This is a genomic window from Acinetobacter sp. YQ_14 (assembly GCF_043102985.1).
In the GTDB taxonomy this organism is placed as follows: domain Bacteria; phylum Pseudomonadota; class Gammaproteobacteria; order Pseudomonadales; family Moraxellaceae; genus Acinetobacter; species Acinetobacter venetianus.
Map to the genome: position 1 here is coordinate 1 of NZ_JBICJJ010000024.1, position 115,343 is coordinate 115,343.

At 38.0% G+C, this 115,343-nt stretch carries 128 protein-coding genes (1 of these 128 running past the window's edge); 47 read left to right on the top strand and 81 right to left on the bottom strand.

Features of this window, described 5'->3' with window-relative positions:
- Positions 1–36 precede the first annotated feature (36 nt).
- Positions 37–399, bottom strand: coding sequence for a 5-carboxymethyl-2-hydroxymuconate Delta-isomerase (locus ACF8D3_RS13120; RefSeq protein WP_392471779.1), 363 nt, complete (start codon positions 397–399; stop codon positions 37–39).
- Positions 400–408: 9 nt separating this feature from the next.
- Positions 409–2,121 carry an AAA family ATPase gene (locus ACF8D3_RS13125; protein ID WP_026094063.1) on the bottom strand — a complete coding sequence of 571 codons (1,713 nt, stop codon included), beginning with the start codon at positions 2,119–2,121 and terminating at the stop codon, positions 409–411.
- A 160-nt stretch (positions 2,122–2,281) separates the two neighbouring features.
- Between ACF8D3_RS13125 and ACF8D3_RS13130 the strand changes: the two genes are divergently transcribed.
- From ACF8D3_RS13130 to ACF8D3_RS13155, 6 genes are all read left to right on the top strand, one after another.
- A complete protein-coding gene (locus ACF8D3_RS13130) occupies positions 2,282–3,247 on the top strand; it encodes an alpha/beta hydrolase (protein ID WP_392471780.1) in 966 nt (321 codons plus the stop codon).
- 297 nt (positions 3,248–3,544) lie between these two features.
- The gene (eat, locus tag ACF8D3_RS13135) at positions 3,545–4,987 is read left to right on the top strand and encodes an ethanolamine permease (protein ID WP_392471781.1); all 1,443 of its coding nucleotides are present in this window, start codon (positions 3,545–3,547) and stop codon (positions 4,985–4,987) included.
- Between the two features lie 15 nt (positions 4,988–5,002).
- Complete coding sequence (locus tag ACF8D3_RS13140; RefSeq protein WP_392471782.1) at positions 5,003–6,388, top strand: ethanolamine ammonia-lyase subunit EutB; 1,386 nt, start codon at positions 5,003–5,005, stop codon at positions 6,386–6,388.
- Between the two features lie 10 nt (positions 6,389–6,398).
- Entirely contained in the window at positions 6,399–7,211 is an 813-nt protein-coding gene (gene eutC / locus ACF8D3_RS13145; RefSeq protein WP_061392447.1) for an ethanolamine ammonia-lyase subunit EutC, read from the top strand.
- A 21-nt stretch (positions 7,212–7,232) separates the two neighbouring features.
- Positions 7,233–7,790, top strand: a complete 558-nt coding sequence (locus ACF8D3_RS13150) for a GNAT family N-acetyltransferase (RefSeq protein WP_392471783.1) — start codon at positions 7,233–7,235, stop codon at positions 7,788–7,790.
- Between the two features lie 48 nt (positions 7,791–7,838).
- Positions 7,839–8,549 carry a glutamine amidotransferase gene (locus ACF8D3_RS13155; RefSeq protein ID WP_392471784.1) on the top strand — a complete coding sequence of 237 codons (711 nt, stop codon included), beginning with the start codon at positions 7,839–7,841 and terminating at the stop codon, positions 8,547–8,549.
- Positions 8,550–8,959: 410 nt separating this feature from the next.
- On the opposite strand, the gene ACF8D3_RS13160 is transcribed toward ACF8D3_RS13155, so the two are convergent.
- Positions 8,960–10,687 carry a glutamine--tRNA ligase/YqeY domain fusion protein gene (locus ACF8D3_RS13160; RefSeq protein ID WP_392471785.1) on the bottom strand — a complete coding sequence of 576 codons (1,728 nt, stop codon included), beginning with the start codon at positions 10,685–10,687 and terminating at the stop codon, positions 8,960–8,962.
- A gap of 166 nt (positions 10,688–10,853) precedes the next feature.
- Between ACF8D3_RS13160 and ACF8D3_RS13165 the strand changes: the two genes are divergently transcribed.
- From ACF8D3_RS13165 to nfsB, 3 genes are all read left to right on the top strand, one after another.
- Positions 10,854–11,363 (top strand): peptidylprolyl isomerase, encoded by a 510-nt coding sequence (locus ACF8D3_RS13165; protein ID WP_004878677.1) that lies wholly within the window; start codon positions 10,854–10,856, stop codon positions 11,361–11,363.
- A gap of 86 nt (positions 11,364–11,449) precedes the next feature.
- Positions 11,450–12,166, top strand: coding sequence for a UDP-2,3-diacylglucosamine diphosphatase (locus tag ACF8D3_RS13170; RefSeq protein WP_392471786.1), 717 nt, complete (start codon positions 11,450–11,452; stop codon positions 12,164–12,166).
- A 156-nt stretch (positions 12,167–12,322) separates the two neighbouring features.
- A complete protein-coding gene (gene nfsB / locus ACF8D3_RS13175; RefSeq protein WP_392471787.1) occupies positions 12,323–12,976 on the top strand; it encodes an oxygen-insensitive NAD(P)H nitroreductase in 654 nt (217 codons plus the stop codon).
- 71 nt (positions 12,977–13,047) lie between these two features.
- Here nfsB and ACF8D3_RS13180 read toward each other — a convergent pair whose 3' ends face one another.
- From ACF8D3_RS13180 to tsaE, 7 genes are all read right to left on the bottom strand, one after another.
- Positions 13,048–13,656 carry an NAD(P)H-dependent oxidoreductase gene (locus ACF8D3_RS13180; protein WP_392471788.1) on the bottom strand — a complete coding sequence of 203 codons (609 nt, stop codon included), beginning with the start codon at positions 13,654–13,656 and terminating at the stop codon, positions 13,048–13,050.
- A gap of 68 nt (positions 13,657–13,724) precedes the next feature.
- Complete coding sequence (locus ACF8D3_RS13185; RefSeq protein ID WP_392471790.1) at positions 13,725–14,321, bottom strand: TetR/AcrR family transcriptional regulator; 597 nt, start codon at positions 14,319–14,321, stop codon at positions 13,725–13,727.
- A gap of 33 nt (positions 14,322–14,354) precedes the next feature.
- Entirely contained in the window at positions 14,355–15,212 is an 858-nt protein-coding gene (locus ACF8D3_RS13190) for an EamA family transporter (RefSeq protein ID WP_392471791.1), read from the bottom strand.
- Between the two features lie 78 nt (positions 15,213–15,290).
- Positions 15,291–15,803, bottom strand: a complete 513-nt coding sequence (gene hfq, locus ACF8D3_RS13195; protein WP_007478850.1) for an RNA chaperone Hfq — start codon at positions 15,801–15,803, stop codon at positions 15,291–15,293.
- A 91-nt stretch (positions 15,804–15,894) separates the two neighbouring features.
- The gene (gene miaA / locus ACF8D3_RS13200; RefSeq protein WP_392471793.1) at positions 15,895–16,839 is read right to left on the bottom strand and encodes a tRNA (adenosine(37)-N6)-dimethylallyltransferase MiaA; all 945 of its coding nucleotides are present in this window, start codon (positions 16,837–16,839) and stop codon (positions 15,895–15,897) included.
- Positions 16,840–16,845: 6 nt separating this feature from the next.
- Entirely contained in the window at positions 16,846–18,825 is a 1,980-nt protein-coding gene (gene mutL, locus ACF8D3_RS13205; protein ID WP_392471795.1) for a DNA mismatch repair endonuclease MutL, read from the bottom strand.
- Positions 18,815–19,291 carry a tRNA (adenosine(37)-N6)-threonylcarbamoyltransferase complex ATPase subunit type 1 TsaE gene (gene tsaE, locus ACF8D3_RS13210; protein ID WP_007478847.1) on the bottom strand — a complete coding sequence of 159 codons (477 nt, stop codon included), beginning with the start codon at positions 19,289–19,291 and terminating at the stop codon, positions 18,815–18,817. Before tsaE ends, mutL begins: the two co-directional genes overlap by 11 nt.
- Before the next feature lie 117 nt (positions 19,292–19,408).
- On the opposite strand from tsaE, the gene ACF8D3_RS13215 reads away from it, so the two are divergent.
- The 3 genes from ACF8D3_RS13215 to ACF8D3_RS13225 all read left to right on the top strand — a co-directional run bounded on the left by ACF8D3_RS13215 (position 19,409) and on the right by ACF8D3_RS13225 (position 21,276).
- Positions 19,409–20,365 (top strand): pseudouridine synthase, encoded by a 957-nt coding sequence (locus tag ACF8D3_RS13215; RefSeq protein WP_392471797.1) that lies wholly within the window; start codon positions 19,409–19,411, stop codon positions 20,363–20,365.
- Between the two features lie 61 nt (positions 20,366–20,426).
- Positions 20,427–20,735, top strand: coding sequence for a type II toxin-antitoxin system RelB/DinJ family antitoxin (locus tag ACF8D3_RS13220; RefSeq protein ID WP_004878666.1), 309 nt, complete (start codon positions 20,427–20,429; stop codon positions 20,733–20,735).
- A gap of 97 nt (positions 20,736–20,832) precedes the next feature.
- Positions 20,833–21,276 carry a GNAT family N-acetyltransferase gene (locus ACF8D3_RS13225; protein ID WP_004878665.1) on the top strand — a complete coding sequence of 148 codons (444 nt, stop codon included), beginning with the start codon at positions 20,833–20,835 and terminating at the stop codon, positions 21,274–21,276.
- Here ACF8D3_RS13225 and ACF8D3_RS13230 read toward each other — a convergent pair.
- Positions 21,268–21,990, bottom strand: a complete 723-nt coding sequence (locus ACF8D3_RS13230) for a pseudouridine synthase (RefSeq protein WP_392471799.1) — start codon at positions 21,988–21,990, stop codon at positions 21,268–21,270. The genes ACF8D3_RS13225 and ACF8D3_RS13230 overlap by 9 nt on opposite strands.
- A 244-nt stretch (positions 21,991–22,234) precedes the next feature.
- Here ACF8D3_RS13230 and ACF8D3_RS13235 point away from each other — a divergent pair, with 244 nt between their 5' ends.
- Positions 22,235–22,750: a glycine zipper 2TM domain-containing protein gene (locus ACF8D3_RS13235; RefSeq protein ID WP_007478843.1), complete on the top strand. Its 516-nt coding sequence runs from the start codon at positions 22,235–22,237 to the stop codon at positions 22,748–22,750.
- Positions 22,751–22,875: 125 nt separating this feature from the next.
- Positions 22,876–23,877, top strand: a complete 1,002-nt coding sequence (locus ACF8D3_RS13240; protein WP_392471801.1) for an LLM class flavin-dependent oxidoreductase — start codon at positions 22,876–22,878, stop codon at positions 23,875–23,877.
- A 69-nt stretch (positions 23,878–23,946) separates the two neighbouring features.
- Here ACF8D3_RS13240 and ACF8D3_RS13245 read toward each other — a convergent pair whose 3' ends face one another.
- Together ACF8D3_RS13245 and ACF8D3_RS13250 are read right to left on the bottom strand one after the other, a co-directional pair.
- Positions 23,947–26,025, bottom strand: a complete 2,079-nt coding sequence (locus tag ACF8D3_RS13245) for an EAL domain-containing protein (RefSeq protein ID WP_392471803.1) — start codon at positions 26,023–26,025, stop codon at positions 23,947–23,949.
- A 331-nt stretch (positions 26,026–26,356) separates the two neighbouring features.
- Complete coding sequence (locus tag ACF8D3_RS13250; protein ID WP_004878655.1) at positions 26,357–27,193, bottom strand: pyruvate, water dikinase regulatory protein; 837 nt, start codon at positions 27,191–27,193, stop codon at positions 26,357–26,359.
- A 158-nt stretch (positions 27,194–27,351) separates the two neighbouring features.
- Between ACF8D3_RS13250 and ppsA the strand changes: the two genes are divergently transcribed.
- From ppsA to alr, 14 genes are all read left to right on the top strand, one after another.
- Positions 27,352–29,730, top strand: coding sequence for a phosphoenolpyruvate synthase (gene ppsA, locus ACF8D3_RS13255; RefSeq protein ID WP_004878653.1), 2,379 nt, complete (start codon positions 27,352–27,354; stop codon positions 29,728–29,730).
- Between the two features lie 66 nt (positions 29,731–29,796).
- A complete protein-coding gene (locus ACF8D3_RS13260) occupies positions 29,797–30,561 on the top strand; it encodes an RDD family protein (RefSeq protein ID WP_007478839.1) in 765 nt (254 codons plus the stop codon).
- 297 nt (positions 30,562–30,858) lie between these two features.
- The gene (cyoA, locus tag ACF8D3_RS13265) at positions 30,859–31,911 is read left to right on the top strand and encodes a ubiquinol oxidase subunit II (RefSeq protein WP_392471804.1); all 1,053 of its coding nucleotides are present in this window, start codon (positions 30,859–30,861) and stop codon (positions 31,909–31,911) included.
- A gap of 3 nt (positions 31,912–31,914) precedes the next feature.
- Positions 31,915–33,906 carry a cytochrome o ubiquinol oxidase subunit I gene (gene cyoB / locus ACF8D3_RS13270; RefSeq protein WP_004878648.1) on the top strand — a complete coding sequence of 664 codons (1,992 nt, stop codon included), beginning with the start codon at positions 31,915–31,917 and terminating at the stop codon, positions 33,904–33,906.
- A 4-nt stretch (positions 33,907–33,910) separates the two neighbouring features.
- Entirely contained in the window at positions 33,911–34,531 is a 621-nt protein-coding gene (gene cyoC / locus ACF8D3_RS13275; RefSeq protein ID WP_004878646.1) for a cytochrome o ubiquinol oxidase subunit III, read from the top strand.
- On the top strand, positions 34,531–34,860 hold the full coding sequence (locus ACF8D3_RS13280) for a cytochrome o ubiquinol oxidase subunit IV (RefSeq protein ID WP_004878644.1): 330 nt from the start codon (positions 34,531–34,533) through the stop codon (positions 34,858–34,860). Before cyoC ends, ACF8D3_RS13280 begins: the two co-directional genes overlap by 1 nt.
- A 10-nt stretch (positions 34,861–34,870) precedes the next feature.
- Positions 34,871–35,749: a heme o synthase gene (gene cyoE, locus ACF8D3_RS13285; protein WP_004878642.1), complete on the top strand. Its 879-nt coding sequence runs from the start codon at positions 34,871–34,873 to the stop codon at positions 35,747–35,749.
- Between the two features lie 86 nt (positions 35,750–35,835).
- Positions 35,836–37,947: a hypothetical protein gene (locus tag ACF8D3_RS13290; protein WP_392471806.1), complete on the top strand. Its 2,112-nt coding sequence runs from the start codon at positions 35,836–35,838 to the stop codon at positions 37,945–37,947.
- Positions 37,948–37,992: 45 nt separating this feature from the next.
- Positions 37,993–38,691, top strand: a complete 699-nt coding sequence (locus ACF8D3_RS13295; RefSeq protein WP_392471807.1) for a DUF3142 domain-containing protein — start codon at positions 37,993–37,995, stop codon at positions 38,689–38,691.
- A 130-nt stretch (positions 38,692–38,821) separates the two neighbouring features.
- Positions 38,822–39,205 (top strand): 30S ribosomal protein S6, encoded by a 384-nt coding sequence (gene rpsF / locus ACF8D3_RS13300; protein ID WP_004878637.1) that lies wholly within the window; start codon positions 38,822–38,824, stop codon positions 39,203–39,205.
- An 11-nt stretch (positions 39,206–39,216) separates the two neighbouring features.
- Entirely contained in the window at positions 39,217–39,444 is a 228-nt protein-coding gene (gene rpsR / locus ACF8D3_RS13305) for a 30S ribosomal protein S18 (RefSeq protein WP_000090661.1), read from the top strand.
- 9 nt (positions 39,445–39,453) lie between these two features.
- Positions 39,454–39,900 (top strand): 50S ribosomal protein L9, encoded by a 447-nt coding sequence (rplI, locus tag ACF8D3_RS13310; RefSeq protein WP_004878635.1) that lies wholly within the window; start codon positions 39,454–39,456, stop codon positions 39,898–39,900.
- A 170-nt stretch (positions 39,901–40,070) separates the two neighbouring features.
- On the top strand, positions 40,071–41,516 hold the full coding sequence (dnaB, locus tag ACF8D3_RS13315) for a replicative DNA helicase (protein WP_004878633.1): 1,446 nt from the start codon (positions 40,071–40,073) through the stop codon (positions 41,514–41,516).
- A 56-nt stretch (positions 41,517–41,572) separates the two neighbouring features.
- Entirely contained in the window at positions 41,573–42,643 is a 1,071-nt protein-coding gene (gene alr / locus ACF8D3_RS13320) for an alanine racemase (protein WP_392471810.1), read from the top strand.
- A 41-nt stretch (positions 42,644–42,684) separates the two neighbouring features.
- Here alr and ACF8D3_RS13325 read toward each other — a convergent pair whose 3' ends face one another.
- The 4 genes from ACF8D3_RS13325 to ACF8D3_RS13340 form a co-directional block, all read right to left on the bottom strand.
- Positions 42,685–43,419, bottom strand: a complete 735-nt coding sequence (locus tag ACF8D3_RS13325; protein ID WP_004878630.1) for a proteasome-type protease — start codon at positions 43,417–43,419, stop codon at positions 42,685–42,687.
- 16 nt (positions 43,420–43,435) lie between these two features.
- Positions 43,436–44,215, bottom strand: coding sequence for a transglutaminase domain-containing protein (locus ACF8D3_RS13330; RefSeq protein ID WP_392471812.1), 780 nt, complete (start codon positions 44,213–44,215; stop codon positions 43,436–43,438).
- Positions 44,212–44,814, bottom strand: coding sequence for an alpha-E domain-containing protein (locus tag ACF8D3_RS13335; RefSeq protein WP_392471814.1), 603 nt, complete (start codon positions 44,812–44,814; stop codon positions 44,212–44,214). Before ACF8D3_RS13335 ends, ACF8D3_RS13330 begins: the two co-directional genes overlap by 4 nt.
- Before the next feature lie 87 nt (positions 44,815–44,901).
- Positions 44,902–46,455, bottom strand: coding sequence for a circularly permuted type 2 ATP-grasp protein (locus ACF8D3_RS13340; RefSeq protein ID WP_392471816.1), 1,554 nt, complete (start codon positions 46,453–46,455; stop codon positions 44,902–44,904).
- 213 nt (positions 46,456–46,668) lie between these two features.
- Here ACF8D3_RS13340 and ACF8D3_RS13345 point away from each other — a divergent pair, with 213 nt between their 5' ends.
- Positions 46,669–47,676, top strand: a complete 1,008-nt coding sequence (locus ACF8D3_RS13345; RefSeq protein WP_007478670.1) for a YafY family protein — start codon at positions 46,669–46,671, stop codon at positions 47,674–47,676.
- Between the two features lie 364 nt (positions 47,677–48,040).
- On the opposite strand, the gene ACF8D3_RS13350 is transcribed toward ACF8D3_RS13345, so the two are convergent.
- The 6 genes from ACF8D3_RS13350 to ACF8D3_RS13375 all read right to left on the bottom strand — a co-directional run bounded on the left by ACF8D3_RS13350 (position 48,041) and on the right by ACF8D3_RS13375 (position 54,064).
- A complete protein-coding gene (locus ACF8D3_RS13350) occupies positions 48,041–49,360 on the bottom strand; it encodes an adenylosuccinate synthase (protein WP_007478668.1) in 1,320 nt (439 codons plus the stop codon).
- 61 nt (positions 49,361–49,421) lie between these two features.
- Positions 49,422–50,588 (bottom strand): ATP phosphoribosyltransferase regulatory subunit, encoded by a 1,167-nt coding sequence (locus tag ACF8D3_RS13355; protein WP_392471820.1) that lies wholly within the window; start codon positions 50,586–50,588, stop codon positions 49,422–49,424.
- Between the two features lie 205 nt (positions 50,589–50,793).
- Positions 50,794–51,888: a hypothetical protein gene (locus ACF8D3_RS13360; protein ID WP_392471822.1), complete on the bottom strand. Its 1,095-nt coding sequence runs from the start codon at positions 51,886–51,888 to the stop codon at positions 50,794–50,796.
- A gap of 137 nt (positions 51,889–52,025) precedes the next feature.
- A complete protein-coding gene (locus tag ACF8D3_RS13365; protein ID WP_192414672.1) occupies positions 52,026–52,553 on the bottom strand; it encodes a GNAT family N-acetyltransferase in 528 nt (175 codons plus the stop codon).
- A 144-nt stretch (positions 52,554–52,697) separates the two neighbouring features.
- Positions 52,698–53,009 carry a hypothetical protein gene (locus tag ACF8D3_RS13370; protein WP_061392426.1) on the bottom strand — a complete coding sequence of 104 codons (312 nt, stop codon included), beginning with the start codon at positions 53,007–53,009 and terminating at the stop codon, positions 52,698–52,700.
- Between the two features lie 29 nt (positions 53,010–53,038).
- The gene (locus ACF8D3_RS13375; RefSeq protein WP_392471824.1) at positions 53,039–54,064 is read right to left on the bottom strand and encodes a type I glyceraldehyde-3-phosphate dehydrogenase; all 1,026 of its coding nucleotides are present in this window, start codon (positions 54,062–54,064) and stop codon (positions 53,039–53,041) included.
- 255 nt (positions 54,065–54,319) lie between these two features.
- Between ACF8D3_RS13375 and alaS the strand changes: the two genes are divergently transcribed.
- Both alaS and ACF8D3_RS13385 read left to right on the top strand, forming a co-directional pair.
- Positions 54,320–56,968, top strand: coding sequence for an alanine--tRNA ligase (gene alaS, locus ACF8D3_RS13380; protein ID WP_392471825.1), 2,649 nt, complete (start codon positions 54,320–54,322; stop codon positions 56,966–56,968).
- Between the two features lie 284 nt (positions 56,969–57,252).
- Positions 57,253–58,452, top strand: a complete 1,200-nt coding sequence (locus ACF8D3_RS13385) for a tyrosine-type recombinase/integrase (protein WP_392471827.1) — start codon at positions 57,253–57,255, stop codon at positions 58,450–58,452.
- 114 nt (positions 58,453–58,566) lie between these two features.
- Here the strand turns inward: ACF8D3_RS13385 and ACF8D3_RS13390 are convergent, their stop codons facing one another.
- The 3 genes from ACF8D3_RS13390 to ACF8D3_RS13400 are packed head-to-tail and all read right to left on the bottom strand — an operon-like array spanning position 58,567 to position 60,781.
- On the bottom strand, positions 58,567–59,382 hold the full coding sequence (locus tag ACF8D3_RS13390) for a hypothetical protein (protein ID WP_392471829.1): 816 nt from the start codon (positions 59,380–59,382) through the stop codon (positions 58,567–58,569).
- A gap of 23 nt (positions 59,383–59,405) precedes the next feature.
- Complete coding sequence (locus ACF8D3_RS13395; RefSeq protein WP_392471831.1) at positions 59,406–60,011, bottom strand: hypothetical protein; 606 nt, start codon at positions 60,009–60,011, stop codon at positions 59,406–59,408.
- A complete protein-coding gene (locus ACF8D3_RS13400) occupies positions 60,002–60,781 on the bottom strand; it encodes a TIGR04255 family protein (RefSeq protein WP_392471833.1) in 780 nt (259 codons plus the stop codon). The genes ACF8D3_RS13395 and ACF8D3_RS13400 overlap by 10 nt, the downstream gene beginning before the upstream one ends.
- 262 nt (positions 60,782–61,043) lie before the next feature.
- Between ACF8D3_RS13400 and ACF8D3_RS13405 the strand changes: the two genes are divergently transcribed.
- The 5 genes from ACF8D3_RS13405 (at position 61,044) to ACF8D3_RS13425 (ending at position 64,420) form a co-directional block, all read left to right on the top strand.
- Positions 61,044–61,688, top strand: coding sequence for an SOS response-associated peptidase (locus ACF8D3_RS13405; RefSeq protein ID WP_392471835.1), 645 nt, complete (start codon positions 61,044–61,046; stop codon positions 61,686–61,688).
- Between the two features lie 127 nt (positions 61,689–61,815).
- Positions 61,816–62,442 carry a LexA family protein gene (locus ACF8D3_RS13410; RefSeq protein WP_392471837.1) on the top strand — a complete coding sequence of 209 codons (627 nt, stop codon included), beginning with the start codon at positions 61,816–61,818 and terminating at the stop codon, positions 62,440–62,442.
- Between the two features lie 14 nt (positions 62,443–62,456).
- The gene (locus ACF8D3_RS13415; protein ID WP_392471839.1) at positions 62,457–63,752 is read left to right on the top strand and encodes a Y-family DNA polymerase; all 1,296 of its coding nucleotides are present in this window, start codon (positions 62,457–62,459) and stop codon (positions 63,750–63,752) included.
- A gap of 5 nt (positions 63,753–63,757) precedes the next feature.
- Entirely contained in the window at positions 63,758–63,976 is a 219-nt protein-coding gene (locus ACF8D3_RS13420; RefSeq protein ID WP_039047579.1) for a hypothetical protein, read from the top strand.
- Between the two features lie 111 nt (positions 63,977–64,087).
- A complete protein-coding gene (locus ACF8D3_RS13425; RefSeq protein ID WP_061516555.1) occupies positions 64,088–64,420 on the top strand; it encodes a hypothetical protein in 333 nt (110 codons plus the stop codon).
- Positions 64,421–64,572: 152 nt separating this feature from the next.
- Here ACF8D3_RS13425 and ACF8D3_RS13430 read toward each other — a convergent pair whose 3' ends face one another.
- From ACF8D3_RS13430 to ACF8D3_RS13665, 48 genes are all read right to left on the bottom strand, one after another.
- Entirely contained in the window at positions 64,573–65,151 is a 579-nt protein-coding gene (locus ACF8D3_RS13430) for a glycoside hydrolase family 19 protein (RefSeq protein WP_392471841.1), read from the bottom strand.
- A gap of 59 nt (positions 65,152–65,210) precedes the next feature.
- Complete coding sequence (locus ACF8D3_RS13435) at positions 65,211–65,582, bottom strand: hypothetical protein (protein ID WP_392471843.1); 372 nt, start codon at positions 65,580–65,582, stop codon at positions 65,211–65,213.
- An 82-nt stretch (positions 65,583–65,664) separates the two neighbouring features.
- Positions 65,665–66,429: a DUF4882 family protein gene (locus tag ACF8D3_RS13440; RefSeq protein ID WP_392471845.1), complete on the bottom strand. Its 765-nt coding sequence runs from the start codon at positions 66,427–66,429 to the stop codon at positions 65,665–65,667.
- Positions 66,430–66,525: 96 nt separating this feature from the next.
- A complete protein-coding gene (locus ACF8D3_RS13445; protein ID WP_392471847.1) occupies positions 66,526–66,756 on the bottom strand; it encodes a hypothetical protein in 231 nt (76 codons plus the stop codon).
- A complete protein-coding gene (locus ACF8D3_RS13450; RefSeq protein ID WP_392471848.1) occupies positions 66,749–68,707 on the bottom strand; it encodes a hypothetical protein in 1,959 nt (652 codons plus the stop codon). The genes ACF8D3_RS13445 and ACF8D3_RS13450 overlap by 8 nt, the downstream gene beginning before the upstream one ends.
- A 14-nt stretch (positions 68,708–68,721) precedes the next feature.
- Positions 68,722–69,117, bottom strand: coding sequence for a hypothetical protein (locus ACF8D3_RS13455; protein WP_392471850.1), 396 nt, complete (start codon positions 69,115–69,117; stop codon positions 68,722–68,724).
- Positions 69,114–69,410 carry a carboxypeptidase regulatory-like domain-containing protein gene (locus ACF8D3_RS13460; protein ID WP_392471852.1) on the bottom strand — a complete coding sequence of 99 codons (297 nt, stop codon included), beginning with the start codon at positions 69,408–69,410 and terminating at the stop codon, positions 69,114–69,116. The genes ACF8D3_RS13455 and ACF8D3_RS13460 overlap by 4 nt, the downstream gene beginning before the upstream one ends.
- Positions 69,407–70,651 (bottom strand): hypothetical protein, encoded by a 1,245-nt coding sequence (locus ACF8D3_RS13465; protein ID WP_392471854.1) that lies wholly within the window; start codon positions 70,649–70,651, stop codon positions 69,407–69,409. The genes ACF8D3_RS13460 and ACF8D3_RS13465 overlap by 4 nt, the downstream gene beginning before the upstream one ends.
- Before the next feature lie 52 nt (positions 70,652–70,703).
- Positions 70,704–72,326, bottom strand: coding sequence for a hypothetical protein (locus ACF8D3_RS13470; RefSeq protein ID WP_392471856.1), 1,623 nt, complete (start codon positions 72,324–72,326; stop codon positions 70,704–70,706).
- A 1-nt stretch (position 72,327) separates the two neighbouring features.
- Entirely contained in the window at positions 72,328–74,298 is a 1,971-nt protein-coding gene (locus ACF8D3_RS13475; protein ID WP_392471857.1) for a hypothetical protein, read from the bottom strand.
- Complete coding sequence (locus ACF8D3_RS13480) at positions 74,288–74,707, bottom strand: hypothetical protein (protein ID WP_392471859.1); 420 nt, start codon at positions 74,705–74,707, stop codon at positions 74,288–74,290. Before ACF8D3_RS13480 ends, ACF8D3_RS13475 begins: the two co-directional genes overlap by 11 nt.
- Entirely contained in the window at positions 74,707–78,486 is a 3,780-nt protein-coding gene (locus tag ACF8D3_RS13485) for a tape measure protein (protein ID WP_392471861.1), read from the bottom strand. The genes ACF8D3_RS13480 and ACF8D3_RS13485 overlap by 1 nt, the downstream gene beginning before the upstream one ends.
- 128 nt (positions 78,487–78,614) lie before the next feature.
- Positions 78,615–79,115, bottom strand: coding sequence for a Pmp3 family protein (locus ACF8D3_RS13490; protein ID WP_392471862.1), 501 nt, complete (start codon positions 79,113–79,115; stop codon positions 78,615–78,617).
- Between the two features lie 159 nt (positions 79,116–79,274).
- Positions 79,275–79,502: a hypothetical protein gene (locus ACF8D3_RS13495; protein ID WP_392471864.1), complete on the bottom strand. Its 228-nt coding sequence runs from the start codon at positions 79,500–79,502 to the stop codon at positions 79,275–79,277.
- A 42-nt stretch (positions 79,503–79,544) separates the two neighbouring features.
- On the bottom strand, positions 79,545–80,450 hold the full coding sequence (locus tag ACF8D3_RS13500) for a hypothetical protein (protein WP_392471866.1): 906 nt from the start codon (positions 80,448–80,450) through the stop codon (positions 79,545–79,547).
- Positions 80,451–80,685: 235 nt separating this feature from the next.
- Entirely contained in the window at positions 80,686–81,309 is a 624-nt protein-coding gene (locus tag ACF8D3_RS13505) for a hypothetical protein (RefSeq protein ID WP_392471867.1), read from the bottom strand.
- Position 81,310: 1 nt separating this feature from the next.
- Positions 81,311–81,733: a hypothetical protein gene (locus ACF8D3_RS13510; protein ID WP_392471868.1), complete on the bottom strand. Its 423-nt coding sequence runs from the start codon at positions 81,731–81,733 to the stop codon at positions 81,311–81,313.
- 178 nt (positions 81,734–81,911) lie between these two features.
- Positions 81,912–82,463: a hypothetical protein gene (locus tag ACF8D3_RS13515; protein WP_392471870.1), complete on the bottom strand. Its 552-nt coding sequence runs from the start codon at positions 82,461–82,463 to the stop codon at positions 81,912–81,914.
- A gap of 67 nt (positions 82,464–82,530) precedes the next feature.
- The gene (locus ACF8D3_RS13520) at positions 82,531–83,286 is read right to left on the bottom strand and encodes a hypothetical protein (RefSeq protein WP_392471872.1); all 756 of its coding nucleotides are present in this window, start codon (positions 83,284–83,286) and stop codon (positions 82,531–82,533) included.
- The gene (locus tag ACF8D3_RS13525; protein WP_392471874.1) at positions 83,279–83,488 is read right to left on the bottom strand and encodes a hypothetical protein; all 210 of its coding nucleotides are present in this window, start codon (positions 83,486–83,488) and stop codon (positions 83,279–83,281) included. The genes ACF8D3_RS13520 and ACF8D3_RS13525 overlap by 8 nt, the downstream gene beginning before the upstream one ends.
- Before the next feature lie 10 nt (positions 83,489–83,498).
- The gene (locus ACF8D3_RS13530; protein WP_392471876.1) at positions 83,499–83,921 is read right to left on the bottom strand and encodes a hypothetical protein; all 423 of its coding nucleotides are present in this window, start codon (positions 83,919–83,921) and stop codon (positions 83,499–83,501) included.
- Complete coding sequence (locus tag ACF8D3_RS13535) at positions 83,914–84,390, bottom strand: phage virion morphogenesis protein (protein WP_392471878.1); 477 nt, start codon at positions 84,388–84,390, stop codon at positions 83,914–83,916. Before ACF8D3_RS13535 ends, ACF8D3_RS13530 begins: the two co-directional genes overlap by 8 nt.
- Positions 84,391–84,397: 7 nt before the next feature.
- A complete protein-coding gene (locus tag ACF8D3_RS13540; RefSeq protein ID WP_392471880.1) occupies positions 84,398–84,838 on the bottom strand; it encodes a gp436 family protein in 441 nt (146 codons plus the stop codon).
- An 8-nt stretch (positions 84,839–84,846) separates the two neighbouring features.
- Positions 84,847–85,218 (bottom strand): hypothetical protein, encoded by a 372-nt coding sequence (locus tag ACF8D3_RS13545; RefSeq protein WP_392471882.1) that lies wholly within the window; start codon positions 85,216–85,218, stop codon positions 84,847–84,849.
- Between the two features lie 10 nt (positions 85,219–85,228).
- On the bottom strand, positions 85,229–86,302 hold the full coding sequence (locus ACF8D3_RS13550; protein ID WP_392471884.1) for a major capsid protein: 1,074 nt from the start codon (positions 86,300–86,302) through the stop codon (positions 85,229–85,231).
- Between the two features lie 3 nt (positions 86,303–86,305).
- Positions 86,306–86,695 carry a hypothetical protein gene (locus ACF8D3_RS13555; protein WP_392471886.1) on the bottom strand — a complete coding sequence of 130 codons (390 nt, stop codon included), beginning with the start codon at positions 86,693–86,695 and terminating at the stop codon, positions 86,306–86,308.
- On the bottom strand, positions 86,695–87,660 hold the full coding sequence (locus ACF8D3_RS13560; protein WP_392471887.1) for a hypothetical protein: 966 nt from the start codon (positions 87,658–87,660) through the stop codon (positions 86,695–86,697). The genes ACF8D3_RS13555 and ACF8D3_RS13560 overlap by 1 nt, the downstream gene beginning before the upstream one ends.
- Before the next feature lie 66 nt (positions 87,661–87,726).
- A complete protein-coding gene (locus ACF8D3_RS13565; RefSeq protein ID WP_392471889.1) occupies positions 87,727–88,353 on the bottom strand; it encodes a hypothetical protein in 627 nt (208 codons plus the stop codon).
- A 93-nt stretch (positions 88,354–88,446) separates the two neighbouring features.
- Positions 88,447–89,655: a phage minor head protein gene (locus ACF8D3_RS13570; protein WP_392471891.1), complete on the bottom strand. Its 1,209-nt coding sequence runs from the start codon at positions 89,653–89,655 to the stop codon at positions 88,447–88,449.
- A gap of 48 nt (positions 89,656–89,703) precedes the next feature.
- Positions 89,704–90,291 (bottom strand): hypothetical protein, encoded by a 588-nt coding sequence (locus ACF8D3_RS13575; protein ID WP_392471892.1) that lies wholly within the window; start codon positions 90,289–90,291, stop codon positions 89,704–89,706.
- Positions 90,292–90,355: 64 nt separating this feature from the next.
- The gene (locus ACF8D3_RS13580) at positions 90,356–91,840 is read right to left on the bottom strand and encodes a DUF935 family protein (protein ID WP_392471894.1); all 1,485 of its coding nucleotides are present in this window, start codon (positions 91,838–91,840) and stop codon (positions 90,356–90,358) included.
- Between the two features lie 3 nt (positions 91,841–91,843).
- On the bottom strand, positions 91,844–93,403 hold the full coding sequence (gene terL, locus ACF8D3_RS13585; RefSeq protein ID WP_392471896.1) for a phage terminase large subunit: 1,560 nt from the start codon (positions 93,401–93,403) through the stop codon (positions 91,844–91,846).
- The gene (locus ACF8D3_RS13590; protein WP_392471898.1) at positions 93,381–93,863 is read right to left on the bottom strand and encodes a DUF2280 domain-containing protein; all 483 of its coding nucleotides are present in this window, start codon (positions 93,861–93,863) and stop codon (positions 93,381–93,383) included. The genes terL and ACF8D3_RS13590 overlap by 23 nt, the downstream gene beginning before the upstream one ends.
- 46 nt (positions 93,864–93,909) lie before the next feature.
- Positions 93,910–94,554: a putative metallopeptidase gene (locus tag ACF8D3_RS13595; RefSeq protein ID WP_392471900.1), complete on the bottom strand. Its 645-nt coding sequence runs from the start codon at positions 94,552–94,554 to the stop codon at positions 93,910–93,912.
- Positions 94,555–94,609: 55 nt separating this feature from the next.
- Positions 94,610–95,332 (bottom strand): hypothetical protein, encoded by a 723-nt coding sequence (locus ACF8D3_RS13600; RefSeq protein WP_392471902.1) that lies wholly within the window; start codon positions 95,330–95,332, stop codon positions 94,610–94,612.
- 156 nt (positions 95,333–95,488) lie between these two features.
- Entirely contained in the window at positions 95,489–95,782 is a 294-nt protein-coding gene (locus ACF8D3_RS13605) for a hypothetical protein (protein WP_392471904.1), read from the bottom strand.
- A 2-nt stretch (positions 95,783–95,784) separates the two neighbouring features.
- Positions 95,785–95,982 (bottom strand): hypothetical protein, encoded by a 198-nt coding sequence (locus tag ACF8D3_RS13610; RefSeq protein WP_392471906.1) that lies wholly within the window; start codon positions 95,980–95,982, stop codon positions 95,785–95,787.
- Between the two features lie 216 nt (positions 95,983–96,198).
- Positions 96,199–96,570 carry a hypothetical protein gene (locus tag ACF8D3_RS13615; RefSeq protein ID WP_392471907.1) on the bottom strand — a complete coding sequence of 124 codons (372 nt, stop codon included), beginning with the start codon at positions 96,568–96,570 and terminating at the stop codon, positions 96,199–96,201.
- Between the two features lie 573 nt (positions 96,571–97,143).
- Positions 97,144–97,320, bottom strand: a complete 177-nt coding sequence (locus ACF8D3_RS13620; RefSeq protein ID WP_392471909.1) for a hypothetical protein — start codon at positions 97,318–97,320, stop codon at positions 97,144–97,146.
- Positions 97,321–97,323: 3 nt separating this feature from the next.
- Positions 97,324–97,764, bottom strand: coding sequence for a hypothetical protein (locus tag ACF8D3_RS13625; RefSeq protein ID WP_392471910.1), 441 nt, complete (start codon positions 97,762–97,764; stop codon positions 97,324–97,326).
- Positions 97,765–97,767: 3 nt separating this feature from the next.
- Complete coding sequence (locus ACF8D3_RS13630) at positions 97,768–98,181, bottom strand: DUF1064 domain-containing protein (RefSeq protein ID WP_392471911.1); 414 nt, start codon at positions 98,179–98,181, stop codon at positions 97,768–97,770.
- Entirely contained in the window at positions 98,178–98,393 is a 216-nt protein-coding gene (locus ACF8D3_RS13635) for a hypothetical protein (protein WP_392471913.1), read from the bottom strand. The genes ACF8D3_RS13630 and ACF8D3_RS13635 overlap by 4 nt, the downstream gene beginning before the upstream one ends.
- Positions 98,384–98,791 (bottom strand): hypothetical protein, encoded by a 408-nt coding sequence (locus ACF8D3_RS13640; protein WP_392472221.1) that lies wholly within the window; start codon positions 98,789–98,791, stop codon positions 98,384–98,386. Before ACF8D3_RS13640 ends, ACF8D3_RS13635 begins: the two co-directional genes overlap by 10 nt.
- Complete coding sequence (locus tag ACF8D3_RS13645) at positions 98,791–99,735, bottom strand: helix-turn-helix domain-containing protein (RefSeq protein ID WP_392471914.1); 945 nt, start codon at positions 99,733–99,735, stop codon at positions 98,791–98,793. The genes ACF8D3_RS13640 and ACF8D3_RS13645 overlap by 1 nt, the downstream gene beginning before the upstream one ends.
- Positions 99,732–100,031 carry a hypothetical protein gene (locus ACF8D3_RS13650; protein ID WP_392471915.1) on the bottom strand — a complete coding sequence of 100 codons (300 nt, stop codon included), beginning with the start codon at positions 100,029–100,031 and terminating at the stop codon, positions 99,732–99,734. Before ACF8D3_RS13650 ends, ACF8D3_RS13645 begins: the two co-directional genes overlap by 4 nt.
- Complete coding sequence (locus ACF8D3_RS13655; RefSeq protein ID WP_392471916.1) at positions 100,028–100,303, bottom strand: hypothetical protein; 276 nt, start codon at positions 100,301–100,303, stop codon at positions 100,028–100,030. The genes ACF8D3_RS13650 and ACF8D3_RS13655 overlap by 4 nt, the downstream gene beginning before the upstream one ends.
- A gap of 48 nt (positions 100,304–100,351) precedes the next feature.
- The gene (locus tag ACF8D3_RS13660) at positions 100,352–100,627 is read right to left on the bottom strand and encodes a hypothetical protein (RefSeq protein WP_392471917.1); all 276 of its coding nucleotides are present in this window, start codon (positions 100,625–100,627) and stop codon (positions 100,352–100,354) included.
- A 10-nt stretch (positions 100,628–100,637) separates the two neighbouring features.
- Positions 100,638–100,817 (bottom strand): Cro/CI family transcriptional regulator, encoded by a 180-nt coding sequence (locus tag ACF8D3_RS13665; protein ID WP_392471918.1) that lies wholly within the window; start codon positions 100,815–100,817, stop codon positions 100,638–100,640.
- 126 nt (positions 100,818–100,943) lie between these two features.
- On the opposite strand from ACF8D3_RS13665, the gene ACF8D3_RS13670 reads away from it, so the two are divergent.
- From ACF8D3_RS13670 to csrA, 10 genes are all read left to right on the top strand, one after another.
- Complete coding sequence (locus tag ACF8D3_RS13670) at positions 100,944–101,675, top strand: helix-turn-helix transcriptional regulator (protein WP_392471919.1); 732 nt, start codon at positions 100,944–100,946, stop codon at positions 101,673–101,675.
- A gap of 63 nt (positions 101,676–101,738) precedes the next feature.
- Entirely contained in the window at positions 101,739–102,671 is a 933-nt protein-coding gene (locus ACF8D3_RS13675; protein ID WP_392471920.1) for a hypothetical protein, read from the top strand.
- Positions 102,672–102,679: 8 nt separating this feature from the next.
- Positions 102,680–103,591: a hypothetical protein gene (locus tag ACF8D3_RS13680; protein WP_392471921.1), complete on the top strand. Its 912-nt coding sequence runs from the start codon at positions 102,680–102,682 to the stop codon at positions 103,589–103,591.
- Positions 103,592–103,795: 204 nt separating this feature from the next.
- A complete protein-coding gene (locus ACF8D3_RS13685) occupies positions 103,796–104,257 on the top strand; it encodes a hypothetical protein (RefSeq protein WP_392471922.1) in 462 nt (153 codons plus the stop codon).
- Entirely contained in the window at positions 104,257–104,586 is a 330-nt protein-coding gene (locus tag ACF8D3_RS13690; protein WP_192414572.1) for a hypothetical protein, read from the top strand. The genes ACF8D3_RS13685 and ACF8D3_RS13690 overlap by 1 nt, the downstream gene beginning before the upstream one ends.
- A gap of 2 nt (positions 104,587–104,588) precedes the next feature.
- Positions 104,589–105,719, top strand: coding sequence for an ATP-binding protein (locus tag ACF8D3_RS13695; protein ID WP_392471924.1), 1,131 nt, complete (start codon positions 104,589–104,591; stop codon positions 105,717–105,719).
- Between the two features lie 4 nt (positions 105,720–105,723).
- The gene (locus ACF8D3_RS13700) at positions 105,724–105,972 is read left to right on the top strand and encodes a DUF551 domain-containing protein (protein ID WP_392471925.1); all 249 of its coding nucleotides are present in this window, start codon (positions 105,724–105,726) and stop codon (positions 105,970–105,972) included.
- Positions 105,965–106,180 (top strand): hypothetical protein, encoded by a 216-nt coding sequence (locus ACF8D3_RS13705; RefSeq protein WP_192414563.1) that lies wholly within the window; start codon positions 105,965–105,967, stop codon positions 106,178–106,180. The genes ACF8D3_RS13700 and ACF8D3_RS13705 overlap by 8 nt, the downstream gene beginning before the upstream one ends.
- A gap of 209 nt (positions 106,181–106,389) precedes the next feature.
- Positions 106,390–107,670: an aspartate kinase gene (locus ACF8D3_RS13710; RefSeq protein WP_004878607.1), complete on the top strand. Its 1,281-nt coding sequence runs from the start codon at positions 106,390–106,392 to the stop codon at positions 107,668–107,670.
- Between the two features lie 239 nt (positions 107,671–107,909).
- On the top strand, positions 107,910–108,173 hold the full coding sequence (csrA, locus tag ACF8D3_RS13715; protein WP_004878605.1) for a carbon storage regulator CsrA: 264 nt from the start codon (positions 107,910–107,912) through the stop codon (positions 108,171–108,173).
- A gap of 69 nt (positions 108,174–108,242) precedes the next feature.
- Here csrA and rnhB read toward each other — a convergent pair whose 3' ends face one another.
- The 3 genes from rnhB to ACF8D3_RS13730 all read right to left on the bottom strand — a co-directional run bounded on the left by rnhB (position 108,243) and on the right by ACF8D3_RS13730 (position 109,764).
- Positions 108,243–108,809: a ribonuclease HII gene (rnhB, locus tag ACF8D3_RS13720; protein ID WP_007479199.1), complete on the bottom strand. Its 567-nt coding sequence runs from the start codon at positions 108,807–108,809 to the stop codon at positions 108,243–108,245.
- Between the two features lie 62 nt (positions 108,810–108,871).
- Positions 108,872–109,240, bottom strand: coding sequence for a hypothetical protein (locus tag ACF8D3_RS13725; RefSeq protein ID WP_392471926.1), 369 nt, complete (start codon positions 109,238–109,240; stop codon positions 108,872–108,874).
- 149 nt (positions 109,241–109,389) lie between these two features.
- Positions 109,390–109,764 (bottom strand): hypothetical protein, encoded by a 375-nt coding sequence (locus ACF8D3_RS13730; protein WP_392471927.1) that lies wholly within the window; start codon positions 109,762–109,764, stop codon positions 109,390–109,392.
- Positions 109,765–109,976: 212 nt separating this feature from the next.
- Between ACF8D3_RS13730 and ACF8D3_RS13735 the strand changes: the two genes are divergently transcribed.
- Positions 109,977–110,531 (top strand): cytochrome b, encoded by a 555-nt coding sequence (locus ACF8D3_RS13735; protein ID WP_004878597.1) that lies wholly within the window; start codon positions 109,977–109,979, stop codon positions 110,529–110,531.
- 43 nt (positions 110,532–110,574) lie between these two features.
- Here ACF8D3_RS13735 and ACF8D3_RS13740 read toward each other — a convergent pair whose 3' ends face one another.
- From ACF8D3_RS13740 to ACF8D3_RS13755, 4 genes are all read right to left on the bottom strand, one after another.
- Entirely contained in the window at positions 110,575–111,573 is a 999-nt protein-coding gene (locus tag ACF8D3_RS13740) for an adenosine deaminase (protein WP_007479205.1), read from the bottom strand.
- 114 nt (positions 111,574–111,687) lie between these two features.
- A complete protein-coding gene (locus tag ACF8D3_RS13745) occupies positions 111,688–113,007 on the bottom strand; it encodes an NCS2 family permease (RefSeq protein WP_392471928.1) in 1,320 nt (439 codons plus the stop codon).
- A 325-nt stretch (positions 113,008–113,332) separates the two neighbouring features.
- A complete protein-coding gene (locus tag ACF8D3_RS13750) occupies positions 113,333–113,533 on the bottom strand; it encodes a hypothetical protein (RefSeq protein WP_004878590.1) in 201 nt (66 codons plus the stop codon).
- A 333-nt stretch (positions 113,534–113,866) separates the two neighbouring features.
- Positions 113,867–115,343: the 3' portion of a TonB-dependent receptor gene (locus tag ACF8D3_RS13755; RefSeq protein WP_392471929.1), read on the bottom strand. The gene runs 731 nt beyond the window's last position; the window shows 1,477 of its 2,208 coding nt (coding positions 732–2,208); its start codon lies off the right edge, out of view — the gene reads right to left on this strand; it ends in the stop codon at positions 113,867–113,869.

Here is a 115,343-nt window from a genome sequence, read left to right on the forward strand (position 1 = left end):
TAATCTGTTGAATTCTCAAAAATCTCATAATTTCAATTATACCGTAGACTTAAAATAATTTTCTTTAGGCATATCAATCACCTCAACACAGAGTTGAATTTTTAAATCTATTTTTGATTTTAAATAATTTTTCTGTTCAAGGGTATTGAGAAGTAATTCACCTAATGACTTTTTCTGGGCTTCAGATCGACCACTTAATAAATAGAGTTTTAAATGGATATAAGCATCTTGAATTCCATTTACACCAATTAAAAAATTTTGATCTTCAAAAATACGGGACTTGATATCATGCTCACTAAATAACTTCGTATCAAGCAATACTGAATTGATATCTTTCAAAAGTTGTAACTGATCTAAATCATTAAAATTAGAAGAATAATTAGTGATGATATGAGGCATTTATTACTCCTATTCAATAAATAATAAAGCTAAACGCACTTGATCATAAGCCATTCTAGGACTTGTTGCTTCTACGATCGGTCGGAGTTTAATTGCACCATCATCAGTAAAATGTTCAGGGTTTTTACGCTTATGCAAACGCTTATAAATCTTACGTACTTCTTCCACAACCTCATCACCTGGATTCGCTACAGAAATATCTAAACCTTGTTCTTTATGTAGACGAGATAGATGATTAATGATCGTTGCTGGCGTTAAGCCGCGCTCATGTGCAATATCTTCAATCTCATAACCTTCTTCAAATAAAGCACGTGTTTCTTCTAAAGTTGCCGCTGCATAGTTCTGCTTTGCACCTTTAGCGAGCTTTTTCTCATTACGACTAATCTCAGTCGTATTAAGTGTTCCGCCACAATGACGAATAAAGGCATTATGTTGTGTGGTTAAATCAATATTTTCAAAGTTCGTTTCGGCTTCAGTAGACAACTCCTGAAAACGGCGGTCTGCTTTGATTGCCAAACTGTCAAGCTCTAAAGCCTGCTCATTAAAACCTAATAATTTAAGTCCAGTCAGAGACTTCAATCGAGATAAAGCAACGTAGCCCTGACCTTTCTCAAAAGTATGCGTTAGATTAATTTCTGCGGCTTCTAAGGTCATACCCTGACTTTTATGAATAGTAATTGCCCAAGCCAAACGTAAAGGAATTTGCTGAAAACTCGCAATCACCTTACCTGCCTCATTTTCAATTGACCAAGTTTCTGGCTCAACCAATAAGGTTGTGCCATCAGTCAATTTCACTTTAGGCAAAATACCATTTTTATCATCTTCCTCAAATCCAATGACTTCACCCAAGCTGCCATTGATGTAGCCCATATCAAAGTTGTTTTTGACAAACATAACTTTGGCATGCTTTTTCAAAGTAAGTTCTTCTGGTGCACGAACTGATGATTTCAAGGTTTCAATCAGCTTTTCATTCCCATCTAAAACTGCATTAAATTGGTGGCTTTCATTATCGATTTCATTAAGATGCTGATAGTTAATATTATCAACATCCATATTGTGTGTATAAAGGCGGGTAAATGTCTCACCTATATCGTGCTGACGAGATTGTTGTAAAGCCGAAATATGATTGCCTTGAATATTTTGCGCGCGAATTGCATTTAAAATCTGGTTGAGAATTTCATCATCCTGACGATGTTGCTCCGTTAAGTAACACACACGAAATTTTGCTTCGACCCAAGCATCCGACATAAAACAAAATTTATCTCGATTGGCCTCGCCATTTCGGCCCACAGGAGGTAACTGGAAAAAATCTCCAGCGACAATCACTTGAATTCCACCAAACGCTTCGTCACTTTCTTTAAAGTATTTGAGGACTTGATTAACGAGATTGAGCTGTTTGGCGTGCAACATTGAAATTTCATCAATAATTAAAACTTGGGCATTTTCTAAATGCTCTTTTAAATATTTTCGCTCTTTCATCCGCTTGAGATCATCATCACTCAAGCTATCTTTGATTCCAATTCCTGCCCATGTATGAATGGTCATCCCATTCATATGCGTTGCAGCGATACCCGTTGAAGCTGTAATTGCAACAGGTACTTTGCGTGCTTTTAAATAATGAATGTATTGATTTAACGTATAAGTTTTTCCTGCACCGGCTGAGCCCGTTAAAAAAACATTTTCCCCAGCTTTAAGTAACTTGAGTGCAGTCTCTTGTTTCATAATTTCTTCAGTCAAAAACAACAGCACATAGCTTAACGATTTTTTACGGAAAATAAAAATCTAAGTCACGGAGAAAACTCATCATGCCTCACTTTTACATTGACATACGAAGGTTTTCATTTAATGTGTTTGTTAATGAATTCAGACTTGACATATAAAAATGAATAGCTCAAATCTCAATACATATCAAACAGATATATTAGGTGAAGATTATCAGCAAATGACCTTAGATTTTGCTGATGATTATGATGGAAAAGTTGTTGCGACTTTGATCCGAAAGAAAGCCGCATTAGCAACGAAAAAAGCCGTTCTCTATATCCATGGTTTTGCCGATTATTTCTTTCAAAAAGAAATGGCTGAGCAATTTAATCAACATGGTTATGATTTCTATGCACTCGATCTAAGAAAATATGGTCGCTCTAAACTCGCTCATCAAAAACTTTACTATGTGCTTGATTTGAGAGAGTACGATGCTGAAATCAGTAAAGCACTCGAAATTATTGGTCAAGAAAGTCACAATCAAGTCTTGCTTGCTGGGCATTCAACAGGTGGTCTGATTACAACACTTTATGCAGCACATTACCCTGATCACCGCCTCATTAAAGCAGTTTGGGCAAATAGTCCTTTTTATGATTTTTATAAAAGTGTTATTGAGAAAAAAGTTGGCATTCCTTTACTCAGTGAGGTTGGTAAACGGTTACCGAATGCCAAATTTCCAAGTGGCTTAAATAAATGGTACACACCAAGTTTGCATAAAGATTTTTACGGCGAATGGGATTTCAATCTGGATTGGAAGCCTAAAACCATGCCTTTTGTGGATCTCTGTTTTGTTACAACGATTCACGAGGCACAAAAAGAAATCCATAAAGGTGTTAGTCTAAAAGTCCCTACACTGATTATGCATTCGCACCAGTCTAAATACCCTCGTAAATGGGGTACGGATGCGCAACAAAGCGACGTTATTCTAGATGTTAAAGACATGACCGATAATGCTAAAAAAATGCAAGGTGATGTGCAGACTTTAGCAGTTCATAATGGGCTACATGATCTTGTACTGTCAGCACCCGCTGTTCGAGCGGAAGTATATCAGCAGCTCTTTCAATGGTTAGAGCAAAAGATTAACTAGAATTAATTTTTATGAGGGAACTCCAAAAACTTGTTTTGGAGTTCTTTTTTAAATATTTCGCACCATATTTGAGCACCACAAAGTATATTATTCAAAATTTCCTACATTTTTTTGCATTTATCCTTTTCTCAAATAAATTTGCCTATTGGTAACTGATATAAACTCTCAAATGAAAAGAGAAAAAGCTTTTATTTTTACCATTTGGAATAAAAAAACCTAAAAATAAATCAGCACATCTAAATTTAGGCATTACTTTTGCACTGTTTGATACAAATTCACTCTGAGGAGTAAAGTTGTATGGAACAAGCCAACTCTGTATCTGTCCCGCCTTCTACAAGCGCAGAAATTTCATCGGCTGAGTATTTTTCTCAACGTCAACTCAAACAAGGTACAGTCGGTTGGCTTCTCCTCATTGGCTTAGGTGTTGCCTATGTCATTTCAGGTGATTTTGCAGGCTGGAATTTTGGGATTGCCCAAGGTGGTTGGGGTGGTATGTTTGTTGCGACCATCCTCATTGCAATCATGTATCTCTGTTTATGTCTATCCATGTCGGAAATGGCGACAATGATGCCAACCGCAGGCGGTGGTTATAGCTTTGCTCGTGCTGCTTTTGGACCGTTCGGAGGTTATTTAACAGGAACAGCCATTTTAATTGAGTATGCAATTGCACCCGCTGCGATTGCTGTTTTTATTGGTGGCTATTGTGAATCCCTGCTTGGTCTCAACGGTTGGATGGTGTATTTAAGCTGCTATTTACTCTTTATGGGTATTCATTTAAAAGGTGCTGGTGAAGCACTAAAAATCATGTTTGCAATTACTTTAGTCGCGGTCATTGCTCTGGTGGTATTTGTTGTGGCAATGGCACCACATTTTAGCTTACAGAATTTATTTGATATTCCGACCACCACGGCAACAGGTGCAAGCGCATTCCTTCCACAAGGCTATTTAGGTATTTGGGCGGCTGTTCCATTTGCCATTTGGTTTTTTCTTGCAGTCGAAGGTGTTCCATTGGCTGCTGAAGAAGCCAAAGACCCTGTAAAATCTTTACCTAGAGGTCTAATTGGTGCAATGTTGATCTTAACAGCCTTCGCAATCTTAATCTTAGTTTTAGGGGCTGGCGCTGCTGGTGCAAGTACATTACAAGACTCAGGCGCACCTTTAGTTGATGCATTAACCAAAGTCTATGGAATAGAAACATGGTTAGCAACCTTTGTTAATTTCGTGGGTTTGGCTGGTTTAATTGCAAGTTTTTTCTCAATTATATATGCTTATTCTCGTCAAATTTTCGCTCTGTCTCGTGCAGGATATTTACCAACCTCGTTATCACTTACCAATAAAAATAAAGCCCCCTATTTAGCCATTATTATCCCTGGAATTATCGGTTTTTTTCTTTCTCTCACTCGTGAAGGCGACTCTCTTATTTTAATTGCTGTATTTGGTGCAACCATTTCTTATGTGCTGATGTTACTTGCGCATATCAAATTACGCTTATCTAAACCTGATATGCCACGTCCTTACAAAACACCTGGGGGCATTTTTACTTCAATCATTGCCTTAGTGCTTGCCATTGCTGCGGTTGTTGCAGGTTTCGTGGTGAATCCTAAAGTTTGGTTTATCGCAGCTGCAATCTACGCTTGCTTTATTGCTTACTTTTTATTCTATAGCCGCTATCATTTAATTAAAGGTACGCCAGAAGAAGAGTTTGCCAATATCAAGGCAGCAGAACAAGAAGCCAAATAATATAAGGAAATCACAATGAGCTATCGAATTATGGTTGCCAATCAACAATATCATTTCACTGATTTAAAGACATTGATGGCAAAAGCAACACCTTTACGCTCTGGTGATGAATTGGCAGGGGTTGCTGCACTTGATGCAACAGAGCGTGTTGCTGCTCAAATGGCTTTAGCGGATGTACCACTAAAAACCTTTCTCAATGAAACGGTAGTTGATTACGACATAGATGAAATCACACGCTTAATTATTGATGAGCACAATCAATATGCTTTTGCTGCAATCTCTCATTTCACTGTGGGGGACTTTAGGAATTGGTTGTTGAGCGAACAAGCGACAACTGAAACATTATCTCAGCTTGCTTCAGGGCTTACACCAGAAATGGTTGCTGCGGTCAGTAAAATCATGCGCAATCAAGATTTAATTTATGTCGCAAGCAAATGTGAAGTCGTCACTCAGTTCCGTAATACCATTGGGCTAAAAGGTCATTTATCGACTCGGTTACAGCCTAACCATCCAACTGACGATGCACTTGGTATTTCAGCGAGTATTTTAGATGGTTTAATGTATGGTAATGGCGATGCGGTGATAGGAATTAATCCCGCAACAGACAATTTGCATAATCTTACCGAGTTGTTAAAACTACTTGATCACGTCATTCAAGAGTATCAAATTCCCACGCAGTCATGTGTACTGACACATATCAGTTCAGGTATCCAACTGGCTGAAAAAAATGTGCCCATTGATCTGATGTTCCAATCTATTGCAGGAACACAACGAGCCAATGAAGGATTTGGGATTTCACTTGATTTATTACAAGAAGGCTATGAGGCAACACTGGCACTGAATCGAGGGACCTTAGGGCAAAATGTCATGTATTTTGAAACTGGACAAGGCAGTGCTCTATCCAGTAATGCACATCATGGTGTTGATCAACAAACACTTGAAACACGTGCTTATGCTGTTGCTCGAAAATATAAACCATTGCTGGTTAACACAGTTGTAGGCTTTATCGGCCCCGAGTATCTCTACAATGGTAAACAAATTATCCGTGCAGGTTTAGAAGATCATTTTTGTGGGAAATTACTCGGTTTACCGATGGGCTGTGATATTTGTTATACCAACCACGCAGATGCAGATCAGAACGATATGGATGTACTCCTCACCCTTTTCGGTGCGGCTGGACTTAATTTTATTATGGGTATCCCTGGTTCTGATGACGTAATGCTGAATTATCAAACTACATCATTCCATGATGCGTTGTACTTAAGACAACTTTTGGGCTTAAAACCTGCCCCTGAGTTTTCAGCTTGGTTAGAACAACAAGGCATTTTTAAACAGCAACATGCGCAAATTTGTTGGTCTGATCATATGCCAGAAAAATTTTCACGATTACTGATGAATTAGGAGAATGTCGATGAAACTTGATCGTGATATTCAATATCCTGCACATCTACATCAAGATCAGTGGGAAAAACTGAAACAATTTACGGATGCTCGAATTGCGCTTGGTCGAGCAGGTTGTAGCATCCCAACTCAAGCGCTACTTGAGTTTCAACTTTCACATGCTCAGGCACAAGATGCGGTTTATCAGAACCTGAATACAGCCTATTTAACTGAGCAATTAAAAGATCATTCACTACAAAGCTTCCATGTAAACAGCAATTCAAAAGATAAAGAAACATATCTAAAACGACCAGACTTAGGACGACAACTTTCAGAACATTCAAAACAAATACTTATTGAGCAATCTATTGATTCACAACCCTATGATGTTTGTATTGTTGTCGGTGATGGACTATCTGCACGTGCGATTGAAGCAAATGCGATCCCCTTTATTTTGTCTCTAAACAAATATATTCAGCAAGAAGGTTGGAGTCTTGCACCTATTATTTTAGCAACAGGTAGCCGAGTTGCATTAGGTGATGATGTTGCTCAGATTTTCAAAGCATCCATGTTGGTTATGCTAATTGGAGAACGCCCGGGTCTAAGCTCACCAGATAGCATGGGAATTTACTATACATGGCATGCCCGCACAGGATGTCTCGATTCAGCACGCAATTGTATTTCAAATGTTCGTCCAGCAGGCTTGAGCATTCCAATCGCTACGCAAAGGCTGATGAATTTAATGAAAGAATCAAAACGACTTGGCTTATCAGGCGTGGACTTAAAAGATGAGCATCAAGTCCCAGAGTTTCAACATATAGATCAACCTAAGCTCCTTTTCTAAGACCATATTTTTAGAAGTAGAATGACACCTTTTCCAATTTTATCTACTGAAAGACTATTACTACGTGAAATTACGATGGATGATGTGCCTCAACTTTTTGAAATTTATTCAAATGCCGAGGCAATGCGTTGGTTTGGTGCAGATCCTATTCGATCCATATCAGAAGCTCAAAAATATGTTCAATTTTTTACAGACTGGAGAACGCACCCGAACCCTGCAACTCGCTGGGGTATACAAACCCAAGAAAGTGATCAATTGATTGGAACCTGTGGCTTATTCAAATGGGAGCCTGATTGGAGGAAATGTAGAATTGGTTATGAACTTTCATCCTCTGCTTGGGGCAATGGATACATGACAGAAGCATTAAAGACCATTATTGCTTGGGGTTTTGCACACATGAAACTCAATCGAATTCAAGCATTTATCCATCCTAAGAATTATCCATCACTTCGCTTAGCTGAAAATTTAGCTTTTAAATATGAAGGTCATCACAGAGAAGCAGGTTATTGGTCAAATCAGTTTCATGATTTGCTACACTATGGCTTACTTCGATCTGATTGGAACAGTCATTCAGATTAATTGCCTTACAAGTAGTCCCCAAATACACCTGACATAAGAAATATTTCTATGAACTTGAATACATCATTTCCTAAAACAATCTATGCAATCCAACATTTAGCATTCGAAGACTTAGGTTCATTAGAAGACGTATTTTATCAGCTTGGATTCCGTGTTCGTTATTTTGAGGCTGGTGTTGATGATCTCAGTCCAGCGCTTAATTATGAAGGTCTCACGATTATTTTAGGTGGACCAATTGGTGTCTACGAAACAGAAGACTACCCATTCTTAATTGACGAAATCTCTGGTTTAAGACAACGCTTAAAAGACGACAAGCCAACGATTGGTATTTGTCTTGGTGCTCAATTAATTGCACATGCGCTAGGAGCAAACGTTTATGCAGGTGAACAAAAAGAAATAGGATGGAGTGAATTAGAAATCAAAAATGTAGAACAGAATATTTTATCGCCACTTAAAGATACAAAAGTATTGCATTGGCATGGAGATACTTTTGATTTACCAGAGAATGCGACCTTACTCGCAAGTTCTGCAATGTATCCAAATCAAGCCTTTTCCATTGGAAAAAATATTTTAGCACTACAATTTCATTTAGAAATTCTTGAAGAAAGCTTCGAAAAATGGCTAATTGGGCATACTTGTGAAATACGTAATGCTCAACTATCGATTCAACAGTTGAGAAATGATAATTATTTGTATGCACAAGATTTAGAACAAAAGACACAGAATCTGATGAGGAATTTTTTAGAGTATCTTATTTAAAATTAATAGATAAATATTCAAGCAATATGTTAACCGTAAACAATATATTGCTTAAGTTCTTTAAAATCCCATAATTTTCAACTCAGTATTTTTACAATTTGATAAAATTAATAACATAAAGAAACACAAAAAAAGTCAATTTAAGACAATATATATTAGCAACAGTCAATAAAAACAATAAACTATAAACATTATATTCTATTGTATTGTGTCTTGGGTGGGTCAGCAGCAGCATGCTAAAGTTTTTAAAAAGTTTTCATACAATTAATACGTACCTAATTATCTCGATTTTTGTACTTATTTTTATCGTCATTTATTTTTATCATATTAACCCTTAAAAATAAAAAGCCCAATGACAACATTGGGCTTTTTATTTTTAATTAGATATAATTTAAAATAAGTTTATAAAATCATTTTTTTTCGATTTTAAAACTATCTTTTAAATCTAAAATACGATTAAACACAGGTTTCTCTGGATTGTGATCATGTTGATCCGCGACAAAGTAACCTTCACGTTCAAATTGGAAACGATCTTCTGGTTTTGCTTGTGCCAAAGCAGGTTCAATCACAGCTTGAACCACTTTTAATGATTCAGGATTCAGATGCGCCAAGAAATCATCATCTGCATCTGGCGCAGCTTCAGTAAATAAACGATCATAAATACGAACTTCAGCAGGCACACCTTTGCTCGCAGAGACCCAATGAATCACCCCTTTTACCTTACGACCCTCAGGGTTTTTACCTAAAGTTTCAGGATCAATTGAACATTTTAGTTCAATGATTTCACCACCAGCATCTTTAATCACCTCATCACACTTGATCACATAAGCATGGCGTAAACGCACCTCACCTTCTGGTATTAAACGTTTAAAACCTTTTGGAGGTACTTCTTCAAAATCTTTACGATCAATATAAATTTCGCGTGTTAATGGAATAACACGCTCGCCCATATCTACATTCGGATGACGTTTATGTGTTAAATCTAATTCTTCTGGTAAATTAGTTAACGTTACTTTCAATGGATCAAGCACCGCCATACCACGAGCTGCTGCATTTTCTAAAGACTGACGAATACAGAACTCAAGCATCGCGACATCAACAATACCATCAGTTTTTGATACGCCAACACGCTTACAGAAATCACGTAAACCTTCAGGTGTGAAACCACGACGTCGCATCCCAACGACAGTTGGCATACGTGGGTCGTCCCACCCTTGTACATAATTACCTTCAACCAGTTTACGTAATTTACGTTTAGAGGTAATCGTATAATCCACATTTAAACGAGAAGATTCATACTGACGCGGTACAGCCTGAGAATGAACTTTTTCTACAATCCAATCATAGAATGGACGGTGGTCTTGGAATTCTAAAGTACAAAGTGAATGAGTAATACCCTCAATCGCGTCAGATAATGGATGAGCATAGTCATACATTGGATAAATTTTCCATTTATCGCCTGTTTGGTGATGTTCTGAATGAAGCACACGATAAAGAATCGGGTCACGCATGTGTACATTCGGACTCGCCATATCAATCTTGGCACGTAGTACAGCACCGCCTTCTTTGATTTCACCATTACGCATTTGTTCAAAGCGCGCAAGATTCTCTTCAACAGAAGCATCGCGATAAGGTGAGTTTTTACCCGGCTCAACGAAATTACCGCGATTCAGCTTAATTTCTTCTGGAGTTTGCAAATCAACATAAGCATCACCTTGTTCAATCAACTGAACAGCCCATGCATACAGTTGATCAAAATAACCTGAGGCATAGCGAGGCTCGCCATTCCAGTTAAAACCTAACCATTTCACATCGTTGGCGATACCATCAACATATTCTTGTTCTTCAGCATCTGGGTTAGTATCGTCAAAACGTAAGTTACATAACCCATCAAATTCCTCAGCAATACCAAAATTCAAACAAATTGCTTTTACATGACCAATATGTAAATAACCATTTGGCTCAGGAGGGAAACGTGTAACAACTTTTTGCGTACGTCCATCTTTTAAATCATCAGTAATGACTTGACGTACAAAATCTAAGCCTACCTGTTGTTCTTGCTGCTCAGCATCGACAGTGGCTTGGGTATTCGGTGTCGGGTTCTTTGGCAGTTCTGAAACAACATCATTTGGCTTCATAGGGAGTAAATCACTTCTTACTGTTAAAAATAGGACATAAAAACGCAATCTTTGCTTTTTCTCAAAGATTTTAACGTTTTTTACTTGCCTTGTAGTTTACAGTTTGCTTATGCTTCTCTCAACCAAAAACCCATGGTCACAAGACCATGTTTAGGAGATTAATGTAATGAGTTTTCCTCAAGTCGAATTAAATACCAACAAAGGTCGTATTGTTCTTGAGCTTAACGCTGAAAAAGCACCAAAAACGGTTGCAAATTTCTTAGAATATGTACGTGACGGTTTCTATGACGGCGTAATTTTCCACCGTGTGATTGATGGTTTTATGATCCAAGGCGGTGGCATGGATGAAAACTTTAAAGAAAAAGCAACGCGTGACTCAATCGAAAACGAAGCTGACAATGGCTTAAGCAACGATGAAGGTACAATCGCAATGGCGCGTACACAAGCACCTCACTCTGCTTCTGCTCAGTTCTTTATTAACGTGAAAAATAACTCTTTCTTAAACCACACTGGTAAAACAGCTCAAGGTTGGGGTTATGCAGTATTTGGTAAAGTTGTTGAAGGTATGGACATTGTAGGCGAGATTAAAGGCGTTCGTACTGGTAACCGTGGTTATCACGCTGATGTCCCTTTAGAAAACGTTGTGATTGAATCTGCTAAAATTATCTCTGAATAATAATCCCTCCTAACCTCCCTTTATAAAGGGAGGAAAGTCCCTCTTTAAGAAAAAGGGATTTAGGGAGATTTAAAAAGGATAAAAGTGTGACCTACCTGTTTATTTCAGATTTACACTTGTCACCTGATCACCCTCGACTCGTTCGAGGGTTTTTGGCTTTATTGCAACAATATCAAGATAAAAACACCCAGCTTTATATTTTAGGTGATTGGTTTAATGCATGGATTGGTGATGACTATACAGCTCCATGGTTAGATGAAATCATTCAAGCATTACAAAGTTTCACCAATGACGGAAATCAAGTTTACTTCCAAGTTGGTAATCGTGATTTCGCTTTGGGGCAAAAATTCTTAGATAAATTTAATGGTATTCAATTACCAGACATATATACACTCGACATTCACCATAAAAAATTTCGTCTTGAACATGGTGATGCGCTCTGTACTGATGATGTGGCATATCAGCGTTTCCGTAAAGTGATTCGTAATCCAGTTTTGTTGGGTTTCATAACGCGCACACCACTTAGTTTTCGACAAAAACTAGCCAATGGTTTTCGCAAAAAAAGTAGCGAAACTAAGCAAATGAAAAGTTATGACATTATGGATGTAAATACTCAAGCAGTAGAATCCGCGGTCGAACAAGTTAATTATTTAATTCACGGTCATACTCACCGTCCAGAAATCCATCAAGTTGATAATAAGCAACGTATTGTCTTAGGAGATTGGCGTGCTGATTCAGCGTGGATTTTAGAAATCAATCCACTAGAAAATTATCATTTAGATTTTAAACAGTGGCACTATTAAGAAAATTTATTCTGCAATTTAATACATCACTTTTATTCAAGTCAGCTAAAACTTTGCACATACGACTTAAATCTATATAGAAATCACATTTCACTACTTTCAGTGAAATATAGATCAAGTAAAATAAATTAAATTTTTAAATTGAGTTAATTTCTGATGGATACTTTAGCTACAGCAAAAACACGTTATGCGACAAAAGCTTATGACACAGAGAAAAAGATTCCAAAAGAACAATTTGAAAAGCTACTTGAAATTTTGCGCTTTAGCCCTTCTTCGGTAAATATTCAACCATGGCATTTTTTAGTTGCAGAATCTGATGAAGCCAAACAGCGCATTGCTTTAGGACTCACGGGTAAATATATTTACAATGCAGCCAAAGTCTTGAACTCATCACACACCATCATCTTTTGTACTCGTACAGATATTACACCTGAATATTTAGAACAATTATTACAACAAGATGATGCAAGTGGACGATTTAAAGATGAAACAGCTAAACAAGGTCAACAAGATACTCGTTCTGGCTATGTCGAATTCTATCGCAATGAACTCAAAAATCTTTCAGCATGGATGGAAAACCAAACCTATCTTGCACTTGGTCAATTGCTTTTTGCAGCAGGATTAGAAAGTATTGATGCGACACCAATGGAAGGTTTTGATCGCGATACAATCAATAAAGAATTTGGATTGACAGAAAAAGGTTTAAAAGCCTCAGTGATTGTTGCATTAGGCTATCGCAGTGATAGCGATTTTAATGCCAAACTACCTAAATCACGCTTAGCAGATGACGTAGTGTTTACTCGTTTATAATTTTTAGATTTATGGCTGTCATCAAAACAAAATATTAGAAGATTGCAGCCATTCCATCAACAAGACCTAAACTACTTGATAGCTAAAACATCCTGATCTAACTGATCAAAAAACTTCTGCAAACCTTCTGCATCTATAAAGTCCGATTGAAAAAGAATAGATTTTTGCACATCACCAAGTCCACAAAAACCAAATATACCTTCTGTGATTTGTGTTTGTATCGCCTGCTTATAACCATGTTTTTCGTAACCAGCTTCATCCCCAGTTCCCGTTGCGATCAACTTGACTGGAATATTTTTAAGCTCGCCTGTTAAGTGTCCCTGATCATTGACTTTGTATGCCCAACCATGGGTAAAAACACGCTCAAACCAACCTTTTAACATCGCTGGTACTGACCACCAATAAATTGGAAAAACAAAATAAACAATATCAGCCCGATCAAAACGTGCTTGTTCAGACACAATATCAGAGCCTACAAAGCGCTGACCACGATAGGCTTCAAGATCAGCAATCGTAATAGCTGCTTTAAAGTCTTCCTTATGTAAATCTGCAAATTCAACATTCATTCCCTGATGGATTAAATGTTTGGCAATGTGATTTGAAATTTGATGCGATAAAGATGCTGAATCAGGATGTGTAATAATAATCAAAGCATTTTTATTTTGTTCTGAAATTGACATACATTTCTTCCGAGGACAATCACACCACAAAAGTTACCATTAGTAACTTAAATAAGCAATCGTCTTTCTTACGCAGTTGTATGATCCAAATAATCGTTCAATATAAGTAAAGTTGAGTTTTTCATAACTCGTTGTGCTGTTTCCACATCAACCACATTCTTACTTGTTGCCACACAAATCGTTTCTATTAATCCAGTGATTGCGAGAATGATGGCTTCTCCCTCCCGCCCTTCAAGTACAATAAAAGGATGAATACTCTTCTTAAAAATCTCAATAAACTCTTGCTGACACGCTGATAAAAAACTTTGTAAGATATCCGTACCAGAAAGTGCAGCAACGACCAAGCCAACCTCAGGTCCCATAGCAATATGAAATTGCAAACAAGCATGACAAAAAACATGAATGGTACTGTCTAAACCACCAGTATTTTGTTTTAAGGAAGTGGATAAGTCCTGCTTCTGCTTATCACTAAATTCCTCATAAATCGCAATTAATAAACCTTCTTTATCAATAAAATGCCGATAAGCGATTGGTTTGGTTATTCCCGCTTGTTGCGCCAAATATCCAAGTGTAAGTGCTTCCACTCCTTCTGTCCGAATAATAGAACGTGCGACTTGTAGAAGCTGCTGCCTCCTTTGTTCTTTCGTCAGCCTTTTTCCAACCATAGATCATCTCATTGAAAATAATTCATTTACAGGCTACATCATAGCTTTGGCTAAACATAATACTGCAATCACGCCACAAACTAATCCAATCCATGTATATGCTTTTATTCGCTCTTTGAACAATACAACTCCACTCAATACACCTAAAACAACAACGAGAATATTCATTCCAGCAAAGACAATCGCAGGCGTTTCTTTAAAAATCATATGTGCTTTAACATATAAAGCGATATTGGCAAAATTTAATATTCCCAAAAATAAACCTGTAAAAATGTTTTTAGGCTGCCAGTTCGCTTGTGTAATCGCAATATAAGCAATCGATAAAATGAAGGCAGCAATAAATGTTAAATTCAACGTGACTGCAAACTGCAAACCCAGACTACTACTATATTTAAGTAGTACATCTACTGCCGCATAACCCGCCCATACACTGAATAGAAACAAAGCTGACTTTAAGCTTAATCCTTTATTGGCCTGTTCTGTTGCCTGCCCAACAATAATTGCCAATATTGCAAGCACACCAAGAACAACACCTATTAATTTTAATTGGCTAAATTGTTCACCAAAAATAAAATACGCGGCTAATAAGGAAAGAATAACCGCTAGACGTTGAGCAATTTCTGTTTTAAGAATACCCGCGAATTGTAATGATTTGGCTAAACATAGAAAAATACTTGGCAGCAATATTGCCAAAGTGAATATGAGCCACCACGGTGTATTTTGAATTGAAACATGTGTGAGATCTGTCTTAAACCAGTAAAAACATAAAATACTTGCGCTTAGATAATTCCAAGCAATCATTTGAAAGACATCAAACCCTTTGGTCTTTAGATATTTCAATAAAATTGAGACTAGAACGCTACAACATGCTGACGCAATAATCATTTCCATAGTATTTATTCTTACTTTTTAAACATAAAAAAATGCCAGTCTATAATTAGACTGGCATTTTTAAAGATCATCAATCAATTAACGATTATTTTCGTCTTCTTGACCATCTTCAAATTTAGTTTCGCCGTCGAAGCCGCCTTGACCACCAAAGCCGCCTTGACCACCAAAGCCGCCTTGACCACCAAAGCCGCCTTGACCACCGAAGCCACCTTGACCACCGAAGCCACCTTGACCACCGAAGCCACCTTGACCACCAAAGCCGCCTTGACCGCCACCAAAGCCACCGCCTTGACCGCCACCGAAGCCGCCGCCTTGACCGCCACCGAAGCCACCTGTAGCACCACCTTGAGCAGGGAAGCCACCAGTACCTTGAGCACCAGCTGGACGTGGGTTACGTGCTGGAACGACTGTAGAAATCGCGTGTTTATAAACCATTTGACTTACAGTGTTTTTTAATAAAACAACATATTGATCGAAAGACTCAATATGCCCCTGCAATTTAATACCGTTCACAAGGAAAATAGAAACTGGAATACGTTCTTTACGGAGAGAATTTAAGAACGGATCTTGTAAAGTTTGACCTTTAGACATTTTTAACTCCAAAAAATTTTTAAATCAGCGCAAAAAAACTATCTTTATTTTTCAACTAAAAATTATAAAAAGACAGCCTGCGAATTTTGCTTTATCCAAAGAAGTTTCGCAAGTCTTCTTTCGCCTGCTTTATCGTCACGTAAGTTTTAAAATCGTGTATTTCTTGCAAAGAACGTAACCAAGTGTATTGACGTTTGGCCAGTTGCCGTGTTGCAAACAGCGCCTTGTTCTCCATTTCTACTTTATTTTTGAGACTTAAGTCACTTTTTAGTAAAAAATCTAAAGCTTGACGATAACCAACAGACCGCATAGACGGTAAATTATCATTTAAATCGTATTTTACAATCAGACCCTCCACTTCATTCAAAAAACCGATATCCCACATTTTGCTCAATCTTTGCTCAATGCGTTTATGTAATTCTAACCGATCAGGCATCAATGCGTAGTTATGAAAAGTGTAACGGTAAGGTTGATTTTTAGGTTGTTCAGCCTGTAACTTTGTTATTGGCTCACCTGTAATTCGATATACTTCAAGTGCACGAATAATTCTTTGCTTATCAGAGACTTTAAATTTTCGACCAGCGATTGGATCTACTGCAACCAATTCATCATACACAGCCTGCCACCCTTCCCGCTCAGCTTTTTCCGTAATTGCATCACGAACATTTTGGTCAGCATTTGGTAAATTATCAGCAAGCCCCTCTAACAGTGCTTTGAAATATAACATTGTCCCACCAACGAGAACGGGAGTTTTCCCACGCGCATGCATATCATCAATCAAAGGACAAACGTCCTCGACAAATTGTGCTGCAGAATAGACTTCCAACGGTGTAATAATATCAATCAAATGATGTGGATAAAGTGCTTGTTCTTCCTTGGTTGGTTTCGCTGTACCAATATCCATATCTTTATAAACTAAGGCTGAATCAACAGAAATCAGTTCAAAATTACCACGCTCATAGAGATCACATGCCAATGCAGTTTTACCACTTGCGGTAGGCCCCATTAAATTGATGACGGGCAATTGATTTGACATGTACAACTACTCTCCTCGAGCAAATAATTTATCTAATTGATGCAGTGGAAATGCACGCCAAGTCGGACGTCCATGATTACATTGGCTAGCAAATTCTGTTTGTTCCATTTGACGCAATAAGGCATTCATTTCAGAAAGGCTTAACTGCCGATGAGCACGCACAGCGCCATGACATGCCATACCTGCGAGTAATTCATCACGTTTTTGCAATAAACCTCTTGCTTCATCATTTGGATCAAGATCATTGAGCAATTCTGGAATCAATTTCTCAAAATCAGCTTTATGTAAAATGGCAGGCACACCACGTACGATCACTTGCTCATCCCCATACTGATCGACTTCCAAACCGAGTCGTTGTAATTGGGGTTGTAAATCTTCGATGCGAGTGGCTTGCATACGCGTAATTGAAACAATTTTTGGAATCAATAATTGCTGCGATGTCCAAAATTCAGGTTTATCCCATGCTGACTTCATTTGTTGTAATAAGATGCGTTCGTGTGCTGCATGCATATCAACAATAATCAAGCCTTCGGTATTTTGCGCAAGAATATAAATGCCATGAAGTTGTGCTATTGCAATACCTAATGGAAATTCATCCACACGTGATGGAACCGTTTGATTACTTTCAACTTCCCCGTGATCAAAGGTGGTAGGAGTTTCTCCACCACGCAATGGCGCCAAATATGTTTTAAGCGCATTATTTAATTGTGCAGAACCATTATAACGAGGTTCTTGTGTTCCAGAATTATAATTTACGGCTTGAGGACGACTTTGATTAAATTCAGTCAATAAATCAGTTGAAACAGCTACATGTTGATTGGCTGATGACTCTGCTTCAACCGCAGCACGATGTAAATTAAATTGTTCTTGGTATTTGGGCTGAGGCTGATAATCAAAATTTTCTGTTGTACTTTCATCTGTTTTCATTGCCTGTGCTAAATCTGCACTAGCTGTTTGAAATTGCGATAAAGTTGATTTAGCGTAATGACGTACAAACTCATGTACTTCACGTTGATTTAGAAAGCGAATTTCATGCTTGGTTGGATGTACATTGACATCAATATTTTCAGGATCTACTTCTAAAAACAACAAATAAGAAGAATGCTGATGACCATGCAAAATACCTTCATATGCCATACGCAGCGCATGTGAAATGGTTTTGTCTTTAACAATACGACCATTTACATAAACATATTGCAAATCTGCTTGTGCACGCGCATCAGAAGGATGCCCCAACCATCCAGATAAGCGCATATTGATACTTTCAGCATCAACCCAGTAGGCATTTTGAATAAATTGTTGACCGAGTAACTGTTGAACACGTTGGTAACGTAACTCACCACTATCAGCCACAGGTAGGTTTAAACGGATATTATCGTTGTGCTCAAGCACAAAACGAATATCAAAATGTGTTAAAGCCAAACGGCGAACAATTTCTTCAATATGGTTAAATTCTGTTGTTGGCTTTTTTAGAAATTTACGACGTGCAGGAACATTAAAAAATAAATCCTGAACACGAATATGTGTGCCTTTTTGTGCGGCAACCGCTTGAACTTGCTGATGATCGAAAGCGGTACCATTGACTTCTACTTGATAACCCACGCCTTGTTCATCTTGACTGCTGGTCAAAGTTAAACGAGATACCGCCGCAATTGAAGCCAATGCTTCCCCACGAAAGCCCAAGCTGACAATCGCATGTAAGTCTTCAGAGGTTTGAATTTTACTAGTCGCATGTCGCATCACTGCCAAAGGTAAATCTTCTGGGTGAATGCCATTCCCGTTATCAATGATTTCAATTAAAGTCGAACCGCCCTGAGCCACACGAATGATCAACTCAGTCGCACTAGCATCAATTGAGTTTTCTAATAACTCTTTTACGACGGATGACGGGCGTTCGATCACCTCACCCGCAGCAATTTGGTTGGCTAATGCGGCATTAAGAGTATGGATACGGCGAGTTGAACGATCTGTTGAATCATGCGCCATGCAATTGTTCCTGCAACGTTTGAGACAGTGCTTGAGAATCTACAGTTAAAGTCACAAATCGAGTGAGCTCATCTTCTGACTTTTGAATGTCGATGACCACATCGGCTTTTGGAATTTCCTCACCACCTTTAGATGGCCATTCAAATAAAAATAATGCCTCTGGCGTTTCCAAATAATCACGAATTCCCATCAACTCTAACTCATAAGGATCATCCAAACGATATAAATCGAAATGAAAAATGTCGCGACCATTAATATTATAAGGCTCAACCAAGGTATATGTAGGGCTTTTTACTGAACCGTTATGACCTAAATTTTGGAGGAAATAGCGTGTAAATGTAGTTTTTCCAGCGCCCAAATCACCAATTAAGTAAATAATGCCAGCATGCACATGTTGAGAGAGTACTTGTGCAAAACGCTGAGTGTCTTGTTCATGATTTAAAGTAAATTTCACTGAATACGACATGGCAAATAGAACAAAATTGGGATGGTCGTTATAATAACATTGCACTGCCACAAAGCCTAATCATGTGCTTTCAAACTGGCTTTTTTTACATCGTTTATACTGAGTCGAATGTACTGTATGTCATCTATTCCAGAATTCACCCCGCCACTTATTAATGGCGTCAGTGCAAGCAAAGTCTTTTTACCAAGAGAAGTTATCGCAAATACGATTTTTGATTACCTCCGCCAACATTTCCAGCATATTCATGCAAGTGAATGGCAACAACGTTTTGATGATGGACTTATTTATGCTGCTGATGGCTCACAACTACAATTAAATAGTGCTTATACACCCAATACCCATATTTTTTATTATCGCTTTCTTGCACATGAAATTCATGTGCCTTTTCAACATGAAATATTATTTGAAAATGATGATCTGATCGTGGTCGATAAACCTCATTTTTTAACCATGAGTCCAACAGGACAATACGTTCAAGAAACACTTTTGGTGCGATTAAAAAAACAAACAGGCTATACAGACTTAACCCCAATCCATCGCTTAGATAGAGAAACGGCTGGCATCGTATTATTTAGTAAAAGACCTGCCTCTCGTGGTGTTTATCAACAGTTATTTGCAGAACGGAAAGTACAAAAAACTTACCATGCTATTGCAGGTTATCGCTCTGAACTCACATTTCCACAAACAGTAAACTTGCATTTAGAAAAAGGACATCCTTTTTACACGATGCAAATTAATAATGAAAAGGAAAGTAATAGTGAAACTTATATTGAACTGTTAGAGCATGATCTACAACTCGCGAAATACCTTTTAAAACCGAAAACAGGTAAACAACATCAACTGCGTGTACACCTGAATTCACTTGGTATTCCTATACTTAATGACTCATTTTATCCAGTGATTCAGCATAGAGATGATGATGATTTTACTACCCCACTTCAATTACTTGCAAAGGCAATTAATTTCATAGATCCCATCACAAACCAAGAAATGCAGTTCAGTTCTCACCACGAACTCACATTGCAAACACAACGTAATGACAAAAATTCTATATTTTCAGCTCAAAAATATTGAAATTACATTGCGATGGTTTAAAATACATGACGATAACTAAAAATATTTGGTCTTATTCTTCATGCGAAAAACAGAAGTTTATCAGGTTCGACTTGATTCTCAGGAAAAAAAACAAGCTTTTGCTGTCTTTAAACAGCTAGGGATCTCCCCTGCCCAAGCCGTACGTCTTTTCTTCAAACAGGTGGTTCTGACGAAATCAATTCCTTTTGCAATTGAAAATCAAAATATAAATATGGAACAGTTGCTCAAATTGCGAAAATCTAAGAATGCCGCAAATGCTGAAAATCCATCTTCTATCGACGTTGAAGACGACCATGAAGATTTATTTGAAGAGTTGAATGCACTTTTAGGTGAAAGTGACAAAACTTAACAATGTTGCATTTATACACAAGTTTCTATTTTTTAAGCTGAATTTTTTCGCTATCCTGTCAGTCCAAATAAAATTATAAGTGTAAGGATGACTTAGGATGATTGTTAAAAGGGCAACTCAAGAAGATCTTCACCAACTTGCGACCTTATTTGATGAATACCGCCAATTCTACGGCGCATCTTCAAATATCAAACAATCTTATCAATTTTTAAAACATCGTTATGACAATAAAGACAGTGTTATTTTTATTCACGTAAAAGATGATGTCTTCACAGGTTTTGTACTTCTATATCTCGCATTCTCTTCAGTTGCATGTGAAACCTATTATGTCTTAGACGATGTTTATGTCACTCCTTTCTACAGACAACAAGGTTCAGCAAAACAATTAATTGATACTGCTATTCTTTTTGCTCGCCATGAAAATGCGCTTCGAATTAGTTTAGAAACTCAACGGAATAATCTTGAATCTCATCGCCTTTATGAGCAAATGGGTTTCATCCGCGATGACGAATTCAATACCTTTCACTGCTTTTTAAAGTAAAGCATCTTCTTTAGAAATATTTTGGCTCAATAGCTTTTGAGCGGGTGTTAAATACATCCATTCACCTTCCTCTAAGTCAGGGAGAATAAGTGAGCCAACTTGATTTCGATGTAGCTTTTCTACTTTATTTCCTACTGCTGCCAACATCCGCTTTACTTGATGATAAACACCTTGATGAATAGTCATCGACAACTGATATTCTGAAAATAGCTCAACATCAGTTGCTGCAAACACTCCTTTGTCATTACGTAACTCTACGCCCTGCTCTAATTGTTCTCTCTGCTCTGAGGAAACTGGATCTGCTGTAGTCACATGATAGACCTTAGGTACATGTTTACGCGGATGTGTTAAAGCTTGAAGATATTGACCATCATCCGTTAAAAGTAGCAACCCTGTTGTATCCTGATCCAAACGACCTACGCATTGAATACCACGATGAATCAAAATCTCGGGAAATAAGCTAAAAACACTCTTATGATGTGTTGCTTGATGCGAACACTCATAACCACTCGGTTTATTTAAAACAATATAAACGTGTTCTCTGAATTGATATTGCTCACCAAAGACCTGAAAACTGAGTTGATCAGTACTAAAGTTCTGTTTTGGATTATCACAGATATGCTGTTCAACCATTACAGAACCATTTTTGATCAGTTGCTGGCAATATTTTCTCGAACCAAAACCTTGAGACTGTAAAATTTTTTCCAGCAACATATGAAGAACCTAAATCAAACTTAATTTATTGTACTCGATTCACTTTAGTTTCGTTGCCTGCTTTCTATTCATTCTTTTTTATAATTTCTTCACAATCTCTTCACTTGTAATAGAACACATACAAAAGCATCGTCAAACTATCTCATTCCAGATATTGCACTCCATATTTTCATTAAAAAGTATTGTTACATTTGCATCAAGTTAAAAAGAATGCTGTCCAGAACAATGGATAAGGAGTTTCACAATGAAATCGAATATTTGGTTATGTGGTGCAATTTTAGCAACTGCCTCAATGATGAATGTTGCCCATGCTGATAACTCTACACGCGTTGCAGCGACTTCAGCTTTAGGTAGTGTGGTTGGCACAGCAATTGGTCAGCAGCTTGGCGGTCAAACAGGCGCTATGCTTGGTTCTGCAATCGGTGGTGCCGGTGGTGCCGCCGCATCAAGTAATAAACGAGATCGTACAGAAGCAGCTATCGGTGGTGGTTTAGGTGGTGTAGGTGGATATACCGTTGGTCGTAACATGGGTGGCACGAATGGTGGTTATATTGGTGCTGCGATTGGTGCTGCTGGTGGAGCTGCATTAGGTCAAAAAGTTGGTCAAGATCGTGATGCTGATCGTCGTTATAATGATCGTTATGACCGTCGCTATGACAATCGTCGTTCTTACGATGATCGTCGCTACTATAATTCGAACTCTCGTCATAAATACCGTCATGACAATGGCTTGCACCGCGGTTGGTATAAAAACCGTTAATCTATTTTTTCTCAAAGCACCTACGGGTGCTTTTTTTATTACTTCAGAATAAATATCGAAAAATAACGATATACAAAATTCCACACATATCGTATTATTACGATATAAAGTATTGAGTATTTATTATGAAATCACTGCAAGATTTAAAGTTCTCTATTTTAGAATTAGCTCCAGTTAGAGATGACAAAAGTATCGAGTTTTCTCTAAGACATGCACTTGAATTAGCGCAACATGCTGAAAAACTAGGTTATGAGCGCTTTTGGTTAGCAGAACATCATAATATGGATGGTATTGCCAGTTCTGCTACAGCAGTTTTATTAGGCTTTATCGCTGCACATACTCAAAATATTCGCTTAGGTTCGGGCGGCATTATGCTACCTAATCATGCTCCACTCGTTGTTGCAGAACAGTTTGGAACTTTAGCCACACTTTATCCTAATCGATTTGAACTTGGTTTGGGTCGTGCTCCTGGAACAGATCCGTTAACAATGAGAGCCTTACGTCGAGGAAGACAAGAAACTGAAGATCAATTCCCTCAAGACGTTATGGAGATTTTGCAGTATTTTAAAGCACCTCAAGCAAACCAAAGAATCATTGCTACGCCTGGGCAAAATACTCACGTTCCAGTTTGGTTATTGGGTTCTAGTCTGTTTAGTGCACAACTCGCAGCTAAACTAGGATTACCTTACTCATTTGCATCACATTTCGCTCCTAGAATGCTAGGTCAAGCGATTCAACTATATCGCGAAAATTTCCAAGCCTCTGAATATCTAGATAAACCTTATGTTTCAATGGGAATCCCCTCTGTTGTAGCTAAAACTGATGAAGAAGCTCAATACCTAGCGACCAGCTCGTATCAACGTATTTTAAATTTAATTCGTGGCCATAGTTTAAAGTTAAAACCACCTATTGAATCGACTGAGGGTTTAGCAACAAGTGCTGAACAAATGGCGATTCAAAACTTCTATGCAATGGCTCAAATTGGATCACAACAAACAGTCAAAACAAGTCTAGAAAAGATCGCTGCGCAATACGATGTTGATGAATTTATCTTTACTTGTGATATTTACGATACGGATAAGCGCTTAGAAAACTTTAGCTTACTAATGGATATTAAAAACACATAAACTCAAATCATGAATAAGGCTTATTGATCAATAATAAGCCTTATTCATAACAAAACTAACTGTCTTCATTTAAATAGCCTGCGTAAGCATTTGTTTTGCACGTTGCATATTGACGGCTTGACTAAACAAATACCCCTGTCCCATAGTACATCCAGAACTTTTTAATAATTCTAATTGTTCTGTATTTTCAATTCCTTCTGCCACAATATCTAAAGAAAGTTTTGGTCCTAAAGCTACGATTGCCTGCACAATTGCTAAGATAGCTTCATCCTGATTCATTCTTCGAATGAAATCACAATCAATTTTTAAGCAATCTACAGGATAATCTCTCAATCTTGTTAAAGAAGAATGCCCTGTTCCAAAATCATCCAGTGCGATACGTACACCATGTTGTTTTAATAGGTTTAACGCTCTAACAACATAGTCTGAACCACGATCATCCAATATATGCTCTGTAATTTCGATCTCAATTAAATGATGTGGAATCTTATATAAATTTAATCGATGCAATAAACGTTCAGCATAATTGTCTTTTAGAAACTCTACTGGTGCTGCATTAATCGAAATAGGCACGATCTCAAGCCCTTGCTCCATCCAAATAGACATATCTTTAAAGACTTTATTTTGGATTGCATCACTGATTTTTGTAGCGAGTGCATAATCTTGAAATGCTTGTTCAACATTACTTGGGGAATGCACTTGATGATCTGAAGTTTGCCATCTAAGTAATGCTTCAAAACCAACGACTTTGCCATCACTCAAACGAACTTTAGGCTGATAAAATGGAATAATCAGATCATCTCGAATAATATGACGGGCTTCATTCAATTGAATTGCGATGTTTTGAGCTGCGATCTGCATATGTTGATTAAACATTCTAAAACCGCCGCGCCCTGTCGCTTTTAAATCATTTAAAGCTGTATCGGCACATTTCATCAAATTAACAGAGTCTTTAGAGTCTCGTGGGTAAATTGCACAACCAATACTCATGCTGCCATTAATTAGATTTCCCGCATAAGTAATAGGTGCATCCAACTGTTTGCCAACCTCAATTGCAATACGCTCAAGCTCGCTTTCTGAATCAATACCATTTACAACGACAGCAAATTCATCCCCACCTAAACGCGCGACAAAAGTATTATCAGGGAGAATATTTTCAATACGTTTGGATAAAACTCGCAATAAATGATCACCAGCTGCATGACCCAATGTGTCGTTGACGTGTTTGAAATAGTCCAAATCCAACAACATTAAGCCCATTAATTTTTTATTGGCTTTATGCTTATGTAATGAACGTTTAAGTTGTAATTTAAAGAAACGTCGATTGTATAAACCCGTTAGCTCATCTAACTCGCTAGCTATACGTAAGCGCATCTCGGTTTCTCTTTGTGTTGTCACATCACGAGACATACACAATACACATTCCGTTTGGCCTTGATCATTTAAAATCGGTGTGAGTAAATTATCCCAATATTGTATTTTTTGCCCATTTTCACTCATACCACGGAAACGAGCAGTTTTACCTTGCAATGCAATTTTTAGTGCTCGAGTTGCTTTTGTTCGAATTTCCTGCGGTAAAAGTTCAATCCATTTCATCCCAAAAGTATGATGACTTTCGGGGATATTCAATGCAGCGCAACCAGACTTATTAACATGTAATAAAGATCCATCTACTTCTAACAGTTTTATACAGTCAACACTGGTATCCAACATATTAGTTTGGGCATGAATATATTTTACGAGGTTTTGTTGAAATTGTTTTGTCTCATGAATATCAACACTATTCACAAACCAATAACCTGCTTGATCTGAGCATTGTTCTACAAATTTTGCAGAAATTAAAAACCAGCGATACGCGCCAGTATGATGCTTCAGTCGACATTCAACCTGTATTTGAGATTTTAATGGTAATGCTTGAGACCATTCACTTTGGAAGACATCTAAATCATCGAGATGAATCAACTCCATCCATTCTTTTACAAGAGATTCAGATTCATGAAAACCAAGATATTCCTGACTAATCTTATTAAAGAAATATGCATCGCCTTGCTCTGTAAGTAACCAGACTAAGCTTGGAATACTATTGAAGACTTTTTGTTGAGTTTCATTCATTTGATGAATAAATTGTAAAGATGAAGCTAGATTCATATGTTGCTCATTCAACTCCGCAAGTTTAGGTTCCTGATGGAATGCCCCCACTGAAAAGACGACGAGCCAGAAATATTATTTATATACTGGCAATTTCACAACAAGATTTAAATCACCATTATTATATCAAAATGTGATCCATTTATCATTATTTATAGAATTATTACAAGCAATTAAAATCACTTAATTTTTCCAATTAAATTTCAAATAATTATAAAATTTTAATATCTCATTCGATGATGAATGCTAAGTTTTATAACGAATCATTTACGTATTCAACACAAACAAAAAACGCTAACCAAGTGATTAAAATTGATTAGCGTATTATTCATTAACCTATACGACGTTTTAAACCTGTCATTTGCAACACACGAGTTGAGATTTCCTCGATCGACATTTCAGTAACATTCAAGTATTTAATGCCTTCAGAAATATAAATTCCTTCAATTGCTCGCAATTCCATTTGACATTGACTAAAACTTGCATAACGGCTATTTGCCTTACGCTCATTGCGGATTGCAACTAAACGTTCTGCATCAATCATCAGACCAAAGAGTTTATGTTTATGCTCTTTCAAAACTTTAGGTAGACGGTTGTCATCTAAGTCTTCTTCCGTCAAAGGATAGTTTGCTACACGAATTCCGAATTGCAATGACAGATAAATAGAAGTTGGAGTTTTACCTGAACGAGACACACCAATTAAAATAATATCAGCTTTATCATAATGACGTGTTCTAGCACCATCATCGTTATCTAATGCAAAATGAACCGCATCAATACGCGCTTTATAATATTCTGAATCGGTTACCGCATGGGTTTGCCCAACCAAAGTTGTTGGCGGAATTCCAAGTTCTTGTTCAAGCTTACTAATTAATCCCTCGAAGACATCCAAATTTACGGCTTTAGCTGTATTAATAATTTCACGAACATGAGGATCAACCAAAGTATCAAAAACAAGTGGCAAAGAGCCATCACGATTTTGACAAGTATTAATCTCCGCAACGACGTTCATTGCAGCTTCTTCAGTTGTAATATACGGCATGATATGAATATCAAAATCAACGTTCGGAAACTGTGCAAGTAGTGAATGTCCAAGGGTTTCTGCTGTAATTGCTGTCCCATCTGAGATAAAGAATACGCTCCGTTTAATTTGTTTACTTTCGGGCATCAAAATTCTCCTTAAACATTTGTCTTAGTGCTCTATAATCTTTATAGTAAACTCATCTAACATGACTGTCGCTTAGTAAAACACTAATTCTAAGCACTTTCGTATAATTTCATACCAATGATGGTCATTCATACTGCAAAAAAAGTGGAGTAAATACTTTGGAAGCGCGCGTAATCGGTCTGGAAAAATTAGGAAAACACGATGTCGAACTCGTAGGTGGGAAAAACTCATCTTTGGGTGAAATGATCAGCCATTTATCCAATGCTGGTGTATCGGTACCAGGCGGCTTTGCAACTACTGCTGCTGCCTATCGTGAGTTCTTGGATCAGAGCGGTTTAAACGCTCGCATTCAGGCTGAACTTGCACAACTTAACGTAGATGATGTTATTGCACTTGCTGAAACAGGTGCCAAAATCCGTAAATGGATTGTAGACACGCCGCTTACTAACGCATTAGAAAAAGAAATTCGCGAGGCTTTCGCAGCACTTTCAAACGGCAACCCAGACATTGCTGTTGCAGTACGCTCTTCAGCAACTGCTGAAGATTTACCTGATGCTTCTTTCGCAGGACAACAAGAAACTTTCTTGAATATTCGTGGTATTGATAACATTCTTATCGCGATCAAAGAAGTATTTGCATCTTTATATAATGACCGCGCAATTGCTTATCGTGTACACCAAGGTTTTGAACACAGTGTTGTTGCTCTTTCTGCTGGCGTACAACGTATGGTTCGTTCAGAAACTGGTGCTGCTGGTGTAATGTTTACACTTGATACAGAATCTGGTTTCCGTGATGTGGTATTTATTACTGCATCTTACGGTTTGGGTGAAATGGTTGTACAAGGTGCAGTTAACCCTGACGAATTCTATTTATCAAAACCACTTTTAAATGGTGGTAAACACGCTGTTTTACGTCGCAACCTTGGCTCTAAACACCAAAAAATGATTTATGGTGAAGAAGGTGCTGCTGGTAAATCAGTTGTTGTTGTTGATGTTGAAAAACCTGAACGTCAACAATTTGCATTAAACGACCATGAATTACATGAACTCGCAAAACAAGCGCTGATTATCGAACAACACTATGGCTCACCGATGGATATCGAATGGGCAAAAGATGGTGATGATGGCCAAATCTATATCGTTCAAGCACGTCCAGAAACAGTAAAAAGCCGTCAAAATGTTGGCACAATGGAACGTTACCTGTTAAAGCAACGCGGTACGGTTATTTGTGAAGGTCGTTCAATCGGTCAACGTATCGGTTCTGGCAAAGTACGTGTTGTAACTTCTATTAAAGAAATGGATAAAGTACAAGACGGTGATGTACTTGTATCTGACATGACTGACCCAGACTGGGAACCAGTAATGAAACGCGCAGCTGCGATTGTAACTAACCGCGGTGGTCGTACATGTCACGCAGCGATTATCGCGCGTGAACTTGGTGTACCTGCAATCGTTGGTTGTGGTAACGCAACAGAAGTATTGACTGATGGTCAAGAAGTGACTGTTTCTTGTGCTGAAGGTGATACAGGCTTTATCTATGAAGGCGCGTTAGACTTCGAAGTTCAACGTAACTCTATTCACTCAATGCCTCAACTACCGTTCAAAATCATGATGAACGTTGGTAACCCTGACCGCGCATTTGACTTTGCTCAAATTCCAAATGAAGGGATTGGCCTTGCGCGTCTTGAATTCATTATTAATCGTATGATTGGCGTGCATCCAAAAGCATTGTTGAATATCGAAAGTCTTCCTCGTGAAACTCGTGCTGCTGTAATGACACGTACTGCTGGATATTCTTCACCAATCGAATTCTATGTAGAAAAATTGGTTGAAGGTATTTCAACTCTAGCTGCTGCTTTTGCTGAAAAACCAGTCATTGTTCGTATGTCTGATTTCAAATCAAATGAATATGCAAACTTAATCGGCGGTAAGCTTTACGAACCAGAAGAGGAAAACCCAATGTTGGGCTTCCGTGGTGCGAGTCGTTATGTTTCTGACAACTTCCGTGATTGCTTTGAACTTGAATGTCGTGCGTTGAAAAAAGTACGTGATGAAATGGGCTTAACCAATGTTCAAATCATGATTCCATTCGTTCGTACTGTTTCTGAAGCAAAACGTGTTATCGAATTGCTTGCTCAAAATGGTTTAAAACGTGGTGAAAACGGATTAAAAGTTATTATGATGTGTGAATTACCAACCAATGCTTTATTGGCTGAACAATTCCTTGAACATTTTGATGGCTTCTCAATCGGTTCAAATGACTTAACACAATTAACACTTGGTCTAGACCGTGACTCTGGTATCGTTTCTCACTTATTCGATGAGCGTGATGCAGCAGTAAAAGCTCTCCTTTCGATGGCAATTCATGCTTGCCGTAAAGCTGGAAAATATGTGGGCATCTGTGGTCAAGGTCCATCTGATCACCCTGACCTTGCAAAATGGCTCATGGAACAAGGTATTGAATCTGTGTCACTTAACCCTGATTCAGTGCTTGATACTTGGTTCTTCCTTGCAGAAGAGCAAATCAAGAAAGCCTAGTCTTTTTTAAAAAAAGACCCTTTCGTGGGGTCTTTTTTCATCTTTAGTCTTTGAGATTTTTAAATTATGCAAATTTACTTGGCTCGTAACAATCAACAAGCTGGACCTTATAGTTTAGAACAAGTGAACCAAATGCTTTCTAGCCAACAAGTCTTACTCACTGACTTAGTTTGGCATGAAGGTATGACCGAATGGAAAACACTTGGCGAATTAACTCAAGGAAAACTTGTATACGAACCTGTAGGTTATTCACCTTTCAGTACCCAAATTAAAAATGAAACTGAGAATACTGCTTTTAATATTAAAGTTGAGCAGAAAGCACCTGTGCCTGAGTTAGCTTCTTTTGCTTCTAGAGCCTTAGCTAAAGTTTTGGATCTCATGCTTTGGTTACCTATGCTTGCAATTCCATCTTTCTTTTTTAATGAAAGTCAGTACAAAGAATTATTCGACATTCAAAAACAATTGCAAGCGACTGAAGTTGCATCAACTAAAGCAGTCGAACTACAGCAACAAGTCATGCACTTGATTCCAAATGAAGCATGGATGAGTATGTTTGCTTATTTGATTATCATGCTTATGATTCAAGCATTCTTTATCGCAAAATCCGGGCAAAGTATTGGCAAAAAATTAGCAAAAATTAAGATTGTTGATATTGAGACTTCTACTCCTGTGTCAGTGATTCGTGCTTTCTGGCTGAGAAGCGTTTTATTCATTATTTTAAATATGTTGTTTATGCCTTTTATCACGATTATCGATTATGCATTGGGCTTTAGTAAAAATCGTCAAACATTGCACGATAAATTGGCAAAAACCAAAGTGATTAAGCAGTAATCACAAATTTATAAAAAAAGAGGAATTATTCCTCTTTTTTTATATATTAAATTGATATCTATAGAAAAAAACAAGAGTTACATGACAATCCCTACAATATAAATCGGGTTTTAAAACAAGTATTTCAAGGTACTTTATGAGTAGCTTACTTTTTCAATATGAGGCATAATGCCCAACAACGTAGCGGTGTCGCATGATTGCTAAGCATTTCACAAAAAATTCTTATCAATCATGCGACACTTTAATCGCTATCCCATAATTTAATTAGGGAATGGGACTCTTCACCGAGGTTGTAAAATGAGACAAACGATTTTAGCTGTATTGTCTTTATCAACGATGGCTGCACTCTTGACTGGGTGTGGCGGTGATATGGTACTTCTAAACAATAAAGGTCCAGTTGGTCAAGGTCAAAGTAACCTGATGATGACTGCGATCTATTTAATGCTATTGGTGGTAATTCCATCAATCGTAATGGCATTATGGTTTGGTTGGAAATATCGCGCATCGAATAAAGAGGCAGACTATAAACCTACTTGGGCACACTCTACGACAATTGAGATCGTTGTTTGGGGTGTTCCTGTCATTATTATTGGTATTTTAGCTTGGTTAACTTGGTGGGGTTCCCACAAGTACGACCCTTACCGTCCGTTAGAATCAGATAAAGCACCATTGACTATTCAAGCTGTCGCTGAACAGTTTAAATGGATTTTTATCTATCCTGAGCAAAACATTGCAACGGTAAACGAAGTACGCTTCCCAGAACAAACACCAGTAAGCTTTAAGATCACTTCTAACTTTACGATGAACTCGTTCTTCATTCCACAGTTAGGCGGTCAGATCTATGCAATGGCGGGTATGCAAACTCACCTTCACCTATTAGCTGATGAACCAGGTGTATTCCGCGGTTTCTCTGCAAACTATTCAGGTTACGGTTTCTCTCAAATGCGCTTTAAAGCTCATAGTGTGACTGAACCAGAATTTGCACAATGGGTTGAAGCAGTTAAGGCTGGTAATGGCACAAGTATCAATCCTGAAGCAATTCAGAAAGGAATACTTGACCAAGCTGAATTAGCGACACTTAAAGACGGTGATCGTTCTAAACACCAGATTGAGATTTTAGTAAATCGTGCTAAAGCTGCTGGTGATGAAGAAGCTCTTGCTAAAGCCGAAGCTATGAAACCGTTCCCGAACAAGCCACACCCAGTGACTTATTACTCTTCAGTTGAACCAAAATTGTTTGAAACAATTATCAACCACTATATGAGTAATTATCACGGTGCTGATCACTCTGCTGGCCATGCAATGGCAGAAACTCATGCTGCAGCTGAACATGCTGCTCAAGGGGAATAAGACATGGATATGATTTTTGGCAAACTAGGTTGGGACTCTATCCCAACAGAGCCGATTGTACTCGTTACCATGGTCATGATGGCTCTTGGTGGAATTGCAGTGCTAGGCGGTATCACCTATTTTAAAAAATGGGGATATTTGTGGAATGAGTGGTTTACATCTGTAGACCATAAAAAGATCGGTATCATGTATATCATCGTTTCTGTTGTCATGCTTTTGCGTGGTTTCGCAGATGCGATTATGATGCGTCTACAACTTTTCCTCGCGAAAGGCGGCGGCGAAGGTTATCTACATCCTGACCACTACGACCAGATCTTCACCGCGCACGGTGTCATCATGATCTTCTTCGTGGCAATGGGTCTCGTTGTCGGTATGATGAACATTTCTGTTCCATTACAGATCGGTGCTCGTGACGTAGCATTTCCATTATTAAACTCTTTAAGCTTCTGGTTATTCGCAGGCGCTGCTGGCTTAATGATGGTTTCACTTGTATTAGGTGAATTCGCTGCAACAGGTTGGATGGCTTACCCTCCTCTCTCTGGTATTCAGTATTCTCCTGGTGTTGGTGTTGACTACTATATCTGGGCATTACAGGTTTCTGGTCTAGGTACGCTTTTATCTGGTGTTAACTTCTTTGTTACCATCATCAAAATGCGTGCACCTGGCATGAAATTAATGGATATGCCTATTTTCACGTGGACTTCACTTTGTACGGCTGTATTAATCATTGCATCATTCCCTGTATTAACAGGTACACTTGCAATGCTTACTTTAGACCGTTACTTCGGCTTCCATTTCTTCACAAATGAGCTTGGCGGTAGCCCAATGCTTTACGTGAACTTGATTTGGACATGGGGTCACCCAGAAGTATATATCTTAGTATTACCAGCATTTGGTCTTTACTCAGAAATCGTTGCAACCTTCTCTCGTAAAGCGTTGTTCGGTTACAAGTCTATGGTGTATGCAACTATCGCGATTACTGTACTTGCGTTCGTTGTATGGCTTCACCACTTCTTTACTATGGGTGCTGGTGCGAACGTTAACGCGTTCTTCGGTATCATGACCATGGTTATTGCGATTCCTACAGGTGTGAAAATCTTCTCTTGGTTATTCACTATGTATAAGGGTCGTATCACGTATACAACACCTATGCTTTGGACACTTGGTTTCCTTGTGACTTTTGGTATCGGTGGTTTAACTGGTGTACTTATGGCTGTTCCACCTGCGGACTTCCTTGTACACAACTCATTATTCTTGATCGCTCACTTCCATAACGTAATTATCGGTGGTGTGGTGTTCGGTATGTTTGCCGGCATCATCTTCTACTGGCCAAAAATGTTTGGTTGGAAGCTCAACGAAGCATGGGGTAAAGCTGCATTCTGGTTCTGGTTCATCGGTTTCTATTTTGCATTCATGCCACTTTATATCCTTGGTTTCATGGGTATGACTCGTCGTTTGAATACATATGACAACCCTGAGTGGGACCCATACTTAGCAATTGCGTTGTTTGGTGCTGTTCTTATCGCTATTGGTATTGCATGTTTCTTAATGCAAATCATCGTTGGTTTCTTACAACGTAAGGACAACATGGACCATACTGGCGATCCATGGGATAGCCGTACCCTTGAATGGGCGACTTCGTCTCCTGCTCCATTCTATAACTTTGCGCATGTACCAGATGCTAGCGGTGTTGACCGTTTCTGGACTGACAAAGAAAATGGTGTAGCATACGCGCGTAACACTAAATATGAAGATATCCACATGCCGACTGATCGTGCTGCGGGCTTCGTCATTGCAATGTTCATTACTGTTCTTGGTTTTGCATTAATTTGGCATATTTGGTGGCTTGTCGTTGTTTCATTCGTTGCTGCTGTAGTTAGCTTGATCGTAAGCTCATTCACTAAGAATGTTGATTACTACGTTCCTGCTGCTGAAGTTGAGCGCATTGAGAATGAACGCTACGCGTTACTTGAAAAACACTTGAAGAAGGACTAAGGAAATGGCTGAAGTACTTCATCACGACAACCACGGCCATGATGGTCATCATGAACATGATGATACTGACTTAACGGTCTTTGGTTTCTGGACATACTTGATGAGTGACTTGATTCTTTTCGGATCACTCTTCATCGCATTTGCTGTATTAAGTAGTCATATTCCACCGGGCACACCAAGTCCAAAAGAATTATTTGGCGAGTCATTAGGTTTTGTACTTACTGAAACTTTTGCCTTATTGATTTCTTCGGTTACTTTTGGTTTTGCTGTACTTGCATCTTATAAAAAGAATGTAAATCAAGTAATCACTTGGTTATTCATTACATTCCTTTTCGGTGCATCGTTCATTGGTATGGAAGTCTATGAGTTCCATCACCTTGTACACGCAGGTCATGGTCCAACTCACAGTGCATTCTTATCATCGTTCTTTACTTTGGTTGGTACACACGGTATCCACGTAACTTCTGGTTTAGTGTGGATGTTGGTATTGATGTATCAAATCAAAAAGAATGGTTTGACATTACCGAATACACGTCGTCTTGCTTGCTTAAGCTTGTTCTGGCACTTCCTTGACATCGTTTGGATCTGTGTATTCAGCGTCGTTTACTTACTGGGAGTTGTCTAATGAGTAGTCATGACCATAATGCTGCAGGTGCATCACACGGTAACTTCAAGCAATACACTGTTGGATTTATCCTATCTGTTATCCTCACCATCATCCCTTTCGGGATGGTGATGGCTGGCGGTTTCAGTCGTGGCATTTTAGTTACAGTAATTGCAATCACTGCTGTTGCTCAGGTTCTTGTACAACTTGTGTACTTCTTACACATGAATACATCGTCTGAACAACGCTGGAATCTTATTGCATTTATCTACACAATCTTATGTATCGCTGTACTCTTAGTCGGCTCTGTGTGGATTATGAATTACTTACACTACAACATGATGATCTAAACTGATTGTCATGTGGAAAAAGTATTTATTCCTGACTAAACCAGGAATTCTCTTCGGTAATTTTATTACCACCTTGGGCGGCTTCTTCTTAGCCGCCCAAGGCTCTATAGACTGCCTCTTATTATTACTTACACTGATTGGAACAACTTTTGTGGTTGCCTCTGGTTGTGTCGTAAATAATGTAATTGATCAAGATATCGATCAAAAAATGCAACGCACCATGAACCGTGCACTTGTTAAAAAAACGATTTCCCCTACTGTTGCGATGTTTTATGCATTGGTCTTAGGTGTGATTGGATTTAGCATTCTTTGGTTCTATGTGAATGCTTATGCTTTTTTATTCGCTGTGATTGGTTTTGTTGTCTATGTCGGTTTTTATAGTTTGTGGACAAAACGTACTACAATCCATCAAACCGTCATTGGTAGTATTTCTGGAGCGAGTCCTCCTGTTATTGGTTATACGGCTGTAACGCATCAGTTCGATATGGCGGCCTTGTTGATTTTTGTTGCATATGCCTTATGGCAAATGCCACATTCTTGGGCAATCGCGATTTATCGTTTTGATGACTACAAAAATGCAGGTGTACCAATTTTACCCGTAGCACGTTCTATTCTTAGAACAAAAATTGAATCACTGATTTATGTGGTTTTATTTACACTTGCTATGAATGCACTATATTTTTATGGATATACCAATATTATTTTCTTGGTGATCTGTAACTTATTATGCGCATATTGGTTCTATATTGGTGTTTTAGGATTTAAAGCTGAAAATGATCAGCTTTGGGCAAAGCGCTTTTTCTTATTTTCAGTAATTTTAATTACTGTGATCAGTTTGAGTTTTAGCTTTACTTTCAAAAGTCCTGCACCTATGTTCCCTCTTTTCTAAAAAAGATAGAGGATATCTCTATCTTTTTATTCTCTGCTTCTATTGTTATCATTTTGCTGAATAATTAATTAATATTTATCACCATAATGAATCTACATAAAAATCTAATCTCAAAAGCTATCATTTATTCGTGCTTTTCATTCATTGCTTATCATAGCCATATTGCATATGCAGGTGCGGATATCACTTGTGAACCTGATTTCGCTATGAATAGCAATGAATATCAATCTTGCAGCAATTTACCCATTCTCTACCCAGCCAATGATAATCAAACCAATATGTTGTTATTGCTCAGCGATTCAGGCTTAGCAACGATTGCACCATTATCTGCTGATCCAAATTTATGGGATGCTTTTTATGGCTCAGTTCCATTTGAAGCCTCTTCTTTCCCTTATGTTGTCAGTAATAAAATTCCAAATCAAAGAAAACAACTTGATAGTGACGATACGTTTTTTGATGAACGCTGCGCAACATTAAGTTCAGGTAAACAAATTTTTATTTCCCAAGTAAAAAAACAAAAATTAATTCCTGAAAATGAAAAACAAATTTTGATTCAAGCGAGAGAAAAAGTAGATCAATGTGGTGACAAAATTGAGCTAATTGCGGTAGACCCAAATTGGTCTGTAACCACTAGGCAATATGCATCTTATCTCAATGCCAGCATTTTATTTTATAAAGCAAATTATGTAGCAGCTACTAAAATATATACCGTTCTTACAACTGTTGAAGATGCTTGGCTAAAAGAAACTTCGCAATATATGCTCATTCGTACATCGCTTAATGCCGCTTATGCAACTGGCATGAATCAATACGGCGACGTTAATTTAGACAAAATTAACGCCCCTCTCATAAAAGCCTTTTTAGATCACATTAGCACCTATTTAAAGACCTATCCAAATGGGCAATATGTCGCGAGTGCCCGTGGTTTTATGCGTCGTGGTTTTTGGCTTGCTGGACGACAAGATTTACTGATTAATGAAATTGTATGGCAAATCCAAAATCCAAAATCAAAGTTTTACAATCTAACGGTCAATCAACTCCCTGCTGAAGTTAACCGCCGTATTTTTGAAAGTAGGAATTTCGATCCCAAACAGCTCAAAGATCCATTCTTTTTGGCAACCTATGATCTCATGTATATGAGAAAATCATCCTCTGATCAATATCGTCCAATTTCATGGACACAATTGAATGCTCAAAAGCCTTACTTCAAAGATCAGCAGGAATTGTTTCAATATTTACAGGCGACGCATCTATTCTTTATTCAAAATAAAGCCAAAGAAGCGCTTAGTTATCTTCCACAAGAAAGTTATACCGCTAAAAACTATTTGCAACTCAGTCAGATTTTTTTGAGAGGTCAAATTTTAGAAAAAACTGGGCAAAAGAATACTGCTGAAACTTACTGGGGACAATTACTTGCACATGCAAAAGATAACTATCAAAAATCGCTCTTTGAAACCGCTCTCTCAAATCATCTGAATGCAAAACAAGACTATTCTGCATTTATTGGTAAAACTGCAAAAATTAGCCAAGCAAATCTTCAAAGAAACTTTATTACTCTAGTTGCTGACGCAAAAAGCTTACAAGCGATTATCCAGTCAGATAAAAGCACGGTTGATCAGAAACAAGCTGCAACGTTTACTCTGTTAAGTAAAAGTTTAACCCACCAAGACTATGCATTATTCAAACAAACTTATGCTTACATGCCCAAAAATGCAGATCAATACCAAGGTTATAACAGCTCAAACGAACAATTAAAAAACAAGCCTGAATTTGCACAATTTATATGGAATGGAACAACAATTACGCCTCAACTCAAATGTAATCGTCTTGAAACGCTAATTACACAACTCATTTCCTCACCCAAAGATCCATTATTAAATGTATGTTTAGGTGAATATATTCGGAGTGAACAAGGATATTCATTACAGCAACTTACTTACGCCGAAAAGCAACATTCAAGTTTTTCTGGACAGATTTTTTCTCGTGGGCAAGTGTATAAAGACATTATCAAGTCTTCATCAAAAGGTGACTTGCAAGCTTATGCTCTTTATCGTGCTGTACAGTGTTATGCACCAAGCGGAATAAATGATTGCAATGATGCTGAAGTGAGTTCAATAACACGAAAAAATTGGTTTGATCGGATTAAAAAAGAGTATCCAAATACGTCGTGGGCAAAATCACTGAAGTATTATTGGTAAATCAATATGTTGAAGTTAATAAAGCTTGTTGCGTGCTTCTTTCTCATGTTTAGCATAAATGCATGCCAACCCACACAGTCAGCGACTTCAACAATTGATGCAAATAATTTTGACAGTTTCTGGATTTGGGGGGACATTAAAACCGCCCCTTATCTAATCAATGCAAAAGAGCTTTATATCTTACAAGGTGAGATTCGCTACGTTAAACAAAAGCAAAGTTCTATCCTTATTCCACAAGGTATTTCTGTTTTAAAACTCCCCCATCAAAAAATCTGGTTAGTGTTTAGGACTCATCATTTAAATTGGACTGAACAGGACTACCAAAATATTTTTAATCGTCTCGCTCAGTGGAAAAATCAAGGAAACAATATCATTGGTATTCAAATTGATTTTGATAGTAAAACCAAGAACCTTAGGGATTACGCCTTTTTTCTACAAAAACTGAGACATAAACTTCCACAAAACTATCAATTGAGTATTACTGGCTTGCTTGATTGGACTAATTTTAAAGATCAAACGACCTTAGCTATTTTTAGACAAAATATTAATGAGTTAATTATTCAAACCTATCAAGGCACAACCACGATTCCGAATTATTCACAATACTTAAAGCGAATTTCGACCTTAAAGCTGCCCTATAAAATTGGTTTTGTACAAGGTGGTCGCTATCAAAAAGATGTGAAATACACCAACGATCCCAATTTTAAAGGCTATGTGATCTTTTTGCTTCGATCAAAAACATGAATTAACTTGCGATTTTAGTGAAAGGTGTCTAAAATCGCAGCTTCGCAATTTGCGACATAACTTTTTTAGTTATGACTCCTTGCTTCTAATTTTTATATTTAGGGGCTGCTTAAACCGTAAGGAGCTGACAATGCGTCACTACGAAATCGTACTATTGGTACATCCAGACCAAAGCGATCAAGTTGTAGGTATGGTTGAACGCTATATCTCTCAGATCAAAGAAGCTGAAGGTCAAATTCACCGTTTAGAAGATTGGGGCCGTCGCCAATTGGCTTACCCAATTAACAAAATTCACAAAGCACACTACATTCTTATGAATGTTGAATGTGGTCAAACGACTCTTGATGAATTAGAAGAATTATTCCGTTATAACGACGCAATCATTCGTAACATCATCATCCGTCGTGAAAACGCAATTACTGAAGAATCTTTACTTGCTAAGAGTGCTGAAGAAAAACGTGCGCGTAAAGCTCAACGTGAAGAAGCACAACAAGCAGTTCAAGAAGCTGAATAAGGAGAACATCAATGGCACGTTTTTACCGTCGTCGCAAGTTCTGCCGCTTTACAGCTGAGAATGTTGCGTACATCGACTACAAAGATATTGACACTTTGAAACAGTACATCACTGAAAACGGCAAGATTGTTCCTAGCCGTATTACAGGTACTAAAGCTCGTTATCAACGTCAATTAGCGTTAGCAATTAAACAAGCTCGCTATTTGTCTTTGATTCCTTACACTGACAATCATAAGTGAGGTTGAGCCGTGGATATTATCTTATTACAACGCATTAAGAACCTTGGTAAATTAGGCGACAAAGTATCAGTTAAAGCTGGTTACGGTCGTAACTTCTTGATCCCTCAAGGTAAAGCTGTAGCTGCAACTGAAGCAAACACTGCTGCATTTGAAGCTCGTCGTGCTGAACTTGAAAAACAAGAAGCTGAAGTATTAGCTGCTGCGAATGCACGTGCTGAACAATTGAACGAAGTTAACATCGTGATCACTGCTAAAGCTGGTGACGAAGGTAAACTATTCGGTTCTATCGGTACTCGTGACATCGCTGATGCTTTAACTAATGCTGGTCTTGTTGTTGACCGTGCAGAAGTTCGTTTACCAAACGGTGCGCTTCGCCACACTGGTGAATTCAACATCGCAATCCAATTGCATCATGATGTTGTTGCTGAAGTTCTCGTTACTATCGTATCTGAGTAATTTCTGCAAAGAAAAGAGCATGTTTTACATGCTCTTTTTTTATGCCTAAAATTTAGGCTGTACTTTTTCACCAATTAAACAATTTTATTCCAATTAAACCCTCCTGTTTGAATCCATTTGGATTAAGATAGTCATTCATTTACGGTTTCATTTTTTTATTAGGTCTAGTTATGTCACAGGCAAATGCCAATTTTGCAAAAAATACTCCCAACACAGAGAGTAAAGTGAATGACTCAGGTCAACTCAAAGAATTCAGGACTCCCCCCCATAACCTTGCAATTGAACAAGCAGTTTTAGCAGCACTAATGACTGTTGCAGAATCATTTGAGCAAGTGGGTGATTTACTCAAAGAAAATGATTTTTACGCGACTCGCCACAAATATATTTATCGCGCAATTGAAAAGCTTGCTCAAGAAAACTCACCTTATGATGCTGTACTCGTTAATGACTGGTTGCTCAAGCAAAACCTATTAGATGCAATTGGTGGTGAAGAATATTTAATGCAACTCATGGCAGACTCCCCTTCAAGTTTTTATAACTTGGAAACCTATGCCAATAAAATTAAAGAATTCTCAACCCTACGCAGCATGATTAAAGTCAGTAGTGATATTTTACAAAATGCTTATGATACGAAAGGTCGACCTGTCAGTGAAATTTTAGATTTAGCTGAAACCAATATTTTTTCGTTAGCAGAACAGCACAATAACAATAAAAAGGATGCTGGCCCTAAATCAATTAGCTCCGTTACTGCTGATGTGATTAGCAAACTGGATGAACTATCCAAAATGGATGGCAATATCACAGGTCTTTCTACAGGTTTCCTTGAACTAGATAATAAAACCTATGGTATGCAAGCAGGTGACTTGATTATTGTTGCTGCACGTCCTTCTATGGGTAAAACAACATTTGCGATGAACTTAGTTGAAAGTGTTTTATTCAACTGTAATTTACCCGCACTGGTTTATTCAATGGAAATGCCAGCCGACTCCATTGCGATGCGTTTAATTTCTTCTTACGGCAAAGTTCACCAAGGACATTTACGTTCAGGGAAACTTGATGGTGATGAGTGGTCAAAAGTTACAGGTACGATTCTTCAACTTCAAGAAAAGCATTTGTATATTGATGATTCCTCAGCACTACCACCAACAGAAGTACGTTCTCGTGCACGTCGTATTGCAAAAATGCATGACGGTAAAATTGGCTGCATCATGGTCGATTATTTACAGTTGATGAAAGTTCCAGGTATGGGCGACAACCGTGTCGGCGAGATTTCTGAAATTTCACGAAGCCTTAAAGCTTTGGCCAAAGAAATGAATTGTCCTGTGATTGCACTTTCACAGCTTAACCGTAGTCTAGAGAACCGACCAAACAAACGCCCTGTTATGTCAGACTTACGTGAATCAGGAGCGATCGAGCAGGATGCCGATTTAATCATGTTCATCTACCGTGATGAAGTCTATAACAAAGAATCAAAAGAAGCTGGTACAGCAGAAATCATTATCGGTAAACAACGTAACGGTCCGATTGGTACTGTTCGTCTTGCCTTTGAAGGTCAATATACGCGTTTTAGTAATCTCTCGCCTGAGTTCTATGCTCAATATGATGACGAGGAATAATTTTTAATTTTTAGCTGTTATATATCTTCCCAAGCTGTCCCAAAGGAGTACTCAGGGTGCGCCAAGCAACAGTTTATATTGATAGTCAGGCACTTCAATATAATTTAAACCGTGTCAAACAACTTGCACCACATTCAAAGATTGTAAGTATGGTAAAAGCCAATGCTTACGGACATGGAGTCAAAAACTGCTTAGCCGCCTTAAATACCACTGATGCCTTTGGTGTCGCCTGCTTAGAGGAAGCTTTAGAAATCAGGCGATTAGGTTATCAACAATCCATTACCTTGATTGAAGGCATATTTTCTGAAGATGAAATGACGCAAGTGATTGAGCATAAACTGGAATGTATCGTTCATCATCGTCAGCAAGTTGAGTGGCTATTGGCTCATAAACAAGCTTATAACGCTTTAGGCTTAAAGGTTTGGGTCAAACTCAATAGTGGTATGAATCGCCTAGGATTTAAAATAAATGAAATTATTGATGTTATTCAATGCTTAAAAGCTGAAGGATTCACCTGTGTATTGGCTATGCATTTTGCCAATGCTGATGCAGATCACCCACTCAATCAGCAGCAAATTGAACAGTTTTTATCTGTAAAACAGGCTTGTGAACCCATCCTTGCTTCATGCTGTAATTCTGCTGCAATCTATAAATATCCAGAGCTACATTTTGATTATGTCCGCCCAGGTATCATGCTTTATGGTGCGAGCCCATTTGCAGAAAAAACTGTGCACGATCTAGACTTAAAGCCAGTGATGACTTTTAGTGCAGAAATTATTGCACTGAATCATATCCAGAAGGACGAATATGTAGGCTATGGTTCTACTTATACTGCTACACAAAATGCTGATATTGCCATAGTTTCAATTGGCTATGGGGATGGCTATCCACGAGCATTTATTCACCCTAACTTTGTTGCGATTCATCAGCAACTTGTTCCTATTGTAGGGCGAGTAAGCATGGATATGATTGCAATTGATATCAGTCAGGTTAAAGCTGAAATAGGCACTCAAGTCGAACTTTGGGGAAATACTCGCTTAGTGGATGATGTTGCGACTGCAAACGGTACTATTGGTTATGAGCTACTATGCAGACTGAGTAACCGACCAGTGCGAAAATTGAAATAAGAATATTGAAAAAATCCAAGCAATTGCTTGGATTTTTAGTTTTACAAACCATAATCCGAAGTTGGCTTTGGCAATTCCTGCAAACCACGTCTTAATGTCTCAGACCATTGCTTGCTAATTTGACTAAAATAAGGATCTTCCTCATTGATCCTTTTACCTTCTGGAATCAAGAAACTATCCTTATGATACACCAAGACATCTAAAGGCAGCCCAACAGAAACATTTGATCGTAGAGTCGAATCAAAAGAAATCAATGTACAGCGCAATGCATCATCTAGAGGCATTGTAAAATGTAAAGCACGATCTAAAATAGGTTTGCCATACTTACTTTCACCGATCTGAAAATATGGTGTATCTGTTGTCGCACAAATAAAATTCCCTTGAGGATAGACATTATAAAGCTCCATGTCCTCTCCTTTAATTTGGCCACCTACCAAAATACTGCAAGAATAATTCATTTGCTCTTGCGTATCTGTCGTGATGTCTTCTAAAACTTTACGTAATGTTTTACCGACAAGTTCTGCAACTTCAAACATTGTTTTTACGGTATATAAATTAGGCTCTTGATCTAAGGCCAAAGCATTTTGTAAATGCCCAATAACGGCCTGTGTTGTTGCTAGATTACCCGCTGTTTGTAGCGCGATAAATCGTTCACCTTCAACGCCAAAGGTATGTAATTTACGAAAAACAGATATATGATCGACCCCTGCATTCGTCCGAGTATCACTAATCAATACCAAACCTTGCTCTAATCTTAATGCACAACAATAGGTCATCTTTCTCTCTTTACACTCAACAAGCTAAAACCTGAACCACAGACATCATACTTTCTACTCCGCCTTGCTCACGCACACCACGTACTGGTGCGACATCGAGATAATCTCGACCAACCGCAACATAGATATGATTTTGAGGCGTAAATATCTGGTTACTAATATCGAAACAATACCATTCATTTTCAATAAAAGCTTCCGCCCATGCATGACTGGCGAGGTGTGGTTGGTTCTGGTCATATAAATAACCAGAAACATAACGAGCTGGTATCTGTAAGGCACGGCACATAGCGATAAACACATGTGCATGGTCTTGGCAGACCCCCTGACCTGCATAAAATGCATCAATCGCCGCGGTAGTCACTGAAGTACTCTCAGGCTGATATGGCATTTGTTGCAATATTTTTTCTGATAAAAGTATCAAGTGCTGACGATCTTTAATTTTGACTATCGATTGCGCAAAATCAAACATCATTAAATCACAATGTGTCATCGCAGTACGCTGTAGAAACAACATAGGCGAAACATCAATTTCAAAAAAACCAAGTTCGGTGTCAAAAAGCTCAACTATTCCCTGCGCCATAATCGTCAGGTAGCGGTAATCATGTCGTTGAGTTGCCGTAATCCATAAATTATTAAAAGCATCTCTTTTACAGGAATATTCTCCAGGAACACTAATATGCCAGTTTTCAATCGTCTGATGCCTCGAACTCTGAGGCATCATCTTAATCGACTGCACACTATTTCGTGCAATCTGAGTATAACGATAATGCGTTTGATGATTCACCATCAGCTTCATGCGTATACCTCAAATTGATTTTCTAGCTGGTATGTAAAGGCATAGAACTGGTTCACATAAGGTTGATTTTTTAGAATATCCCAACTGCTTTGCAAGTCTTGCCATCCTAAGTCATATAACTGAACAACAACTGGATCAACTGTTTCTAATACATTGTGAATATTATGTTCGAATCGAAAATAAGTATCTATTTGCTCTATGCTTTGTCCTAAATAAAAAAATAAAAATATATCTGGCTGTTCAGCTTTTAGAATTTCACAGCAATCATCAATTACTGCACGAATATTTTCAGCCTCACACTTCACATTTTTGATTAAATGATTCAACTCTGCATAAGCTTTTGCAGTTAAAAGACCTCTTAGTTCTTGAATATTATCTCTAGCGATCTCAAGCTGACTGATTAACGAATATGGTTGTTGTGAATCAAGCATAAACTGATTCAAATTTTCAGCATCATCAATATGTAAACATAATGCTTGAGCAAATGTCTCGGCTTGCTGGTCATTTGTAAAAGGCAAATGTTGAGCCACATAACCGATGCGAAATAAATAACGTCCTAACCAATAAATATGTTGTGCGCTTGAGCTGAGTAAATGCATAAATGCCCTCCCTTATCGTTAATAAAAGACCTAAACACTCACTCATGTTTAAATAAGTGTTTAAGCTGAAGTTCCATGTGGAATATTCTAAGATCGTAGTGTTTCAACAACCCATGTATCTTTAATTCCGCCACCTTGAGAGGAATTTACAACTAGAGAGCCTGCTTGCATTGCAACACGGGTCAATCCACCCGGCACGATCTCAGTACGATAAGGAGAACTCAATACAAAAGGACGCAAATCAATATGTCTTTCAGCAACACCTTCCGTTGTTAAAGTCGGTGCGACAGAAAGTGCTAATGTCGGCTGAGCAATATAAAGACATGGCGACTCAATAATTTTCTGTCTAAATGCTTCTATTTGCTCTTGGTCTGCTTGAGGACCAATCAACATACCGTAACCACCAGACCCTTGAGCTTCTTTAACAACTAATTTTTCTAAGTTATTTAATACATAATCCAAATGCTCAGCATCACGACATTGATAAGTTGGCACATTATTTAGAATTGGACTTTCACCCAAATAATATTGAATCATTTGATCAACATAAGGATAAATCGACTTATCATCTGCCACACCTGTTCCCGGTGCATTTGCAATCACCACATTATTTTGCAGATAAGCAGACATCAGCCCTGCAACCCCAAGCGTGCTATCAGGTCTAAAAGTTAAAGGGTCTAAGAAATCATCATCTAAACGTCTATAAATCACATCCACTTGCTGACGGCCACGAACTGTTTTCACAAAAACATGATCATTTTCAACAAATAAATCTCGACTTGTCACTAGTGGAACATCCATTTCACGGGCCAGAAATGCATGTTCATAATAAGCGCTATTAAAACGTCCTGGTGTTAAGACAACAATCAATGGATTATCGACATGTGCATTCTCTGCTAAAACTTCTCTTAGTAAAGTTGGATATTGCTCAATCCCCTGTAAATTATTACTAGAACATAAATCAGGCATGAGTGTTTGGCTGATTTTGCGGCTTTCGATCATATAAGACACCCCAGATGGTGTTCTTAAATTATCTTCCAGTACAAAAAAATCACCCTGACGGTCTCGAATAATATCAATCCCACTAATTTGCGAATAAATCTTACCTTTTAGATTATGCTTCAACATATGTGGCTGAAATGCTTCATGCGACATGATTTGAGCTGCTGGAATCAAACCATCTTTTAGAATGTTTTGTTGATGGTAAATATCATCTAAAAATAGATTCAATGCTTTGACACGTTGTGCACAGCCTGTTGAAATTTTTTCCCATTGTTTCTTTTCAATCACTCTTGGAATTAAATCATAAGGAATCGTTCTTTCAGTGCCCTCATGATCACCATAAACGTTGAATGTAATACCTTGATAGAGAAAATGTTGTTTCGCTTGTGCACCAAGTAATTTAAGATCCTCCAAACTACGCAGACTTAACCATTGTTCAATCTTTTTAGAAGCTTCACCGTTAATACTTTTATCGTCTAACATTTCGTTGAAAAATTGCGATTTGAGTTGCTCAAATAAATTTGGTGTGACATTGAGCTGTTGAATAAATGTAGACGAATGTACTGATACTGCTGCAGCCGTTTGATCTGGCGCATAATAATCTGTGCTGACATGTAGGTTGTGTTCTTGTTCTGACATAGAAACCTCGTCTCATCATTTATTTATATAACTAGCAAAGCAATTTCGATGCCACTTATATCTGATGGATATTTTTTATACAGCCTAAACATACTCCTCCAAAGCTGCCCACGTTTCAGTCGTAAATACGTAATCTCGATATGATGCGCTTGCCAAATGCCAATAGTTTTTTTATTGTGTGTGCTTTAGAGCATTGAATTATTTATTACGCATATGTCATCTGCACAAGAAAAAGAAACATCCAATAGTCTTTATCGCCAATGGCAAATCTTATCTCGTCTCTCGACAGGGAAATGGATGGGAACACGTGAACTTCAAGAAATATTAGAACGAGAAGGGATCGATATTAGTTTGCGCACCATTCAACGTGATCTAAATCAAATTGCACAACGCTTTCCAATCGAAAGTAACAAAACAGTTCCTCAAGGTTGGCGCTGGCGCTCAGATGCACCAATTCAAAGCTTGCCACATATGACTAGCTCTCAAGCCGTTACGTTTATGATGGTTGAGGAACACCTAAGACATTTGCTACCGCCAAGTTTACTCGAAGAAATGATGCCTTGGTTCGACCTTGCAAAACGCAGTTTATCGACTCAAAACAACGTTCGACAATGGATCAATCGCGTTCGTATTGTGCCTGCCAATCAACCACTCATTCCACCAATGGTCGATAAACTAGCTCAACAAGCGATCTATGAAGGTCTTTTGCAAGATAAACAAATTGAGTGTATTTATAGCGCACGAACAAACCAAGGCGAAGATAAAACGTATATTTTGAATCCACTCGCTTTGGTTCAAAGAGGTGCTGTTATTTATCTGATTTGCACGCGAAATGATAAAACTGATGTCCAAACTTTTGCGCTGCACCGTTTTAAAGCAGCGACCGTTTTAGAAAGCCGTGCCTTACATCCTGTAAATTTTGACATTGATCATTATATTGACTCTGGTGCATTAGGTTTCCGTGTCGATTACAGTAAACCGACTGAACAAATTCTGCTTAAGCTCACAATGACTGAGAATACAGCCAAAAGCTTTTATGAAAGTCAGTTAAGTAAAGACCAGATCATCACGCCATTAGAAGAAAATATTGTTGAAGTCTCAGCAAATGTTCCTTTTACATCTCAGCTCGTTTGGTGGCTAAGAAGTTTTGGTAAAAAGTTATTAAATATCGAACCAATTGCTGTCTATAATGCAGTCAAAGAAATTGAAGACTCTAAATAAAAAAGAGAACCTCTAGGTTCTCTAAAATTTTTATATAATTTATCCTAAATAATCAGTATTTTTTTCTTAGATTAATTTGAATTAAGCCAATTTCCCCCACTGTTTAAAATTGGCTTGAACTGTATGATCACGATGAGTTTAATTAAAAACAGCATGCAAGTTCATAACCATTATAACGAATCCGCTTTTTGGTCATTGTTAAAACCCTCTTTATTTGAATGAAGAACCAATATAACAATGATTTTTCAGCTAGAGAAATAACAAAGATTGCAATTAAAAGCTATTTTTCTGCTAGATATACTGAATATATAAATCTATAAAATAAAAAAGCTCCCCAAAGGGAGCTTTAAATCATACCATTAGCTTAAGCTGAAAATGGATGACGTAAAACGATTGTTTCTGCACGGTCTGGACCAGTTGAAACGATATCAATTGGGCAACCAATTAAAGTTTCGATACGACGTACATAAGCCAATGCATTTGCTGGCAGTTGCTCAATTTGAGTTAAACCAACTGTAGATTCACTCCAGCCCGGCATTGTTTCATAGATCGGCTTCAAGCTTTCGAATGAAATCGCATCAGAAGAACCTGCACAACCTGAATCCACATCTTCATAACCGATACAGATTTTAACTTCTTCTAAACCATCTAATACATCAAGTTTAGTTAAGCAAATACCAGACAATGAGTTTACTTCAACTGAACGACGTAGAATTTCTGCATCGAACCATCCACAACGACGTTGACGACCAGTAGACGCACCAAATTCATGACCTACAGTCCCTAAGTGACGACCAATCGCATCACCAGTATCTGTCGAAGCATCATAGTGCAATTCTGTAGGGAAAGGACCAGCACCTACACGAGTTGTATATGCTTTTGTAATACCCAATACATAATCTAAATGTAATGGTCCCATACCCGAACCAGAGCTTACGCCACCAGCAGTGGTATTTGAACTCGTAACAAATGGATATGTACCATGATCGATATCAAGTAAAGAACCTTGTGCACCCTCGAACATGATTGCCTTACCTTCTTTGCGGTAATCATGTAACACTTTAGTGACATCAATCACTAATGGTGCAAGCACTTCACGCCAAGCGTTACAAAGTGCAAGTACATCTTCAAACTTAACTTCTTCAACGCCATAGAATTGAGAAAGTTGGAAGTTATGAAGCTCAAGCATTTCCTTGAGTTTTTCTTCAAGTAATTCACCACCACGAATCAAGTCAGCAACACGCACAGCGCGGCGAGCGACTTTATCTTCGTAAGCAGGACCAATACCACGACCAGTTGTACCAATCTTCGCATTACCGCGTTTCTTTTCACGTGCTTGGTCAAGTGCGATATGGTTTGGCAAAATTAAAGGACAGTTTGGAGAAATACGTAAACGTTCTTTAACAGGTACGCCTTCTTCTTCCAAAATTGCCATTTCTTTAATTAAAGCTTCAGGTGATAACACCACACCATTACCAATTAAGCACAATACGTTTTCACGTAAAATACCTGATGGAATGAGGTGTAATACAGTTTTCTTACCACCTACGACAAGCGTATGCCCTGCATTGTGACCACCTTGATAACGTACAACCGCAGCCGCTTGATCTGTGAGCAGGTCGACGATTTTACCTTTACCTTCGTCGCCCCATTGGGTACCAAGTACCACAACATTTTTGCCCATAATAGCCTCATTACATCATGCTGTTAAAATTGGAAACTAAGCTGTAGAGCCAGCTTAGCAATTAAATTTTTTCAATGACCCATTGCCCATTTTGAGACACCATTTGATGTGTCGCATATGGCACTGAGCTTAAATCATCATTACCTAACAACTGCACAACACGTAAGCCGTTCAGACGTGCATCTGCAATTGCTTTTAATAAATCTTGTTCACTTCCTCTAGGCGCAACAATCGTTTCAATTTCTACAAATTGAGTTGCGCCTAAAGCGTATAAATCACAACTAAAACCAGTTGCTGGGCGTGCACGACCAAAGTGCTCACCAATACCATCATAACGCCCGCCTTGCGCAAGTGGCGCAGCACGATTTGGCGCATAAATGGCATACATCAAACCAGTATGATAGTGATAACTACGTAACTCGATAACATCGATTCCAATATTTAAATTAGACCAACGTGACTGAATTTGAGTCAAAGTAGATTTCAATGCATCAAATGCATTTTTAAAATCAACATCATTTAAAATATCTTGGCTTAGATGCGTTTGTAATGCATCTAGATCACTCGCATAACGACCTAAAGCATAAAAATCAGCACCCATAGCAAGATCTTTAGTAAATTCTTCGAGTTCAGGTAATGCTTTACGCTGATATAAATCAGAGAGCTGATTTTCTGTATTTTTATTTAAACCAGCACGCTTTACTAAACTACGGAATAAACCAACATGACCTAAATCTAAATGAGCGCCATCTAAAGTATGCGTATGCTCAATCAAAGCCAACATCACATCAATCATTTCAACATCAGCTTCAATGCTGTCATGACCATATAACTCTGCACCAAGCTGTAAAGGCGCGCGCGTTGCATTAAAATTCTGTGGTTTAGTATGAAGCACAGTACCTGCATAGCAATAGCGGGCAACACCTTCAATTGGTCGTACGTGTGCATCTATACGTGCAACTTGTGGCGTCATATCTGCACGCACACCAAGCAAACGACCAGAAAGCTGATCAATGACTTTAAAAGTCACTAAGTCTAAATCTTGATTAGATTCTGATAATGACGACAACGATTCAATGTATTCAATAAATGGTGTGTATACCAATTGATAACCTCGAACTGCGAGGAAATCTAAAGCTGCGCGACGCAAAGTTTCAACGACTTGCGCTTGTTCTGGCAATACATCTGCTACCCCATCTGGTAGCAACCATGTCTCTGAAATGGTCATGTTTCAAACCTAAAATCTGTTCAATGTGGAGGCATCCACATAAAAAGCAACCACATAAAAAAATCGGGTGAATGCCCGATTCAGCGTAGTGTAGCACGAAGATTTATGCGATGCACCTGAGAATTTGAATAATTCGGTATCGTATTGCCTCCAGCACATCAGCACATATTTATGAATTTAATAAATAGATTCAATTAATTAAAAATCACTCATGACTAGCGTCGACTATCGTTCGTGATCCAAAGAACTGTCCAACATCTGAACTATCACCTTGTTTCCAATTGATCAGATTTAATTTTTTGAGTGTTTTAATCGCCTGTAAGTTAAACGCAAAGCAGCCTTTTTCTAAGTTTGCAATTCGCATCTTTTGACCCAGTATAATCATTTGACTAATTTGATCATCCCTATCATTTTTTTCAAATGAATTTAGCTGATCGCGAGCATAACTTAAGCTCTGCTCTACCGACCACGGCTGCGATGGCGTATAAATAGCATAAGCAGATTGATCCGTAGCATCACCTATTGTTCCAACTGTTTCTTCTACATCTAGATTATTTAATAAGAATATCCAATCATATCCATGCCAATTTCCCCAAGCCAGTTGATAATCAGATTGATTTGAAATAGGAGAATACTTCAAGCCTTCATATTGGTTAACAATTCGTTCACGTACTTCTGCGAAGGAAGGACTATCAAAGGAGTCAACTTGAGTAATATGATTCTGATTCCATTGCGTTTCCTTTAAACGATAGCAAATGCTATTTTTAGGAAAAACAGTATCTTTATAATTTTGATAAAATTTAATTAAATTTTGATTTAATCCATTTGTTTCATTGGAACTTAAATTAATATTTTCACGATATCCTGGCAATACGCGATCAAAAACATTTTGCCCATCTAATTGCACCAACTCAAAACTCAAATCCTGTTGCAACTCAGATGTACGCTCATATCGCCATTGAGTAGGTGTAAGTCTTTTGAAGACATTGCTCTGCGGTGTTCCAATTTCTAAAATTTTAGATTCAGTTAAAATTCTTCTGTCTAAAGGTTGGTTATGTGATTTATTAAAATTAATTTGATTGTCTTGAATCAGATATGTTGTTATCTCAAAAAAATCTGTGATCAAACCAGATGAGACATTAAATGGTTGATAATATACTTTGTACAGTGCATTTTGTTCAGATGATTCATCATCAGATTTTTTATCATTACTCTGATTCGAGCCACCACCGCAAGCTGTTAAAATAAATGTTGAAAATATAATAAGAGTTCCTGTTATTTTTTTTGATCCAAGCTTCATAGGTCAACAATCATTTTCAATTTATTTAGAAGCTAAAATAATATCAAAAACAGTAAAAAGCTAACAAGAAAAAATCCTAGAGTTTATTTTTAATTTTCATAAATATCGAAACAGTTAGTTTAATAAAATTCTAATAATTAATCTAAGTCTATACCTTTAATAAAACACTCCATTTTTTGACTTTTTGTATCAGTTGTATCAGAACAAAGAGAGATTCCATCTAAATTAGATATAAATTGAAAACCATGTTTAAGATAAAGATTTTTCGCATGCAGATTATGATCAGAGACGCTTAGTACAATTCGATGATGTCCTTTAGAAATCGCTAACTTCTTAACTGCAACAATCAAATGATCTGCTACACCACTGCCACGAAATAAAGGGTTAACCCACATAGCAATCACATTAAACTCTAACTCAGAATTAAGAGTTCCACCAACTATACCCACTGCCCGAGCATTGTGAATCGCGAGAATATATTGATTGTTAGTCCTTTGAGCTGCCCGATTACGCCATTCTTTCTCATGATATTTCTCAGTAGTTGCATAAGTTGCAGTAAATGCATCAGGACGATCAAATAATGACTGCAAACGAATGGCTTTAAGTATCTCCCAATCATCTTCACAAGTAAGACGGAATTCAAAGTTACTTAAATTATAGTTCATTCACACCCTCAAAATTATTATGAATTTTAATAGTTTAAAGTTAAATAAAAATAGTAAGATCATTACCATGTCTAAAAAATAGGTTTATATCATTAAACTAAATGCAATCAATTTGAAAGTTTAAACATATAACAACCTAATTTACTATTTCCCTTTACTACCTTTGACTACGATCTCTAAAACATTTACTAGTTCGACATTTTGTTTTTCTAGTGCGGCAATATTCGCCACTGTTCTATCCAACACCTCTTGTTGAACATGCATTTTCTTTGCCAAATCTTGCATAATTTCTAAGCTTTTTTTAAGGTGTAGCTCTAAGTGAAGCACTTTCTCTTCAAGCTGGAGAACCTCTACATCCTGATTTTTAACTTCTACATTTTTAAATTGAAACCAAAATAAAAAAATAACTGCCAACATTAATAAGATAATGAAACCCCACATCATCATTAATCCCATTTCCCCTCTCCAATTTTTATTTTCTAAAATTATTTATTAAATGATTCACACAGATCTAGTAAGCGATTCGCATAGCCCCATTCATTATCATACCAAGCAAAAACTTTCGCCTGATGGCCTACAACGATTGTTTGAGTTAAATCCACGATCAAAGAATATGGTGAATGATTAAAATCACTTGATACAAGATCCTCATCTGTCACTTGCATAATCTGAGCATAATCAAATTGTGCCGCTTTGACCAACACCTGATTTATTTTATGTACGGTAATTGGTGATTGAGAAATAAAGGTGAGATCAATTGCCGCCACATTTATGGTCGGTACACGTATCGAATATCCATCAATACGATCTTCCATTTTAGGCATAACACGTTTCAATGCACCTAAAGCACTTGATGTCGTTGGAATGATATTTTGTCCAGATGCTCTTGCTCGACGTAAATCTCGATGTGCATGGTCTAAAACAGATTGATCCGCTGTTACCGCATGAATTTCAGTCATCAGTGCTGTTTCAATACCAAAAGCATCATCAATGATTTTAACCAGTGGTACCAATGCTTGCGTTGTACATGAAACACTTGAAATAATTTGATCTGAGGGTTTTACGTCTGCGTGATTTACACCATAAACAATCGCAGCATCAACGGTATCGAAAGGTGCAGCCCCGATAATGACTCTTTTTGCTCCTGCCTCAACATGACGCGTTGCATCAGCTCTAGAGCGGAAAAGACCTGTACATTCAAGCACCACGTCAATATTTAATTTTTTCCATGGTAGACATTCAGGACATTCGTTATTAAACACTTGTAATCTGAGCTGACGTTGATTTGACTGAATGTTCAAAAAAATGTGCTCGCCATCAATTTGAATATCGACTTGTCCAGCAAAACGACCATGCGTCGTATCATATTTAAAAAGATGCACTAAAGTCTGTACATCAGCAATGTCATTAATGGCAACGATTTCAAATTGAAACTTCTTTGAGTTTTCAAACCATGCACGTAACACATTCCGACCAATTCGACCAAATCCATTGATAGCGATACGTTGCATGTAGCATCCTTATTCATCAAAACATCATCTTTTCTATGCTATATGGTAAAACATGAGAAGCATTGTTGAATATAGATTTTTAGCTTAAACACAGTTTTATATGATATTGCTTGTAAAATCGTTGGTTGGGCACACATTTTCCGTTATAATTTAGCACTTTTAAAATCTATGCCATGCAATAGGTTCGATTGTAGAACTTAAAACAACTTTCCTTATTGCATATAGCCAAATTCAAAATTATGGAGTGTCTTGGTTGTGAGTACTCGTTTTATGACATCAGCTGAAATTCGTGAAGCTTTTTTGCGTTATTTTGAATCGCAAGGCCACACACGTGTCGCGTCGAGTTCTCTCGTTCCCGCCAACGACCCAACGTTGCTGTTTACAAATGCTGGGATGAACCAGTTCAAGGATTGCTTTTTAGGTCTTGAAAAGCGTAGCTATACTCGTGCTGCATCTTCACAAAAAGTTGTCCGTGCAGGCGGTAAACATAACGACCTTGATAATGTCGGTTACACAGCTCGCCACCATACATTCTTTGAGATGTTAGGTAACTTCTCTTTTGGTGATTATTTTAAACAAGATGCGCTTAAATTTGCTTGGGAATTTTTAACCAGCGAACAATGGTTAGGTTTACCGAAAGATCGTCTTTATGTCACGGTTTATCATACTGATGATGAAGCCTTTGACATTTGGAATAAAGAGATCGGCGTAGATGCCGAGCGTATTATCCGTATTGGTGATAACAAAGGTGGTCAATACGCTTCAGATAACTTCTGGACAATGGGTGATACAGGTCCTTGCGGTCCTTGTTCTGAAATTTTCTATGATCATGGCGACCATATCTGGGGTGGATTACCAGGTACACCAGAAGAAGATGGCGATCGCTTCATCGAAATCTGGAACAACGTTTTCATGCAGTTTAACCGCACTGCGGATGGTGTTATGCACCCTCTTCCAGCACCTTCTGTCGATACAGGTATGGGCTTGGAGCGTATTTCAGCTGTGCTTCAGCATGTCAATTCGAACTACGAAATTGACTTATTCCAACATTTGTTAAAAGCAGCTGCTGACATCATTGGCATTCAAGAAGAAGGGCAACCTTCTTTACGTGTTCTTGCTGACCATGCCCGCTCTTGCTGCTTCTTGATCGCGGATGGCGTAAATCCTTCAAATGAAGGTCGTGGTTATGTGTTACGTCGTATTATCCGTCGTGCAGTACGTCATGGTAATAAACTAGGCGCAACAGGTACATTCTTCTACAAGATGCTACAACCACTCATCGAAGTCATGGGTGAAGCTTATCCTGAATTAGTTACACGTAAAGATGTTATTGAAGCAACTTTAATTCGTGAAGAAGAACAGTTTGCCAAGACACTTGAGCAAGGCTTAAAACTTTTAGAGGGTGAACTCGCTCAACTAAAAGGCAATGTGATTGCAGGTGAAACTGTATTCAAACTTTATGATACTTATGGCTTCCCAACGGACTTAACAGCTGATATCGCGCGTGAACGTGATCTAACGATTGATGAAGCTGGTTTCGAAGTAGAAATGGCTGCTCAACGCCAACGTGCTCGTGATGCTGGTAAATTCGCAGTTGACTATAACAGCATTGTTAAAGTCGAAGGCGAAACACAATTTGATGGCTATGATGCAACTCAGGGTCAAGGTCGAATTGTTGCGATCTATAAAGATGGCGTTCAGGTTGATGAAGTTAACGAAGGTGATGAAGCACTTATCGTATTGAACCAAACCCCTTTCTATGCAGAAAGTGGTGGTCAGATTGGCGACACAGGTATCTTCAAGAACGATACGGGTATCTTTGAAGTTCAAGATACTAAAAAATCTGGTGGAGCATTTGTACACCAAGGTATCGTTACTGTTGGTAGTCTAAAAACTTCACAAAATGTAGAAGCTACTGTTAAAGCGGATCTACGTGATGCAACCGCTCGCAATCACTCTGCGACTCACCTTTTACATGCTGCATTACGTCAGATTTTAGGTGATCACGTTCAACAAAAAGGTTCTTTGGTCGCAAGCGATATTTTACGTTTTGACTTTGCCAATGATCAACCTGTTACGTTTGAACAAATTCAACAGATCGAACGTTTAGTCAATGCTGAAGTGATCGCAAATACTCCAGTAAATACCGAACTTCTCGATATCGAATCTGCAAAAGCGAAAGGCGCAATGATGCTTTTCGGTGAAAAATATGGCGAAGAAGTTCGCGTATTGTCTATGGGCTCTGTGATTGAAGAGAAAAACTTCTCGATCGAACTATGTGGTGGTATTCACGTAAAACGTACAGGTGATATTGGTTTATTCAAGATCACCTCTGAAGGCGGTGTTGCCGCAGGTGTTCGTCGTATCGAGGCGGTAACAGGTTCAAAAGCACTCGAAGCTGTTCAAAAAGCCGATCGTGATATTCAGACAATCAATGGTTTACTTAAAGCTCAGAAAGAGCAAACTGTTGAGAAGGTTGAAGCAATTGTTGATACGGCGTCTAGCTTGCAAAAGCAGATTGAACAACTTAATCAGAAGTTAGCAAGTTTCCAAGCAGCTGAATTACTCGGCCAAGTAAAAACAATTGCTGGTCGTCAAACACTTATCACGACTGTTCAAGGTCTGGATGCAAAGTCACTACGCAATCTACATGACAGCGTAAAATCAAAATTGGAAGATGCAGTCATTCTTTTAGCTGGCATTGAAGGCGATAAAGTGAGTTTAATCGCGTCCGTCGCTAAACAATATACTGCAACTCTAAAAGCAGGTGACATCATCAAACACTTAGCTCAAGAGCTTGGTGGTAAAGGTGGTGGTAAACCTGACTTAGCACAAGGTGGCGCGCCACTAAACGAGAAGTTTGATCAAGTGATCGCAGCATTACCTGCATGGCTTGAGCAATAAGAACTTCACTTTTGTGTAACTGACCCTGATGCCTCTCAGGGTCATGGCTTATATGGAACAACTATGGCATTAATCGTTCAAAAGAATTAATGCCATTAAGCCACTCTAAGACAGACCAAGACAAAAACTACAATAAAAGCCTTATTTCTCAATATTTCCCCCACTTTTAATATAGACACACTAAGACATTATAGGACAGAATAAGTCTGATCAATTATGTACACAACTGTGTACATATTCATACCTTTCGTTTGCTTAACAAAAATTATGTACACAGGTGGACTATGGCCTTAACTGAAATGTGGCTGAAAGCTAATAACGGCAAGGCTCGTGAAAAAGTTGAAGAAATAGCAGACCGTGACTCAATGAGTGTTCGAATCTCTCCTAAGGGCAAAATTGTCTTTCAGCTTCGTTATAGATTCGCAGGGAAAGCCGACAGGCTTGATTTGGGTACTTACCCTCACCTTCTATTAAAAGATGCCAGAATCAAAGCTGGTGAGATGCGTGCGCTCTTAGATAAAGGACTTAACCCAAAACTTGAACAGCGTGTTCAACAGCAAAAATATATTGATGCAAGTACCTTTGAAGAAGTGTTTAACGATTGGTATGAGAGTTACTGTGCTAAGAAGAAAAAATCTGCCCAGCAGATTAAAAACACATTTGAGCAGCATGTCATACCTGAAATTGGTGATTTACCAATCGAGCGAATCACCCTTCAACAGTGGTTAGCCTTACTTGAAGAATTGGCAGAAGATGTTCCTTCTATTTCCGATCGTGTACTCACAAACGCAAAACAGGTTTTAAAATGGGCAAAAAAGAGACAGTTACTTGAAGTTAATGTTTTATCTGATATCTATGCGAAAGAAGATCTAGGCATTGAACGAAATAGAGGCACTCGTTTCCTATCAGATGAAGAAATCAAAATGGTTTGGCTGGCAATTGAAGAATCAAATATTTTGCCCAAAAACAAAATTTTCTTAAAACTATGCTTAATGTATGGCTGTAGAAATGGCGAACTCAGAGCAGCTAAGAAGTCAGATTTCGATTTAAACAGAAAAGTATGGATTGTTCCTGTAGTGAACAATAAGACTGGTAAGAAAACTGGCCGTGAAATCATTCGCCCAATTTTACCTGAAATGGAAGCATTAATTGTAGAGGCTTTCGACTACAACAATTCAGTGTATTTCCTAACAAATGATAGTGAAGACACACCTATGAGTCATGGATCTTCAAACTCATTACCTGGTTATATTATGGAGCGCCTCAGAAGGCATCATGATTACCATATGAAACATTGGTCTCTGCACGATCTAAGAAGAACAGCACGTACTAATTTCAGCGCTTTTACTTCGCGTGATGTTGCACAACTTATGATTGGTCATGTAATGTCTGGCGAACAAGGTACATATGATTATTATGAGTATTTACCGCCACAGACTGAAGCATATACAAAGTGGATTGAAAAATTAAAAACATTGAGTTAATAATTTGGAAATTGCTTTTACAATTAATATTTACAATCAAAAAACATTAATTTTTGAGAATAAAGTCTTTTATAAAAAATTTCTTAGTTCAAATTTTGGTAATTGAATAATAAATTAGCCAGTTATACTGTATTCGGATGGTAAGGGATGGTTTTGTTTATAAGACAAGTCATCCATGTTAAACCTTTTATATTGCTTGAATTTACTAATTGATACTCTGGATTCAGGAAGAATTTGTATCTGACCTACTTCCATTTTCGCACTTTCCAAAACTTTTTTATATTTATCTAATAGTTGCACTATCGACTTGTAGTCATCGCCTTTCTCATCTATTTTTGGAATAACTATAGCCATCAAATCGACTGTATATATTTCATTTGGGTCAATTTCCCTGTCAGGAAAAACATTAGCATAAATGCCCAAAACATTTTTACTAACCTTTAAGGATTCTCTTTTGCGTTTAGTTTTGTTCCAAGCATTATTTACACGTATATCAAACTCGCTTGGAAATGCTGGTCGCTTATACCTCCCAGCTAACCATTCAACATAAAAGAATAACTCTTGTTGACTAAGCTTAAAACCTGAATCTGGCTTAATATCCTTTGGAATATCACTTTTGAGCAAAGAAATCTTCTGATGTGCTAGCAACTCAATGCTATAGCCATTAGCCATACTGGATTCGAGGGTACAATGTAATTTTCTAGGATTTTTATTGCAATTAAAACTACCATCAACATCATCTATATAGCGAGCAACTGAAAACTCAATATATGGATCACCAGGGTTAGCAACATCACATGAACCTGATGCAACTATAAGTGCAATATTAGCTGAATCGCTTTTAAGATCTGCATTTCCATATAAGTCTAGTATGTCACATATATTCTCTTGCTTAACTAAACTACCTTGCAGCCAACCACAACTTTCCATCCAATATCGCACTTATATAAACCTCAGAACAATTCTACTTCATCAAGTTTTGTATTGTTTAATCGATTACCAGCAAATAGAATCTTTTCGCTATCAATTTTATCTTCTTTCAATAGATCTTTGATACTTTTATCATCGATTACAGGTGATTCCAACTCAAAAGAGTCGGTAGTAAATCCAGCCTCCATCCAATTTTTAGCAAGCAAATATAGATCAAAAATATTTTGAGCTTTTAACTTGTTTGGTGCTGACTTTTTTTGCTTCCAATTAAATAATGTTTTTCGTGAAACACCTATACTTTGAGAAATTTCAATTTCCGTCATAGAAAAAACTGATTTTATAAGCTCAATTTTTTCCTCTAAAGCGTTACGTTGAACTTCTGAACTTTCGTCTAAAGTATCACCTATTAATTCATTTTTTGTGGTATTTCCTACTATTTGATAATCTTGACCAGTTCTAGTTTGCTCTATTAACCAATCAAAATTTATCTGTAAACTTCCCGTAGAGTCATAATGTACTGGTGATGGAACATGATTAGAAAATACAGAGCTCAAATAAGAACTATCCGTTGCTAATTTATTTAAGTGAAAGGTTGTTAAAGCAGTTGAATTACAATCTATCATTTCCAAACCTCCCTACCTCTTTCAGTGGTAATTTCCCAAAATGCTTCTCTTGATTTATGATGTAAGCTTATGATCTTTTTATGTATAAGCTCAACATTGAATTGTTCAGTTTGTTCTTTCGGCTGCCAAAAATGATCTATATCCAACACAATTCTCTTACTTGGGTTTGAATATTTATTAATTACAACTGGCGGATCAGAAAGATCGGGCCATGCGGATAGATTTAAATTACCACATAAACTACGTACAGCCATTAATCCAGCATCAGTTTTCAACAAGGTATCTTTAGATCGGTGTATTTGTTCACCAATTTTACAGAGTTGTCCAGAATTGCAGATACTTGAATCCACATATAAATCAATATCTTCATTTTCATTTTGTTCCATTATTAAATTCGAATATCGCAAGCCAATTCGCAATAAAAGTGAAGGTTTTATCTTTTTTTCAATAAAAGACAGAGCAGTCTTGCAGTTTTTCCAAGTATCTTCAAACCCTTCATATTCACTCGTTATAAAAATTAATCTATCTTTATCCAGTCTAAATGCACGTTTTTTATTGCTAGATAGAAATAACCAACTTTGATGAGTTGATAAATTTACGCCATTACCATCCAACACCATTTCTTGAGTTTTTGTTGGATTAAAATGTGGAAAATCCTGACGTAGGTGCTCTTGAAAAGCAGATACATATGTATCCATTGTTAAAATTGTAGAAAAACGAAATTCTGCTAAAGCCACAACCAATGGTTGGTGTGTTAGTTTCTCGTATTTAGACATGTTTTATCCACAAGTTTTTCCATAATTATAAAGTCATTTTACCCAAAAAATTACCCAAAATAAAACAATCAGGTTATATTATCGTAATTTCCGTTCATACCTTATAGAATTTACCCACATGTGAAAATTCTACTAATTATTATAAACGCCAATATTTAAACACTTTTGCCATTTTGGAACTCTAAGTATTAACAACAATATTCCATATCAAAAAAACACATAAATTGTTCATAGTCTTATTATGCAAGAAATGGAGATTCTTATGTGTGCCAACTATGAGCCAATTGCTAAAAGCCGCGCTCAACTACTGAATTTGCTTGAGCCTACATTCGAATATAAAACTGATATATACCCAAACTACGCAGGCCCAATCCTATTTTCTAAACATGGCGAACTTGAGTGGCGACTTGCGAGATTTGGTCTTATTGCACCTTGGGCTAAAGAAATTAAGAAAGTTAAGAACACTTATAACGCGCGTACTGAAACCGTTGCATCCAAACCAAGCTTTCGAAATGCCTGGGCGAAACGCCAGTTTTGCTTAATTCCTGTAGAAACCATTTTTGAGCCCAAGTACATCGATGGGAAATCACACTGGTATGGTATCTATAGATGTGATGAAATGCCTTTTACAGTTGCTGGTATATATGAATATGCTGTGATCGATGGTGAAGAATACAGATCCATGTCTATGCTTACCATTAATGCCGATCATCACCCATTTATGAATCAATTTCACGCACCTGATGACGAAAAGAGATCCATTATTGTTATTCCACCTGAACATCGTAATGAATGGTTGTTTAGCACACCAGAAACAGCGCGTAATCTATTCTTTGAAATGCCAATTGATGAGTTCACCGCCGCACCAAAATCAGAAATGCATAAATTCCGACCAAACACACATTAATACGCGACAAGCTATGACTTGTTCTTATTTATCCACAAGTTTTTAAATTTGAAATTCAAACTGAAAAATATTTATCCTATATAGACAGATTCACTTCAAACACGCCTCGTAGCGTAGGAGTATCAAAATGTCTAAGAAGTTGCCTATCTACTTCTCGGATCTTGGTTGGCAGAGCCTTCAAAATCTCATGGGCCAAGATGGAAAACCAAGCACCACAATTAATTCCTTGCTTGAACAGATCTCGATGCAAACTGATCTAATCGACAAGCTTGGTCTTACCCCTATCTATCCAAAATCAAAATCATCTATTCCAATGTCTTTGGAACGTATACCTGCAGGTCCAGCTTTTGCGACCAAAGATGATTTAGACACCACAGTAGATCTGAATGAGTATCTCATTCACAATCCTATATCTTCATTCATGGCCCGTGTAGATAGTGAATCTATGCTTGGGGCTGGTCTTGAGATAGATGATCCCATCATCATCGATCGCAGTATTGAAGCTGTGCACCAGGATATTGTTGTTGCTCTAATCGATAATAAAGACTCTACGATCAAACGACTTATGATTACGGCCAAAATGTCGAAGTCTGAAATAAAAGAGATCTTTGGTGATGAGGATTACCCGCTTCCAAAAGTCTGGCTAAAAGCTGAGAATCCCGCTTTTCAACACATCATTCCTGATGACAGCCAAACTGTTGTTGTATGGGGTGTGGTGACGTTCAACTTAAAGCGTATGTGTTACCGCTCATAATAAGAAGAATAGTCATGAAAAGTAATACCAGGATATTCGCGCTTGTGGATGTCAATAACATGTACGCGTCATGCGAACGTGTTTTTAATTCATCCCTCAATGATCGCCCAGTAATTGTACTCAGTAATAATGATGGCTGTGCCGTGGCTAGAAGCCAAGAGGCTAAAGATCTTGGAGTCAAGATGGGTGTTCCACTGTTCCAGATTGAAGACATTGTTAAAAAGTACGATATTCAAGTTCTATCAAGCAATTACGCCCTATATGCTGAAATGTCACGTCGATTTATGAACTTACTAAGTCAGTATGTCGCACCGGGAGAGCAAGAGGTTTACAGCATTGATGAATGCTTTCTTGAATTAACTGCATTTAAGAAAAACTATGATTTAACTGCATATGCACAGGAAATGAGATTAAAGGCACAACAATGGTTAGGATTGCCCTGCTGCATTGGAATTGGACGCAGCAAGACTGAGGCTAAAATTTCGAACCATATTGCGAAGAAAAATAAATATTTTGACGGTGTATGTAATTTAGCTGAGATGGACCCTTGTTCGGCAGAGCAATTGCTTGCGCAAGTGGACGTAGCTGAAGTCTGGGGTGTTGGTCGCCAGAACTGTAAGAAACTAAACTTAATGAACATTAAGTCTGTGTTGGATCTGATTGAATCAAATCCGAAAGAGATTAAAAAGTGTTTCTCTGTTGTGATGGAAAAGACCGTGCGAGAGCTGCAAGGTGTTTCATGCATTGACATCGAAAATGAGAACCCATCAAAGCAGCAAATCATAAGTAGTCGTTCTTATGGCCAACCCGTCTTAGAGAAAGATGATATTAAATCATCAGTGCGATTATTCGTAACGAGAGCTGTAGAACGTATGCGTCATGATGGATCTATCTGCAAAATGATTGGTGTATTTATTCAGACGGGCCGTTTTAACCAGAGTGAAAAATACTCACCATACATCATCGTACAGATGCCTGAACATACAGATGATTTATTAGAAATTACCAGGGCGGCAATGAAAGGGATCGATCAGATCTATAAGAAAGGATTCAAGTATAAAAAGGCGGGAATTGTTCTACTCGAGTTAATTCCTAAGTCGAAATTTGTACCCGATCTATTCACCGACTACACACATCGAAATGAACGCGAAAACCTTTCAAAAGCAATGGAAGCGATCAAAGAGAAATACGGAAAAGATCATGTTTCGCTTGGGCTTTGCAACGACACAAAGGCCATCTGGCAGATGAATCAAAACCGCCGATCTCCCTCATATTTAACCAACTGGAATGAACTTTTTAGAATAGGATAATCACTATGCATTTATTTAAATTAACGGATGAACAACTTACTCAAATGCTTATTCCTGAGCGTTTTGTTCCACCTACTCCACCTGAGTATGAAGGTAAGAATATGGTTTATGTATTTGATAGCGAAGATTCATTCAATCTAACATACGATGAGTTAGTTGAAATTATTAGAAAAGCAAGACAAGCTGGGCCAAGAATGATTCCTGTGCTTGGTACTGTTAATTAATTATAAGAAGCCCTCACTTGAGGGCTTCTTTTTAATTTTTACATTAAACTTGAATTAAATTTATTCTTAACTAAAATAAATAATATTATTTAAACTAACTCCTTGAAAAAAATGAAATATGATGAAATTAAAAACTTAACCCTTCAACTAAGTTATAGAGATAAATTTAGGCTTGCCCAACTACTTATTCAGACCGCAAGAAAAGAAGAAGAAGAGCAATATGTCGAAAAAGTTAAAGACAAACAAAGCATAGATATTGATTATGTAACAGAGCGCTTATTGAAAAGTCGTCCTGCAAAATTTAAATCTTTAGAAAATTTTATTAGTGCTATGTTTCAATATAAAGGTGCCATTTCAGATGAAGAAAAAAGTAAAATCATTAAAGCACTAGAAAAGAAAAAAGTATTGAGAATTGAAAACAATAAAATTAACTATTTGATTTAAAAAAACAGCTCATAGGGCTTTTACACATATACCAACATTCACATTGCTATTGATCGTGTGAGCTGAACATCCTGAAAATAGACACAAAATAAAAACGCTCAGAATCAGTGAAGATAATGAGCGTTTACACTTAATTCTATGGACATCTTTCGTCATGACATCCACCCTTTTATCAAAGCTAATTTGGCTTTTCGGTCATCAAGTCCGTTAGTGCCACCATTGATTCTAAGTGTGATTTTCAAAATATCATCACGATCAGCGAGTTCATTTAGTCCGTTATTAGTCCAGTATTTACACGCTACAAGTAAGCCAATACTTGGAATTGATACCAGTTCAGGATGAGATTCAAAATCAATGCCCAATGCTCGTCCGTATTTTTGGTAATTTGCACGTCCAGTTAATTGAATTGGTCCACGACCCTTGTAGCGCGTACCATCCCCCTTTTCAGTATTACCTAGATCTTTCCTCCCCTCATAAGCAGCACCGCTTGCAATTTCTTCCATATAACGAAAGTTGCCTGATTCGTGTGCAAGCTGTGCAATGAAATGAGCAAAGCGCAACTCATTGTAGAGAATTGCATAATCTTTAAAATGTACGTTAGCAGCTAATGCCAGTTCTTCAGCTCGACTTTGATTCGCCCCTAACGTTTTGAATAAGGCTGTAAGAGTGCCGCGACCAACAACACCATCATCTTTAACACCAAGCTTTCTCTGTAAATTCTTAAAGTTCATTTCACATTCCTTTAGGCAATAAAAAACCGCCTTTCGGCGGTACAGGATTTAAATTTGATTTATTTAAAAATTGAGCTAAACGTTTCTTTCACTTCAATAATTATTTCGGCCAGTGACTTACCTCTCATCAGCTGCACAGCTTGATACAAGATACCAATGCACAGCATCCCAAACACTGCAAACATAAGCATTACAAAGCCTTGAGCCATGTGTGAGTAATGCCCCAAATTAAAATACTCAATGAATGCAGCCCCTCCAAATAAGCTAATGGCCACACTGAAAACAAACTTCATTACAACACCAATGTTGATCTTGATCCGACCTTCCTTATCAATATCTCCACTTAATGTAAGTGCGAAAATCGCGCCTACGACTGCAGCAAAGATTTTTAAAACCCACGGTAGTGCTTTGATCGATAAATGCTCATGCATTTTCATTTCTCCAGATAATAAAAAACCGCCTGTAAAGGCGGTCAAGTTGTTAATTAAAAAAACCTCCCTAAGGAGGTTTGATTTAGATTACATTTCCACAAATATCTTTAGTACCTGTGGGATATGTGTTTTGAAGCTTGGTATGGTCTGTAATCAACTCAATTGAGATTTCTTGACCCAAATTCGTTGAATTAACTGCAAACTTAGACTGAGCAGCAATATTTATAAAAGCTAATCTATTAAAGGCATTTGACAATTGACGAACATAACCTTTATTAATTCCGTTATGAATCAAACCAACTTGATTTGTATCTCTATTCACATAAATGCCTACCGTTTGGTAGCCATTTGAAGTTGAGACAACAGGCATATCAACAGGACTGCCTGAAAAATTTGTATAAAGTTTAAGTTCATTTTTATTAGGATTAGTGGCTACATTATTTGAATAAGCAATATCAATTGTTTGAGTTTGCTGATTGTTCGTTGTTCCAATCATTGTTAAAGGGAAAAATACCAAAGCTTCATCACCTGAAAGTAGTGATGTCGGTACTTTGATCTTATATTCATATGCAAAAATCCCACTGGTTTGGGCTGCTACATCACCATTATTCACACCTGAAATTTTATTTGCTGCATAGGCAGAACTATAAGCGGCATATCCCTTAACGCCTTCATTACTTACAATGTTAAAACCTACTTTTTGATTATTTTTGACAGGAAACCCAGTTACAGAAGAATCAATCTGAGATATCTGCGTTTCAGTTGCATCAAAATTATATGTGCATTCAGCAAATACACTACTTGTAGCAGCAATTGTTATCAAAGATCCTAGTACTAATTTTTTCACTCTTATGTCCTTTGTTATAATAGAACGATCAGTATACCCATATATCTAAACCTCAAAAGCAAAAACAGACAAATGGAATTGTCTGTTTTTCTTAAGTTAAACTTCGATTTGATATACAGCGCCTGTGGGCGCTCTTCTCTTTATTTCATTTCCGCTGATATAAACCTTTGCTCCTACGTTAAAGACCGTAGCACTAGTACAAAGCACAAGCCCTGTACCGTCAGCGACTAACACTTTGTAAATTGGATGATCTGCACTTTGAACAGTTCCAATAAACTCGGGGGTCTTTGGTAGCATCTCAAAGAAGCGATTATAGATATTACTCACGATTCACCCTCTCGATCTTGACGGTCTGATTCACAAGCTTATGTGTAAATGAACCACTAACACCATCAACAATGCCCCACCAATCACCGTTAAATGCGACTAATTCACCAGGTAAACACAAACCGATTTCTTGAGTGATTGGCATCAATAAACTGTGATTTTCTACGAGTCCAGCTTTGGCCAACACTTCACGGCCTTTACTATGCATCACAGTTGTAGATGTCAGTAAAGGATTATTGATCAACTCTTGAAGCACATCACCTGCGGTGCCAACACGTTTGATCTGCCCCGTGTCGCCGTTGCGGTCATTAGTAAGGAATACACCGTTATAGTCTGGATACGGTTCATAATTGGTGGATTGATCGGTGACAATACTCTCAGGAATCACACGGTCATAATCATCGATCGCAATCGAATCCCACCATGTCTTTTTATAGCGCGGTTTAATCGTCAAGGTATTGCTGTTCGGCTCACTGTAGATAAAGCCACCAGCAGCCTCAACAATAAGTTTTATCGCGGCTATTGGTGTTAGATTTGAATAACTCAAGCTTTCAGGCGGCAAGATCCAACCCAGCGCATCGATCAGATCCCAATTCAACACAACGTCACTATTCACTCGATCAAGTTCAGCTTGAACCAATTGCACAGACGATCGCTCACTTTCTTGCGTGAATGATCGTGTTGGTGAATATGGCGCATCGAGTAACGCGGTAGGACTACGACCTGAGAGCTTGTAAACATCTTTGCCGAACTGTCTTGAGCGTGAAATGTTTTCAAGCAACATGCGATGCTCATTGCCATTGATCAAGATTTTTAGAATTACAGGCTGGCCATTAATCGGCTCAGTTTTAGACTTTTCATAAAAAGGGATCGATAGGTTATATGACCAGCTCCAACTGCTTCGGTCGGTACTGTAATCGCCATTGTATATTTGGATCTCTTGCCCGTTGTCTAACCGGGTTACTTTGATTTCATTCACGATATACCACCAGTCTACGGGTGCAATGTTTGGCAAACATTCATCAGCACCGAAATTTAAAACAACATTGTGCGAATCAATGTCATGACATAAACAAATAAAATTAAGATCAGGTGATCCAACGTATTCAGGCTTTGGGTGTGGCTCAATTGGATCAACACTTGATTTACGGTAATAGACCGCCCTTGCTACCTCCCAAGGGATTGAATCAGCTGTGACCAGTTCCAAGCCTTTGTCATGGATGAATGTGAACCGCTTTTCAAACACTGCAGCAACTTCATGACTAAACGTAATTTTCTTACGCTTTCTAATCATTTCATCCCAAGCAGTCTGGCGGTTGATTAGTAACTTTTCAGATTCTTCAAATACCAAAGTACGAGCAATGAATCTTTTATCGTTTTCCTGCCATACGATTTTTGCAGTGCTGGCCAATCCAGTGGTTTCTTCAAATATAGTTCTAACCAACTGCTGCAGGAACGTAGACTTATCAAAGCCTGCTGTAACGGCGTTTGAGATGGTTAAACCGCGCTCAAAAATAAAGGCGCTGTTATGCGCCTTGAATACTGATTTTCCATATCTGATATGATGATCCAGTAATGCTGGCAATGATCGTTGATATTCAAAAACACCTACGTGGTTGAGTCCACGGATGAAATTAATATCAAAATGCGTATCAATACTTGAGCTAAAACCCGTATTAATCACTGCATCAATATTGCATTGCTGACTTACTGAAATAGCGCTTAATTCAGCTTCAAAACTCGTACTTACAACACAGTCAATCTGAGCAAAGTTACCCTGTATTGCTGTAATGTCCGCACTTAAAGTTGTGGCTATAACAGCATCAATACTTGCTGTATTAACCTCATCTGCACCAAAGTTCAGGATTACATTGTGTGAATTAACTTCACCAATAATTTCAGTGAAATTTAAATTTACTTGATGGCCATCGGGTGGAATGTAATTTGACACATGCACACCTCATTTTAAGTAGATGGTCTAAGCACAATTGAATTAACCATCAGATTGCTACCTAGTGCTAGATTAGGATTTGCCAGTGTAATATCTGCCCCCACTGCTAAATCTGCAACGCCATCACCGTTTCCATTGTATATCCGTGCCCATGTGGCTGTGCCTGCTTGTGTCACCGTTGCTGCATCGGTTGGGTAAAGCTCAATGCTGTCTGCGTTTAGTTGCTTAAAGCATGGCTCGGGTAAGTTCATCGTAACCAACTTATCACTTAGATTTGCTGCATTAGCTACGTTGGCAGGTTTTGTGCCTTTGTAAAATGAAATGGTCGCATTACTGCTACCCGAATCAAGGAAATTGGCTAGTGCTTGCAACTGAGCCAAGCCAGCAGCCATAGAAGGAATCACACTCATTTCGGCACCACCAGATCTGCAATTACAGCGTTAAATGTATTTTCAGGATGATGAGCAACGACAAAGAACTTATTTACGGTTAAATGTGTAAATTCATAATTACCTGATACATCAGTTAAAACGTCATCTATCAAGCGGCCTGTCAAACGCTCAAACAATCTAACGCGACATGGTAAAGGAATATTCAACTCCCTTATTTGCCCTTTAATTGACAATCCTTCTGATAAAGTTAATATTCCATCTGCTTCAGATGTTCTGATTGTTTTTACTGCTAATTTCACAAGTACTGTCATAAACTACCCACCCCAATAACCACTTGCCCTGAGCTAGTATTACTCGTTACGTTAATTGGCAAATAGATCTGTCCTGACTTAGTAAATGGAGTTAGATGTGTGAGTGGTTTTGTCTGAAATATCCAATGCAAATTTGGAATCTGCCCACGAAAAATTGAACCCGTTTCAAAAATAAATACAGGTGCAAATGGTATATTCCCAGCAAAGCTTGCAACTGTATTGCTCACCCCTGTTGTTGTCTCAGCAAAATTTGAGAAAGCTACTGACGATACTCTAGCTGTATTTGGTACGGCCGACATATCGTATTTCCGTTGAAGCAATAGCGTAGCTTGCGTACCGCGCGTTAGCGCTACAGTATCACCAAGATAAAATCCTGAGCTTGCTCCTGCATAATTATATGTACATGACAGAAAGTTGACTGCATTGTCAGTATTCAAGGCGCTTTCAAATGCACCAAATCCGTATGCTAAAAGATCTGTATTCGATACTGCTGTTGAGTTAAAAATATAAAACCAGTCTTTATTGCCAATAATCACCCATGCACGATTTCCACTTGCTGGTGCTGTAGTGTCAGTTCCCGTTGTTGTAGGTGATCCGCTTCTTGCATAATACCAACGTGCCCAGCCATTAATTGCTGTTGTACCTGAACCTGTGCCTACCCAGTTCTTATCTGGATTTACTGAGTCATAAGGTGCTTGTACACCAAACATCGTGTCAATATCAGACATATCTTCAACAATGCCGACTTTCGCATATTTGGCATAAGTCGAAGTGTAGACAGGATCTAATGCATCAACTACACGCAAATAAGGCCGTGAAGTGAGCAAGGTATTTGCAGAACGATATGCCGCTTTACCAGTGCCGCTAAAAGGTTTCAACCATCCTAATGAAGGCAAAGAAGATGTAATTGTGCCTGTTGCAGTAGTTACGCTTGGCACCGCAGCAAGTTCAAAGGTGATTGTATTGGCATCGGGTACAGTTAAAATCCGATGCTCACCGTTGAATTCTGCTTGATTTACACCTGCTATCTTAGCCACTTGATACTGCAAATAATTGTGTGCAGAACCATAAGTTGCAGTGACTGTCGTACCGCTAGCTGTAAGTGTAGCCACCGCCTGAGAACCAAAGCCATTAATCAAACAAGCATCCAGCACATCAATCATGCAACCAAAAGCATTTTGTAGTTGTGGCACGTTGTTGTTTGTATGCACATAAAACTTAATATCTGTACTTGCGACCATTTCCTATACTCAATAAAAAAGGCTGCAAATGCAGCCCTTGGGATTTAAAGAATTAGATAACTCGATCTATATCACCGCGATACATGATTTGGAAGTTATCACTCAGTGTTGTAGGTTCAGATTGCTTCACAGTGCGAATACACCAAAGTGGATACATCGCAGTAATAGTGTTAAAGCGAAGAACATTACCCGATACCCAACCTGTGCCCCAACCTTCTTTTTTGATATCAAAGTAAGGTTCACTAGTGATTGGATTGATCGGGGCACAATCCGCATTTACATTGCCCGTTCCAATTTGACCTGACACCTCGCCGATAATTCTAAAATTGGTTGTATCTGTGAATACAATCGCCCAGCGTTCCTGAATAGCACCTTTGTTGGTTACTTCAATTGGATAAAGTGCATCATTGTAATTAGGGGTGATTGCTGAACCGCTCGGCTCATCAGACCATGTGCTATTCCACGTGCCTTGTACAAACTTACTGGTGTATCGGCTAAACATGTCGCCCACTACAACCACCGATCCAACAATAGAATCTGCCGCACTATAGTTGTGCGTCACAGGCTTGGTGAAAGTCACTTGGCCATTGATCTGAACATCATTGATCAAGCCAATATCTTGATAGCGATATGCTGCTGAGATCGGAGCAACTAGGCTATTCAAAGCAAAGTCACCACTTAACGTCACTTTCCCATAATCGTAATCAACCGTGTACATGTCATAAGGAACTTTGGTTCCCTCACTATCTTCAAGCTCACACCAAGATATTCGCTGATCATTTAAATCATAGGTTTGCCCTGCAACATGGCTTGGCAACTCTTGAAGCTTTGAAGATGCAATCACACCAATATCGCCAACTCTAAAAATCGGTACACGTCCATCAGGTGGCAGACGTGTAGCACTCAATCCGAGGATTTCAGAATCAAGTGGAATGTAGGTATAAGCCACGGCGTTATACCGAACACTGGTTGGATCTATCCAGTACGGTACATTGATGAATGTTTGTGTTGATTCGACATATTCTAGCTCTGGCAAATACCAATCCTGCGCTTCAATTTCATCACGATTTTCAGTCGTGATTTCAGTTTTGGTGTAGAAGTAGAGATCAACAAAACCTGTTTCAAAGTTGACCAAGCCATGCGCTTGAGCTGTTTCAATTACACCCGCTTCATTTGCGGTTAATGTAAGTTGTCCACCAGCCATTGCCGCAGCAACCACCGTTAAAGAACCGGGGCGAATGGGAATAGTTGGTGTCCGAAAACTGACATGCTGCACGGGCAACATATCTGTCGTCGTGGTTAATGACTGCAATACAAGATTGTTATCAACATTCGGTGTCCAGCTATCAACATCAATCACACCCGTTCCATATTGAATGGTACCGCTTTGGGTACCACTACCCGTGGCACTGTCTATATTTCTATAGATTAGACCATTGCGATCGATGAATGTATCTGAACCTACTTTAAAACGAACAGAACCTGAGAGAATCTGCTCATCAAATCCTTGGGTTAAATCAAAATTAAGTTTTGATGCGGTGACTTGTTTTGTACCTGTATTTACCCCTGATGTATCTCGATACTTCACCTGTACGTCGACATTTGAGAATACCTTGTATAGCACCTGAGCGGCTTCTACACGGCTTGCCTGAGGTAATGAAAATGCTCCACTCATATTAAGAACTCGTATAGTAGGTTTGTGGTAAATACACCGTTGTCCATGTTGTTACACTTAGATTAGGTGTAACTTCAACAGCTCCCGTTGCATAGGTGATCGTGCCTTGAATATTGCCAAATGCGTCCACTAGATTTCCTGTTGATGCATCTATAGGCTGATCAAATAATGTAAGGATCTGCACCGCTGATGAACCTAATCCTTCAGAAACAGGTACACTCAACTCAACGCTATTCGGTTGAATTGCTGAACCTGTACCGATCGTAAACATAAGCTTATTGTTTGAATCAGGTGCTACAGATGCTTTTGTCTGCGCTTTAGGCTCACCGTAGTTAAAGGCAAACGTAAATACAGCATTTTTCTGCGGTAACTTATTTGGAATAATTTTCCCGGTGCCTAAGGCATAGTTAATTGTGCCTGTTGCATCACCTGTGAACTGCCCTTGTGCATTACTGGTAGCCGTTTTCTCCACCCCCTCAAGCAGCCACGTCACTGTCACTGAACTTGCAGCAATCCCTAGTTGATTCAAATCAAACTCAATCGCTGCTGGTAAAACAGCTAGATCAGCGCGTGCAAAGGTAGTTATAGGAGTACCCCAAAGTAGTAAGATTGGAGTTCCAACATCGGGTAAAGCCCCAGTAGTTAGTAACCAAGATCCAGTTTGATAGTTGATACTTCCTGTACCTATTGACTCATTAGCACCAACCAATCGCCCTGTTCCATTATCTTTTAAGGTATAGAACTTGCCTTGAGCCATAAAAGAGATACTAAGCGCACCCGGTGCAGGTATAGGTAATAATACCCCTGTCCAGTTTGTACCTTGGTTGTTGGCTGTTACTGGAAAAGCATAGGATTCAAAAGGCTGTGTTGGTGCAGCTGCAGGTGTAAATGTAAGGTTGATTGTTGCTGCACCCGTACCAATTGCATTGGTCCAAACAATTAGACCTGTTTGGTAATCAATCGTTCCTACTTGTGTGCCTGAAACAGTGCGTAACGTGCCGCCATTATCTGTAATTGCTTGTCCAAATAGAGTGAAAGCAACAGAACTCGGTAGAACACTAGATCCGATATACAAGCTCTGACTGGTGTTCACAATCGTGTTGAAAGTCGCAGTAATCGTTCCGCTATTACCTGCGATTAAAGCAACATTTTCACTTAAAGCATTCAAGTCAACTAAAGGCGTTTCAGTCTGCGATGACGGGATTAACTGTGAAAAGATTGATGCTGCTTGAATCGTAAAGCTATTCACTGCCACATCTTCTGCAATCTCAACACTGGCATAGTATTTACCAGTATCAGCGACAATGGTGTCTCGAATGATCGTCGGTGATTTAGATCCGCCATACCACTGTGCAGCTGACAATCCAATGAAATCTCGATTCAATGGATCATTAATTGAGTAGGTTGCGATCTTGTATTCGACCTCATTACCATTAATGATCATTTTAGCAATACGAGTTTCTACTTTTGTGATTCGAACATATTGCTCATATTCAGTGGATTGTCCTTCATTTGAAACTAGAACAATGGTATCACCTACATTACTTTCAGTATCCGTTTTAAACATTGCAGCTTGAATGAGCTTCATGCCTTGCCACAAAGTATCTAACGGCGTTCCTGCGATCTGACCACCCTTAGCAAGATAGTTTTCAATACGGTTAGCTGCATTAGAGCGAACATCAGTATGACTTTCTGTACTGAACAATAAGGCTGAAACGTTTGGATCATCGGGATTCTTTGAGATGAATACGGTTGATCCCATCAAAGACTCAGTATCGTTGTTATTAATCCCTGCAAAGATTTTACGCAGTGATACACGGCCCATTGTTCGATCAAGTTCTGATACATCGGGAAAAAGATTATTGCTCTCACCATCTACTACAACTTGGCCAGAATATTTACCGCCACCATCCGTTGTGTCTGTCAGGCGTTCAGACTTGTATAAAACTAAATTATTTGTCTCAACTGGCATCTGGCACCTCGATAAATCTTAATGTTGCACGGTAATAATCGCCCTCAGAAATGGTAGGAACACCACGTACTGGATCTGCTTCAATCGCTCCCTCAGCATGATTAAAAATCACATTGAATTGGCGATTGTCATGTGGGTATTCAAATACAAGAGTGAATTGCTCATCTTGTAATGCAGACCAGTCTTGAATCACGGATAAAACAGCTCTTTTTATCCATCCCTGTTTTTCAGTTTTTGATAGCAATGTGATGGGACGACCCGATTTCTTTTTACCCTCTTGCACAATCAGCGTCCCATCAACGGCGTATTCTTGATTTTGTTCAACTGGCTTCCAGTTAAATTCATCTGAAAATAAAAAACCGTTCTCTAAAAGAACGGTTTCGTTTGTTGCTTTGCGTAATAGTCTCATTAGAACCTCTTTTTAGCCTGCTCAAGCTGACTAAAGAAATCATTTACTAGATCTTGTTGAGATGGATCACCCTGAAATTCAATTTCGCTTCCATTAAATTCAAATTTATAAATTTGAGTCTTCGGTGTAGAAATATCGGATGTATTAGGCATCTTAGGTGACTCAATACTAGGTGCTTGAATGCTTGGAACTTGGATTGATGGGCTGTTATTTCCTGTTGATACACTGGCACTTCCAGACTTACTCGAATTTCTGTTTTCCCAATAAGCGAGCGTCTTCTCCATTTCTTGCTTAGTGGTATTCATGTTCTGGGTTGTACCACCTTTCAGTGATGTAGTTGTCTCAACTGCAAGGCTGTATCGAGCTTTATCAGCAAGATCACGCGCTCTGCTTTGATCCATACCAGCTGCAACTAATCGGTCGTAATAGTCCTGTGCCATTTGATCAATGCCACCTTGAAGCTCAGATAACCCCTTATTGTTTGAGGCTTCTTTAGCTTTACGAGCTGCATCAACCTTAGCCATTGCATCTTCCCATTCCTGAGCAGTTGATTTAGCTTCTTCACGGGCGATTTTTCCTAAGTCTCTAAAGCCTTGACCTGCATCATTTCTAGCAGAATTAGCCACATCATTCATTGTTTTGACTGATGCTTTTCCTAGATCATCTATTGATGATTTCAGATCATATGAAGCAAGCTTAGATTCATACCAAGCAATCTTTGCAGCATCACCGCTGTTATAAATGTCATCGGTCATTTTCATCAAAGCTTGTCTAAGCTGACCAGTCGTTGCTTGCCCGCTTTTCTCCATCTCACCAAAAGCATCCATGTAGCTTTTGGCTGATAATGCTGCTTCTGCTTTGGTTTGAATGCCAAACTTTCCAAAAGCTTCTGCCACTGAGTTAATGCCAGCTTTGGTTTTATCGGCCTCCTTTTGAATATCAATAAGCTTCTGCTCAGCTTGTTGCAACAAGCCATCAGCGACCTTTTGACCCAGTTCTCCACGCAATTTCTGTATTTGTTTGCTAATAGCACCAACTTGCTGCTCTGTTTCTGCACCATCTATTGCTTTAGAAATTGAAGCATTTAGAGCCAAACCAACATCAACGCCTTGACGTTTTAATTCGTCAATAGAGTCAACGATAATTAATATGTCGTTTACTAGAGATCGCGAAGCTGCAGAACCTTTACCTTGCAGTTGTTCAAAACTCATACCAGTTCTTTCGACTGCAAGCTCCATTGCTACTTGAGTAACTTGAGCCATTTTATTGGCTTCTTGAGCTGTTCCTGCAAATGCAGCCTTGGCATTTGTTTGAAATACAACTAAATCCTCATTCACCAATACCGATTTAAGCTCTGCTCTTAACTCTTGTGCAGTTATTTTCCCTGTTCTTTCCAGCATATTTAATGCCGAAACCGCATTATTAATGCCAGTCAAAGAATCAAATTTCATTGATTCCCTAACTTCTTTTAATGCTTCAGCTGTAAGCTTCCCATCTTTCACAAGTTGATTGAATTTATTGACTAAATCTTGTGAAGCTTTGCTTAATTCATAGGTTTTTATTGAACCTTTTTCAGCAGCATCAGCGATTTCATTTTTCATATCTGCTGAAACTTTGGCAGCAATTGCTTCGTTCTGCAGTTGAAATTCTAACTGCTCTATAGCAGTCATATATCTTTTATCGCTTTCAGCTGATGCATTCAAGTTACTCCAAGCCATGTTAGCTTTTTCAACTTGCTTTGCTAATCCCTCGCCAATCCATGTACCTACTGGCTCCATTACAGTTGGTACTAGAATTCCAAATGCGGTAATTGCGACTCCTAAAGCCCCTAATCTCCCAATTAGCAAACCCAATGAATTGTTAGTCGCAACTGTGGCAGTCGCTACTGCTTTTGATGACGACACTGCCGAAGTAGCTAATCCAGCTTTAGCTACTGAAGCAGATCGAGTTGCTGTTGCATTTGCAAGCTGTGCCTGCGTATTTGCAACAACAGATGCTGTTTCTTGTGTAATAGCTATTGAGGCTGCTCTTACACCAGCAGCTTTATCAAGGAATAAACTGGCAATATTCAGAGCCTTGTATGCAATAAATGCCTGTGTTGCTAATTTTAAAGTATTGAAAATAGCATCCAGATTTTCAGCAACCCATTTTAATGACTCAGCAACTTTCGCGCTTACTCCGTGTGTTTGATCTAACTCCCCTATGAATACCGTCCACGAAGTTTTAAGATTTTCGATACTGCTCCCAATTGTAGTTGGAAATTGTTCAAATTCCTTTTGAATAACTGCCGACTGGCTAAGCATGGCTTTGGTTACTACATCAGTAGTTAATTTTCCTTCGCCTGCCATTTTCCTCAATTCGCCAGTAGTTACACCTAGACCGTCAGCAAGAGCTTGCATCAATCGAGGTGATTGCTCCATCATTGAATTAAATTCATCACCACGTAGCACGCCCGATGCTAACGCTTGCTGAAATTGGGTAATAGCTGCTTCTGCACTTGTCGCACTGCCTCCACTCACTTGAATGGCTTGGCTTATCGTTTTGGTTAGTTGTAAAACTTGTTCTTGAGGGATTTTCATTTCTTGCCCGATTTTAGTTAATCGTGCATATAAATCACCCGTAGCTGTTAAATTTGAATTTGTCGTCCTTGCAATTTCAATTACATCAGCCATTGCTGCTTTTGCATCACCATGAGATCCAACAGCAATTTTTATTCGTGCATTAAGATTTGACCATTCATCTGCTGTTTGCGCGATTTCCTGTGCAGTTGCCCCGATACCTAATGCCGCCAATGCACCTGTTACAGCATTAAAACCTGTCTTGAGTCCAGCAAGCTCCTCACTTACCTTTTGGCTTAAAGACTCTGTTTCTTTCAGTTCTTGATTTGTGCTTTCTAAAGTTTGATCTAAATGATCAACAACATGTATAGCCTGCTGAGTTGCTCCTTTAAACTCAGTCATTGATGTTTCTGCTAGATTTAATGCTCTTTCAAGCCCCTGCACACGCTCTTTTGCTGCTGTGAGTTCTTCTAAATCAACACCTTTTGAATTGGATAAATCTACCCATGCTTTTTTTGCGCTATTTAATTCTCGTGTTAAGGATTCAATAGCAGTAGAACCAAGATGACTAATTCGCTGAACTTCTTTTATGGATACAACCGCACCATCTCCCATAGATTCGATAGCACGAGTAGCACTTTGAGCTTCGGAAATAACTACGTTTAAATCTACTGAAGTGAATTTTTGAATTTCATTGATAGTGGTGCTGGTTGCTTTTGTTACACCTGTCATAGCATTCGCAGCAACCGTTTGATATGCACCAAACGCTGTTTCAACATCACGAATTGCTCTTTTTATATCCGTGATTTTACTTATTGCTTCGCCAATATCTTGAGGTGATGCTTTTGCTTGAGATAGTTGTAGATATTGAGATTGTGCAGCTGCTAGCTCATCTTTTAAGGATGATATTGCCTGCTGACTTTGTTGAGACATTGTTCGAATTTCTTTAGCAGAAATTGTGCTTTTATCACCCAATGCAACAATCACATTTGTAGCTGCATTTAACTCAGCCGTGAGGTCTTTTACTCGGTCTTGTGCTTTCGTAGAGACGATATTTTTTGTTGAATCTGATGTCTTTTTAGTCTTTTTCTCTAATTCTTCAACTGCAGTTCCAATGGCTTGAAACATCTGCTCTGCAGTTTGCTTCGACTTTTTAACCGATGAATCAAAGTTGTTTGTATCGCCTTTCATGACGACTTTAAATACCAGATCTTTCGACATACTTTTACCTCATTACCGAATAAAAAAGGCAATGTAGACATGCGGTAATGGACACATCTACATTGCCAAACTGAAAATTTAGGCATTAAAAAACCCGACACTTGGTCGGGCTTAAATTTTTGGTTGATTTACTTAACTACATACTTTCCTGTAGTGCTGCCTTTGCAGTCTAACTGGATTTTATCCATAGCTAGTGTCTTTCCGTCTTTTAAAATTGGGTATTCGTTTTTGTTTTGATAGTGGCTCATACCATCATAAAAACAACGCTTTTCCAAATCTCTTTGAGATAATTGTGGAGGTGGATCATTTCTGCCTTTAAAAGCATCAATAGCCCCATCAGCCATTGCGTATAAAACCATAAATACAGATCCACCAATTATTCCTATCACAAGCAAAATTGCCAACTCACCTGCATCTGAGGGTTTATTAGATAAACATTGGCTTGATGGCACAACTGCATCGCTACCGCAGCTTTCACAAACACCTAATCCCATTCTACGCCAAATTTCATAAATTACCGCAGGAATTAAAAATAGAAATGCTAGAACAAGGGTAATTAAAAAATTACCACGATTCTTTGACCACCCCACATGACCGCAGTTATTGCAACTAACGCATTTGTTTGCCATTTAATTTTCTAATTCATAAAGTTTGTTTAGAAATTGAATTTAACAAACGGCGGAAATTGTGGCAATAAAAAACGCCAAATCTATGACCCTATAAACCTCTGAATTCAATCGTTGGTCTTAAATAAAAAGCCCCTTAAGGGGCTTTTTTAGATCATAAATTTAACAACCAGGCATATTATGTTCTTTTATCGAATGTCCGCATATATGCCATGGTTTGCCAGGCCTTGTATTGATACATAATCCGTTGGGATCAGAAGCATCTTCTCGATATGCTGGACATGTGCAATGTGCACAACTGGAATCATTTAGCCCTGGGAAATTACATAATGGCGGTTCCTTTTTCTTCTCTTTAGTATCATCATCATTTTTTTGATCACGTTTAGTCATTTTTATTTCCTTTTTAATTTGAATGTTGAGAGAATATCTTTGTTACTTTTTAGCAATTTCTGAAATTGCTCCACAATAACTTTGATTCTTCTTTAAACCATTTTCAGTATTTACATAGATAGTAGTTAAATCATTCATATTTAAGTTGGTACCAACGGTAACAGTAGTCGAGATTGATGCTGCAACTAACCCCACACAAACACCAGCTTTACTCCATAAAACTAAATTATCTGTTAAATCTTCTCTTTCTAGTTTTTTTAGTTTCGGATCGTTTGCAATTGCAGCTAATATAGAAGCCGCTGGATTCTTAACACTTCCTCTCATTTCAACAGTTTTTAAAATATTTGACCAATTTTCAATAAAATATTCAGTTGATTTTGGACCTAGCTTATTCAAATCGATTATAAGATCAGTTTCTCTTGATTTATCTTCATAAATAGCTATATATGGTCCTCTTAAAGTTATATTTCCATAAATTCTTTGAATCAAGTTTTTATTTATAAATCTATCTTTAAAAATTCTATCAATCTCAGCTTTTGCCTCTGAATAATTGTACATAAGTTTTAAATAATTACAGTCACTCTCTTCAGAATCAAGTTTCTTTTTATCAACTAACCAATACGTGACAAACTCCTTAGATTTGTCTTTTGATGGAGGTAACATTATTATTCGTTCGCATAATTTGCTTGCGGGTTCCTTAGTATACCATTTGTCTGTAAGTAAGATTATTGCAGCTGGAAAATTATCTATATCACCTGTTTTGTAAACAAAATCCCTTGTAATTATTTTGCCTTTATACTTTTCCTCCAATATTTGACCACCACTTTTTCCATTTAGAGATGAATTAACTCCAGTTTTTCCTGCGGTAAGAGTATGTGGTTTAAGCGAAGCACAACCAAAAAGTATAAGAATGAGTTGAGCTACAAGAATTAGTTTTAGTGACTTCATGATTGTACTCCTTCTAAAGATGTACATTTAATAAACAATCATACAAGTAATAAGTCAATAAAAAGGAGATGAAAAACAAATGCTTAAGAATTCTAAAAATTGTTCTAATAGATTCTAAATATTAAAATCGGAAGAAATAAAGAAACCCTTATGTTTAAGGGTGTTTATACCACAAACATTCAGGTATTAAAAAACCTCCCGTAGGAGGTTTATTTTGTCCATCACTAATTTAGAATCATGACTGACATGACAATAAATAATTAGTAGGGTTTTTATAAAGGAATGATGCTTCCTCGACTCGCTCTTCAGTTAAATTTAACAATCTAGCCGCTGCAATTTGGGCGGATTTCATAGAACCCTTTTCCATTCGTTTAAAGCTTAATTGCTTAAAAATATGCTTAAAGATGTTTACGAATATAAAAACAATAAAGGCTAGCATAGATATAACAGTTAGGGCTAATGAAGAAAAAAGTATATAACCCATACAAACCTGAATTGATTCACGTCTCATATCGACAATGAATTTCTGAATCTCTTCATCTGTAGTTGAGTAAGTCTCACTCATATCCTTTTGAATATAAGCTTTTAATTCTGGGTTTTTATCGATTTTCTTTTGCCACACCAAATAGCTAAAAAAAGACAACTCTTCCGTCATAGCAATTTCGCCATTAATCAACTTTCTAAGCTCAATGTACTCTTTGCTATCCAACATGTCTTTCTTAAGAAAGAAGATCCTAACTTTTGATCGTAGATCAAAAAGTTTATCTCGATAATAATCTAGTACAGCTTTTTTAAGAAAAAAATTCCAAACCCCCAACAAAAGAAGGAAGTTTATTGCTGTAAGTACAACTAGTTCCATATTAACTTTCCCCACTTATCATTTTTGTTTTTTTACGTTTTGGTTTTGGCGTATCACCCGTCTTGGTCAATTTGCTTGAACCCCGATAAGGATCACGTTGCTCAAGCTCAGCTCTAAGTTCTGAAACCTGAGAAATTGCGCGTTTTTTCCCTCTTCGTTCCAAATAACCATAGCTAACCGCTCCAGCTGTTGTAATATAAAGAATGATTTGATTCAACTTGATACTTGCAACCACCATAGAAATTGCTTTTATTGCCTCAGGATTTTGGGATGACATTAAATAAAGATAATACATCACAATAAAAACACATAAGATAGCAGTTGCTAATTTTAAAGATAGCACAACGACATCTTTGATAGCCATCCACTTTTCAACACCCAAATGTAATTTTATATGTTCTAACTCAAATTCTTTATCGTCCAAAACTACCCCCTAACCACTTGAGAATTAAATAACTATCTAAAAAAAATGTTGTCTAACTTTTACGCGAATATTACCTGAAATGTAGTAAATAATTAATATATGTAAAAAGCTTTGTTCAAATATTAATTTAAATCTGTCAAAAATCCGATAAATGACAGAAACCTTAAACGTATAATAATTATCTATCCAATTGCTTTAAATATTTATCCCATCCCTGCTGCTTAGCACCATTCGCCATTCTTGTGGCGATCGCATAAGCTTTCACTTGTTGATGATCCACTCTGTGTCCAGCTATTAAGTACTTTAAGAATGCTCCATAAGACATACTCATGACTTCATCTTGCCGATGGCCATGATTAATTAAATATGCAAAAGCCTCGAACCAACTTGAATCTTTACTATCGGTTTTTTCATCTTTCTTAAAGAATGCCTCATTTACTTCAATAACCTTTAAAACCAGTTCGGCAATCGCTGTTGGTTGCCCTGCATTCTCATTAAATGATTCAGGGCTTATGGATGTCACCAATGAGCACATACCCATGATATTAAGCATCTGAGGCTCAATTAAAGGTGTGATTGTTTCTATTGAATAACTTTCTAGCTTTTTAATTGGATCTGCAAATTGAGCAAATCGATTTAAGTTCTTTACTTGGATTTGTTTAATCTCAATATTCTGATCAATAAAAACATAGGGCAATGATTCATTGTTCAAAAGGAAAAAGTCATTCATAGAAATAATCCTAAAATACAGGCACAAAAAAAGACGCTTATGCGCCCCTGTGCCTGCACGTATTGTTTTAAGCTGCTGCTGCTGGAATAGTTACGATGTGACCGTAAACGCCAAGTGTTGCATCTGATTCCTTTTCTACATCAGATAACGCACGTCCTTGAATTTCATATTGCCCAAGTTCGTTGTGAATCAATGGGAAGGTTGTTTCAGGTGACTTCTTAGTACGCCACAAACGAACCGCAACATGAGTCTTGGTTGCTTTGTTATACCCTTTGAAGAACAACTCATATTCTTCTTCTAGGTCTGTCGCAATTGTTGTCTGCGTGACTGCACCAGTCGTATATGTAGCTTCTAACGGCATTGTTAAGCCAGTTACATCATTAAAGATCACTGTGCCAAACTTCGCGTCCAATGTGTATTTAGATGGATCTACCGTAACAGGCGTTCCTGTTGAATCCTTGAAAGACACAGTTGTAAGGTTATAACCACCCAATTGGATTTCTTCACCAACAGCAACCGTTCCAATACTTTGATCTGTCACAGTAGTAGATGCGATTTCATGATTTGTACCAGATAAGATGTATTCCAAATTCTTAGCGTTGATCTCTTCGATCTGTCCTGAGAATTCTACACCTGTGGTATTTACCATTGTGAAGTCTGTTGTGCTGTTGCCAGATGTACTTTCAGTATGCTCAATCAAATCAGCTGTAATCGCGATTTGAAACTCAGGTACATTCCCAATGAAGCGCATCGCACCTGCTACACCATTTGAAATTTTCGATAAGTAAAACTTACCTTGAAGATAGATATATTCCTTAGCCATTCACTTTGACCTCTTTCTGTTTTGGTGTGGACTTAACTTCAACCGATGGAATCTCTTTTTCGGTCTGTTGTTCTTGCTTTACTTCTTCAATAACCTTGATTTCAAGCAAATTAGAGATTTGTTTGTCGCTAATACCTGCAACAAAATCACCTTTTTTAAAACGTCCTACAGGTTGCAGGGCTTTGTATTGTTTTTCTGCCATGAAGCAGCTCCTAAATAATTCTTCGTGATTCAAAAATCACTGTGTAATAAACGAATGCAGGCCCATAGCCATCTTTAACATCAACGATCTGTAAAGGTTCGATAGAGTTGTCAGGTTCCCAACCAGCCAAAAGCTCAATAACTTGATCTAACAGTTCACCTGCCTCATCAGCCAAGGCTGAAATATCATTTAACTGTGCCTGAGCATTGCGACAAGCAATCGTTACTGACCAATGCAGTCCGAGTAAGTTGCTCTTTCCCTTACCTGCATCATCAATCTTTTTAACTCTTACAAAATTGACGTGTGCCGATGGTGTGACTTGAGACATCTCCGTTACAGATACTGAGTTCAACGGCGTATAGATTTGCTTAAATGCTGTAATTTCTTTGAGCTTCTCGGCAATTTCAGCACGGACATCAAAAAAGTTAGACACTTAAATGCCTCCCAATAATGTTTAAAATAGACTCATCATCTTCAGCATTAATACCCAAGAATGTCCGAGGTGGATTAACAACCTCTTTGACCTTGCGCCAATTTCCAGCAACATTGAACACTAAGTACTGGCCAGTTTTTGGCAAGATGTGAGAGCCAAAATGCATTGCTGCTGCATACTCAACGTTAGTCCCCCATTCAACTCCGTTTTCAATAACATTGTGTGTAAGGCTATTCATTAAGCGCCCCGTATCTCGCAATGTCTGTCTATTCTGCAACTTGGCTCTCCATGATTGTTTCCAAGGATTGCCATCAACATCAGACTGTTCTACAAAACGTAATTGAGTTGAACTAACCCCGTAAGCACCAATTTCATCAAACATAGCTTGCTTGTCATATCCTAAGAGATGATCAAACAATTGTATGATTGCTGACTCGCCATCGGCTTTAACTGATATTGCAAAAGGCATAAATACCTCACTTTATGCTTGGCATTTGATTCAGAACGTCATCAGCAAACATACCGCCTTGATAAGTTGTACCAATTGGCATGGTTACTGGCGACTGAGAAGGTAATTCGCCTGTCGGCTTGTCATCCTCATCCAGAACAGGCAGCACTGCTTTTTTATTGGCAATACGTTGCAAATACTTCACCTCCGACTCGTACCGTTTCTCTACTTCTTCAGTCGGTTGCTGGAAGTAGAGTCGATACCGTGCAATATTGCATGCCACTCGTTTTAAAGTGCTTGGGATTAATGGCAGCGGCAGATCATAGGCAACGGCGACATAGCTATCAATTTCTTCTGATGCATCCTGAAGGGCCTCATTGACCGCATCAGGATTAGTCTGCATAGATTCAAGGTTTGCTATTTCCGCTGCACCAAATCTCGATTCAAGGTCTTGTCTGGTTGCATACATAAATCACCTTACTTGGTTTCTGCTGCACCTTTATCAGCGTTTTCATCCGAAGCAGCTTTTCCAGCCTTAGGAGACTTGGTGGTTGCAGCAGCTAATTCAGCTTCAAGTTTTGACACTTTACCCTTAAGATCTGCAACTTCACCTAAAGCTTTCTCCTTCTCTTGAGTGAGTTGCGAATTAGCTACCTTCAGATCTGCAACTTCACCTAAGAGCTGTTTCAGATCACTTGTTGATCCATCTAACGATGTTTGTTCTGGTTGCTTATATTCTTCAATTGCTCCAGATGCTAAAAGGGCTTGAATACGGTTCGCATCAAGCCCTTTAATTTCACTACCTGGTCGAAAATGACCGATGGATTGTTTAGCAATGTACTTTGGCATTTAATTCTCCTTAAACAAAGCCACGACCACCAACCAAACCATTTTTATTGTTTGGTACAGCAAGCGGTGAAGACTCAGCCAACATTTGAATAGAAGATGGATTCTTTTCCTGCCACTGATTCAAGAAAAATTCTAATGGTTGACCAAAGGCTTCAATATTCTGAATCGCACAGTGTGCAATCCAACCATTTGCATCAGAAATCATTCCAAAGAAATCTTCAGGAATGAAACGCTCTACTGTCCCATTCATGTTGTGAGTGCCGTCATAGGTCCAAATCTGGATATTATCGACAGTACCACGGAACTGAGGTTTAGATGGATCATCAAATGTTGGTGTTAATGGAACACTAATTGATGCATAAGGCTTAATGAATTTTTCCTTAAACTCATCATTCTGAATCAAGACATTAAAAACTTTGGATGATGTTAATGCCATGTTAGGCGCAACACCTGCATGCTCAACCGAAATATCAATCATGCTTTGCATGTCTTGAACCGGAGTTGCATTTGCAAGATTCCATTTAATCAATGGTGCAAAATTACATGCAGAGTTGCGATCATAATCAACCGTATAGGATGGAAAGTCTGCAGATGCAAATGTGGTTTTTCCGTATAACAACACATCACGCGCGATAAGCAGTTTTCGGTTTTCAATCGACTGCCGCAGGTAAACCGCCTTTTGTGCCTGATCAATCAACAACAACTCGGCATCACTTAAGCGATTCGATCCAGTTGCAATAATCCCATAACGGCGTAACTGCGCCACCAATGCAGAATCCTGCACATCACTTGGCACAATGGTTACCATCGGCTTTAAATATGCTGGTTTAACAAAACCAACTTTGCCCGATTCAGCAACATTGATTTGACGACCTGCAACATTAGGGCTCACAAATGGTGCTAATGGAGTTGCTGTATTCAACTCACCAACAGGTACTTCTTTTTTGCTGTAAGAAACTCGTTGTGGAAAGAAACGATCCATCAACCAAGTGTCAACTTTTTTGGTGGTGTCAGTTAATAAAACAAGTTGCGGAATATCCAGCAACTCAACTGGTGCATTTTGAAATGTAAAACTAACGCTCATGATTTACCCCACGACTTTGCGTAATTCGATTTTGTTCTTAAGGCCTTGTGCACGAACCGCATCAATTTGATTCGTAATCAGCTTGGTTCCATCGACTGTTACGACTGCAACATCGAAAGCACCTTGCACATAAATAGGCATTTCAAGACCGTTCGCTGCATGATATGTCGATTGCGCTGCCGTCATATCTTCAACAACAATGGCATGCCAATCACCTACCACATCGGTCTCAGAATCAACTACTGGGTGTGTTGCTACGTTTGCTGCACTGACTGCGATCAGGTCACCACGCTTATAAGCTGTAGCTGTTGTTGGTTTAACATTTTCAGTACGAACACCATCACCAACAACGAGCTGGCGACTCTCGATTGTATCTGTAATTGTTACGCCCATTATTTACTCTCCTGTGCTGCTGCAAATTTATTAAAAGCTTGATCCAGTGCAGAACCTTGTGGCTGACCTGATCCACCAGCTTGCCCACCATTTGCTTGATGAGTAAATAAATGGGCTAATGCTGCATTTGGCTGGGGAGGTGTAGGCTGTGACGCTGGTTGCTGTTCAGGTGTTTTGCTTGAAAATTGACGCAACTGCTTTGCTGCAAAGCTAAATGTCGCATCATCCATATTTGTGTAAGCTGCTTTATCTTCACTACTAAATTGGATCTTCAGCTCGGTTTCTAATGATGTAATGTCAGCAGTACGCTTATCAGCCTTGAACTTTTTCAATTCTGTCTGTGCTGCATCACGCTCTTGCTCTGCCTTTACTTGTGCTGCTTTTGCTTGTTCTAATTCGGTCACATTGGTGTCCTCTATTGGTTGTTGACTTGAATTTGCCTTACTTGAGAAAGCTTTAATTGATGTATTACGATCAGCACCTGTTGAGCAGATCGTGAATTCGCGAATGCGGTTATTTCGGAAAACTGCAATTGGTCCTGTAAATGATTGACCATTTACAACGACTGTTTGACCTGTATTCACTTCTTCAACTGAACCAGGATCAATGTACATAGACATCTGGAATGGGAATTCATCATCAGAGTCCTGTACTACTGCTTTTGCGCGATCGTTTGTGAGGAAATGCCCTTCAACATCAATCTTCCCGTTGGTATCTACTTTCTTGACAACACCAACACGGCTGGTCCCGAAGTGCTCTTCTAGTAATGCCGTTGGTGAGTCAATTTCAATGCTTTCAAGGTCAAAAACAACACCTGTACGGCCCCAGTACCAGTGACCATCTACACGCCCTCCACTGTAAGCTGTACCTTTGAAAGTACGTTTCTTACCTTCAACAGCTTGAGGCACTTCAATGGCTGGAGTATTGAACAAATACTTCAGCCGTTCTTCATTTGGATCTGACATTTTGTGCTCCATAAAAAAACCGCTCCAAAAAGGAGCGGTTTTAAATTAAAAAGAAATATTTAATCTTTACCTATCAGTTTGCACATCAGGGGTAAAATAATGTCCATCTAATAACTGGCTTTCAACTACCAAGTTTATGAATCCATCCCAATGGATTGTGCTCAAGAACAATACAACCCATGTAATCATTAAAGTTAATCCACTTCGAATTGGCACTCGACTTACGGAATACTTTTTAAGTATCAAAGAATTTATGACAGATTCTATTAAGCCAGATTGTTTATTAATTTTTGACATTACCTTAGAACGTTGATCATCCTGTTGAGAATGATCAAGATTAAACAATGAGATAAAACTTTCATTATCGATTGTTTCCTTTAGTTCTTTTTCAATTTCACTTGTTTTTAATTCCCACCATTCTTGCCAATATTTTGCACCAGCTGCAACACCAACTTGTTGCCAAGAAATAAAAATACCCGCGAAACAAATTACAAATTCTACAAATGGTTTACTAGCTTGATTACTAAAAACAGCAGCTAACAATACGCCCTGAAATAACATAAAGAAATTATTTCGATTAATTAACTGCTGTATCTCAAAATTTCTTGTTTCTATTGCAAGCTTATATACAGCTTTCAATTCAGAAAGTTTTTCGGATTTTGGATTGCTACAAGTATCAGTTTTTTCACACATTATAATTCAGTTGTTTAAAGTTTGGCATATACTATATATAATCACATAATAATTCAAACTCTTAAATTTACTAAATATTATATGTTTATTGATTCATAAATTAGCTATTACTTTTAACATATAAACCAATTTTCCCGACACCATTTCTACTGAAACAACTTCAAACGAAATGCCAATTTCAAACAACACCCCCTGTCCAGCGTTAAGTTGTTCCAGATCAATTCCCAAACCTACGGCATTCTCCACCTTAATCACCACATCGGTATTGGATGCAGCCAACATCAACGGAAAATCTAAAGTGATTGTCTGACCAACCTGTAATGAAGCTACATAAGACAATGAGACTGAACCCGTCACCACATCCGCCGTGTTCTTAGCCACAGCCTGAATCTGGGTCATATCAGCAACCAGCCAACGGCGTAGTACTTGCTCTGCCATACTTATTGGCTCTTTGCTTAAATACGCCGTTAAAGCTGCATCATTGCCCATTACGTAATCTATCAAAACCTTGATAGCGCTTGGTCGGATGTTAGGATCAAGCGGAATAACCTTTTTGGTTATAGTCTCAAATAGATTCCGACTTTGATCATTCATCGGCGCCAGTAGACTTTTAAGCTTGTCGCTGGCTGTCCATTCAGCTTGAATCAGTTGTTTTTGTTCAAGCAGGAAAGTTTTATCCAGCAGTGAATCAGCAATTTTCTGATCCACCAAACTGGATAAATCACCGAAGCTTGCTGGACTGGTTGACCAGCCTAGATCCACTGCGATATCAGGCAAATCCTCATCTGACGTTATGCAATATTTCAAAGCCTGTTTCTCTGTGAGAGCGATAACTGTGCAACGACATCGAAATCCATTTGGTGGATACCAAATCAACCAAAATGGGTCATCAATGTGACGAACAATTCGATTCATAGCCAAGTGGCTAGGTCTAACTCGGCTGTCATCAATCGCTGAATACATCAGGTAAGGTTTAGCTACTTTATTGCGCTGCTGTTGCTGCCACCGTCCATGAGCATAAGCTGACTGGATGTTAGTACGGAAAACGTTATCCAGATATGACTCAGGCAAATCAATACCTTTATCGGCAACGAGGTCTTTAAAATCTTGAAACGTTGAACCGTCAACGATTGATTTGTTTATCGCATGCATTACGGTATTGATCTGCTCAAGGCTCGTAAGAAAACTAACTGTGCTTGCATAATGTCTGGTACGTAAGTCCAGTGAATAGAACTCATCAGGCAAAACGATCTTCTTAAGTTGTGCGTATTGCATAGCTTCAAGAAATGGGACTGGCTGCATTTTCATTTTTCCAATAAAAAAACAGCCAAACGGCTGCATTGTTAAAAATTATTTCTTACTTAAAAGATCTGGCAACTCTCTATGCGTCAAAAAAAGAATCCCCATTACAATTGTAATAAAAAAGAAAAAAAGAATTATCAAAACTAAAAAAAATCCTAAGATCTGTTTTCCGATATAAATATTAGCATCTATCAGATTTATTAGGTTATTACCTGAGAGTATGAAAAAGATAGTTATTGTAAAAAAGAAAAAAATGGTAAAGCCTAGATAAAGCATTTCCTTTTTAAACCCCTTTTCATTGAGTTTTATATCGATTAACTTCTGATTTTCATCATAAACTTTTTCGATAGACTCATCCCAGAACCAAACTGATGGTGCAACTATCTCAAAATTTATAAACTTCTTAGTATTAATAAAATACTCAACAATTTCATAACCACCCCTTGGGCTACCTGTTAATTTTTGAGCTGCTGAATCTAATAAGGCTTTTCTAATTTCTGGAGATAATGTCTCATCTTCATTAATTAACTTAACCTTGCTAAAAAACTCTATTCTCCTTTCATATCGCTCATCTGCCTTTTTAAACTTGTCTTTACGGCTTATAAAAAGTTCAATTAGCTTTATAAGATCAATCATTACTACCCTTAACAATTTTAATTATTTAAAAATAGTAATGATTTTATAGACCTAACAATAAAATTCAACCCGATGAACTTGACAATACATACCCAAGCACATCACCTGCATACAACGCCCTATCCAAATTCGCCGTGAACTCTGTTTTAGAAGCATGGGGAATAAGCTTTTGCAAATTAAATGCAAGAGCTTCAGGTGATTCACTCTGTTTGACTAATTCAGCAATCTGCTTCTGATCAAGCAAATTTAACGGCCCTTGAGCATCAGTAAGTTCTTCAACTTCCTGCTGATCTGGACTTAACTTTTTAACATCTGCTGCGAAGCTAAAGGCAGGATTTTGCAAAGCTTTAAATTGAGGCAAAGGCACCCCATTCTGAGGGTCAGCCACATCACCATCTTGCAGCTCGTATTCGCGCTTAAAGTACTGTGATGTTAAATTTGCCCCTGCATTTTTCAGCTTTTGATCTCTATCAGCTTTATCAGTATTTAATGATTTCTCATCACCAATTATGATGGTATGACGCTCCCATCCATTGATAAAGCATAAAGCATCAATCATTGCTTGAATTGTCGATGTAATCATTCGAATATCAGCTTGAATTTTATTGTTCTGCACTTCTAAATGAACTTCACCTAAAGCCCTACTACCTTGTCCATCCGTACTACTGGTTAAAGTCTGACCTAAGATTACTTTTTGAATACTGCGTTCAATCTTCTTATCAAATGATTCAAACGCCGTAGAACCATTTTGATTGCTTGAAATTGCTTCGACTGATTCATCAGCATTGATAGATAGTACAGACTGAGCATGAGCATTCAGCAAAGCTTTTAGCATTGCTTCTACGCCCTTTGTTGACTTACCAACTAGTAAAGGATTTCCAAACCGCTCAACATACTTTGCCCACATCTTCGAAGTACCACTTTTAAAGAAGTGTAACCAATAAAGACGGCTGAATAGTGCTTCACCGTATGGGTTCTCGTATGTAGGCTTACATTGCGTTAAGAAGTGTTTAAACTTTTGATCACATTCTATGTCTCTGTGCTGATCATTGTAGTTTTGGCCAAGAATCAATTTTCCATCATTCTTGGGTTCAAACCACTGCATAGGCTTAACACCTACCCATTCCCAACCGATATAGGGTGTTATCGTTTGTCCTTCAAAATGTACTGCATTTTTATCGTAAACAACTTCAACAACCGAATATCCATACCACCGCGCATTTTGAGTGCCTAACACAGTTTCAGACCACCATTTGCGAAGCTCATCAGAAAGTATCTTTGATGCCGTTGTATTGTTTGGCTCTAATCGAAACGGCGAGCTTTCAAGCTTATCTTGACGTTTCTCAATACATTGATAGATTTCATCGTCATACATCAAGATACTTAAACGATTACGAGGAACACCTGCTTTTCTTAAAACCTCATCAATATCAGGCATGCGAGTTAGAAACTTGATAAAAGCTTGTTCTGCCTGCTGTGTATATAAATAACCCCCAGTCACTGCTGACTGAGGGTTATTTGATTTTTTAGATTTGTCTTTCTTTGCCATATCTTAACCACCCATTGGAGGCTCATAGTTCTGTTTAACGGTTGCCTCTTCAATCGCATCGATCAATGTATCCACCTGGTCATCATGATCATGTGTCATATCCGCTGTGAATGCTTCACATTCTTCAATGAAAGCAGCAACCCAAGGTTGTCCAATAGGCAACATCACCAATCGATCATGAGGATTGTTTTCATAGTCATGTTCTAAATGAACCTGAACATCCATAAAGCGTGTGAGTTTGTCTGTACCTCGCTGAATAGCAATACATGGAACACCTGCATAAGTACCAAGGTTTTGCATCAATTGAGTACCATGTGCTTTATCTTCGACATTCATCCAACGAATAGGCCTTGTTTCATATGTATAAGCCTTATGCTTATCAATGAATGCCTTGGCCTGCCTGTTCATCTCAGGCGCTTCCCATTTGCCACGTAACAGGTCAATGATGTAAATCTTGCCATCTACACCCAAGCCAACAAGCAAAAATACAGTGTAGTCATTATGCGTTTTTACTTTTTGAGCCGTATCAACATAGATGGCCCGCCATTGTAGTGCAGGCAAATCTTTATAGCGTCCAAACCACTCAGTCTTGATAAGGTCGCCACCAAGCTTTTTAGGATTCTGCATGTATTGGCTTGCAAAGGTATAACGAGAAACAATCGCGCCGTCTTTATCCTCACCACCTTTTTCCAGCTGCAGCAATGATTCGAGTGATTCTTTCAGTGGCCAATAGCTTTGGCGGCCTAACGCATCACGCTCTACATCCTTTTGAACTTTTGCTTGAATATGTTCAGGCAATTGACTGATGTAATCGTCATCAATCAAAGCAGGAATGCAGATCTGTTCCCAATCACCTGGCACGTTACCAGTCATCACAAAATTAGTTGGATCTTCAACGTGTAAACGCTGCATGATCAAAATAATTGGCGTGTCAGACTTAGCTTTACGTGAGTTGACTGTGTTCAGGATCTTGCGATTGGCTTTCTTACGTGCTGACTTACTAAATGCATCCTCAGGCTTTAAAGGATCATCAAGAATGATGGCACCAGTAAAACCCTCATTCGCCAATGTACCTGCACGGCGACCAGTAACCTGCCCACCCATCGAAGCAGAATAAACATGCCCCGCATCATATCCATCTACTGTGGTTTTCCAACTTGATTTGGCATCAGTACTAGTTGAGATTTTGACTGGCCATAGGCTTTGAAAATCCACCGATTTGACAATGTTTCGCGCAGTTGCAGACACATCCTCAACTAAAGATTGTGAATACGACAAATATAGAAAGCGTGAACGTGCATTACGCGCTAAGCCACGGGCAATAAGATTGGTTAATAGCTCAGTCTTTCCCGAACCAGGTGGAACGTTAATTACAAGGTTTTTAACCTTTCCTGAAATAACCTGATCAATCTTGTCTGCAATGTATTCATGATGCCAATTGACCGAAAACTTAAAGCCCATGCGCGGCAAGAAAAAGCGCCGAGTAAAGAATAAATGTTCTTTCTCACAGCGTTCTCGTTCTAACTGCATTTCTAGCAAGCTAGTATTTACTTTCGAGTTCATCCATTGCCTGCCTTATCTGTTCAGGCGTAGCTACAACGTGGGTAACTTGCTCAGGGTTAAGAGGCTGACCATCTGCGCCAGTTAATTGCGTTTTGCTTGTATTGGTATATTGCCCGCCCATCTCTTTTGCAGCTTGCTCTGCCCATTTCGGAATCAAAACTGGATTGTCTGGATATTTATCAACTAAACCCTGTAGAAGCTGTAAACGATAGCGCATGTTCGCAATAGGAATAGCTTCAAGCTCTTGGTTTGCTATACGGCGATATTGAAAGAATTTATCTCGTAATTCCTGACTTAAGTCTTGTCCAGTTCTTTTAGTTGGGTCGTAGGCTTCACATTGCTGTGGGGTGACATCAACTTTAAATATTTCTCTAACTGTTTTGGATGTTTGGGTTGGTGTTTCAAACTCAGCAAGCATCCTAACGATGAACAGTTTCACCTTTTTGGTAATACGTGCCATTTCCACCATTCCATCCAAGTACATCCAAGAAGAATGGCAAAAAAATTTAAACCACTCTTAGAAAGCAAGTTCCACAGGCGTGATAGACATCAGCCTTTGCCACAGTTGGCCGTTGATTTGCAGCATTCACCATTTCTTGTACTTCCTGATTTGCTCCATAACGGCGAACTACGCCCGTGAATTCTTCTACGTCATGCCCTTGAATCGTCAACTTAGGCTTACCCGTTTCACGGTTATAGGATGGGATTCCCCATTCATCTTTCTTATGCGCGATGTGATAAAGCTCATGTTCTATTAGGGCACAGAAATCAACATCGTTTGCTTGTTGGGCGTAAGTTGCATCGATCGTGATTAAGTAATCAGGTAAATCATTGAACCATTGATAAAACTGTTCTTCCTGCCGTTCTTTCTTCCATCCACTTGCATTGATCATGATCTTTTCTGTTTGGCCAACGACAAACCGACCTTGTTTCTTAAATCCACCTTTAGCCCACATCACGGCGATCTGAGGATAATAGAAAGCCTCAAGATGAGCATGATCAGGATTAAATAGTTTATGTTCGGGATTGAGAAAAATTGACTTTATCCACCGCCATAATTCAGGTGCTGGCGCAAAGTTGGGCGTATCCAAAGCAAAAATCCATTCTGGTGGGTATGGACGTTGCTGAATAACAAATCCGACTTCATTCATAAGTTTCATCCATTAAAAAACCTTCCGAAGAAGGTTAAGTTTATATTTTTTAAATTCATTTTAGAGATTTTGCTTTTTCCCACTCTATTTTTAATAATTTTCGGATTTCTGCTCTAAAATTATTATAATCACATTCAATTAATCCCCGAATGCTTTCATTTTTATCAATTGCTAAACATTTTGGGAACTGCTCTCTGATAATTTCATGAATATTACTCATTAATTCGAGAATTATTTGCTCATTAAGACCTTCAGGATTAAGTAAAAACTCAATTTTCAAAGCAATTCTTGTAATATTTATACTCTCTTGAGCTGTTTTTTCTAGAAAAAATTCATTGTCATCTTCTACTCCCGATCTAATTGCTTGCCTTTTCTGTATATACAAACTACTCATTTTAGACAAACTTTCTAAATAGAGAGTTGAGGTATCACGTAAGTCGTTTAACCAAACCTGCCTGCTCTGAAACACCAACTCCTTTTTTTTAAGCTCTTCTTGCATTGCTAAAGATTCTTTATTGGATTTGATTATCTCATTTGTATTGGCTTTTGCCGCATCAATACTTGCAATAATTTGCTTGACAGTAATTTCAAATGATTTTGTTGTTAAATCAAAGCTTTTTTTACCATACCACCATGCTAAGAAAACCCCGATTAAGGCTAGAATAACCCCTATCAAAGCAGCTATAACAAATGAATAAATTGCAGTTGTATCTGTAGATGCAAAAACAAATCTCGTGTTTTCATTTGTTTGAATAATTTTTTGAGGAAGTGTTTGCATATTTAAGTTTATAATAAGAGAAGTAAATTAAATTAATTATATGCTGGATATTGAATTTTTAAAGTATAAAGCTCCACTAATAATCAATATTTAGCAGGACAATTTGTGCCGTAATCCGTTCGGCAAAAAAAACCTCCCGAAGGAGGTTTGTTTAGGCTATGGATAACATTTAGTTAATTTCATTTGCCAATCGCTTTTAAATCTTGAATTCAAAAAATCTTCAAATTCTTGTTTTTGTTCTTCAAAAGTTTTGTCAGTTACTATTACTACATTTCTGCCACTTGTAACGCCATACCTTGTAATACCATTCTCTGCATCTTTTGATGTGGTCTTATATGATAGATATAGAGTAGCAAAGCCATCTTTAATCAAGCTTTCACGATTTTTTACCGTTCTCGGGCATTTACTTTCAGGTATTACAACCTCAACAACATATCCTTGTGTGGGCATAGTTAAACCTCAATAATCTCGTAATCGATACCTCGAGCCATGTCTTTACTAAAATATTGAGCAGATAGATCCGCCTCTTCAAAATCACCAAACTGACCAATCTTAATAGCTTGTTCTTTTGATTCTGTTGTTCCCACATCCCCATTATCGTCAGATATGAAATAAGTATTGCTATCTAAAAGTTTAACTATATATCCCATCATAAACTCATTTAAGTTTCTAATTGATATTAGAAAATATCTTCTTTATTGTATAAATTCAACATCCTTTTCAGTCTTTTCTAGCATCATTTCGAACCATTTTTTAGATTCTTCTTCGTCCATAGCATCACTATTTAGCTACGTTTACTTTGTAGCAAGCAATAAGAAGCCCCACCAAAGCAGAGCATATACTAAAACCTCCCAAAGGAGATTAGTTTATTTATCAGAAGTAAGAATAATTTTGTCTAAATAGATTTTATGGTCTTTTAGTTTACTTGAAAGATCTGTGATCATTTTAATTAGCTCAGGTTTAGACAATCCATTCTGTATAATCTTATCGGCATCTAACTTGAGATTTGTTACCTTAAAAGCTTCGTTAAGAGCCTCTTGAAAGTGTTCTGGATTTGAAATATCAAGAAACGCCTCAAGTTGGGAAATGTCTTTTCTATATTCTTTTACTTTTTTTACATAAGCATCTTCACCATTCAATGAAATATAAAATCCTAATAAATCATTCTCAGTATGTCTATTTAGAGAGACTTTATGTGCTACTAAATCATTTCTTAAAACATTTAAATCAATACTCACATCCCACACTCACAAAAATTTTCATTCTTTTTATTTGAGGGTTAATTTTTTAATTTCAACCTAACATCAATAATTAAAAAAAGGATTATGCTCACGTACCAATTAAATGAATTACGCAAATATGGACCATAGTGCTCCTTTTACATTTCTATAGACAACAAAAAAGCCCACCTTTCGATGAGCTTCTTAAGAATCTGGTGTGGCCTAGGGGAGTTTCACCCCTAGATTGGTTTCTTTTAGAAATCTACATTTTAACATTTAAAGCCCTGCGCACCACATAGCGTACCAAGCACATTTACATTGGGGTTTATTTTCTTCATATTAAAGGTTCCTTTTAATTTATTAAAAAACTTACAGAGGTTATTACTGATAAAATCAAACGTTGCAATTAACGAAACGTACTGCAGCAGGGCTTTAAATATATAGTTGCATGTTACCATGCCTGTAGGCGCATCTATCAACCCATGAGTCAAGCCAACATAGAAGATAGATACTATTGCTAAACTAGTTAGTGAATTACTATAACTTCTTCCACTATAACAGAAATATGCCATATTGCGTTTAAACAGTCAATTAGCCTTTTTGAAATGTAACTATAGCTCTGTAACCCTTTTCAGGCTCAAATGCATGACTGACAGATAAAAGCTTAAACTTATCATAATGATTAGGTGCCTCATTAATCCATTCTTGAATTCTTATCTCTAGAGTATTAATGCTATGAGCCTTAATTACTTGAATTTCATAAATCATTTTTTATCCCATTTTTAGAAAGTTATATTTACCAAGAAGATAGAATCTAGCACAGCTCACCATAATATTCACCTGCCCTTTTGACTGGTTAGTAATATCTGCCACCACGTTTAAAGAACGATTTTCTACCTTGCATTTCACAAGACACATAAGTGCAAATTTTGTTGTGTAATCCACTTTGCTTGAATTGAAAACTGATCGTAGAAGGTTTTGGACTTGATCAGCTTCATAATCTTCTATCTGACATCGAATGTAAGACTTACTTCTAGGCATCTCCTTATCAGCCTCTCTCATCAACCAGTAGATTTGATTGATATGTAAGCCATCAGGCAAATCACCGCCTTTCATGCGAACAGTTTCACACCAAGCGCCGAACTGCTCTAACCATCCGTCAATTGTGAATTTAGACCAGTCCATTACTTTGTTTTTAGCGATAGCATTCATCAATCACACCTCTCTGACATCAATATTTAAAACCGTTTTCATTAAATGCTTTTTATTTCTATAGCTGTCTTTCTTTCTCGTAGCCTCTGACTTCACATCTTCAACGATGTACTCACCTGTGATGCTGTAGTAAGTGAAATCTGCAAAATAACGTAGTGCTGGCTTTGCCCTTTTCTCTCCTTCTAATTTCGTTTTTGGCGCAAGTTCAAATTTTGTGTGATGCTCTAAACCGAAGATCTCGCCCCGTTGTTGCATTGCTTTAAGCTCGATGTACCGCTTGTGTTCTTTCTTGCTGTCGAATGTCATGCCATCCAATTCAACTTTCTGAGCGTTGAACTTATTGCGCTTAACATCCTTAGTCTTATCGGATTGCTTTAGAATTTCACGGCGGTATTGATCGATGCTCATTGATGTCATTTAGATTTATTCTCCGCAACTTTCACAAAGCTATTCTCAAAACCTGTGTACTTGTACCCTCGCTCATCTTTGGCTTGAACAACTAACATTCCAGTTCTTTTGCCTTTCTTAACGAATGAAACTCTTAATTCGCCTTGTGGATTCCAACCAGCCTGTTTAAAAGCATCTGCGTCTGGGCAAACAAGATCTCCAACACATAAAGTCATTGGCATTGCTCCCCAGGACGTTTCTCAAGTGAATATTTCCAATCTCCACGAAAATGTTTTTTATAGTTTTCTCTCGACTGAATGTAAAAAAAGGCTGAAAGATGCGACTGATTTCTCCATGCATCACCCATGATTTTTGGCTCAACCAACCAACCACATGCAACTCCATCTGCATCTGTAGCCATGTATGCAACATGATCAGGAATAACGGACCAGTCATATTTGTGTTGTCTTACCTCCACATCACCCTCAAGACACATAAACGTCCGCCCATCATCCAATCTTCCAAACACTCGCCCATCCTCAACTCGATCTAAAACACCGTAACCAGTGAAGCGAATACCTGCGTGAATCGTTTCTGGATTGTTTGTGAAATCAACTTTCACTCGATCGCCTTTTTTAATCATGCTGCAGCTCCCAGTGGTGTATCCAAGCCAACTTGTTTTAAGTAGCTCTCCCAAGCTTTAGCCTGTACTGGATCTGATAACTTCACGGCGATTCGAGCCGCTAGTTGTTCATAACCCTCACCAGGTTCAGCAAACTTGCTTGAGAACTCAGGATGTTTTGAAAGCCGTTGAGCAAACAGTCCAATTTGTTTTTCAGAAAGTTTGTTTGGTGATGTACGTGTTGATTTGGTTTTCTCTGTTTTTTGAGACTTGTCGTATTTCGCTTTGTTTCTCAAAAGTGAATCCGCGAAGTGATAAATCAAAAGTTCATCACAAAGATTCTTGTCAGCATTGAATTTCTCAAAAGCACTTAATTCACGATTGAACCAAGTTGATTTGATGATTTCTTCAGGTTTGCAATCAGGATCTGCTTGAGCTAATTCATCACGAAGTTTTTTCAAACAAAGCCACGTATTTTTATTTTTAGATTCTACTGATAGATTCTTTGATAGATTCCGTGTACCAATATTGGTACTGTTTAATGGAAATGTTGGTACTCTTTCAGGGAAATGTTGGTACTGTTCCAATATTGGTACTGTTTCGGAATTTAAGCCTTGTGTATCAAGGCTTTCATCTTCTAAGTGTTCCAATGTTGGTACTGTTTGCTCTCGACCTTGCACACCAATTAATCGATACACAATTACTTGCTTAGTTCTGCCTTTTCTTTCACCTGTATCGAAAATTACACCATCGGAAATCAGCTCTTCTAAAATCTTAAAAAGCGTCTTTTTGTTAATTTGACAATCTTCCGCCAAACGTCCCGTACTTGGATAACAACAATGTTGTTCATCTGCACGATCAGCCATTGATAACAAAACTAGTTTCTTTAATGCTGGGGATGGTCCACCTTTCACCTGAGTGAATTGTTTTTTCCAAGCCCAGACTGTAGCGTCTAAACTCATTCCTCACCACCCTGCTCATTCATTTGAATGAACCGTCCAAACATGATGATTTCTTCACATCGATGTAAACTTGAAATAATCATTCCTGCATCTTGATAACTGATTCGATGATCGCGGCTTAATGCCTCAATTAACTCATCACGAGTAACTGCAGCATTTGATTCATCACGATTAATCTTGCGTAGATTGGCTTTTCGAACTTCTAAAAAGCTGTTCAATGTTCTTAATGCTGGCTCATGCCAGGATTGAATAACTTGTGTTTGTTTGTGCTCAGGCATCTTAGCTGTGGTATTCATGGCACCTCCGCTAATGCTTGTTCTGACTTAGTGATACGGCGCTTCGCATTAACTTCAGCAATCGTGGCATGTCGTAACTCAGTTGCTGCTGCAGTAACTTGCTTACCATCGATGCTGATTGTTATGCCACTATTCAGCGTAGCCTCAACTGTAAACAGCTCATCTGAATCAAATGATCTATCCACAAACTGAAGTGGTGAATTAATTACCACCATATCCCCCACAACAAAGTCACTGTTGTAGGTTGTTATCTCGTTTGATATATTGGTCATGTTCTTTGGATCCCATTTCAAATTGAACATAAAAGCTTGATTTGCAGATCAAGCTTTTTCTTTGCCTAAATTCCCTTGAATCCCTTCTAATCCCTCTCCAAAAATTACTTCAGTTGAGAGATCCCTCATCAAAGCTCCTAATCCCAAGCGCTCAAATGATTTTGCTTGTAAATTAAGTACATGCCACTCACCTGCTATTTCTTTTTCAAGCAAGTAAGCAAGGTATTGAGCAAGGTCTTTTCCCTTAATTTCTGCGAGAACTTTTGCACGTTCATGGTTTTCAGGAGACAAACGCACATGCGTAGATTTTTTTTCGAGGCTCATACATATTTCCTTATGAAACTCTTTTGTGAGGTAATGATGGTTCTATTTCTAGCAATTTGAATGCAGCTGCTTCTGGAACTAATTCACCCCATTGATAAACAGCCTGTTTTGTAACTTTTAAAATTTTCGCCACTTTTGGTGCATTCTTAAATCGAGTCAAAACATCTGCTGTTTTCATCTCAATTCGCATATTCAACTCCGTAAAGTAATCATTACTTAGTTAAGAATACTTTACTTTATTTTGATAAGCAAACTTTACTTTTAAAAAGTTAAGCTATCTTTACTTTTTAGATATGGCAATAGCCATGAGAAATTTATGAGCACTTTGCAAGAACGTATGGCTTTAGCAATTAAGCACTATGAAGAAGTCACTAATAAAAAGTTTAAAAATGTTGACCTAGCAACATATGCAAATGTATCAAGAGTAAATGTTGGACTTTGGGTTAAAGGCCCTACTGAGGAACTAAGAGGTTCAAACTTAATAAAAGCTGCTGAGTTCCTACATGTAAATCAACGTTGGTTAGCAGGTGAGAAAGCGCCAATGGTCATATCTAATGTAAAAAATAAATTATCTTCAATTGGTGTTTGGGATGACAGTACACCTATAAGTTTGGATGAAGTCGAGGTTGCATTTTACAAAACACTTCGTTTGGCATGCGGTAGTGGCTCTATGGTTCAAGTTAATGAAACTGATAAAAGTTACACGCGAGTTTCAAGAAAACTTCTAGATCAATTAGGTATTTATAGAGACAAAACATTTTGCGCTCCAACTGAAGATGATTCAATGAAACCAACTATTAATGATGGTGACATTGTCTATGTAGATGAAAATAGAAACTTTATTAAAGATGGTAAAATTTTTGCCATCGAACATGGAGACTTATTTCGTTGCAAACGACTGTATAAAACAGCTGAAGGCGGAGTTCGTATAGTGAGTGACAATAAAGAAGAGTACCCAGAAGAGGTATTAACCAAGCAACAAATACAAGATCAAAAGTTTAGAGTAATTGGATGGGTATGGAAAATTGATAAAGTGGAAACCTGGTAACAATTAAACTGTGAACCCGACACAGCCATGACAACAGATCAAAAATCGACTTAGGAAGAGCAAATGAGTCAGATATTACAATATTTACCATTTTCAAATTATAAGAAATACTTAAGGCCTGCAGTAGATGGCTGTATGGGCCTTATGACACATGTAGGTGAACTAACTTGGTCTGATGGAATACAGAGGGAATCATATATAAAATTTTATGGCGAAAATAAAAAGCGAGCTTTATTGAATGAGGCACTAGGCTATCTTTTAATAAGCGGATTAAAACTACCGCAACCCGAACTTGCTGGATTTCTAGAATTCAAAATTTCAGAAGAAACCACCCCTGAAGTTTGGGCGCAAGCATCTGAAGTTGATAAATATAGAGGCGTCACTTATGCGTGGGTTTGCACTAATACAGGTGGTATCAATAGAAGAATTGAAATAGATAATGCAAACTCACCGGAGCTAAAAAGTTACTTAACTGCTCATGTCATTGAAGCATTAAAGAGCTGGGAAAAACTACCCAACCTGATTATGTGTGATGACTGGTTAGCAAACAATGATCGTAATATGGGTAATTTGCTTGAACTTCCAAATAAAACGTTCACGTTAATTGATCATGGAGGTATTCTTTATGGAGACAATTGGTCACCTTGGGATATCATGAGAAATGCAGTAATAAATAGCAACTTTCAAAAAATGTATGTAAATATTTTTAAACAGAAGTTTAATGGACTCTTCTGGAAAGAAAGCTTATTAAATGCATTAGAAGAAGTCAAAAACGAACATGGATCCTCCTTCGAATCAATTAAAGATGAAGCATGTCAATTAATTAATGATTTTCTTGGCGATGAAAAAATTCATGTAGGTTTACCACCGAATCCAGTACAAAATGTAAGCAATATATTGCAAGACTTTCTTGCGACAAATGCTGTACAAGTGGGTAATATTGAAGCAAAATGCGACTTATGGCTTTCTGCAACGCAAACCAATGTTGCTAAATAGGTAACATTATGAATTTTAAAAATTTTGAAGAAAAGTTTATAACTAATCCAAGCACTCCAGAACAAATACAAGCTACTTGGACTCAGGTTAGATTTACACCTGACTTGGTTACTAATGAGCAATTATCTATTGGCGTTCTTATCAACTATGATGGCATTGTTCATACTAAATTTATTGAAGATTTCTCAAGAGTCGAATGTGCATATGGTACTGAAGCTGTCACCTACTTAAAATCATGTATAGAGCTTTTTGAGGATTTTCTACACTGTAATCATGAAACGTCATTTTCATCTCAGCTAATTTTAGATAAGCGTGGTTTTGTGCAAGGGGAAACAATTGACGGCCTTCTTGAGGAGCTTCTAATGAGAGCTGCCCCGCTGTCTTTACCTCATCACAATAAGAGTTCTTATAAAAAGCAGTTTCATACAGTTAAGACTGTAAAGTTTCACTCAGAAGTTAAAAGTTACATTAAGAGTAAAATGGGGGAAATTTATAAAGAGATATTCCCGAGAAATGAAACTTTATTAGTAGGTGATTCTATAATTGGGTTTAGAAATCTGCCTGTTGCTATTAATATTGAAAAAAATAATAAAATCGGAGACTTAGTCTCAACTGTCTATGCAACACCTGATACTGTTGAAATAAATTGTCTTAAAGCCTTGGAAAATTTAAGAGCAGTGAAAAAATATGCAAAGAAAGATAGTGATTGTAAATTATTTATGTTGTCTCCAGATGACCATAATATGGAATTACTAAGTAACGCAGATAAAAAGAAAAGAAAAGATATAATTGGAAATTTTAAGTGGAGCTTACGTTCTGAAGGTATTGATTTAGTTGAAGAGCACTCTGTAAATGAAGCATCTGAAAAATTAATCGAGTGGTCGGGAATTGATAAACAAAGAAAGCTAGAAGAAGTTTAAAGCAAAATACCACAACAATCCAACCCACCCAGCGGTGGGTTTTCTTTTGTCTATTAAAACATAAAAGTAAAGTTTAATTTAAATTTTATAGTTAAGTATTCTTTACAAAGTAAATATAGTAAAGTATTCTTTACCTAGCAAGAAGCAAAAAGCCCTGCCGACTCTCACATCACACAGGGCTTCTCACTACACATGAGGTTGATTATGGAACAAAACACAATTCAAAGCAATTCAGCTTTTCAATTTGGAAAAGTTGTATTGGGTACATGGGCAACTGCAAGTCTTTTAATCGTTGGAATAGCTTCAGCTGTTTCTTCTTGTGACTACCAAGCGGCTCATTCAAGCCAGCCAACATTAGCAAACGTAAAGCCTAGCTACTACGGCGTTATGACACTAAAACTTACTTCTGACATTACTGGCGAAGCTGTTATTAATCTTGATGGTTTCCGTGTACCAGTAAAGTTTGTTTTTGATAAACATCCCGATAGTTATGGTGTTCCTGGTTCGGAATTTACCGCTGTAGACATCATTAATCTTGAGATCGGTCAAATTACTGACGCTAACGGCAACAACTATAAAGACTTCACGATCTACGACGATCACCGCAACATCAATGCACAGCTAGCGGCATATATCGAAAAGAACAAAATGGCGGAGGCGATCTGATGAATAAGAAGCGCTTCACTACCCCCTTCCGCGAGTTCATTACCCGCGATGACCAAGGTCGTTATCACGTTCGCTTGGGACCTCAGACCTTTTCAACAAACTGGAAGTTTACTGATATTCGCATTGAAGATGAAAACGGCGGCACACCAGTAGATCCTGATTTATTAAAGTCTAAGCCTTGGATACTTCGTAACTTACAACAAGAAGTTAATTTCAGACGCAAAAAAGAACGTGCAGAAATGTTCTCCAAGGAATGTTTTCAGCGCACACCGTACAGTGCAAATCAACGCATGTCTTATAACAACGCTAAATCTAATAAGGGGTTGTAATCATGGCTCTAAATATTATTTCTTCTGATCAAGCGCTTAATGTAAGTGCAATTATCACATACATTTATGCTGATCCTGGTTTAGGTAAAACCTCATTGGGCTTTACTGGTGATAAAGCTATTTCATTCGATTTTGATAAAGGTGCACATCGTACTGGTGAGCTACGCCGAGGATCTGTTGTACCAGTTCAACAATGGAAAGATGTTGCAGATCTTACACCTCAAGATTTAGCACCATTTAATACCGTTGTAATTGATACTGTGGGCGCAATGCTTGAGAACATCAAAACTCATTTACTACTTACAGCGAATAACCGTCAAAAGGATGGATCGTTAAAGCTTAAAGCACAAGGTCTAGCAAATCAGATCTTCAAGCAATATGTAAATTCGCTAATCAGCTCAGGTAAAGATGTTGTTTTCATCGCCCACGCTTCTGAAGATCAAAATGGAGACCAAAACATCTATCGTCCAGATCTAGGCGGTAAGAATAGAAATGAGCTTTATCGTATCGCTGACATTATGGGCTACTTAACTACAGTCACCACAGGCGAAGGTAAAAATGCACGGGTAATCAACTTTAAACCTAGCCCAACACATCACGCTAAAAACTCAGGTGCTTTAGGTGGTGAGACTGGTGAAGTATGGGTTCCCGACTTAAAGACAAATCCTACCTTTTTAGCGGATCTTATTAAATCTGCTAAAGATCATATCAATACACTTACCCCTGCCCAACTAGCCGTTTCAAAAGCTCAGGAAGAACTTGAAAACTGGCAACAGAGTTGTAATGAAGCGGAACATGCAGGTGATCTAAATCAACTTACAGAAAGCTTGGAAGATTTAGTTAAAAGTAACCATCCATATGCACAATCAATGCGTCAAATATTATTGAAACGCTCTAAAGAACTTGGCTGCAAATTTGATAAGCAGAAAGGTAAATGGAATAACCCTCAAGAGTTTAATGGTATTACCAATCAGCAAAGGGATGAAATTCAAGAACTATTACGTCAAGCGAATTGGGATGTAATGTCCTTTTGCGAAGATCAAGGCATCGACAGTTTATTAGCAATTGATTCATCGCGGTTTAATGATGTTAAAGCTTTCATTATTGAGTCAGCCCAACAAGCGCGGAGGTAACTTAATGACTGTAGAAAATATGAAAGATGTAGATGAAGCTGTATTGCCTATTTGGATTTCTGTTAATTTCATGCTGCCCGATCTTGGTTCAAAGGTTTTGATTTACATTGCAAATGAAGTTATTTCCGCAGAGTACACAATACTGGGTTTTGTGGATTCAATAGAAGGTGCAATGTTGCATCAAGATTTGATTACACATTGGATGCATCTTCCAAACGGGCCAGAAGCAGATACGGAGGGTTTAGATGGATAAATACATAACATCTAATAGTGTGTGTGAGATGTTTAAAATAACCAAACGCACACTAAACCGCTGGGAAATTAAAAGCCCCTGGGGACTGCCATTCCCTGCCCCAGTTTTAAAATCCGATGGCGGAACTATGAAACGTTATCTTTCAACTGATGTAATGGAATGGGAACAAAAGTGCAGTAATTTGGAAATGAGTCAAAAAGCTATATAAGTAGAATAAAAGCTAACAATCAGTAAACTTGATAGTTTTCCACCGTTTCTATGATTGTTAGCGTATAACCCTTACTATATACTTGTGACCCGAATTCGTACCTTGCTAAGAACTCAGTCTTTTAATTTGTGTACATAAGCGTGTACATAATAGAAATCTCAGGAAGCAAGAATAAACTTAACCTGTTTTATTACAAGGGTTTAGGCAATATGGCATTAATCGTTCAAAAATATGGCGGTACTTCTATGGGTACTCCTGAGCGCATTTTAAATGTTGCTCGTCGTGTCAAGCGTTGGCATGATCACGGTCACAAGGTGGTCGTTGTCGTGTCTGCAATGAGTGGTGAAACAAACCGCTTACTTGCGCTTGCTAAAGCCATTACCACCACCCCTGACCCACGTGAATTAGATCAAATGGTGTCAACGGGTGAACAAGTAACGATTTCCATGTTAGCTATGGCACTGAACTCAATTGGTGTAGAAGCTAAATCTTATACAGGTCGCCAAGTCGGTATTAAAACGGATAGTGCTTTCACCAAAGCACGTATTGAATCTATTGATACTGATGTGATGACAAAGGACTTAGATGCTGGTCGCGTACTGGTCGTTGCAGGTTTCCAAGGCTTTGACGCTGAAGGTAATACAACAACACTTGGTCGTGGTGGTTCGGATACTTCTGGTGTAGCACTTGCAGCAGCACTTAAAGCAGATGAATGTCAAATTTATACTGATGTTGATGGCGTATACACGACTGATCCGCGTGTTGCACCAAAAGCGAAGAAAGTTGACCGTATCTCTTTTGAAGAAATGCTAGAAATGGCATCTTTAGGCTCAAAAGTTTTACAAATCCGCTCTGTTGAATTCGCAGGTAAATATCAAGTTCCACTGCGTGTATTATCAAGTTTTGATAATGATGATGATGGCGCATTTGATGAAGATTTCAAACAAAACGTAGGCACACTAATTACGACTGAGGCAGAGGACGATATGGAACAACCAATCATTGCAGGTATTGCATTTAACCGTGACGAAGCAAAACTTACTATTTTGGGTGTTCCTGATGAGCCAGGTATTGCATCTAAAATCTTGTCACCAATCAGCAATGCCAACATTGAAGTGGATATGATTATCCAAAATGTTGAAGAAGATGGCACGACTGATTTTACTTTCACAGTTAATCGCACTGATTTAGCTAAAGCAAAAGCTATCCTAGAGCAAACTGCAAGCAGCATCGAAGGATGTGAAGTTGTAACTCGTGATGACATCGTTAAAGTATCTATCGTTGGTGTTGGTATGCGTTCACACGCAGGTGTTGCGAGCAAAATGTTCACTGCGTTAGCTGATGAAAGTATCAATATTTTGATGATCTCTACCTCAGAAATTAAAATTTCTGTATTGATCGAAGAAAACTATTTAGAGCTTGCTGTTCGTTGTTTACACACTGCATTTGGCTTAGACCGTGAACACGGCGAAAGCAGTGCGCGTGCTTAATTAATAGCTGCTTAAACATATTTACTTTCAAGTAAATAGCAAAAAAAAACAGAGCCACTATAGTTTTTCCTACAGTGGCTCTGTTATATTAATCCGTGAGGTTTTTCAGGATGTTCCAACAGAACTTACGAAAAAGAATGTTTTTTACATATTTCTGTTAGAATTTTCTGTATATTAAGGCTGTGCTTTCTAAAATGAATTCCCTGTCGCAAGTTTAAGCGTTTAGCAAGGAGATAAACATGCTGATTCTGACCCGTCGTGTCGGAGAAACATTAATGATTGGGGATCAAGTCAGTGTTACTGTGCTTGGCGTAAAAGGCAATCAGGTGCGTATTGGTGTAAATGCTCCAAAAGAAGTTTCTGTGCATCGTGAGGAAATTTACCAACGTATCCAACATGAACGTGCCATGCATGAGCATCTACAACATCTTGATCAAGATTATCAACTTTCTTATGAAGAAGATAATACCGATTTTACTCGAAATAATAACTTCAATCGTTAATGCACAGAATTTTTCTCCAATAATTAAAGCGACTTTTACAGTCGCTTTAATTATTTTGGGCAAAGCATTTTATAATCCTAATGCTTTTCTCACTGGCGCATAACTACGTCGATGCTCATCTATCACACCATGAGTAGCAATCGCCTCAAAATGTGCTTTTGTAGGATAGCCTTTATGTTTTGCAAATCCAAAGTCAGGATACTGTAAATCTAAAGCTTTCATCTGATGATCTCGAGTTACTTTCGCTAAAATACTAGCAGCACTAATTTCAGCATGACTCGCATCTCCCCCAACAATCGCCTCACAAGGAATAGTGATTCCCTTAGGGATTTGATTACCATCCACGATGACTTTTTCTGGTTGAGTTTGTAAACCCTCTACTGCTCTACGCATTGCCAAGAATGTCGCTTGTAAGATATTGAATTCATCAATTTCAGCATGAGTTGCTTCTGCAATTGACCATGCTAATGCTTTTTCTTTAATTTCTAAAAAGAGTTTTTCTCGTTTCTTCTCAGTTAATTTTTTAGAGTCATTTAATCCTTCAATCGGATTATTCGGATCTAAAATTACAGCCGCCGCAACCACTGAACCTACCAATGGCCCACGCCCTGCTTCATCTACACCAGCAACAAACATATCTTTTCCACAAAAAATTAGCTGCCTTGATTGCAGCTAACTGAACGTTATTCACTAATTTATTATTTTACCACTTCTGACACACAAGCATTCATTGTTTTTGCAACAGCAACACCTGTTAACGCTGTTCTAGCTTTTGAATCGACGGCAGCTAAAGCAAGTTCAGATGGAGACAGAACAGTTGGTGCATTCTTTCCAACACATTTACATATTTGTTTTTTCTTTTGCTTCTTTAATTCACTACTCATTAATCGACTCGCCACCTTCCACGCAGCAAAATCATCCATATCATGGCTACACTTTGTTTGCGCTGCAAACTCAATAGCAGATGTACCTAATTTTAATTTGCTCTGTTCTGCACTTTGAGCACTGCTACATGCCAATAGAGTTAAGGATGTTGATAGAATGAATAACAAATGATTCTTTTTCATTATTTATAACCTAATTATGTGATTAGAGTTTTAATTGTTCAAACTAGAATATCTAAGCGTGATTTAAAATTGAAAAATGGTATTAATTTTACTTTTTATTAAAAAGCAAAGCCGAAATATCCAACTTTGCTAGTTATGTACTGAGTTAATTATTTATTCAATGCTTCAGCAACACATGCATTTACCGTTTCAGATACCACTTGGCTTACGATTGTTGCACGAGCAGTTGGATCAATCGCAGCAGTCGCTAATTCTACTGTTGTGACGCTATTTGGAGCTTTCTCACTTACGCAACCACAAACATTCGTTTGAATGTTTTCACGTTGTTCAGTCGTCATCAAACGTGTCGCTGTTTTCCAAGCTGGTAAATTATTTATTTCATTGATACATTTCGCATTTACAGCAACTTTCAATGCTGTCATGCCTAACTGTTGAGATGTGGTAGCTGTAGTGTTATTCGCATTTGGTGCTACACAACCATTAAGCGCAAATAGTGCTGGCAATACAAGTAATAATTTTTTCACGACCTTCGACCTATATCCAAAATTTTGGCAGGCGTATTTTGACTAAATAAAAGATTTAATCAATTGACTCTGTAGACATATTACATAATATAACAATAGGCAAATTTCATTGAACGTTGCATGCATAAAACGCTCTGTTACGTATACACTGTATAAGCAATAAAAAGAGCTAATTAAAATCAAATCACTCATATCACAGCTAGGATGTTGCGATGTCAACCTCAGCACAATATTACACACGCACGGCGCAAGTTTTGCATTGGCTCATGGCTGCTATTTTTATTACCGCATGGCTGATCGGATTCTATAGCGGAAACTTTTTAAGCTATGAAGTCGATGGTGGATTTAAGGGAACTGTCATTACCCTACATAAAAATATAGCAACAACAATTATTTTCTTGGTTGTTATTCGTATTTTTTGGCGCTACACACATCCTGCACCAAAGCTACCAGCAACGATGTCACCAATGATGAAAGGCTTAGCGCATATAGGGCATTTATTCCTTTATTTAATGTTATTAGCTCTACCAATTACGGGTTGTTTGTTTAGTTGGAGTGCTGGTCATCCTGCACCTGTTTTATATTTATTTGAGATCCCTCGTTTAGTACAAGATAATCCCGATCTACTTGCAATTGTAAAACCGCTGCATATTTATTTATCTTGGTTTGCAGGTCTACTAGTTGCTGGGCATATTTTGGCTGCGATTAAACACCATGTGATTGATAAAGATAACGTCTTGCTGAGTATGTTACGTCAACCTAAATAAATATAAAGGCATAAAAAAAACCGCATAATGCGGTTTTTTTATTTTAAATGGCTTTAATTTCTTCAATCCACTTTTGCTTTTCTTCATCAGAAATAAACGAAGCTTCAAAAGAGTTGATCGCAAGCTGCTTTAATTCATCATGACTCAGTGCTAACGCTTCTTGAATCGCAATAAAGTTATCATTCATGTAACCACCAAAATATGATGGGTCATCTGAATTAACAGTAACATGTACACCTTTCTGTAATAGACGACGAATATTATGTTCGCCCATATCTTTCACAACGCACAATTTCAAGTTACTGAGTGGACAAACCGTTAACGGCATCTTTTCAGAAATTAAACGTGTCATCAAACGCTCATCTTCTTCTGAACGTACACCATGATCGATACGATTCACTTTGAGTAAATCCAGTGCTTCCCAGATATATTCTGGAGGACCTTCCTCACCAGCATGTGCAACAATCAAAAATCCTGCTTCACGGGCTTTAGCGAAAACACGTTCAAACTTTGATGGTGGATGACCAACTTCACTTGAATCCAGTCCAATTGCAATAATGTCATCTTTAAATGGCAATGCTTGCTCAAGTGTTTCAAATGCTTTTTCTTCACTTAAATGACGCAAGAAGCACATGATCAACTGAGAGCTAATCCCTAATTTTTCTTTTGCATCTGTGCAAGCACGTTTTAGACCCGCCAATACTGTTGCAAATTCAACTCCACGCTCAGTATGCGTCTGTGGGTCAAAGAACATTTCTGTATGAACAACTCGATCTTCAGCACATTTTTCAAAATATGCCCAAGCTAGATCATAAAAGTCTTGTTCATGAACAAGTACATTTGCACCTGCATAGTAAATGTCTAGAAATGATTGAAGATTGTGAAAGTTATAAGCTTGTTTCACTTCTTCAACTGATTGATAAGGAATCTGAATCTGATTACGCTGTGCAATTGCAAACATCAGTTCTGGTTCAAAAGTCCCTTCAATATGCACATGCAATTCGGCTTTTGGTAAAGCACGAATCAGCTCGATTTGATTCATATAAACTCCGCGTCTAAATAAAAAAGGGTGTTACCTGAACGAGTACACCCTTTTAGGGTTCTCTTTGAGAAAATATTTCACAAAGAGAATAATAAATGAATAGCAACGATTTGCTTAGCCACCAAATGCGATGAATTTGAATACCCACAAAACAGCAATAATCCAAACCATATATGGAACGGTTTTTGCTTTGCCTGTCAGTAATTTAACTAGCGCATAGCTAATAAAGCCCATTGCAATACCATCTGCAATTGAATAAGTAAATGGCATGAATACGATGGTTAGAAATGCAGGAACAGCTTCGGTAATATCATCCCAATCAATATGCGTAATCCCTTGTATCATCAACACACCGATGAATAACAAAGCTGGTGCAGTCGCAAAACCTGGTACAGATTGAGCCAATGGTGCAAGGAATAAGCATCCAATAAATAAGAATGCAACCACAACCGCTGTTAAACCTGTACGTCCACCCGCTGCAACACCCGAAGCAGACTCGATATATGGTGTGGTAGATGATGTACCTAGGGCAGCACCTGCAACAATAGCAGTAGAGTCAGCAAATAACGCTTTCTTCAAACGTGGTAATTTTCCATCTTGAAGAAGGCCAGCACGATGTGAAACACCAACCAAAGTCCCTGTACTGTCAAATAAGTCTACAATAAAGAAGACAAAAATCACACCGACCATGCTTGCCGTAAATAGACCTTCAAAGTCCATTTGCATAAAGGTTGGTGCTAAAGAAGGAACTTGACCCACAACACCTTTGAATTCATTTAAACCCATTGCTGTTGCAATTGCTGTTACGACCAAGATACTAATAATAATTGCGCCACGCACTTTAAACTGGTGTAACACAACGATCATTAAAAAGCCAAATAGTGCCAATAAAACTGTAGGCTGTTTGATATCACCCAAACCCACTAAAGTTGCAGGATTATCTACAATGATTCCAGCATTTTTAAGTGCAATCAAAGCAAGGAATAAACCAATACCACCACCGATTGCAAACTTTAACGACATAGGAATTGCATTCACGATTGCTTCACGAATTTTGAAAAAGCTAATCGCTAAGAAAACCAAACCTGAAACGAACACAGCCGCCAAAGCAGTTTGCCAAGGCACCCCCATGCCTAAACACACTGAATAGGTAAAGTAAGCATTTAAGCCCATACCTGGTGCAAGTGCGATTGGATAATTTGCAACAATCCCCATGACCAAGCAGCCAATTGCGGCTGCCAAACAAGTCGCTACAAAGACAGCGCCATGATCCATTCCTGTTTCAGAAAGAATGAGTGGGTTTACAATGATGATGTAACACATGGTCAAAAATGTAGTTACACCAGCTAGAACTTCTGTTCTAAAGTTGGTTTTATTATCGCTCAACTTAAATAAGCGTTCTAACAAACCAGCCGAAGCATTAGGCGTTGTCATAACATAGCACCTGTTAAAATCTAAGATCGTAGAATTTGAAATCTATACGCTTGTGTTTCAAATAGTTTTTTGAATGTACACAAAAAGGTATACAAGACAATAAAGCAATCTATATGCCAATATTGCACTTGCTACGCAGACGATAGGTATAAATTTGATTCCGATATCAAAACGTAAAAAGCTGCATAACGAGATGCAGCTTTTTATTTAATGGTAAATATTTTAACAGATTCTCATCAAAACTTGAGTATCACAGCATAAAAAAAGCATAAACAATCCATTCATCCTGAGTCACCTAATTTTTGATTAGATGATCAAGCAAAATTCAACTCTTTTGCTTATAAGAAGACAAATGCGTATTGTGCTTTACATAGTTAGGATTATGTTGGATCTCATTTAAACTATGCTCAGCATCATTGACAATCTTAATAAGCTCTTCCCGCTTTTTGTTTTGGGCATCCGCATATGATGCATATCCTAAAACAAAGACGGAACAAACAACTAATAGTGCAAGTAATATCTTCATTATTATTATCTCAATTGTATGCTTTTCTTTAATACTAACAAAATAGAACAAAAATGAGAACCAGTTAACATTCAACAACCACTAATTAGCAATAAGTCACAATTATATAACCTTTCACAAATTGGTTCTGTACATTTTATATCCAAATAAATACTAGAATAATCTAGTTTTTAAAGCAATAGCATTTTATATAATTCAATTAGATAGCAAGATTTTGTATAGCTAAATTTTACCAATTGGTTGATTTATCAATATATAAAGCTGTTACATTTAGTTAAAAAAACATCTTTGCTCAAAGAGCAAAGATGTTCCGTATTGCAACAATTTAGATATTTAGAATTGATAGTTTAAACGAACTAAGAAATTACGCGGTGTTCCCGGCATTGATGCTGAGCGCCAATATTCTTTATTCGTTAAATTATTCACTGCTATCGTTACATTCCAAGGATCAGCACTGTAACCAATTGCCGCATCTACTCGAGTAAAACCATCAAATGACATAGGATCATTATCCAAATTACCGCGTGCATAGACTGTTGCATCACCTACATAAGTTGCACCAACCTCTGTATAGATTTTATCTGTCGGCAAATAGCGTACAAATAAGTTACCTGTATGTTTTGGCACGTTATTCAGTACTTTACCAATATTCTGTGGTTTCTCCTTATCCTTTGTAACTTCGGCTTCGTTATATCCATAACCACCACGAACAAATAAATTATCCAACACACGCCCAATGAAGCTAAATTCAACACCACGAGAACGATGTTGCCCACCGACAGCCCAGACATTTGGCTCATCATCTGGATTAGGCTTATAGCGAATATTGTTTTTACGAATATCAAATACAGAAAGTTGAGTATTTAAACGATCATTGATCCAATCACTTTTAACACCCACTTCATATTGTTCGTTGTATTGCGGCTCTGCATCAAAAGCATCTAAGTTTGTATTTGCAGACACTACATTTACACCAACACTCCCCCCAAATGGTGCAAAACTTTTACTATAAGACGCATAGAAACTTTGACTTTCAATTGGTTGCCAAATTAAACCGATGTTCGGGCTAAAACTTTCACCATCAATACTACGTTGATAATCTAGATCATTACTATCTTTCAAACGGTTTGTTGTCTTCGAATGGAAATAATCATAACGCCCACCGAGCATGACTTTGAAATAATCATTAAAGCTAATTAAATCCTGAATAAATAAGCCATAAGCTTCACTCTGATTATAGTTATGCGTATTAAGCTTTAAATCACCGCGGTCTCGTGAGTTAGAACGCCCACCTGTCAATGGATTGACATATCCCCACAGAATTGAACCATCTTGATTTTTATTTGCGAGTTTTGGTTCACGTTGCTCATAGGTCCAATCTGCACCCACTAGAAGGTTATGCTTTAAGCGACCTGTATCAAATTCACCACGAATATCAAAGCTATTACTGGTGGTCTTATTACTTGTTTGTTGCCAATAATAAATTTGAGAGATTTCCCCTGCATGCCCATCACAAGAACCGATATTTTTTACTACTGTCTGATCAGTCTGACAATATGTACCAGAATAAAAGTGATCAAAGTTTTGTTCAGCTTGACGATGACTTAAAGCCCAATGAAAGTTCCAATTCGGCGCGAATTCATAATTCAAGTCTGAACGGGCTATCTGTAATACGTCATCGACATAATCGCCTTTTTGAGAAAATCCTGTTTTGATCGAGGTTCCTTTTGGAAGCTCAGAAAATTCAGGTCCGCGATCTGGAACGCGATGCAATTTGTCATAGGTGTATTGCATCGTCCAAGTGAGTCCA

Bases quoted from the DNA above. Each gene is read 5' to 3' on its own strand.
- ACF8D3_RS13675 (WP_392471920.1), top strand. From the start codon at position 101,739: ATGAGTCAGATATTACAATATTTACCATTTTCAAATTATAAGAAATAC.
- ACF8D3_RS13290 (WP_392471806.1), top strand. From the start codon at position 35,836: ATGAATCTACATAAAAATCTAATCTCAAAAGCTATCATTTATTCGTGC.
- ACF8D3_RS13550 (WP_392471884.1), bottom strand. From the start codon at position 86,302: ATGAGCGTTAGTTTTACATTTCAAAATGCACCAGTTGAGTTGCTGGAT.
- ACF8D3_RS13245 (WP_392471803.1), bottom strand. From the start codon at position 26,025: ATGAATCTAGCTTCATCTTTACAATTTATTCATCAAATGAATGAAACT.
- ACF8D3_RS13655 (WP_392471916.1), bottom strand. From the start codon at position 100,303: ATGACCAATATATCAAACGAGATAACAACCTACAACAGTGACTTTGTT.
- ACF8D3_RS13410 (WP_392471837.1), top strand. From the start codon at position 61,816: ATGTCTAAGAAGTTGCCTATCTACTTCTCGGATCTTGGTTGGCAGAGC.
- ACF8D3_RS13725 (WP_392471926.1), bottom strand. From the start codon at position 109,240: ATGAAAAAGAATCATTTGTTATTCATTCTATCAACATCCTTAACTCTA.
- ACF8D3_RS13330 (WP_392471812.1), bottom strand. From the start codon at position 44,215: ATGAAGCTGATGGTGAATCATCAAACGCATTATCGTTATACTCAGATT.
- ACF8D3_RS13460 (WP_392471852.1), bottom strand. From the start codon at position 69,410: ATGACAGTACTTGTGAAATTAGCAGTAAAAACAATCAGAACATCTGAA.
- ACF8D3_RS13745 (WP_392471928.1), bottom strand. From the start codon at position 113,007: ATGACAACGCCTAATGCTTCGGCTGGTTTGTTAGAACGCTTATTTAAG.
- ACF8D3_RS13400 (WP_392471833.1), bottom strand. From the start codon at position 60,781: ATGTCTAAATACGAGAAACTAACACACCAACCATTGGTTGTGGCTTTA.
- ACF8D3_RS13525 (WP_392471874.1), bottom strand. From the start codon at position 83,488: ATGGCAGAAAAACAATACAAAGCCCTGCAACCTGTAGGACGTTTTAAA.
- ACF8D3_RS13215 (WP_392471797.1), top strand. From the start codon at position 19,409: ATGTCATCTATTCCAGAATTCACCCCGCCACTTATTAATGGCGTCAGT.
- ACF8D3_RS13595 (WP_392471900.1), bottom strand. From the start codon at position 94,554: ATGAATGAAGTCGGATTTGTTATTCAGCAACGTCCATACCCACCAGAA.
- ACF8D3_RS13625 (WP_392471910.1), bottom strand. From the start codon at position 97,764: ATGAATGCTATCGCTAAAAACAAAGTAATGGACTGGTCTAAATTCACA.
- ACF8D3_RS13565 (WP_392471889.1), bottom strand. From the start codon at position 88,353: ATGTGTGAAAAAACTGATACTTGTAGCAATCCAAAATCCGAAAAACTT.
- ACF8D3_RS13435 (WP_392471843.1), bottom strand. From the start codon at position 65,582: ATGCATGAGCATTTATCGATCAAAGCACTACCGTGGGTTTTAAAAATC.
- ACF8D3_RS13580 (WP_392471894.1), bottom strand. From the start codon at position 91,840: ATGGCAAAGAAAGACAAATCTAAAAAATCAAATAACCCTCAGTCAGCA.
- ACF8D3_RS13260 (WP_007478839.1), top strand. From the start codon at position 29,797: ATGCAAATTTACTTGGCTCGTAACAATCAACAAGCTGGACCTTATAGT.
- ACF8D3_RS13500 (WP_392471866.1), bottom strand. From the start codon at position 80,450: ATGAAGTCACTAAAACTAATTCTTGTAGCTCAACTCATTCTTATACTT.
- ACF8D3_RS13155 (WP_392471784.1), top strand. From the start codon at position 7,839: ATGAACTTGAATACATCATTTCCTAAAACAATCTATGCAATCCAACAT.
- ACF8D3_RS13295 (WP_392471807.1), top strand. From the start codon at position 37,993: ATGTTTAGCATAAATGCATGCCAACCCACACAGTCAGCGACTTCAACA.
- mutL (WP_392471795.1), bottom strand. From the start codon at position 18,825: ATGGCGCATGATTCAACAGATCGTTCAACTCGCCGTATCCATACTCTT.
- ACF8D3_RS13165 (WP_004878677.1), top strand. From the start codon at position 10,854: ATGAGTTTTCCTCAAGTCGAATTAAATACCAACAAAGGTCGTATTGTT.
- ACF8D3_RS13420 (WP_039047579.1), top strand. From the start codon at position 63,758: ATGCATTTATTTAAATTAACGGATGAACAACTTACTCAAATGCTTATT.
- ACF8D3_RS13470 (WP_392471856.1), bottom strand. From the start codon at position 72,326: ATGAGTGGAGCATTTTCATTACCTCAGGCAAGCCGTGTAGAAGCCGCT.
- ACF8D3_RS13670 (WP_392471919.1), top strand. From the start codon at position 100,944: ATGAGCACTTTGCAAGAACGTATGGCTTTAGCAATTAAGCACTATGAA.
- ACF8D3_RS13360 (WP_392471822.1), bottom strand. From the start codon at position 51,888: ATGAAGCTTGGATCAAAAAAAATAACAGGAACTCTTATTATATTTTCA.
- ACF8D3_RS13405 (WP_392471835.1), top strand. From the start codon at position 61,044: ATGTGTGCCAACTATGAGCCAATTGCTAAAAGCCGCGCTCAACTACTG.
- ACF8D3_RS13430 (WP_392471841.1), bottom strand. From the start codon at position 65,151: ATGAACTTTAAGAATTTACAGAGAAAGCTTGGTGTTAAAGATGATGGT.
- ACF8D3_RS13645 (WP_392471914.1), bottom strand. From the start codon at position 99,735: ATGAGTTTAGACGCTACAGTCTGGGCTTGGAAAAAACAATTCACTCAG.
- cyoB (WP_004878648.1), top strand. From the start codon at position 31,915: ATGGATATGATTTTTGGCAAACTAGGTTGGGACTCTATCCCAACAGAG.
- ACF8D3_RS13235 (WP_007478843.1), top strand. From the start codon at position 22,235: ATGAAATCGAATATTTGGTTATGTGGTGCAATTTTAGCAACTGCCTCA.
- ACF8D3_RS13735 (WP_004878597.1), top strand. From the start codon at position 109,977: ATGTCAACCTCAGCACAATATTACACACGCACGGCGCAAGTTTTGCAT.
- ACF8D3_RS13130 (WP_392471780.1), top strand. From the start codon at position 2,282: ATGAATAGCTCAAATCTCAATACATATCAAACAGATATATTAGGTGAA.
- ACF8D3_RS13475 (WP_392471857.1), bottom strand. From the start codon at position 74,298: ATGCCAGTTGAGACAAATAATTTAGTTTTATACAAGTCTGAACGCCTG.
- ACF8D3_RS13425 (WP_061516555.1), top strand. From the start codon at position 64,088: ATGAAATATGATGAAATTAAAAACTTAACCCTTCAACTAAGTTATAGA.
- ACF8D3_RS13480 (WP_392471859.1), bottom strand. From the start codon at position 74,707: ATGAGACTATTACGCAAAGCAACAAACGAAACCGTTCTTTTAGAGAAC.
- rpsF (WP_004878637.1), top strand. From the start codon at position 38,822: ATGCGTCACTACGAAATCGTACTATTGGTACATCCAGACCAAAGCGAT.
- ACF8D3_RS13495 (WP_392471864.1), bottom strand. From the start codon at position 79,502: ATGACTAAACGTGATCAAAAAAATGATGATGATACTAAAGAGAAGAAA.
- ACF8D3_RS13465 (WP_392471854.1), bottom strand. From the start codon at position 70,651: ATGGTCGCAAGTACAGATATTAAGTTTTATGTGCATACAAACAACAAC.
- ACF8D3_RS13575 (WP_392471892.1), bottom strand. From the start codon at position 90,291: ATGATTGATCTTATAAAGCTAATTGAACTTTTTATAAGCCGTAAAGAC.
- ACF8D3_RS13570 (WP_392471891.1), bottom strand. From the start codon at position 89,655: ATGCAGCCAGTCCCATTTCTTGAAGCTATGCAATACGCACAACTTAAG.
- ACF8D3_RS13545 (WP_392471882.1), bottom strand. From the start codon at position 85,218: ATGCCAAAGTACATTGCTAAACAATCCATCGGTCATTTTCGACCAGGT.
- ACF8D3_RS13190 (WP_392471791.1), bottom strand. From the start codon at position 15,212: ATGGAAATGATTATTGCGTCAGCATGTTGTAGCGTTCTAGTCTCAATT.
- ACF8D3_RS13535 (WP_392471878.1), bottom strand. From the start codon at position 84,390: ATGCCTTTTGCAATATCAGTTAAAGCCGATGGCGAGTCAGCAATCATA.
- ACF8D3_RS13610 (WP_392471906.1), bottom strand. From the start codon at position 95,982: ATGGGATATATAGTTAAACTTTTAGATAGCAATACTTATTTCATATCT.
- ACF8D3_RS13515 (WP_392471870.1), bottom strand. From the start codon at position 82,463: ATGAATGACTTTTTCCTTTTGAACAATGAATCATTGCCCTATGTTTTT.
- ACF8D3_RS13220 (WP_004878666.1), top strand. From the start codon at position 20,427: ATGCGAAAAACAGAAGTTTATCAGGTTCGACTTGATTCTCAGGAAAAA.
- ACF8D3_RS13600 (WP_392471902.1), bottom strand. From the start codon at position 95,332: ATGCAAACACTTCCTCAAAAAATTATTCAAACAAATGAAAACACGAGA.
- rnhB (WP_007479199.1), bottom strand. From the start codon at position 108,809: ATGTTTGTTGCTGGTGTAGATGAAGCAGGGCGTGGGCCATTGGTAGGT.
- ACF8D3_RS13345 (WP_007478670.1), top strand. From the start codon at position 46,669: ATGTCATCTGCACAAGAAAAAGAAACATCCAATAGTCTTTATCGCCAA.
- ACF8D3_RS13340 (WP_392471816.1), bottom strand. From the start codon at position 46,455: ATGTCAGAACAAGAACACAACCTACATGTCAGCACAGATTATTATGCG.
- ACF8D3_RS13540 (WP_392471880.1), bottom strand. From the start codon at position 84,838: ATGTATGCAACCAGACAAGACCTTGAATCGAGATTTGGTGCAGCGGAA.
- ACF8D3_RS13505 (WP_392471867.1), bottom strand. From the start codon at position 81,309: ATGGAACTAGTTGTACTTACAGCAATAAACTTCCTTCTTTTGTTGGGG.
- cyoE (WP_004878642.1), top strand. From the start codon at position 34,871: ATGTGGAAAAAGTATTTATTCCTGACTAAACCAGGAATTCTCTTCGGT.
- eat (WP_392471781.1), top strand. From the start codon at position 3,545: ATGGAACAAGCCAACTCTGTATCTGTCCCGCCTTCTACAAGCGCAGAA.
- ACF8D3_RS13740 (WP_007479205.1), bottom strand. From the start codon at position 111,573: ATGAATCAAATCGAGCTGATTCGTGCTTTACCAAAAGCCGAATTGCAT.
- terL (WP_392471896.1), bottom strand. From the start codon at position 93,403: ATGAACTCGAAAGTAAATACTAGCTTGCTAGAAATGCAGTTAGAACGA.
- ACF8D3_RS13150 (WP_392471783.1), top strand. From the start codon at position 7,233: ATGACACCTTTTCCAATTTTATCTACTGAAAGACTATTACTACGTGAA.
- cyoC (WP_004878646.1), top strand. From the start codon at position 33,911: ATGGCTGAAGTACTTCATCACGACAACCACGGCCATGATGGTCATCAT.
- ACF8D3_RS13125 (WP_026094063.1), bottom strand. From the start codon at position 2,121: ATGAAACAAGAGACTGCACTCAAGTTACTTAAAGCTGGGGAAAATGTT.
- tsaE (WP_007478847.1), bottom strand. From the start codon at position 19,291: ATGTCGTATTCAGTGAAATTTACTTTAAATCATGAACAAGACACTCAG.
- ACF8D3_RS13690 (WP_192414572.1), top strand. From the start codon at position 104,257: ATGAATAAGAAGCGCTTCACTACCCCCTTCCGCGAGTTCATTACCCGC.
- ACF8D3_RS13120 (WP_392471779.1), bottom strand. From the start codon at position 399: ATGCCTCATATCATCACTAATTATTCTTCTAATTTTAATGATTTAGAT.
- cyoA (WP_392471804.1), top strand. From the start codon at position 30,859: ATGAGACAAACGATTTTAGCTGTATTGTCTTTATCAACGATGGCTGCA.
- ACF8D3_RS13250 (WP_004878655.1), bottom strand. From the start codon at position 27,193: ATGCCCGAAAGTAAACAAATTAAACGGAGCGTATTCTTTATCTCAGAT.
- ACF8D3_RS13665 (WP_392471918.1), bottom strand. From the start codon at position 100,817: ATGCGAATTGAGATGAAAACAGCAGATGTTTTGACTCGATTTAAGAAT.
- nfsB (WP_392471787.1), top strand. From the start codon at position 12,323: ATGGATACTTTAGCTACAGCAAAAACACGTTATGCGACAAAAGCTTAT.
- ACF8D3_RS13185 (WP_392471790.1), bottom strand. From the start codon at position 14,321: ATGGTTGGAAAAAGGCTGACGAAAGAACAAAGGAGGCAGCAGCTTCTA.
- ACF8D3_RS13230 (WP_392471799.1), bottom strand. From the start codon at position 21,990: ATGTTGCTGGAAAAAATTTTACAGTCTCAAGGTTTTGGTTCGAGAAAA.
- ACF8D3_RS13705 (WP_192414563.1), top strand. From the start codon at position 105,965: ATGGATAAATACATAACATCTAATAGTGTGTGTGAGATGTTTAAAATA.
- ACF8D3_RS13415 (WP_392471839.1), top strand. From the start codon at position 62,457: ATGAAAAGTAATACCAGGATATTCGCGCTTGTGGATGTCAATAACATG.
- ACF8D3_RS13455 (WP_392471850.1), bottom strand. From the start codon at position 69,117: ATGAGTGTGATTCCTTCTATGGCTGCTGGCTTGGCTCAGTTGCAAGCA.
- ACF8D3_RS13180 (WP_392471788.1), bottom strand. From the start codon at position 13,656: ATGTCAATTTCAGAACAAAATAAAAATGCTTTGATTATTATTACACAT.
- ACF8D3_RS13680 (WP_392471921.1), top strand. From the start codon at position 102,680: ATGAATTTTAAAAATTTTGAAGAAAAGTTTATAACTAATCCAAGCACT.
- ACF8D3_RS13560 (WP_392471887.1), bottom strand. From the start codon at position 87,660: ATGTCAGATCCAAATGAAGAACGGCTGAAGTATTTGTTCAATACTCCA.
- ACF8D3_RS13385 (WP_392471827.1), top strand. From the start codon at position 57,253: ATGGCCTTAACTGAAATGTGGCTGAAAGCTAATAACGGCAAGGCTCGT.
- ACF8D3_RS13700 (WP_392471925.1), top strand. From the start codon at position 105,724: ATGACTGTAGAAAATATGAAAGATGTAGATGAAGCTGTATTGCCTATT.
- ACF8D3_RS13355 (WP_392471820.1), bottom strand. From the start codon at position 50,588: ATGACCATTTCAGAGACATGGTTGCTACCAGATGGGGTAGCAGATGTA.
- ACF8D3_RS13590 (WP_392471898.1), bottom strand. From the start codon at position 93,863: ATGGCACGTATTACCAAAAAGGTGAAACTGTTCATCGTTAGGATGCTT.
- hfq (WP_007478850.1), bottom strand. From the start codon at position 15,803: ATGTCTAAAGGTCAAACTTTACAAGATCCGTTCTTAAATTCTCTCCGT.
- ACF8D3_RS13160 (WP_392471785.1), bottom strand. From the start codon at position 10,687: ATGAAGCCAAATGATGTTGTTTCAGAACTGCCAAAGAACCCGACACCG.
- ACF8D3_RS13710 (WP_004878607.1), top strand. From the start codon at position 106,390: ATGGCATTAATCGTTCAAAAATATGGCGGTACTTCTATGGGTACTCCT.
- rpsR (WP_000090661.1), top strand. From the start codon at position 39,217: ATGGCACGTTTTTACCGTCGTCGCAAGTTCTGCCGCTTTACAGCTGAG.
- ACF8D3_RS13520 (WP_392471872.1), bottom strand. From the start codon at position 83,286: ATGGCTAAGGAATATATCTATCTTCAAGGTAAGTTTTACTTATCGAAA.
- csrA (WP_004878605.1), top strand. From the start codon at position 107,910: ATGCTGATTCTGACCCGTCGTGTCGGAGAAACATTAATGATTGGGGAT.
- ACF8D3_RS13370 (WP_061392426.1), bottom strand. From the start codon at position 53,009: ATGGGATTAATGATGATGTGGGGTTTCATTATCTTATTAATGTTGGCA.
- ACF8D3_RS13750 (WP_004878590.1), bottom strand. From the start codon at position 113,533: ATGAAGATATTACTTGCACTATTAGTTGTTTGTTCCGTCTTTGTTTTA.
- eutC (WP_061392447.1), top strand. From the start codon at position 6,399: ATGAAACTTGATCGTGATATTCAATATCCTGCACATCTACATCAAGAT.
- ACF8D3_RS13365 (WP_192414672.1), bottom strand. From the start codon at position 52,553: ATGAACTATAATTTAAGTAACTTTGAATTCCGTCTTACTTGTGAAGAT.
- ACF8D3_RS13660 (WP_392471917.1), bottom strand. From the start codon at position 100,627: ATGAGCCTCGAAAAAAAATCTACGCATGTGCGTTTGTCTCCTGAAAAC.
- miaA (WP_392471793.1), bottom strand. From the start codon at position 16,839: ATGTCAAATCAATTGCCCGTCATCAATTTAATGGGGCCTACCGCAAGT.
- ACF8D3_RS13240 (WP_392471801.1), top strand. From the start codon at position 22,876: ATGAAATCACTGCAAGATTTAAAGTTCTCTATTTTAGAATTAGCTCCA.
- ACF8D3_RS13650 (WP_392471915.1), bottom strand. From the start codon at position 100,031: ATGAATACCACAGCTAAGATGCCTGAGCACAAACAAACACAAGTTATT.
- ACF8D3_RS13635 (WP_392471913.1), bottom strand. From the start codon at position 98,393: ATGCCAATGACTTTATGTGTTGGAGATCTTGTTTGCCCAGACGCAGAT.
- ACF8D3_RS13485 (WP_392471861.1), bottom strand. From the start codon at position 78,486: ATGTCGAAAGATCTGGTATTTAAAGTCGTCATGAAAGGCGATACAAAC.
- ACF8D3_RS13685 (WP_392471922.1), top strand. From the start codon at position 103,796: ATGGAACAAAACACAATTCAAAGCAATTCAGCTTTTCAATTTGGAAAA.
- ACF8D3_RS13335 (WP_392471814.1), bottom strand. From the start codon at position 44,814: ATGCATTTACTCAGCTCAAGCGCACAACATATTTATTGGTTAGGACGT.
- ACF8D3_RS13325 (WP_004878630.1), bottom strand. From the start codon at position 43,419: ATGACCTATTGTTGTGCATTAAGATTAGAGCAAGGTTTGGTATTGATT.
- ACF8D3_RS13630 (WP_392471911.1), bottom strand. From the start codon at position 98,181: ATGACATCAATGAGCATCGATCAATACCGCCGTGAAATTCTAAAGCAA.
- ACF8D3_RS13225 (WP_004878665.1), top strand. From the start codon at position 20,833: ATGATTGTTAAAAGGGCAACTCAAGAAGATCTTCACCAACTTGCGACC.
- ACF8D3_RS13280 (WP_004878644.1), top strand. From the start codon at position 34,531: ATGAGTAGTCATGACCATAATGCTGCAGGTGCATCACACGGTAACTTC.
- ACF8D3_RS13375 (WP_392471824.1), bottom strand. From the start codon at position 54,064: ATGCAACGTATCGCTATCAATGGATTTGGTCGAATTGGTCGGAATGTG.
- ACF8D3_RS13350 (WP_007478668.1), bottom strand. From the start codon at position 49,360: ATGGGCAAAAATGTTGTGGTACTTGGTACCCAATGGGGCGACGAAGGT.
- ACF8D3_RS13490 (WP_392471862.1), bottom strand. From the start codon at position 79,115: ATGGCAAACAAATGCGTTAGTTGCAATAACTGCGGTCATGTGGGGTGG.
- ACF8D3_RS13140 (WP_392471782.1), top strand. From the start codon at position 5,003: ATGAGCTATCGAATTATGGTTGCCAATCAACAATATCATTTCACTGAT.
- ACF8D3_RS13605 (WP_392471904.1), bottom strand. From the start codon at position 95,782: ATGCCCACACAAGGATATGTTGTTGAGGTTGTAATACCTGAAAGTAAA.
- ACF8D3_RS13390 (WP_392471829.1), bottom strand. From the start codon at position 59,382: ATGGAAAGTTGTGGTTGGCTGCAAGGTAGTTTAGTTAAGCAAGAGAAT.
- ACF8D3_RS13620 (WP_392471909.1), bottom strand. From the start codon at position 97,320: ATGATTTATGAAATTCAAGTAATTAAGGCTCATAGCATTAATACTCTA.
- dnaB (WP_004878633.1), top strand. From the start codon at position 40,071: ATGTCACAGGCAAATGCCAATTTTGCAAAAAATACTCCCAACACAGAG.
- ACF8D3_RS13695 (WP_392471924.1), top strand. From the start codon at position 104,589: ATGGCTCTAAATATTATTTCTTCTGATCAAGCGCTTAATGTAAGTGCA.
- ACF8D3_RS13555 (WP_392471886.1), bottom strand. From the start codon at position 86,695: ATGGGCGTAACAATTACAGATACAATCGAGAGTCGCCAGCTCGTTGTT.